This is a genomic window from Chryseobacterium carnipullorum, assembly GCF_900142785.1.
GTDB classification, from domain to species: domain Bacteria; phylum Bacteroidota; class Bacteroidia; order Flavobacteriales; family Weeksellaceae; genus Chryseobacterium; species Chryseobacterium carnipullorum.
Genome location: NZ_FRCD01000007.1, coordinates 115,344 through 230,686, shown reverse-complemented (window position 1 = coordinate 230,686; position 115,343 = coordinate 115,344). Strand labels below are relative to the sequence as shown.

The window sequence follows — 115,343 nt, the reverse complement described above, 5'->3', positions numbered from 1 at the left end:
GATAAAAATAACCATCGAAGCTACTGAAAAGTCTGATATTCTGGAAAGTTTACTCAATGGCAGATATAAGCCTACAAGTGGTGAAGTTACTTTTAATAAATCTCATGAAGAAGGAACACTGATTACCCTGAAATGGGAAAACGGATATGTCATCCAGCATGAAATGGATTTTGATGCCATCGATAGTAATAATATGCTGGTAAGCTTTGTGATAAGCGCAGAAAGCATAACGTACGGAAATTCACTATATGACGGATTCTGGCCATTAAGCTAGGTCTGGAGTAGTACAAAATACCAAGAGACTGTCCCTCAAGACGGTCTTTTTTTACCTGTTGTGAATGCTATTTTCTGACAAGGAATCTTTGTTTATTTTCAAAAATTCCCGATTGGATGAATAATGTAAACAATTTTTTTAAACACACACAAATCACTTTATAAAATATGTCTAGTATACCTGAAAAATCAAAGGGAGCGACTTTTCGTCCTGCACAGAATGCAGACGGAGTGTCCGAAAATCATCATATCGGCATCAACCGTCTGGTAAAGCTTTCCTTAGTCATAGAAGGAAAGATTATCAAGTTTTATAAGCATTTTAAACTTAAACAGAGTACCCAGCGCCATCATGAATTCACCCTTACTCTGGCTCATGATACTTTGGGAGACCGCCAGACCCATTCTCTGGAAGATGCCAATAAATTTCTAGGTAAACGTCTTACAGCGGTCATTGCCTATAAAGATATAGAGAACAGCCCTGAAAGAACCTTTGTAGGAATTATTACAGGGGTGGCCTTCAGTCAGGAAAAAATGAGTCTTGGAAATATCGTCCTTACCGGATGCAGTCCTACCATTCTGCTGGATGGTGCAGCCCATATCCAGAGTTTTGGAGGAGCTCAGCCTGTGAATATGGGAATCATTGCTGAAGAAGTTATCAAGCAGGGAATTGATAAAGGCCGTTTTGATATCAGGGTTGATGCCAATAATTTTTCACAGATTATTTACAGCAGTCAGTACGACGAGACGCACTACAATTATTTGGCGAGAATGGCTGAAGCCTATGGCGAACAGTTCTATTATGACGGAGAAGTTCTGCATTTTGGAAAATTACCGCCTCAGAACAAACCGATTACCCTGACCTACGGAAGCAGCGCCAATGATATTAAAGTGGAGCTGAAAGCAGTACATACCAAACCACAGTTCTACGGGTACAACAGTAACAAGAATGAAAAACTTACTTCAGGAGCTACGCCAATTCAGCATGTAAGTGACATTGCCAAAACAGCCTACGATCACAATAATAATATTTACAAAACACCGGCACTTCAGGTAGCGCCTATCAAGGCATCCACGCACCTTGACGTTGAATACTCACAAAAAAGTGCTTCAGGAAGTGAGGCTGTGAACGTTTTTTCTATTTCAGGAAATACCACGGTTCCTTTCCTTCATCCGGGATGTGTAGCCGATGTTCAGATGCGGAAACCAGATTCGAATGAAACTTCCTATTTTACCAGAATAATGATTACAGAAGCCGAACATGAGATCGATACGATAGGGCATTACAAGGGTAGTTTTGTAGGAATAGCAGCAGATACAGGATTTCTTCCAAGACCGGAATACAAAATTCCAAAAGCTGAACCTCAGACCGCAGTGGTAATATCCAATACAGATCCGGAAGGACAGGGAAGGATCCAGGTGCAGTTCGACTGGCAGACCAGCGATACCACCCATTTTATAAGAATGATGAGCCCTGATGCAGGAGGAACCGATCAGATCACGCAAAACAGAGGATATGTGGCCATTCCGGAAGTAGGAGACCAGGTGATGGTGAATTTTGTTCACAGTCACCCCGACAGACCTTTCGTAATGGGAGGAATGTTTCACGGAGGAATCGGTTTAGGCGGTGGCATCAACAACCATATGAAGTCCATTCAGACCAGAAGCGGAATCAGGATTTTGATGAATGACGAAGAGGGAAGCGTAAAAATCATGGATCCCAGCGGAAACATCTATTTTATGGATGGAGCCGGAAATATCAGTATGAAGGCACCAAAGAATTTCACGCTGAATGCCGGAGATAATATCAACATCACGGCAGGAAAAGAAATTTCAATCAGTGCAGGAGAAGGAATCAACAGTTCTGCCAATGACAGTATCATTTCTACAGCCGGAAAAGATATTGTTCAGACGGCCTCTGGAGATATCAGAGAATCTTCGGATACCAGAACAGAAATGGTAGAAAAGGAATTCAAAAGACAGTCTGAAACCTCTAATGAAATAGCCGGAGAGATCTCTATGTTCAGCGAGCTGGAAAACATGACCATGCAGAGCGGAAAAATTGTAGAATTCAACAGTGCTGAAAAATCAAAACTTTTCTGATATGGCGATCATCAAAACAGCTAAAAATATACAGATAAAAGTCACCGACTCTTATCATTTGAGTGTAGGCAAAAAGGTTGAAAAAATTGCACAGAAAATTAATGTGGAAGCTCAGAAAAACAACCTTGTTTTGGCAAGTAATAAGAAAATAATGTCCCATGGAAACAAATAAATTAAGAATTCTGATTCTTTTTATTGTTAGTAGTTTCTCATTAATCAATTGTCAAAATAAAAAAATGGAAGAAAAATACAGCTGGCTAGGAACTCTATCTGCACCTCAGGAATATCCTATGGAAATTTACGAAGGCGCCATTATTGCCGATGACTTTACCTACGGCTTCGATGCAATCTGGGGAACGCAGAATACAGGCTGGGGAAATGAAGGAGGAACCATGAGTGTAGAAACCCGACAAATGGGCATTCCCAAAAAACTTGAATTTACCTGGTATTCTCTGGTAGAAAATAAATTTTATACCGGAAAATGGGATCTTGATCATGGAAAAATAAAAGATCTTTTTGCGAAAGGATTTATAGATCAGGACAACGGTAAGAAAACAACGTATACTAATTTTATTGTAGGACTTGCTCCAAAAGGACGCGTGGTTTTATGGATCAACGGACCGGGCAATCAAAAAGAAGTAGGCGTTTTTCAGGCTCATGATACCCTTATTACCAAAGAAAAAGCATACGATAATGCAAAATATATGCTGAAGGAAGGTTTTGCAGAAAGGATGCTTAAAGATCCTTCTTACGAAACATTTAAACCTGAAATCAGAGCTAAAATAGAGAAAGAAGGCTATCCTGATCCAGGAATCTATGATGTATACAGAGAAAGATATAGCTGGAAACCTTCAGTGATCCTTCCGGAAGGAAGCGAATGGATCGATTTCGGTCTCACGAATTATAATGGAGAGCAGGAAAACCTTTTCGGCGAAAGTTTAACCTCAGATACCTATAAAAAAAGAGCTGTTCCGAAATTCTGCGGCTTTTACTGGAGAGATCAAAATAAGAACAGATACGGCGTATGGGTAGATTCTTTTGATGAGAAAGAAATTTTTCAATTGTTTCAAAAACTGGGGAAAGAAAAGAACATCGACTTTATTATCAAGGTCAATGCAGATAATACAAGCGCCTCATTATCATTAAAGAGCGAAGATGAAGAATTGCCTGTTACAAAGGCAAAGATCAGATGGTCACGTAAAATAGACTAAAGATATCCAGATATATGAATTATAAAACCCTTACCTATAATCTATTGTTTTTGTTCATTCCCGTAGCAGCAATTGTGGCGTGGTTTTTATATGATACAGCAGGAGGATCGATAGGAGGAGGGGGATATAATTTGGGAGATCTGTACAGCCCGGTATTCTGTATCGGATACATCATTTTGTATGAAGCCGTTTTGGCCGCAATTATTTTTTATCTGTACAGGAAAAACAGAAAATGGGCTGTTGAAAATATAATGGCATGGGCTGTTAGTTTAGCCTTATTACTATATTTTATTGTTATTCTGTCATTAAAACTAAAATAAAAACGATGCACAATAATAAATTTGGAGATTATACACCGGAAATAACCAAAGAGGAAGTGTTAGACATTACTCTTGGGATGTTTTTCGATGGAACTTTGAATAATAAAACCAATACCATCGAAAGAAGACGCGAAACTCCCGAATACAAAAAAAACGGAGGTTCACCTACAGATAATAACAGTTATAATAACGACTGGAGCAACGTAGCGCGTTTGTGGGACAATTACGATAAAAATTTTGGTATTTACATCGAAGGGATAGGAACTGAAGATAAAGAGAAAGATTCCATGCTGGGCTATGCCTTCGGAACGGGAGACACCGGAATTCGGGGTAAAGTGAGGAAAGGATGCGAAGAGATCGTGAAAAAGGTTAAAAATATCAAGAACGCCAAAAAAGCGGATAAGATTGCAGTACTGACTTTTGACGTTTTCGGTTTCAGCCGTGGTGCGGCAGCAGCCCGTAATTTCGTTCATGAAATAGGAAAATCAAAATACAAAGCAACCACCACTACAGTTTCACATCAAGGGATGACTGTAACCTCGAGGTATGACAGCGATGGCACCACAGTGGAAGGCGATGAACTTCCGAAATGGGGACATCTGGGACTGAAACTACAGGAAGCCGGAATTACAGTCGATGTAATCAAAGTAAGATTTCTGGGTATTTACGATACCGTGTCCTCTTATTCAAAAAACTTTTCTGCCATGCCGAACTTTCACAATGATGTGGAAGAGCTTAGTCTGAATGATATCGGAAGAGCACAGACCGTAATCCATTTTGTAGCAGAAAATGAACATAGAGAAAATTTTGACCTTACCAATGTGCATGTAGGTATAGAAAAAATATTCCCCGGTGTACACTGTGATGTGGGAGGAGCTTATGAAGACGGAACAGAGACCTGGGAGGAAATTGAAACATCATGGACTACCAGCGCGAAATTAAAAGCCTTGAGAAGCCAGCTTATAGCAGATGCCTGGTACAAAGAAGATCAGCTTACCATTACCCCCGGATTTTATCTGGCGTTAAAAGGCAGCCGTAAACTCGTAAAAAGATACAGCTTTGTGCCCTTACATTTTATGGCGGAGTATGGTGTTCAGAAAACAGTTCCTCTGACCATAAAAAAGCTTACTGATGAGACATATTCCATTTCAGAAGATTCTTTACTGATAAGAGTAAAAGACAGGCTGAGATCGTACGCCATGGCAGATGGGAAACAATATGTTTTTAAAAGATATAAAGACGTGGAAACCGCGTACGGCGGGACATCAATACCGGAACAGAAATATGCAGACTATCAGAAAGAAATGAAAGAACAGGATGACCTGAGAAGACTCAGAAATGAATATCTCCACTGGTCTGCAAGAAGAGAGGGAATAGGAATGGATCCTACATCAGACAGAGTGAGAGTGCTCCATTAATTCCGGATCTATGCATAGATTCTGACATTAAACAGAATTTTTGGGTCACCTTTTTTACGAAAAATAAGAAGAACAGAATTACAAATTGAATATTGATACTGTCAGGAATTCTCCTGTTAATTGTCTATATAAAGGACATGAAGTAAAATATCAAGAAAGAGAACAGGAATGCCTGATCATTTTATGCAGAAATTTAACATACATACCGTTCAGAAAGGAGAAAGCCTGAAAAGTATCGCATCGCTGTACCACTTAGATACCGATGCTTTAAAACTATTTCATAATAACCAGTGCGACGTAAAGGACATGATCCTGATTGATCTTACCGGTCAGAAGGAGCTGTTTATTCCCAGAACCTCCGTGACGGATAAAAATAAGCTGGTCAGATTCGGTAGGGGAAACAGTCTGGTTTTTCAGCCGCAAAACTCTTTCAGCAGATACGGAGTCAGTGTAAATATTGAAAACAATGATCACAAAAATGAACTGAAATATGAAATGTCAGTACGCTGGCTGAAAACAGAAAATCAACTGCATTTTTTTGAAATAGACAGAACCTCCGGTCTTTATCTGAATGAAGAAGAAGTTAACGAAATAGCCGATCTGCTCGCCTTTAAAACGTCCAAAGTTTTGTATCCCCTGCACATCAGTGCAGATGAACAGGGAAAATTTAATGCGGTAGAAAATCTTTCAGTGTTTAAAGAAAGATGGCCCGGAGTAAAGCAGGAGGTTTATCAAGAGTTTGAAGGAGAAACGGTCGACCGCTACTGTGAAAAAATAGAAAAAGTAATCAACGAACCTGAAGCCATGAGTCTTTATCTAAAAAATGACTATTTCATCAGAACATTGTTTTTCGGGATCTATCATCAGTTCGGACCTCATTATGAAACCAGTACAGCAGAAAGTTTCCCTATTGTCAATAATTCTGTGGAACCGAAGTATGAAGTAAAACTGGAGATTGATCCGTTGAAAGATGAATATGACCTGGTTAATATCCAAGGGGAAGGAATCTTAAACGATGAAAGAACCGTCTATGATTTTATGAATGGAGCTCCTTTTTCCCTGATTATTGAAGAACATCCGGTAATGAACCATGAGGGAAATTTCAAATTGGCATATTATCTGAACGGAGAAACATTACTGCCCGAATCATTGTATTTGGAATGCAGTATAGACCTTGAAAAAGAAAAGAAAATAGCAGTAGTCATTGCGGCTCTGACAGAGTAATAGAAAAAACGTAACTAAATGAAAATGAAAACCAATCACAAATTATCCATACTGACCTTTCTATTAAGCTTTAGCCTGTATTTCGGGCAAAAAGTGGAGTTTAATATACCGAAAGACATCCAGACCTTACAGAATTCCATTTTTGATTTTAAAAATGATTTTACAAAAGATGAAGCTAAAGCTGCTGCGGCATCAGACACCGACTTCTCAACGACTGTCGAGCTCTATGATCTCAAATATGAAGGAAGCCAAAAAAATCCTTATCTGGATTTAGCACTGAAAACCGGAGCCAAATCTAAACAGTTTATCCAGCAGGCAGTTTGGAACGTCAATATGAAAAAGGTCTCTTCAAAAAGCACGAAAATCACCGTTTTTCTTGAAAAAGTAGTGCCGGACAGCTGGTCTAAAAAAGAAGTGGATACAAAGCTCACCAAATCCACAGGGAAACTTGAGAAAGAGATCAAAGAGTTTCTATTAAACCACAAGCCTGCAGAACATTCAAATGATCTGACAGCTGTTGACGCTTCGTTCACAGACGAGGAAACCGAAGCACAGGCAACGGCTCAGGTTGCCGCCTTTGAAGCAAAAACCACTCAAAAAAAGACCGTATCTAAAAAATTACAAAGTCTATTTGGTAAAAAACAATTGATCCCATTACCTGCTACCTCAGGAACTTTCACAAAACTTTTACAGACCGGTCCAAGTGAATTGGAATGCAAAGACTGTAAAGGCGGGAAATATTCCAACTGGGATTTTGAAGATTTTAATATGATTTATGCCAATATGAATGGAGGAGAAGAGTACTACGCCATTCAGTATTACGGAGAGGACAGCGTTTCAGGATTGCCATTTGGTTTAGTATTCAACGAAAGCTCACCCTCTGAGTGTAAGCAGAAGTTTGCACGGTACAATGCACAGCTTTATCAGACAACGGTAGACACCGATGAAAATTCAGCCAGAGCATTAACCGTTGTTACTTTTAAAATGAATTCCTCTTTTGTCCGTCTCGAATTTGGAAATCAATATTTAACCAGACTCGTTGTTTCAAATAAAGAATTGTAGTTATGGCAGAAAAACATATTGTAGTGCAGGGTGCCATGTGCAAATGCCAGTTCGGACAGCTTCCGGACAAGATTAAAGTGCTCTCGCACCAGAAAGAATACGCTAATGATAAAAATGCTTCACAAAAACTAATTGTGACCACGAAGGAAATAGGAGCGGCTACCTTTGAGAAGAATACATTCGGCAACTGTACCAAAATGGGAGTACCGCCACCACCGTGCAAAATCATGGTGACCGAGTGGAAAGATTTTTATGAAAAGGTTCAGCTTAATAACGGAGGATATATCATTCTGGAAACCAGCAAGGCCATCTGTGCCATTGCCGGAACCCCATGTATTGAAATCATAGACCATGGGCAGAGAACGGAAGGTAGCGCACAGAATTTTAAAAATGCTGATCAGGATGTGCAGCAGCAAATCAATCCACTTGTAAGTTCCGAGGAAATGTATAAAGAGCAACCCACACATGAAGGTTTAGAAGCCGGAGAATCTCCAAAATTGTAAATTATGCCAAAAGGAATAAAAAAAATAAAATTTGTCTCCATAGCGAATGAAGCTAATAGTTCAAATTCCAAATTTAGTCCGGATAGATGGGCATGCGTCCCAGCCAATAAAAAAGCACATTTTCATATCAAGGAATGGCATAATGAAACAACGGATGCCCAGAAAAAAGGAAAAATTTACTGGATTGTTTTAGATAAGGATAGAAAAAATATCGTTGACAGGCTTGAGTGTATGACGGATAAACTGTTCTCTTATAAGATCCCTAAAAATCTTTGTGGTTACCCTTATTACATTGAAGCAAGCATGACAGGAAAACCCGACTCCTCTTTTACAGGGTTGTTCTTAAGCGGATATTGTGATCCACTTATTGTTTCCAGTGCTTGGAGCAGAACCAGGGGAGGAAAAACCATTAAAAATAAAGATAGCCAAAACTTCGGTTTAGCCTATGGAGAGGTTGTACATTTTCATGCCAGAACAGAAGGTATTAACGGAGAAATAGTGGTCATAGAAGTTCACAATGAGATGTGGAACGGAGACTACAAGATGCGTACTATATACAATGTAGAAGTTAAGGACGGGCAGATCAACCTTGAAATCCCCAATACTTCACAGTGGAAAGCCCACATAAAGCAGATTCAGGATAATGAAGAATTTTATGTGAAAATTAAAAGAAAAAACGGTCCCTATCTCAAAGATAAAGAAGGTAGTGACAGACACGGCCAATATCTTAATATTAAGAATCAGCTGAAAGCGGTCAACAAGACAAAGCCTTCCAATCAGACGCCTCTGATTATAGGGCAACCTAATACCAATATTGCAAGAGTAGGATCCTGTACATTTAAACAGATTAAGATCAATGAAATTGATGAGTTCCCCGTTTTTGTTGATGGGAAAACAAAGGTTAAACCTATTTCTACCACCCCTCTGGAGGAAAAACATTTTATATTTTTTGATTTTGGTAAAACAGGCGTGCGGGGAGACGCACAAAGTGTATTGAATCCCTTGATTTCATTACTGAGAGCCAACCAGCATTCCAGAATTATAATAGATGGACATGCGGATGAGAGAGGACCTGGAAACTATAACCTCAAACTGTCTCAGGATAGAGCAGAAGCCATCATGAACTTTTTCAAAAGCAATGGACTGGAGAGTTCAAAGTTTGAATGTCATGGGCATGGAGAAAGCCAGTTAAAACATAAAGGTACAAATCTTACTGAAGCACAACATCAGGAGAACAGACGGGCTTCTATTCGGTTTAACTATTATGAAAATACTTTCTCACCTATTGTTTTTGAAACCATTGCACCCTTTGCAGGCAAAACAAAGAAATTGACCGTAAGTGCGGTAGGTAAGGAAAGAAAAGGTTGCCGCGGTAGGCATAAAGATGAAATTAAAGTATTGGATGGTACGATTTCCAAAACAGAGCCGAAAAACACAATCACTTATCCTGTAAATGCGAATATAGGAGATGATTTTATCAAAAATTATATACTTTATTTTGGAAAATACATCAACTACTTTTCCTCCATGCACAAAAGCTACTATTTCTACATCAACAGTTGTACCTATTATCCACAAGATAATAAACCAACAATACATGTAAAAACATATCCCGACATTGTCTGGCTGGCTCACGGAAAATATGATTATGAAGAAGATTATTTCTTCCACAATCATAGTCTTAGTCTCCAAAAGGGCCTCGCGCCGGAATTTGAATCCTTAATAGACAGTATCTATAAATGGACTTCTCTGAGTATGGTGGATTATATGGCAAAAAGAGTCCTGCTCGATTATATAAAAGCGGAAGCTCAAAAAATTGAAATAGGTTTGCATGCTATTCACAATCGTACCCAGGAGAAGAAAGGTACCGCTTTAAGTCTTACAGGAACTACCGTAGATTTTATTGCTCAAACAAAATATACCAAATATGCAACAAGTGCGGCAATGTACGGTTTTGTCTGCCTTCAGATTGTCATAGAAATCCTTATTCTGCTTCTTACCAGAGGACGAAGTGGAATAAGCAAGCTTAAGAAAATCAAAAAGCTGGCGAAAGGATTGAAAAAGTTAAAAAAGGTAATGGACAGCTTACCTGAAGATGTTGAAATATTAGGCCCCTCTATGGCCTACAGGAGCGGTCTCTACTATTATAAACAGGCAGACGGAAGAATTGCCCTGGTGTGGGAAGCAGATCTGAAAATAGAACCTGTAGTGGCAGTAGAGTATAAAAAGGAATTTGACCTGTTAGATTATATTACCGATAAAACTGTAAAAGATAAGATTACCGGCAAACAAAAACAAAAAGACTTTGAAGATATAAGGGATAAAGCAAAGGGAACCTACGAGGATAAACTCAATAATATTGCGGCTTCCATATCGATTGTGGGAGGGATAAGTATAGAACAAAACATAAAATACAATTTCCTCACGAAGTCTTATGCTTTTTCAAAACAAGCAGGAAATTTTTATGATGAAGCGAGGGGAGTGGTCGCCTATGGTCAGTATGTAAAGTTAGCAGCGGAAGTAAAACTGAAAATGGCGTATGAAGATTTCATTTTTGGTCTGATTTATCATAAATTTGAAGGAAATCTTGAGTTTAAAGGCAGCGCTTTAATTGGATTATACCAATCCTACGGAAAAGATACAGAGGGCTTTTACATAGAGAATTATATCTCTTTCTCAGGACTTAAGGTAACTTTGAGTGCTAAAGCGAAATTGATGATTATTAAATACACAATTTTTGACGTTAGTACAGAAGATGAAAAAGGTAAACCCAAAGAATATGAACTGCTTGCTCCGGATAGAGTTAGATTATTTAAAATTTATTTATTGAAAATATAATGTTATGAAAAGATATATTTTATTATTAACCATTTTATTAACAACTTTAAGCTGCTCTCAAACTTCTAACAATCAATTAAATATGAAACAGAATTCAGAAATTAATTCTAAAAATATAATAGAGAAAACCCTTCAGAATATTAAGCACTATCCAAAGGAACCTAAATATGTTATTTACCATACGAACGGGATGTGCAATTTTGAAATTTTTATCAATGATATTAAAGTGACGAAAAGCTTTAATAATGAATCGTTTAGTACAGGAAATGAGATCAATCCATACCTTACTGGAAATACCAACACATTAAAAGTTGTACTGTATCCACGGGAAGATCTGGGAAAATTGGACACTCAGACAGAGTTTGATGTAAAAGTGGAATCTTATGAAAATACGGATAAGCTTTCAGCTGAAAAACAGCAGGATAACTTATTTGTTTATAACGCACCAAAGGATAAGGATAAATTATTTAAAGAGGCAGGGAAAGATCGTTTTGAAGAAACAAAAACATTTAAGCTGTCCAATGTACCTTTTACTATTGAAGGCTGGAAAGACAGCCAGGATCTTAGAAATTTTGACAAAAAAATATTGGAAGCTAAGGTACTTGAAGCATATAAAATGATTGAGGCTGCATTTAAAGCAAAAGATCTGGATAAAATTGCACAGTTTTCTTACAGTAAAATAAAAGACCAGGCAGTCGCTCAGTATTTTGATAAAGATGAAGTACAGGAAGGCTGGGATGAACTGATCTCTATTGCAAAAGCCGAAAATTTAGAATTTATGCCGTTGAGTAACTACGAATTGGTTTTCTATGGAGATGGAAAGCTGGTAGGATTAAAAAGTATCAAAAAAGACAAAGGCTTCAGAGGAGCTTCTGCGTTACTTTGCAAATTTAAGAAAGATGGAAGCTGGACCGGAGCTGAGCTGGATTATTTATTACATATCCCAAAAGGAAAAACAGAATTTGAAATCTATTAATGTTTAAATATTTTTTAATCTACGAAGAAAACTGTGAAACAAATCTTTCTGAAGAGGAGTTTTATAAGCGGTTTACATACATGAGCTACCGATACATCAATATGAGAAGAGAAGGTGGGATCAGGTATGTATCATTTCATTTTAAAAACAATGGGTTTTCAAAGTCTCTTTTCTACTTATCTTCAAAAATATCCTTTATTACATCAGGGAACAGGTCGAAAGTAACTGTTCGTTATCAACCTAATTACTTTTCAATAGCTTTATGCATTGCAGTTACACTGGGGATAAGCATATTACCGGCTTTATTTGTCGAGGTCATAAAAATTGATCATAAGCCCCATATCGTTGGTTTTACGGATAGACTTCTGATAGCTTCCATTTCATTAATACCATTAGGTTTTTTAATAGCTGATATATTCAACTATCATAAAGCTAAGAATTGGCTGAGAAAAGAACTGTCTTTGAACTGTAATTGAAGATAATTATTGGGTTTAAAATAATAATAAGAAATATGATGAAACCTATTTTAATGATTTTAGGATGCATTTTGGCATTCAACTGTCATTCGCAAAAAAAGAAAGATCCTCAGCTTATAGGGAAATGGGGAGGCCTTCTGAAAGATTCGCAAACGGGAAGTTCAATGGATAAGATAGTTCTGGAATTCACAAAAGACGGTCATTTTCGTCAACATCTGGGAGAAAATAAAATGCAGAATACCATAGAATCAACTTTTGAAGTTCAAAATAATAAAATAATCAGCGCAGATCAGCGCACGAAAGAAACCTCTGAAAGTCAGTACAGCATTAAAAATGATACATTGACCATTCTCTATGAAGGAATGGAAAATAAATATATAAAACTTAAATAGCGAATGAGATCTAAGCACATTTCCCTCTAAAAAAGTACGGAAACATTTTTAAATTGACTTTTGCCTTCCTTAAAAGGCAAACTCTAAATAAACTTTGCATCAAAAAATAAAGAGCCGGTTCAAAAATTTTTGAACCGGCTTAAATTATACTTAAAAATTATTTATTTCACAATCAACTTCAACGTAGATTGATCAAGCTTTAAAATATAAATTCCCTGCGCAAGATTTTTGATCTTAATAGAATTTCCATTTTTAAAAGGACTGTTAATCGTCTCAAGTGTTTTCCCCTGAAGATTATAAATTTCTGCTTTTTTAATATGCTGCGTGTCCCCTTTTACAAAGATTTCCTGTCCTGAAATTGGGTTAGGGTAGACCTGAAGCTCCTGAATAGCACTTTGATCCATTGCTGCTTTTTGAGCCTGTTTGGAACTTCCTGAATAACATGTCCATTGAAGATCATCGATAGCCACTCTGTTGCTTGATGAGCTGTTAACAAGACTTACCGTAACATTTCCTGAAATATTGATGTTATTAATCGTTGTCGTTGCAGCGGTCGCGCTGTAAGGAATAGTTCCTACTGTTGTTCCGTTGACTTTTACATCAAATGTACCGTTACTTCCTGAAAATTTAAGTTGGGTAGTGACCGTCAGTGATCCGATTCCATTTGCTGAAGTACCGGATGTTAAAGAACCATCTCTCACGGTAATCGCCTTATTGTTGATGGTCTGATCTGTTCTTGCATCGGTAGCCGTCCATGAAATACCGCTTCCAGTCCACGTTCTTGTTGTATAAGAAGCATTGGCGGCAGGAATACTTTCGAAAGTTTCATTCACGCAGCCTGTACCCGGATTAGGAATCGGCGTTCCCGGATCAGTGGTTCCCGGATTGGAAGTACCCCAGATTTGATTGACATAATTAGGGTTATCAATGAACGGATTTCTATTTCCCTGATAACTGTAAGAGGCATTATTTCTGCTGATTTCTGCTGGTGAAACAGGATCCTGAATGTGCCATGCCAGAAGAACATTCAGCTCCCAGGTCTGTAATCCCGGAAATGTTGAACTGCCCAGCATATTACCGGAAGAAAAAGAAGAAAGTTTGCTTTGGTAGCGGGTAACAAAATAAAAGATCATCCTTGCTACATCGCCTTTAAATTCATCAATCGGCTCAAAAACTGTCCCTGCATATCCTGAAGAGGAAGAGCTTCCCAGCTTTGATCCGTTTTTGGAAGTAAATGTTGCTGAACCTACCTTTCCGAAAGGATAATTACTTCTCATTCCATTCACCTTTCCATCTGTTGCTCTGATGAAATGAATGTCTGAGACCATGGGTGAAGATTCATTGAATAAGCTTTGAGGAACAATGTGTTCTCTGTTGTAGCAGTTTCCTTCTACAGAATATGTTCCGCACTGGTTGGTACCTGGGGTATATTTATATGGATCTGTTCCCGAAGGTTTTTCTGAATAAATATCCATGATAGACCCGTCGTTTTCATAATTCTTATCAATATCCGTCGTTTTATAGCCCGTCCAGAGTCCGTTGTATCCTTTATCCTGATGTCCGTTGGTGATAATAGAACTTAATGCTGTTTTCAGTGAAGCACCACTCAATCCGTTGGCTGAATTGTAATAGCCTGCAGGAGCCTGGGCATTGGCAAACCCGGCTATCACAGTACATAATATTAATTTTTTCATACTCATAAAATTTCTGTAAGAATACTCTATTTTCACGAATAAGAAATTACATTACTGTTAATTTTATCATGTAAAGCATGCTTTTTTTATGCATGCCATTACAATGGCGAAAAATGTTTGGACATTTAATAATGCTCATCATATTGGTAAAAACTTTAATGCTATTATTACAAGTTAATACCACGAAGTATCTATCTAGGAATTGTTTTCGTTTTTTTAATTTTAACGATCCTGCTTCCTGTCGTAATGAAGTAGAAAAAATAAATTTTTATATTCCATTCCCTATATATGCATTGCTGCTGACCGGATACTTTGTAAAAGTTAGGTATGATTTTAAAGAGTACAATTCTTATAACCACGAAATATTTTCAAATGTAAGAGGAATCGTTATTGATGATCAGATTTTTAGTCATTAAAACAGTACCGTCAGCTTTTTGAAGAATTAAAATTTGATGAATTTACCTGGGTCAACCATCCTGTCAAAAGAAAAAGAATACTTCGTTACTGTATACACAAAACAAAGGTCATATAAATTTAAAATCTGGGACACCTATAATCAGGGAGTTTTAGTCTACAGGATCAATAAAAACGGAAAAGAATTTGTCACCAACAGGAATGATAAATTGATCTATTACTTGGACAAATCAAAATAGATAGTAAGGTTTCGCTAAAATAGTCAACGCCGATACAATTTTCTGTATCGGCGTTTTATATAATCGGTTGATTTAAATAAAAATTATTTTCTCTGAGGAGGATAGTTTTTCATGATCTCAGCCATGATCTCAGGAATTTGTCTCTGCTTGGCTTTTGGAGAATCCACGGAAATTCCGCTTCCGATACCCTGCCAAACCAGTTTGTTGGTTTTAGAATCGATAAGGTCAACAATCAGAGCACCTTCGTTATAATTGCTGGTCCATGTTCTGCTCATCCCAACGCCCCATCCGAAAGGACCGCCCCATCCCCACATGCCGTAAGGAGAGCTGCTGTTGATATCGGTCACCTTTTTATGATTCGCTTTTACATTGACAATCAGATCAGGATTTTCGCCGGACTGAAGTCCCTTGCTCTGAAGCTGTCTCGACAGTTCGTTTAAAACCCTGTCTTTATCAATATCATTCAGTTTCAGATCGTCAATTCTGATCTTATACGTTTTATAAGTCGTAAAATTCGCAGATTGCGCATAATCTGAACGCACCTGGAAAGGACTGCACGATGTAAGGCCTAATGCAGCCGATGCTAACAAAATAAAAATATATTTTTTCATTTTATTTATTTTTTTTTATCGTTTTTAATGAATGTATCAGTCTTTTTATCGTACCCGTAAGGACAGTGTCTGCAACCACTTTTACAGCAATGTCCCCTTTTCAGATGGAATTTTTCTGTAAAAACCTTGTACCCCTGTTCATTATAGTAGAAGTCTTCACCTTCTTTGATATCATATTGGGCCATAAGTTAAATCTCTAAGTCAAAAAACTTTATATTTGTTAGTATGATAATTATATGCCAAAAGCCATTAAAGAAATTAAAAATTAACGGCATTGCTCTATTTCCCTTTATCTTCATTAGGAAACCCGAAGATAAGGAAAATAAAGTACTTATCAATCACGAAAAAATCCATTTGAGACAACAGCTCGAAATGCTCGTTATTTTCTTTTATATTTTTTATGTCATCGAATATTACTACTGGTTTTTCAAACTGAAAGACGGTTTCATGGCCTATCAAAGAATCTCGTTTGAAAGAGAAGCGTATGCCAATGAACGGGATCTGATTTATCTGAAGAAAAGGAAATTCTGGAGCTTTAGGAAGTATTTATAAAAGATAAAAGATAAAAGATAAAAGATAAAAGATAAAAGATAAAAGATAAAAGATAAAAGATAAAAGATATTTTCAGTAAACCTATATAAGAAAATAGAAATCCGATTTGGGAAAAATAAATTTCTATTTTGCATTTAAAAAATGATGACTAACCCTATGCTGTCTCCTTACAAAATCAGCATTCAACCGCTGCTGAGTGCTAACGCCTTTGCGATCTTATAACAATTATTCTTATCAAAAATCTTTGCCCACCTTGCGTTAAAAAAAAGCACAATCCCTTTAAAATGCATTTTTCAAAATTCATAGCCAACCCATCTAAATCTTTTATTAATTTTGTACCTAATAGTTAAACTTTAAAAATGCTATTAAAAGTTCCGGCAGAACCCATTCCGATTCAGGAAATCCCTATTCAGCATAAGAATATAAAACTCTTCATCAAAAGAGAAGACCTTATCCATCCCCAGATCTCAGGAAACAAATACTGGAAACTGTTTTACAATATCAATAATTATCTGGAAAAAAGTCCGGAGAATCCTTATATCATTACATTTGGAGGCGCTTTTTCAAATCATATCGCCGCGGTTTCTGCGGTTGGTAATTTATCGGGTATTCCAACGCTGGGAATAATAAGAGGACAGGAACTGGAACATAAATGGCGGGATAATCCCACCCTTCTTTTTGCCAAAAGAAACGGAATGAATCTGAAATTTGTCACCAGAGAAGAATACAGACATAAAGAAAAACTAACCGAATTTCTACAGAATGAGTTTCCCGATGCGCTGATTGTTCCGGAAGGCGGAACCAATGAAGAGGCTTTACAGGGGGTTAAAATGATGCTCAATGACCAAACAAAAGATTTTGATTATCTTTGCACCGCGGTCGGTACCGGAGGAACAGTTGCCGGAATAGCAAAATTTTGTGAAGAATATCAGAAAGTAATAGGATTTAAGGTCGTTGACGATGATTCACTGGAGAATAAAATCTTAGAATTAACTTCTATACAAAATTTTAATCTAATAGATTCATGTTTTGGAGGTTACGGTAAAATAAAAGATGAAAACATCCGTTTTATCAATGATTTTAAAGAGAAGTACGGTATCCCTTTGGAGCCGGTGTATACAGGAAAGATGATGCAGAAAGTTTTTGAACTTGTTGATGAAGGGTATTTTCCTGAGGACAGTAGAATTTTGTGCTTTCATACCGGCGGTTTGCAGGGTATTGAAGGAGCCAATCTGCTTTTGGAAAAACAGAATAGAAATTTAATTATATAAGTAAAAATTGAAAAACATGAAAAGACTTTTCTTACTCGTAAGCCTTTTAGTTTTATCAAAATTCTCAGCTCAGGCTTGGGCTACTGAAGACCAGTACATTCAAAAATTCGCTAAATATGCGGTAGAAGAAATGGAAAAATACAAAATTCCTGCTTCTATTACATTGGCTCAGGGACTCCTGGAGACCGGAGGAGGGCAGAGCAGACTGGCTCAGGAAGGCAAAAATCACTTTGGAATAAAATGTAAAGAAGATTGGACAGGAAAAACCATGAAGCATACAGATGATGCTCCCAATGAGTGTTTCCGCGTCTATGAAGACCCAAGACAGTCGTACGAAGACCATTCTATATTTTTATCAACAAGAAAATATTACACGAATCTCTTTAATCTCAATATGAAGGATTACAAAGCGTGGGCGCATGGCCTTAAAAAAGCAGGATATGCAACCAATCCTCGTTACGCTTCCATCCTGATCAGTAAAATTGAAAAATACAGACTTTATGAGTACGATGATACCAGCTCTACAGAAGTTTTGTATGCCGTTCTTAAAATGTATCCGGATCTGAAAGATGACCGCGCGTTTATGGCTCAGCTGGAACCTTCAAAGACCATCAGTAAGAAAGCGAAAGATGCCGTAACTGTTGAGGTTCCTTACAAACAGACTTCTTATGCGCAGCAACAGAAGAGAGTGGAAAGGATTAAGACAAAAGCTGAAATCCTTAATTCGATTCTTATTAAAACCCATCCCAACGATGGTTTACGATATATCGTCATTCCTGAGGACACGAATGTTAAATTCATCGCAGATAAATTCCGGGTAAGTGAAAGCAGACTTATGAAATGGAATGAGCTCGAAAGCGATGTTCTGAAGAAAAATGATATTGTATTTCTTGAATCTAAAAACTCTTCAGGAAATACTGCCGTTTACAAAGCAGAATCCGGCGAAGATATGCACGATATCGCACAGAAATTCGGAATCAAATTAAATAAATTATACGCAAAAAACAGAATGGATGAAGGACAAAAACCATCTGCAGGCCAGCTGATTTATTTGATTGATAAAAAACCTAGAAACTAATTTTTTGTTGTGATTTTATTGTGGTCAGTTACTCTTTAACGGCCAGATTATAAACTTGCAACACTCAACTAAAATATGAAGTATCAAAGAAGTTCGGCTTTATTCGATGAAGCCTACAAATACATTCCGGGAGGAGTCAATTCTCCGGTTCGCGCATTCAAATCAGTAGGAGGTGTTCCTGTATTTATGAAATCTGCAAAAGGCGCTTATCTTACCGATGCAGATGACAATACCTATATCGACTACATCAATTCATGGGGACCTGCTATCTTAGGACATACCCATCCTGAAGTACTGGAAGAACTGAAAATACAGGCTGAAAAAGGCTTTTCTTTTGGAGCGCCTACAGAACTGGAAACAGAAATTGCTAAATTCATCGTAGAAAATGTTCCTAATATTGACCAGATCAGAATGGTTTCTTCAGGTACAGAAGCCTGTATGAGTGCGGTAAGACTGGCAAGAGGATTTACAAAAAGAGATAAGATCGTTAAATTTGAAGGCTGTTATCATGGCCACTCAGATTCATTTCTGATCAAAGCAGGAAGTGGTGCTGCCACTTTCGGAAATCCAAATTCTCCGGGTGTAACAGAAGGAACCGCTAAAGATACTCTTCTGGCCCGCTACAATGATTTTGAGCAGGTAGAAGATTTGTTCCGTCACAATCAGGGACAGATTGCAGCCGTTATCATCGAACCTGTTGCCGGAAATATGGGTTGCGTACTTCCTGAAAATAATTTTCTTCAGAATCTGAGAAAAATCTGTGATGAAAACGGAGCTTTGTTGATTTTTGATGAAGTGATGACAGGTTTCAGGTTAGCTTTTGGAGGAGCACAGGAACTCTACAATGTAAAAGCTGATTTAGTGACCTATGGAAAAGTGATCGGGGGAGGTCTTCCGGTAGGGGCTTTTGCAGGAAGAAACGAAATCATGGACCATCTTGCGCCAAAAGGAGGCGTTTATCAGGCGGGAACCTTAAGCGGTAATCCATTAGCAATGAGAGCTGGATTGAAAACACTACAGCTGATTAAAAATGATCCAGAATTCTTTAACAGAATTAATAAAACAGCAGAGACCCTGGACTTCGGGATCGGAAAAATTCTGAATGAAAAAGGAATTTCCCATAAAATCAACAGAAAAGGATCCATGATGTCGGTATTTTTCCACATCAACAGCGTTTCCAATTTTGATGAAGCAGCCGCTTCCAACCAGTCTTTATTCAATAACTTCTTCCATCAGATGCTTCAAAATGGAATCTATCTTCCGCCAAGTGGCTATGAAACCTATTTCATCAGCGATGCAATCAAAGATAAAGAAATTGAAATGACGCTTGAAGCCGTAAGAAAATTTGAGTATTCTTAAGATTTACTACATCAATTATAATAAGACTGGATTTTAGAATTCGGTCTTTTTTTATCCTAAAAATAGAATTTTTTAAACTTATTCATTCCATTAAAGTTAAATTATTGACAAGAGAATCCTTATGAAAATAGAAATTCCCATCCTCTGAAGGGTGACGAAAATTCAAAGAATTTTTGACGGGGTGGTCCAGGAAAACCATCTGTAAATTAAACCATCCAATAAATCATACAAATATTGTGATAAACCATACCCCTTCATCCTTTCCGTTCTTTCTATTTTTGTATAAAATAGATTGGAAATGAAGACCTCTGACAATGCAATATCCCGTAAAGATTTTATTAAAAGTTCTGCACTGGCGGCAGCCGGACTTAGTTTAATGCCCAATATTCTGGCAGCATCTCCTTTGTTTGAAAAACAAAATGTTTCGGCAAAAGGAAAATTAAACCTTAAAAATGTCCGTCTGGAAACCGGCTTTGACTATGAAGAAGGAGAGGTTGTGGCTACTAAAACCGGGCTCTTTTATGTTGAAATCGAAAACGCGAAAATCAAAAGTATAGCTCCCAATCAACCCAATGCAAAAGCGATTGATGCTAAAGGAATGCTGATGCTTCCTGCATTTAAAGACATGCATATTCATTTGGACAAAACATTGTACGGCGATCAATGGCAGGCGGTTAGAAAAAGAACAGGTGGTGTCAAAGGAATGATCGCACTTGAGCAGAAAATACTTCCCGAAATGCTCAAAAACTCAACGTTCAAAGCAGAAAGGATGATTGAGTTGTTACAGTCTAAGGGAACTTCTTTTGCGAGAAGCCATGTCAATATTGAACCGACTTCAAAATTAGATTCATTAAAAAACCTTCACAAGGCTTTAGAGGCTAAGAAGAAAAGTTTCGGCGCTGAGCTGGTAGCTTTTCCACAGCACGGTGTGTTTTATACCGATTCAGCACCTTATCTGAAAGAAGCTGCTCAAATGGATATTGATTTTATTGGAGGCGTAGATCCGTTTACCATTGACGGTGCCATTGAGAAAACCATTGATTTTACAGTTCAGCTGGCATTAGACCATAAAAAAGGAATTGATATCCACCTTCATGAAACAGGTGAATCCGGGTTGAATACAGTGGAATATCTCATTAAAAAAGTGAATGAAAATCCTTCTCTAAAAGGCAAAACCTATCTGAGTCACTGTTTTATTTTAGCAAAATTAGATAAAGTAAAACAGGAAGACATGGCAGAAAAACTGGCTGAAGCACAGATCGGAATCGTTTCTACGATCCCTTTTGGAAATCTCATGATGCCAATTCCTACTTTATATAAGCATAATGTAACGGTTCTTACAGGTAACGACAGTATCGTAGACCACTGGAATACCTTCGGAACAGGAAGTGTCCTCCAGAAAGCCAATCTTATGGCGCAACTGTATGGGTATTCCACAGAATTTTTATTATCAAGAAGTCTCAAACTGGCAACAGCGAATAAACTTCCTCTTGACGATCAAGGAAACCAGCAGTGGCCAAAAGCGGGGGATCAGGCTGATTTTGTACTGATGAATGCCAGCTGCTCGGCAGAAGCCGTATCCAGAATTTCAAACGTGGAATCATTGGTTTACCAGGGAAATGCAGTGTATTAAATGACTGTACTATGAACATTTGATTTATTTTGTTTCAAAGGATATTACGGTAAAATACTTTCTCTTAAACCACCCCGTCAAAAATTCTTTGAATTTTCGCCACCCCTCCACGGGAGGGGAATTTTGCACGGATTATTGATCTTCACCAAGAAAATCTTTGATTTTCACAAAACTTAAGTGGTCTTTTTTGGCTTACAATTACTAATTGGGTCAACAAAAATACTTTTGATTATTTGTCTTTAAAAACTTCAAGGCTGTATAAAAAATGAAAATAGCTCCCTCCGTTCAGATTTCTCGTATAAATTTCACTAATTTTAGGAGAAAATCAGGATACGTGGGTTTTCATACAGATCATTTTCCCGTTTTAGGAATTCAGGAGTTCAGTGATAATCAGCTTCAGGGCTGTCATTTGCTGTTTAATGAACTCCATGGGGAACGTTCCATTGATGAACCCCACAAACATGATTTTTTTATCATCAATCTTTTTGAACATGGGAAAGGCAGCCACACGATCGATTTTACGGAATATGAAGTGGGAAACAGCCAGATCCATCTTGTTTTTCCGGATCAGGTACATCAATGGGTGATCGAAAAGGAAACCGTGGGTTATCAGCTGATGATCAGCAGAGGCTGGTTTGAAAGTTTTCTGCCTTCGCTGAGATTTTCTGCTTCTTATTATCAGAATCATCCTGTTATTCATCTTTCCAAAGAGACTTTTCAGACTTTCCTGTACGAATTTCAGGCCATCCGGAAAGAGATAAATGAAAAGAATGTATTCTGGGAAGTCATTCAGAAACGGAGCGAGCTGATTGGTCTGTTGGTCAGCAAATCGGTGGAAGGGACTTTTAAAGATTTTGAAATGTACCATTCCAACCCTATTATATCTAAATTTTTACAGCTTATTGATGAGCATTTCCGAACAGAAAGATCGGTCTCCTTCTATGCAGAGAAGCTTAATATTTCTGCTAATTATTTAAACATCGTCTGTAAAAAGAATCTGAACTCTTCTGCATCATCACTCATTCAGGACCGTATTCTGCTGGAGGCAAAACGCCTTTTAAAAGTATCGGAAATGTCTGTGAAAGATATTGTCTACGATCTCGGTTTCTATGATCATGCCAGTTTTTCCAAATTTTTCAAAGCACAGACGGGAATGACTCCGTCACAGTTTAAATAATAATCCGTACAAAACAAAGCATAATTGATACACCTGTATCATTATAAAGGGGGCGTAACTTTGTCTTTTTAAAAGATAAGTTATGCAGTTTCCCTATCAACTGACCGCAAAAGGAAAATATTCACTCAAAAATGTCCGCCTCGAAACGGGATTTGAATACGATGAAGAAGAAGTGATCGGAACCAAAACCGACCTTTTCAGTATTGAAATAGAGAATGGAAAGATCAAAGCTGTAACAGCAAATGATGTAGCCTCTGATGCGTTGGATGCTAAAGGTTTTCTGATGCTTCCTGCCTTCAGGGATATGCATATTCATCTGGATAAAACACTATATGGACTTCCATGGCAGGCGCTTTCACCGAAACGAAGAACGGTGAAGGATATGATTGTCTATGAACAGGAAATCATTCCTGAACTTTTAAAAACATCTGTAGAACGAGCAGAGCAGCTGATCAGTCTGTTGCAGCATTATGGGACGCATTTTGCAAGGACGCATTTTAATATTGATCCCACTTCAGGTTTACAATCATTGGAGAATCTTGAAAAAGCATTGGAACATAAAAAAGATTCTTTTAAAGCAGAGCTTGTGGCTTTTCCGCAGCACGGTTTATATTATACAGATACTGCTCCTTTGATGAAAGAAGCAGCCCAATTGAAAAGTGTAGGTTTTATAGGAGGCCTGGATCCTTTAAGTATAGATGGTAATATTGAAAAAGTACTTGACTTTACGGTACAATTAGCGCTTGATCATCAAAAAGGAATTGATATTCACTTGCATGAAGCAGGAGAGTCCGGCATGAAAACGATCAATTATCTGATTGATAAGGCGATTGAAAACCCGGAACTGCAAGGGAAAACATTTATAAGCCATGCCTTTGCTTTAGCTCATCTTTCTCCAAAAGAAACAGAAAGGATTGCAGAAAGACTGGCAGAAGGAAAGGTTGGAATTGCGTCTTCCGTACCCTTCAGAGGAAAGGTAATGCCGATTCCTGTATTGAAAAAGTACGGGGTTAATGTTTTGATCGGAAATGATAATGTGCAGGATTACTGGAGTACTTTCGGATCAGGAAATATGCTTCAGAAAGCCAATCTTATCGCTGAACTGTACGGATATGAAACTGAATTGAAGTTGTCAAGAACATTACAGTTTGCGACTCAGAATATTCTTCCTCTGGATGATCAGGGAAAACAGCAGTGGCCAAAAGCCGGGGACGATGCTTCCATTGTACTGGCTGATGCCTCATGCTCTGCCGAAGCGGTTTCCAGAGTGTCCGGAATAGAAGCTTTCATGAATGAAGGGAATCTTTTCTGGAGATATTAATTGAAATATATTTTTTGATATACTTGTTTTTTGTGAATAAAGCCATTGGATTTTCTGATGGCTTTTTCTGTATAGTTATATGAATAATCAAAAGCCACCAGAAGAGATCCTGATGGCTTTTAAAATTTGATATGAAGAAACTAGTTACTTATTGTAATCCTGCTAAAAGATTAACTCCGTCTACGGTAGCCCAAGCTCCAGGAGTTAGAGATACTTTGGTAACAGTAGTCGTATTGGTGAAAGTTTTAGCACCGTTTGGAGTGTAAGCATACCCCCAAACTCCGGCATTGTCAGAGTTTAGATAAGTAAGGGGAGCAACCACTACTTTTCCGGTATTTACCTGGCTTGTCTCTGTAGCTGCATCCTGAATCAGTACGCTGTAAGCTTTCTGAGTTCCGATATTTTTATAACCGCTGATGTACACATTAGAGAAAATTCCTGTTCCCTGTTTTTTGAACTGAATAGCAGTAATTTCAGGTGAGTTAGCTGTTTCAGGAAGAGTATTTGCGTCTCTGATAAGGGTGATATTTGATATTTTTGGTGCCACATTATCAGCATTACCAGAAGCTTCAATTTCCATTCCGAAGTTACCTGTTCCTGTCTGGAAAGCGTACCAGTTCGTATTGTTTTGTCCGCTCCATGCATCCTGCCAGTCGAAAGAATCATCGTAGTTACCATAAGAAACGATGTTCTTGGCACTTACTGTACCTCCGAAGAATTCATACCCGTCATCAGTTCCTTTATACGTTACAAGATTTTCTAAAACAGTTCCTGCTCCTACAGCGTAGAAAGTCATTGAATTGGTTTCAGAAGTACCGTCACCGATCTTTTTTCCTGCATATTCAACTCGTACAAACTTCATGGTACCTGAATTTGAATTAGCATTACTTCCTCCGTAATATACGTTGTTTCCGTCTTCAGAAAGAGCTTGAGTATTTCCATTGACAGCTTTGATTGGAGCTGTCCCATAGATTGTAATACCGCCCCAGTCTCCAGGAACCTTAGTAGCTGTTGTAAATACAATAGGTTCAGCAGCTGTACCAACCGCATTGATCTTTCCGTCCTGAAGAATTACTAAACCACTTGTTTTAGAAGTCACTACATTGAAAGTAGCTCCTGCTTCAATGGTAATGGTAGCGTTATTCGTAATTTTTACGATTCCGTCTAATGTATAGCTTCCCTTTTTGATAAGGATATCTTTTGAAATAGTTCCTGATAATGTTCCGCTTCCGCTTAGTACACTTTCAGTAGTTCCCGGAGTAGTAACTGTAGTACCGTCTCCTAGGCCATCATTTACCTCGATAGTACATGAATTTAAGGCTAATGTTAACACGGCTGTTAACGATAATAATGATAAAACTCTTCTTTTCATTTTTATACTTATTTTTATTTTTTATTAAATTATTTTTAGAATGTATAGCCTACAGTAAGATTAAATGTAGTACCTCTGTAATAGTTGGTAAGTGTATTGTTACCTTGTTCAAAATTAGTTGGGAGGTAATTTTTATCACCAATTAAGATTTTATACTTGCTGTCTAAAATATTCTGTACAGCAAATTTTACATTCCAGTTTTTAGTCAATTGGCCCTGGTATACAAAATCTATCTGATTGAATGGTTTTTCGTAGTAGTTATCCGTACCTGCACCTCCTGTTGCATAGATTTTACTTCCGGATACATTATAAACAAGAGAGAATGTATGGGCTAAATTATTGCGGTTTTTTAGTTCGTATTTTAAATCAGCATTGATGGTATAAGGAGAAGCTCCCTGTAAACCTCTTTTGCGTAATGTTTCCCCTGTAAGGGCAAACCAATCAGGTCTTTCCATGTTTAGCTGATCCTGGCTTCTCTCTACATCTGAATGCATAATGGTTGCATTAGCGCCTAAAGTAAAACTTCTTAAAGCTTCAGATATTCTCCCCAAACTGAAAATTCCTTCTAATTCTATCCCGAATAGATCTGCTTTTTTTGCATTGAAGAAGGTGATCGTTGAACCTGTTGCATTTCCTGAAGCTACCAGTGAACGCTCAATGGCATTGTCAATTCTTTTGGCAAATAAGTTAACAGCAAACATCTCTTTATTGGTAGGGAAGTATTCCCACTTCAAATCGAAGTTATAGTTTTCACTATTTTTAATGGAAGGGTTACCTACAATATTTACGTTATCAGGATTGATATAAGTAATTGGCATCGTCTCGATAAGGATAGGACGTGTAACTGTCTTACTGAAAGAGAACCTTAAATTATTCTTATTATTAAGTGCCTTTTTTACGGATAATGATGGTAAGAAGAAATCTTTATTTTTATCCAGATTAATTTTATTTTCGGCACTCTGTTCAGAATAACGGATTAGCGTCATATCATTCTCATATCTTGCTCCCAATAAGATATCCCATGAATCACTTGGTTTAAGGTTAACGTTAGCATAACCCCCATTAATAATTTGATAGAAGCTTGAATAAAACTGAGAAACATCTGAACCTTCCTGATAATATAAATCTCCATTTCTAAGCGAAGCATTGAAAACATCCTGAGGAGTATCAATATTAATAACAAAAGGAGCTGATGAAGTTGATGTACGTCCGAAAATAAATCGGTAAGACGTTTTTCTGAAATCTGAGAAACCATTATAACCTACGGCAATTTGAATAGGAAAGTCTTTTCTGTCTCCTTTTTCTCCTAAAGACAATTGATATTCCGCAAAAGCTGAACCGTAGAATCTGGAGTCTACATCTAGATACTGACGGATAATGTTATTCCCCCCGTAACGCATTGCGATGTTTTCATCCGAAAGTCTTGTTCCGGTAGTGGGATCAATACGGTTACCTTCTATGATTTTTCTGTCAGGTTGCTGATAATTATTAATAACATAGCTGGCTCCTGCTTTTACTTGATGTCTTTCATTTATTTTTTGAGAAGCTGTTAGCTGCAAGTCTAAAAATCTTGAAATATCCAACTGGTTTGTTCTAAAAAAGGTAGTCTTATTAAGAACCTGTCCGTCTTTGTAGCCGTAGTTATCTTCTATAATATTATTGACGTTCTGTAAATAAATAGCGTTTAGGTTAACATTGGTTCCTTTGTTTTTATACCCTAAACCTAATAAAACTGAAGATTCTATTTCGTAATTATATTGCTTACGGTTAAGAAAATTCATATTTTCGATAAATGAGCCTTGACCTTGTCCTTTGAACTGATGGTTATCACCTTCTTTATATTCAAATTTGCTTCCTTGGTTTAAAGAGAATAAAATTCCTAAATTCCCTGTATCTCCCATTTTTACTTTTTGGGCAGTCGTAAATCCGATGCTTGTATTCGGCATTGATTTTACGTTGTCTACGTTCCAGGAATCTTTAAAAGAATTTAATGATTGACCCGGTGTGAATTTATAGTTATCCGGTCTTGAGTTTCTAATCTCATCCGGAAGTCTTCTGTCTTTGGAATTCAAACCTAAATATCCGTTCATTCCGTCTGCACCTTCAGCTATTTTGAAATTGTTTCTGAATGTACTTAAAGTATTTACCCCTACACTGAATTCCACTTTTGTAAAAGGCTTATCAATAGTAAGTGTTTCAATATCAAAAGTAGCTCCCGCAAAATCTCCGTAAAGGTTAGAGTTGAAGGTTTTATAGATATTCAGTTTTCCCACTACATCTGTTGGGAACTGCTTTAAGGCAATGATCTTTTGGAACGGGTTGTTGGAAGGTGATCCAAGACCGTTGATTAATAAATAATTGTATCGCTCTTCAAGACCTCTTACGAAAAGTCCTCTTCCTTCTACCGTAGTGATTCCCGTTACTTTCGTAAGTCCTTGCTCTACGTTGGAAATTCCTTTTCTGGAAATCTCTTCAGCACTTACAGCCTGCTTTTGAATAATCGCTTTTCTTTGTTCTCCTAATACCGCAGTTTCAGTTTTCTTGTTGCTGCTTCCCTGGATTACTACGCCATCAATTTTTTTCTCCTTAATGATCGTGTCCTGCTTCGTTTCCTGAGCGTAAAACATTGATCCGGATAAAAATAAGACCGCAATGCTAAGTTTATTAATTTTCATTATCTTACTTACTTTATTTACTAGATTCTTTCGGTGCAAAGGAATAAAAGATAAGTGGGGTAAGTGGTTTAGTGAATTTTAATTTTTCCTTAACTAAACATTAAGAAAAGACCATTATTGTTAACTTTATGTGAACGATAATAGATTTGTTCATCTGTGCTTTAAAATTTATTAACTTTGACTCAGTAAAAATTTAAAATGAACCAAAAGAAAATACTCTTAATAGACGACGAACTGGATATTTTAGAGATTCTGTCTTACAACCTGGAAAAAGAAGGCTACGACATCTATACTGCTACCAATGGTAACGAAGGGATAGAAAAAGCCAAGGAGATCATCCCGGACCTTATCCTGTTAGATGTGATGATGCCTGAAAAAGATGGGATCGAAACCTGTCAGGAACTCCGTAAAGTAAAAGAACTTCATAAAACACTGATTGTTTTTCTTTCCGCCAGAAGTGAAGAGTTCTCACAATTAGCAGGATTTCAGGCTGGAGCCAACGATTATATCGTGAAGCTGATCAAACCGAAAATCCTTACTTCTAAAGTAAATGCTTTATTACAATTGACTTCCCAGGTTTCTGATAATGCTAAATTAATAGAAATCGGAGATTTGGTCATCGATAAAGATAACTTCAGGGTTTCCAAGAGCGGACAGCAGTTCCTTCTTCCTAAAAAAGAATTCGACCTGCTTTATCTTCTGGCTTCAAATACAGAAAAAGTATTTAAAAGAGAAGAAATTCTGGAAAAAGTTTGGGGTAATGATGTGATCGTAGGAGAAAGAACCATTGATGTACATATCAGAAGATTAAGAGAAAAACTGGGAATTAATACCATTCAGACATTAAAGGGAATCGGCTATAAACTTATCGTTTTATAACTTAAATTCCTGACCTTTACATAACCTATAAAAACTTGTAAAATTGAAATTTTACAGACTTACACTCGTCGCCTCGTGTCTTCTGACACTGGTGATGTTTCTTTTAGTCATCATCTTTGATTCACTGAAGGATATTTACTACAAGACACCTTTCTTTAAAGTTGGCCTTTTTATCTGCTTGGTTCTCATCTTTATGATCAATTATGTGGTACTTGAACTTCTTTTCAACTATTATGGAAAAAAGCAGGTTCGCGGACTTTCACAGATGCTTCCACAGGAAATTGTTAATGATAATAACGAGAATATTACTATTCGGGAACTCGGAGAAAGATTTTCAGATCTTAACCAGCAGCAGATAACGGAGATCGACATGATGAAGGAAATGGAAAGCTATCGTAAAGAATACATTGGTAACGTTTCGCATGAACTTAAAACCCCCTTATTTTCCATTCAGGGATATGTAGAAACCCTCAGAGATGGCGGTGTTGAAAATCTTACCATCCGCGACAAATATCTGGAAAGAATCGACAAATCCGTTGAAAGACTGATTGCGATTGTTACAGATCTCGATATGATCAATCGTCTTGAAGCTGGAGAAATCAGCATTAATACCTCAAAATTTGATGTCAACCTTCTGATTAAGGAAATTTTCGACCTTCTTGAATTTGAAGCAGAAAAACATAATACAACACTTCAGATACAAACCCTTCACCCTCAGATTTTTGTAGATGCCGATAAGCAGAAAATTTCACAGGTTTTTATTAATTTAATTTCCAATGCGATCCATTATGCCAACCGGCAGGAAGCAAAAGTAGTGGTGAAAACCAGTGTCCTCAAAAATAAAGTACTGATCGAGGTCATTGATAACGGAATGGGAATTAAAGCAGAAATTCTTCCCAGAATTTTTGAAAGATTCTACCGCGTGGAAACCAGCAGAAGCAGAAGGGAAGGGGGTTCAGGACTTGGGCTTGCTATCGTAAAACATATCCTCGAAGCCCATAATGAAAATATCACGGTAGAAAGTGTTTATCTCGAAGGAACTAAATTTAGCTTTATGCTGGAAAAAAGTAAATAATTCCGGTAAAATGTATGAAAAAAAAATATTTTAAAAAATCGTGAAATATTTTTTTGTCACCTCTCATTTATTATATATTTGCAACAGAGATTTATCATAATAATTAAGGCAAAAAAGTAATTTAAGAAACTGATATGGTTTACAAGATCCGCGTAATATTAGATGCGAAAGAGGATATTTTCCGTGATATTGAAGTAAGAGGAAAACAATCACTATGGAACTTACATTTGGGAATTAAAAGTGCGTTCAATCTGCAGGGAGATGAGCTTTCCACCTTTAATATGTTGGAAGATGACGGAACAATACTTAAAAGTGTTCCCCTGGAAGATATGAGCGACGATGGTGATGGCGAAATTATGTCGGATGTGTACATTGATGAGGCTTTTGGAAATGTAGGCGATAAAGCTCAGTTCCAGTACGGGCTTCTAGATCTTTGGGAATTTTTCTGCGAGCTGGTAGAGATTATCGAAGAAACAAAAGGGGTCAATTATCCTATTACCGTATACAGATTCGGAAACGTTCCGTTAAAAGCACCAAGCAAAAGTGGAAATGGCGGAGGATCAAAGAAAAGATCAGCAATGCCTCTTTTGGATGATGATTTTAACTTTGATGATGACTTTGGCGTAAGCACCAGTTTTGAAGATGAAGATGATGACAGCTTCGATGATGATGAAGAGGACAGCTTCGATGATGATGTTTTCGAGGATGAAGAAGACAACGACGATGATAGATAATATCTGAATACAATATATAGCCCTGGATTTTTTCCCGGGCTTTTTTTATGTAAGATTTTAGATTCAAGATATCAGACATCAGATAGGAAGGTGCCCAATGACGAATTTTAAGACAGTATATTGATTAATTGACCATTGACGATTCACTTGGGAAGCAAAATTCACGTTTCACAACTCACAATTCACCTTCACACACTTCATTTTTCCTTACTTTTGTTAAAAATAGAGCGATGAAGAAATTAATTCTATTAGCAATAATCGGTCTGGGAATTGTTTCCTGTACCACTCAAAATACAAAAAACACTATGGATCTGCCTAAAGAATGGAAACACACAACGAATATCTACGAAGTCAATATAAGACAATATACCCCTGAAGGAACCTTCAAAGCATTTGAGAAAGAAATGCCACGCCTGAAAAAAATGGGTGTCCGGACCCTTTGGTTGATGCCTGTAACCCCTATTGCCCAACAGAATAAAAAAGGAAGTCTCGGAAGTCCTTACGCAGCCTCAGATTATACTTCCATTAATCCTGAATTTGGAACAATGAATGATTTCAAACACATGATCAATGAAGCTCACAGATTAGGCTTTAAAGTGATTATCGATTGGGTTGCCAATCATACAGGTTGGGATCATGTCTGGACAAAGACGCATCCCGAATTTTATCTGAAAGATCCGGATGGAAAATTCCATATCGCTTCCGGAATGGATGATATCATTGAACTGGATTATAAGAATCAGGAAATGAGGCTCGCCATGATTGATGCAATGAAATTCTGGGTAAAGGAAACAGGTATTGATGGTTTCAGATGTGACCTTGCTTCATGGGTGGAAGTTGATTTCTGGCAACAGGCCCGTCCGGAAGTGGAAAAAATAAAACCACTTTTCTGGTTAGGAGAATTTGATGAGCTGGAAAGTCCTGAATACGGAAAAGTATTTGATGCCAGCTATTCATGGAAATGGATGCATAAATCTGCAGACTACTACAAAAAAAATGAACCGCTTCAGGAACTTAAAGATCTGCTGCTTCAATATTCGAAGATTGGCGATCATTCAATGAGAGCATGGTTTACGGCTAATCATGATGAAAACTCATGGAACGGAACAGAATATGAAAAATACGCAGTCATTGCTAAACCGATGGCCGTATTCTCTGCAACCTGGAACGGTGTTCCACTGATGTATTCAGGTCAGGAGCTTCCCAATATGAAAAGACTTGAGTTTTTTGAAAAAGATGCGATCAAATGGACCAATACCTACCAGATGGCAGAGTTTTATAAAACCCTGCTTGAATTAAAAACCTCCAATCCTGCATTAAGAGGGGGAGATGCCAATGTCGCTACGTATCTGCTCAATACAACAGCCAATGATAAAATCTTAGCTTACCTAAGAAAGAATGGAAATGATGAGGTGCTCGTAGTTCTCAATATGTCAAAAGAACCAATCAACTTTACCATCGAAGACGAAAATCTTTCAGGAACTTTCAGAAATATTTTTGACCGGACAAAAAGAGATTTTAATAGGGGAAAAGATTTCAATTTTAAAGTTTCAGATTATTCAGTTTTTGAAAAATAAAAATTCATAAGTAAAGGTTGAAATATTCTTCAACTTGATCTACCTATTCAATAAAGGCGGGCTTTTGCCCGCTTATTTTTTGCATATTTGCAGTCAGCATAATCTTTATATGTGCATTTTTCATGCATCGGGAAACAGCCGTTATGAGAATGAAGATGAAAAATCATTGGATAAGAAAAACAGGAAGACATGAATAAACAGGAATTATTAAACATCATAAAAACAAAAATCACAGATAAAATCCGCAATTTTGAAAACCTGATCGCAGAAACCCGTGCTTCCAGTAATGATACTAAAAGTTCAATGGGGGATAAATATGAAACCGGGCGTGAAATGCTTCAGCAGGAGATCAATAATCTTCAGAGACAGCTTAACGAATCGTTGAACCAACTTTCCGTTATTCAGAAAATATCTGCTGAACCTATGGATAAAGTACAGAATGGCGCTCTCGTTAAAACCGATAAGGGTTTCTTTTATATTGCAGCCTCTGTAGGAGAAATTGTGTATGAAAATCAAAAGCTTATGGCTATCTCTGCAGAATCTCCACTGGTAAAAGCGATGTCTGGCAAGAAAGCAGGTGAAATGTTTTCAGTCAATACAATATCTCAAACGATCCAAAGCATAGAATAACCGTATCATCTGATCTCTTTAATTATAATTAGGTTTCTATTTTCATAATAAATATTTAATAAAATCAGCCAGGATGTACTGCTTTATTGTTTTTTAATTATGATTTGTTTAATTTTTAAATAATTAGGTATTATTGTTGTAAAATTAAAAAAAACTTTATTGTTGAAATTTTTAATAATAAAGTTTTTTTGATGGGTACACATCCCATACGTCGTCTCGGGACCGCCCGGGAAGTTACAGAACTGTTTTTATTCCTAAGCTCAGATAAATCCTCATTTATTACAGCAGTCTATTATCTTATAGACGGCGGATATACAGCTGTTTAATAGAAAATCAGCATCGGTGACATACAAGGCATTCATAAAAGTAAGTGCTTTTTTATGATCTATGATAACTCAAAATCGCTTAGTTTTTTCTAAATTTGAACCATCAAAACCGCTTTTAAAAATGCAGAACTACCTAGACCTTTTACAGCATATTCTTGACAATGGAACAGATAAAACCGACAGAACCGGAACCGGAACCAGAAGTGTTTTCGGGTACCAGCTGAGGTATGATCTGTCAAAAGGTTTTCCTATGGTGACCACTAAAAAAGTACATTTGAAATCCATTATCTATGAATTGCTTTGGTTTTTGAAAGGCGATACCAATGTCAAATATCTGAATGATAATGGCGTAAGCATCTGGGATGAATGGGCAAACGAAAATGGTGATCTAGGTCCCGTTTATGGTGCACAGTGGAGAAGCTGGCAGGGAGCTGACGGAAAAGTGGTGGATCAGATCACAGAAGTAATTGATCAGATCAAGAAAAACCCTGATTCCAGAAGACTGATCGTTTCTGCATGGAATGCTGCTGAAATTCCTAATATGGCACTGGCACCATGCCACGCACTATTCCAGTTTTATGTAGCAGATGGAAAACTTTCACTGCAGTTGTATCAGAGAAGTGCTGATGTGTTTTTGGGCGTACCTTTCAATATCGCTAGTTATGCGTTATTACTCATGATGGTAGCACAGGTATGCGATCTTGAAGTTGGAGATTATGTCCACAGCTTCGGAGATGTTCATATTTACAACAACCATTTTGAGCAGGTGAACAGACAGCTTTCCAGAGAGCCAAGACCGCTTCCGGTAATGAAACTGAATCCAGACATCAAAGATATCTTCAGCTTTACTTTTGAAGATTTTACCCTTGAAAATTATGATCCGCATCCGGGAATCAAGGCTCCGGTAGCGATCTGATGAAACTTTCGGGGATTTTTGGCGCCGTTTTTATTGTTTTTCTTTTTAGTTGTCATAAAAAGGAAGAAAAAGAACCAGTCCTATCAGATCTGTTGGTTGAAGACTTTGATTGTACTAAAGATGCTGTTTTTAATGCTTTAAATGTGTCTCAGCATCTCAGAAAAATAGTAAAAGATATTTCCTCTTTAAATGTCTATGAGACGGACCAGCGAGGAAAAGGAGCAATAGGAACGCCCGCTAATTTTAAAAACTTTCAAAAATTATATACCAAAGCTTCAGAGCAGGATTACTTCCAAAGATTACAACTAATATTCTCATAATACATTATGTAACAGAATCTCTTATTTTACTACTGATTGTAAAATAGACAATATGATTCTGAAAAAAATGTTTTTCATTGCAGCGACAAGTGTTTCCTGCCTGGTATTTTCTCAAAATGCCAGCAAACAGAAATTAATGGATTATCTAGATTCACTTTCTGTTCATCATAAAGTAATGGGAAGTTTTGCTATTGCAGAGAACGATCGGCCTGCTTTTCTGAAGACAACCGGATTTTCCGATGCTGCAAAACAGCAGAAGGCTAATATCAATACCCAATATCGCATAGGTTCTATTTCCAAAATATTTACCGCAGTACTTATCATGAAGGCTGTCGAAGACAAGAAACTTTCACTTAGTACAAAACTATCACTGTTCTATCCCGAAATAGAATATGCGGATAAGATAACCATCGGAAATCTTTTACAGCATCGAAGCGGAATTCATAATCTCACCAATGAAGAAGAATACTGGACCTACAATACAAAACCGCAGACAGAAGAATCCTTGCTCTCTATCATCAAAAAATATAAAAGTGATTTTTCTCCGGGAACAAAATATGTATACAGCAATTCAAACTATATAATTCTGGGATTTATTTTAGAAAAAGTTTACGAAAAAAGTTATACCAGGCTGATTAAAGATAAAATTGCACGCCCTTTAAAATTAACACTGACTGAAGTGGGCGGGAAAATTGATCCATCCAAAAATCAGGCGCTTTCCTACCAATATACCAATGGAAACTATCAACTTTCGCAGGAAACGGATATGAGCATTCCGGTTGGCGCAGGGAATATTATTTCTACCCCTACCGAACTTATCAAATTGATCATGGGTCTGGAAAATGGGAAATTAATTAGCAAAAACAGTCTTGAGCAGATGAAAGGCTTTGTAGATAACTACGGCTACGGAATTGCCAAAGTGCCGTTTGAGCAATATTCAGGATATGGACATACAGGAGGAATTGATAATTTCCGGTCAGTACTGTATTATTTTCCCGAACTGAAAGTAGCAGTAAGCTTTGTTACCAACCAGTCCGACTACGATAATAATGATATTTCAATTAAAATGATACAGACAGTCCTTGGTAAAGATTTTAAAATGCCTAATTTTAAGGAAATTTCTGTTTCAGAAGAACTCCTTAAAAAATATGAAGGATTATATAAGGCAGAAGGCTTTCCTTTGGATATAAAAATATTTTCGGAAAACGGAAAACTGATGGGACAAGCTACAGGGCAAGGTAAATTTCCTCTTCAGGCAGTCTCTGAAAATGAATTTAAGTTTGAAATGGCAGGAATTAAAATGAAATTCAATACCGCAAAAGCGACAATGGATTTTTCGCAGGGTGCCAATAATTTTACCTTTAAGAAACAATAAAATGAAATATTTAAAAATTAATACAGAGCAAAATGCAGACCTTGAAGCACTACAAAATGCAGTTCTTCAGTTAAAAGGAGTTGCTTCAGCCGAAATCATTGATGATGAAAATCCCGAAAGTGAACTTAAAAAAGCTTTTGCCAAAACCAAAGAGCAGCTCAAAAAGGGCGACTACGAAACTTTGGTTAACGATATTTTTGATATCATAACAAAAAATAATTCTAAAAAATAATAAAGTAACAGATGAAAAAGGCGATTTTATCGATTGCTATACTGGGAATCTTCTTTTCCGCAAACGTATCAGCACAAACCGAAACTTCAGGAAGAGAAAAGGTGTACAGAGCTACCCACACCAAAGTGACGGAGCTTAAACATACCAAGCTTAAAGTCAATTTCGATTATCAGAAAGAACAGATGGGCGGAGAAGAATGGCTGACAGCCTCTCCCTATTTCTATCCTACCAATGAGTTGACGCTGGATGCAAAAGGAATGCTGATTCATGAAGTAGCACTTGATAACAACGGAAAAAGATCACCTCTGAAATATGAATATAAAGATGAAATTCTAAAGATAAATCTTGATAAAACCTATCAGAAAAATCAGGAATATACGGTCTATATCAAATATACAGCACGTCCTAATGAGGTAAAACAGAAAGGAAGTATGGCCATTAATGATGCCAAAGGACTTTATTTCATCAATGCACAGGGTAAAAATCCGGATATGCCAACACAGATCTGGACACAAGGCGAAACAGAATCTTCTTCCGCATGGTTCCCAACCATCGATAAACCGAATCAGAAGACCACCCAGGAGATTTATATGACGGTTCCTGAGAAGTATGTCACCCTTTCCAACGGAATTTTAAAAGATTCCCAGAAAGAAGGCAACAACTTGAGAACAGACCACTGGGTAATGGATAAAAGACATGCTACCTACCTTTTCTTTATGGGAGTCGGTGAATATGCCATCGTTAAAGACAAATGGAAAAATATTCCGGTAGATTATTATATCGAAAAAGAATACGAACCTTATGCAAAACAGATCTACGGAAACACTCCCGAAATGATCGAGTTTTTCTCAAAAAAAATAGGCTATGATTATCCGTGGGCAAAATATGCACAGATCTCAGGAAGAGATTATGTAAGCGGTGCCATGGAAAACACGACGGCAACCCTTCATGGAAGTGATATCCTTCAGAAACCGGGACAGCTTATCGATGAGAACAAATGGGAAGATACCATTGCCCATGAACTCTTCCACCACTGGTTTGGAGACCTGGTAACAGCAGAAAGCTGGAGTAACCTTACCGTGAACGAATCTTTTGCCAATTACTCCGAATACCTTTGGAACGAATATAAATACGGAAAAGATCAGGCAGATTACCACCAGATGTCGGATGTGAACATGTATATCCATAACCCGACTGACTTCAAGAAAAATCTCGTAAGATTCAATTACGATTCCCGTGAAGATGTTTTTGATCTGGTAACCTATCAAAAAGGAGGAGGAATCCTTCATATGTTGAGAAACTATCTGGGAGATGATGCTTTCTTTGCCGGAATGAATGATTACCTGAAAACCAATGAATATCAGAATGCAGAAGCGCATCAGCTAAGATTATCTTTTGAAAAAGTTTCCGGAAAAGACCTGAACTGGTTCTTCAACCAATGGTATTTCGGAAGCGGAAATCCAAAACTGAATTATTCATTTACTTTTGAGCCTGTGAAAAAGCAGGTGACATTAACCCTCAATCAAACTCAGGAGCAGATGTTTGAATTTCCTCTTGCAATAGATGTATACGACAACGGAAAGCCGAAAAGATATAATGTTTGGGTCAACGCAGAAGCTAAAAACACATTCAATTTTGATGTTTCTAAAAATCCTGACCTGATCAATATCAATGCAGACGGAATTTTGCTGGCAGATATTACTGATACGAAAACTCCGGAGCAAAACTTGATGCAGTTTACGAATTCTAAGGAATTTAAAAGCAGATATAAAGCTTTAACAGCGATAAAAGATCAGGTAGGAAAAAATCCTGCTGCTACAAAATTGTTAGCTGCAGCCCTTAAAGATCCTTACTTCAGAACCCGAATCAAAGCTCTTCAGTTAATAGATCTTTCGAATCCTGAACAAATGAAAGCTTTAGGTGCTGATGTAGAGAAACTGGCGTCCAATGATCCTAAAACACTGGTTCAGGCGGCTGCGATTGCTGCATTAACTAAAACTAAGGATAAGAAATACCTGCCGATGTTTGAAAAAGGCGTTAATGCTGTTTCCAATGCTGTAAAAGGGACTTCATTAAATGCTGTTTTAACAGTAGATCCGTCAAAAGCCAATGCACTCGCAGATAAAATAGATCTTGAAGGCGCTTCAGAAGAATTGCTGAGCCAGCTTCTTCCGGTAATTGTCAAGAATAAAGTGACTTCACAAATGTCTAATATCACGCCGCTTGTCGCATTTTATCCCTTCATTAAATTCCAGAACCCGGAATTAGGTAAGTCTGCGGAAGAAGGCTATAACTGGATCATGAGCTCGGACAATCTCAAAGCTACGGAAAACATTACAAAAATAATCAGTAATGCAAAAGGACAGATGGGAGATAATCCTCAGGTAAAAATGATGATTTCCCAGATGCTTAAAGACGGCTTAAATAAGAAAATGGAGCTCTTGAGACAAAATCCTCAGAATGCGGCCAGTATCAACAAACAGATTGATGCCATCAACAAAACCATTGAAGATTTTAAGTAAAAAGGTCATTAAAATTGATAAGAATATAAAACCGCTGTATCGAACAGCGGTTTTTTTATGATTTTTGTATTTAAAAGACAAATTATGCCTGAGAAATGAGGGTATATTCAAACATCATTTTATAAATTCGTATAAAAATTTAGAATAAAATGACTTTTGGAATTGAGGCTGCGGGCTATTATGTGCCGTCTTTGTATTTAGAAATCAAAGACCTGGCGGAGAAAAGAGGAATTGAATCTGCAAAACTGGAAAAAGGATTGGGACTGCATAAAATGGGATTTCCCGATGTTCATGAAGATGCGGCTACACTGGCAGCCGAAGCTTTATTGAAGATGATCAGAGATTATGAAATCAATCCGAAAGAGATAGCAAGGATTTATTTAGGAACAGAAAGCGCCCTGGATGCGGCAAAACCTACCGCGTCCTATGCCATGCAGATGGTAGAGAAAGTGCTGGAAAAAGAGTTTGGCGAAAGATGTTTCAGAAACTGTGATGTGGTAGATATGACCTTTGCCTGCATTGGAGCAGTGGATGCTTTACATAATTCTCTTGATTTTGTAAGAGTAAATCCAGACAAAAAAGCAGTCGTTATTGCCAGTGATTATGCTAAATACGAACTCGCTTCTTCAGGTGAATATACTCAGGGCGGAGGTGCTGTGGCACTTATGATCTCATCAAAACCGGACCTTCTTGAAATCGAAAATAATTGGGGCGTAGCTACAGAAAGTGTTTTTGACTTTTTCAAACCAAGAAGAGTATATGACAAAGAAGATTTAACTACAGCGCCGGAGAATTTCCCTGATACCATAGAAGTATTTACGGATGAGCCGGTTTTTGACGGACAGTATTCAAACCAATGTTATCAGGACAGGATCAGGGAAGCCTATCAGCATTACAAAGAAATTACGGGAGAAGATAAACCCTATGAAGCATGGCGGTATCTTATCTTCCATCTTCCCTATGCGTTTCATGGCAAAAGAGTTTTTACCGAGATCTACAGCCTTGAAAACGGGCTTTCTTACGAAACTCCCGATGAACAGAAAGCGGTTGCCAAATCTGAAGGATATCTTAATTTCATCAGTAAAAAAATTGAGAGATCACAGAGAGCATCTTCAGAAATAGGAAATATGTATACTGCTTCTATTTTTATGGCGCTATTGTCTGCTCTTCAGGTTTCTTATAATGAGAGAGAAGAACTGGCGGGTGCTCAGGTAGGATTCTTAGGATATGGAAGTGGTTCTAAATCTAAAGTCTTTGCCGGCAAAATATCCAAAAACTGGAGAACCGTTGTTTCAAAATGGAATTTGTTTGAAAACTTAAAAAACAGAATAGCCATTGATTTTGAAACCTATGAAAAGTTGCATCAGAAACAACTTAAAAGATCGGTCAATACAAGCTATAAAGGCTTTGGGTTGAAATCTGTAGAATCAGAAAATCCTGTATTGAAAGGAGCAAGATATTATCATTACCAGGATTAAAAAAATTATATATACTGATAAATTATTCTGATATTCTTGAAAAAATATTTAAATTTGCCAACTTTTATTGAGCTGTTTTAGTTTGATAGGAGTGATCAATAATTTTAAACACAAACTTTATGAAAAAAGCATTATCAGTTCTAGGTCTGGTTATTTGTGAACTACTATTTTCTCAAGATATCCCATTCAACAAATTATATGGTAATGGCGATCCTATAAATTTTTATTTGGGTCATTATCCTGTATCAGGTTCAGATGGGTTGGATATTAATTGGTATGGTGGGGTAAGGCTTCGTACATCTACTGGAGTCGGTTTTCAATTAACAGAAATTGGGAATGTTGGAATTGGCACTTCAACTCCTAAGACTAAGTTCGATGTTAATTTTGGAAACGAAGAAAAAGCGATTAGATTCTTTCAGCCTTTTGCCGCGCAAAATCCTATTAATACATTGGTTTCTTCCCTTATGTTTACATGGTATAATAATCATGCAGATATGGGTATTATTAGAGGAGATTCAGATAATATTATCGGACTAGGATTCAGATTTAATGGCGAAGAAAAAGTAAGATTTATTCCTAACGGTAATGTGGGAATTGGAACCAATACTCCTAAATATAAATTGGATGTTGTTGGGGATGCTCAATTTCAGGATATTATAAGCGGTGGAACAAATTCCTGGATTTTTCATACTCCTGATGGTGGTGGAAAATTAATGCATCTTGCTCCAAAAAATGTAGCGAATAATGATTGGGATTGGAGTAAAGCATTTGTAATAAATGGAGATAATGGAAATGCATTATTAAATGGGAAATTTGAAGCAAAAGAAGTAAAAGTAACTCTTACGCCAACTGCTGATTTTGTGTTTGAAAATGAATACAATCTTCCAAAGTTAGAAGATGTTGAAAAGCACATTAAAGAAAAGAAACATTTGCCGGAAATTGCTTCTGCAAAAGTAATGGAGAAAGATGGGGTGAATATTGGCGAATTTCAGATCAAACTTTTACAAAAGATAGAAGAACTTACTCTTTACTCCATAGAGCAGAACAAGCAAATCAAAAAACTTCAGGAAGAAAATAAGACTTTAAAGTCTCAGTCCGAAAAGATTAATAAACTGGAGAAGCAGTTAGAGCAGATTGTTTCAAAAAAAAAATAATTGGTTTATAACTAAAAAGAGCAGAAGAATCTGCTCTTTTTAGTTTATTTAAAAAACACTGTTTTGTTTTGATAACTCTTAGGGGTAACTCCTACCAACTGCTTAAATACTCGGGTAAAATAATTAGTATCCGAAAAACCGGTCTGGTAAGCTGTTTCCTTAATGCTGTTTTGGCCCGCTAATAATTCCTTTGCCCTGTTGATTCTTTCCTGCAGGATAAAATCGTTCGGAGAAGTTCCTAGCTCGTCTTTGAACATTTTAAAGAAATTCGACTTACTTACATAAGCCAGTTTAGCAATACTATCAATCGAGAGCTTTTGGTGAAGATTTTTTCTGATGTAGTCTACCGCGAATCCTATTCTTGATTTATTTTTAGCGATATTTTTTTCCACCATACTTCTTGCCTGGGTTTGCATAAGTCTGATCAACAGTTCTTTCAGTGCAAAATCTGCCATGATATCCTTTTGGGAATTATCATCCATTGCAATTCTCATAATGTTGTTGGTTGCTGAGGCCAGAGACTTGTTATTAAAAAGAAAAAACTCATCCAGCTGGATATTCCATTGTGAGGAGTCATCCACTTTAGGAAGAGTATAGTTTAAGTAATTAAGAGAATCCTCTATAAAATCCGGATTAAGGCTTAAAGAAATACATTGGGTTGGCGCCTCATCTGCTTCAGGAAAGTCTATCACCATTGTTTCTCCCGGTGCTACCAAAATACTTTCACCCGGGAAATAATCAAAATAATTCGTTTTATTATCCAGCTTCATATGCTTTTTTCCTCTCAGCATAGACGTAAAAGCAATATTTTCAAAGTGAAGTTTTACGCCGAAAGCAGCTTGATGGGTTTCATAAATATTAAATTCACAGTTGTTTAGACTGAATTTTGTCTGGTTCTCAACAAGATTCAATAATTGGCTCTCCTTTTTTAATTCAGGAGTATTTAATAAAAATTTATTATTGTTATTCATTTCTAAACATTTTGTAAAACCCAATAACTCAAATATATAAATTTTAGACCTACACTGTTGTTAATAAAATTATAAAATTGAACATCTATACTATTTTAATGTTTTTTTGTACGATTGTGCTATTACTTTTTCATTTCAAAATGTAACTTGGCATTACGAAAAAAATAAAATTATATTAATATGAGCACGATTACAGAACCAAAATCAGACACTGCGTTTCAGTGGCCTGAATTCAAAAACAAATATGATAATTACATTGACGGTAAATTTACGCCTCCAGTTAACGGGCAGTACTTTAATGTAGTTTCACCTGTTAACGGTAAAAATTTTACTCAGGTAGCCCACTCATCCAAGGAAGATTTGGAGTTGGCAGTCAATGCTGCAGAAAAAGCATTTCAAACCTGGAAAAATACTTCATCTACTGAAAGAAGTATTATCCTGAACAAAATTGCAGACAGAATCGAGCAGAATCTGGAATACCTTGCTATTGTTGAAACTATCGACAACGGAAAAGCAGTAAGAGAAACTTTAGCGGCTGACTTACCTCTTGCCATAGACCATTTCAGATACTTTGCTTCCGTGATCCGTGCAGACGAAGGTTCTCACAATGAACTGGATAAAGATACCGTATCTCTGATTGTTCATGAGCCTCTGGGAGTCATTGCCCAGATCATTCCCTGGAACTTCCCGATATTGATGGCCGTATGGAAGCTGGCTCCGGCACTGGCAGCAGGGAACTGTGTCGTGTTGAAACCTGCAGAAAGCACTCCGGTTTCTATTCTGGTTTTAATGGAAATTATCGGTGATCTTTTGCCTGCAGGAGTTATTAATATTGTGAACGGTTTCGGAGCAGAGCTGGGAAGAGCTTTGGTTACCAACCCAAAAGTAGCAAAAGCAGCTTTTACAGGTTCTACCGCTACAGGACGTCTTGTGATGCAATACGCCACAGAAAATATTATCCCGGTAACACTTGAGTTAGGAGGAAAATCTCCAAATGTTTTCTTCAGTTCAGTAATGGATGCAGACGATGAGTTCCTTGATAAAGCCATTGAAGGAGCTGTTCTTTTCGCCCTTAACCAGGGAGAAATCTGTACATGTCCTTCAAGATTGCTGGTTCAGGAAGATATTGCCGATGCATTCATTGCAAAAGTGATTGAAAGAGTGAAAGCCATCAAAGTAGGAAATCCGCTGGATAAAACCGTTATGATGGGAGCTCAGGCTTCTCAGATCCAGAAAGACAAAATCCTTTCCTACATTCAGCTGGGAAAAGAAGAAGGTGCTGAAGTTCTGGTAGGAGGAGAGGTAAACAATGTAGGAGAAAACTTAGAGGACGGATTCTATATTCAGCCGACTATTTTCAAAGGAAACAACAGAATGAGAATTTTCCAGGAAGAGATCTTCGGGCCGGTATTGGCATTTACGACTTTCAAAGACGAAGAAGAGGGAATAAAAATTGCCAACGACACAATCTATGGACTTGGTGCAGGGGTTTGGACAAGAGATGCACACCAGCTTTACAATGTTCCGCGCCAGATTCAGGCAGGAAGAGTTTGGGTGAACCAATATCACTCTTATCCGGCAGGAGCACCTTTCGGAGGGTATAAGCAGTCTGGAATCGGTAGAGAAAATCATAAAATGATGCTTGATCACTACCGTCAGACTAAAAATATGCTGATCTCCTACAACAAAAACAAATTAGGTTTCTTTTAATTTTTAAATATTAGGGCGTGCCCGTTTGCCCCGCTCTGCCGGGGCAAAACGGTCGGGCTTTTCCAGGGCTTCACTTCGTTTCGGTGCTCCATTTCATTCCGCACCGGCTCGTTCCTCGCCGCCCTTTCCATCCCTCACGCGAAAAATAGATGTCCTTATCTGAAATATTTGGGTAAGAAGGAATTATATTATCGTTAAGGAAACAATTTTCAATGTGAAAAGTCAATTTTGCTCCGCAATTCAATAGTGAATGACCAACGATTAAGATTCACAATTGACAACTCACTTTTAACAACCAATATCAACCAAAAACTAAACTCAAATAATATGATTCCAAAAATAATGAAAGCCGCAGTAGTTCAGGGCTACGGGCAACCGCTAAAAATAGAAGAAGTTCCGGTAAGAGAGCCCGGAAGATATGAAGTGCTGGTAAAAGTAATCGCCTGTGGAGTTTGCCACACAGACTTACATGCGATCGATGGCGATTGGCCGGCAAAACCAAAAATGCCTTTAATTCCCGGACATGAAGGAGTAGGAATCGTAGTAGCCTGCGGACCTGAAGCATATGTAAAAGAAGGCGATGCAGTGGGAGTTCCATGGTTGTATAGTGCCTGCGGGTGCTGTGATTATTGCATTACAGGATGGGAAACACTGTGTGAAGCTCAGAAAAATGGAGGTTATAGTGTAGATGGGGCTTTTGCGGAATATGTGATTGCAGATTCAAGATATGTAGGACATTTAAAATCGGATGTCAACTTTTTAGAAATTGCCCCTATTTTGTGTGCAGGAGTGACAGTGTATAAAGGATTGAAAGAAACAGAAACGAAACCAGGAGAATGGGTAGCTATTTCAGGAATTGGCGGATTGGGGCATGTAGCGGTACAATATGCAAAAGCAATGGGAATGCATGTAGCAGCCATTGATGTATCAGATGACAAACTGGAATTAGCAAAAAAACTGGGAGCCGATCTGGTTGTGAATGCAAAAACTACCGATCCGGGACAATATCTGCATAAAGAAGTTGGTGGTATGCATGGCGCGCTCATTACAGCAGTATCCCCGATTGCCTTCAAACAGGGAATTGATGTTCTGAGAAGAAAAGGAACGATCGCATTGAATGGTCTTCCACCAGGCTCTTTTGAACTCCCGATTTTTGAAACTGTATTAAAGAGAATAACCGTGAGAGGGTCTATTGTCGGTACAAGGAAAGATCTTCAGGAAGCACTGGACTTCGCCAATGAAGGCCTTGTGAAAGCAACGGTGACCTCTGCAAAACTGGAAGATATCAATGATGTTTTTGATAAAATGAAGAAAGGGCAGATAGATGGCAGAATCGTACTCGATATTGCCGGCTCCATGTAAGCATGATGAGTTAAAAATCCCGGTAGAATTATTTTGCCGGGCTTTTTATTCAAAGAAGCAAATAAAATAATTTCTTATGGTTTTAATTAAATCTTCGTACCTTAAAAGAAACAAACTTGGCCCGTCTAAGTTTTAAATATAAAAAGAAAAAAATGGAAACTACGATATCAAGATTATCCGCTACAGAAAAAGCACTTGACGTTATTTATCAGCTGGAAGATCAATATGGTGCCCTGATGTTTTACCAGGCAGGAGGATGCTGTGAAGGTACCCAGCCGCAATGTTTTGAGAAAGGAGGATTCTTTCCAAGAATGAATGACGCCATGATAGGAACGATTAATGGTCATGAATTCTGGATAGACCGCGATTTATTCGAATACTGGAAATATTCCCATTTTACTTTGGATGTTACAGATGGTTTCGGTCCGGGCGGATTTTCATTGGAAACTCCGTTAGGTAAAACATTCAAGGTTCAATACAGACTCTTCACTAAAGAAGAATATGAAAACCTTGAACCCGTAAAACGGAGTGAGTAAAAATATTGATCATCAACGGAACTTTATAACAATCTGTTATCGAAAACATTTTCAATTGATTACTCAATGAGAAAAATAATGATACCTCAAACTTTCAAAAATTGAATAGATCAGGCATATGTATCTATAAATTTAAATCTAATTTCAGATATATAGATATTGTTTCCTGTTCTTCATTCTTTTCTCTCCCTCTCTCTATACCTTCACAAACCGGTTCACAAACATGGCTGCGACAATATCTCCCACAGTATTCAGAACTGTAGCTAAAGGATCCACCAGTGTCCCGATAATCATCACTGCGGGGATAGCTTCCTGAGGCAATTTATAGACCGAAATCATCAGCATTTCACCAATATATCCACCGTTTGGAATCCCACCCGCAACAATACTTACAAAAACTGTGATTCCTAAAGCCAGCAGTAAATTGGCAGGATCAAAGAAATCTTTTCCAATGATAAGAAAAGCCACATATATTTTGATGATGGAAGACATGGAAGATCCGTTTTTATGCAATGTTGTTCCAATTGGAATAACCAGGTTGGCAATTGAATTTGGAATACCGATCTTCGAGGCTGCCTGAAGATTAGCTGGCATGGTAGCAAAGCTACTGCAGGTACTTAGGGCGGTTAGGGTAGGATAGACCGCATTTTTCCAGAATCTTCTGATCCCATTTTGCCCGTCTGCCATAAAAGCGTATAACGAAAAGAAGACAAAGAAATATACAATTCCAGCAACGTAATAAAGCCCTAATGGTTTTGCATAGAAACCAAAAAGCTGAGGTCCCAGCGTAGCGACCTGATAGGCAAAATAAGCCCCAAGACCAATAGGTGCCAGTTTCATGATCAGTAAAAGAAGTTCCTTCATCACCTCATATCCTGAAGCAATAAAAACCCTGAATGGCTGTCCTTTATCTCCGGCTTTACGGGCTGCAAATCCAGTCATAAAAGCGAAAATAAGAAGAGCCAGCATATTCTGTCTTGAAAAAAGTTGAGTAAATTCTCCAACCGTAAAGAAACTGACAATCCTGTTTCCCCAGCTATCTTCACTGGCCGCTTCAGTTATCATTTCAGAACTGCCTGAAACTCCTGAAACGGGAAATACATACACCGCACAAATCGTAAAAACGGCTGCCGTTAAAATGAAAAACAGAAAAGTAAAGGACATCACTAAAATGATTTTCCCAAATTTAGACCCTTGTTCCAGAGAAGCAATAGAATTGGATACAGCAAAGAATACCAATGGTACTACACTTACAAAAAGAAGATTCAGGAAGATATCTCCCAACGGTTTAATATAGTCTACAATACCGGGAGCAGTTACTCCTATAATGCTTCCTACAGCAATTCCTAAGAGCAAAAGTATAATTCCTGAGTAGTTTTTCAGTACCTCTTTCATTCAACGCTTTTTATCAAAGATAGGCTTATTTTTAACATTCTCTTATATAAATTTCAGGCGCAAATTTCATAAATTTGAGTAAATATCGATTCTATGGCTTATATAGATTACTATAAAATTTTAGGCGTAGATAAAAGCGCAAAACAGGATGACATCAAAAAAGCCTACCGAAAACAGGCCAGAAAACTGCATCCTGATCTCAATCCCGACGACAAAGAAGCAGAGAGAAAATTCAAAGAGCTGAATGAAGCCAATGAAGTGCTCAGTAATCCTGAAAACCGGGCGAAGTATGACAAATACGGAGAAAACTGGAAACATGGTGAAGAATACGAAAAAGCCCAACAGCAACAAAGGCAATACCAGCAACAGAATTACGGTGGTGGTGGGTTTTCCGGTGCAGACTTCGGGGAAGGGGAAGATTTTTCTGATTTTTTTCAAAGTATGTTTGGTGGTGCAGGAGGAAGTGGAGGTTTTAGTAAAAATTCACGAGGAAGTTCTTCAGGAAAGTTCAAAGGCCAGGATGTCCATGCGGAATTGAATTTAAACTTAAAGGATGCTGCACAAACCCATCCGCAGACTTTTGAAATCAATGGTAAGAAAGTGAGAATTACTATTCCTGCCGGGGTATATGACGGGCAGCAGATCAAACTGAAAGGACACGGAAGTCCTGGTTTTAACGGTGGACCAAACGGAGATCTGTACATCACATTCAATATTCCGGTTGATCCCGATTTTGAAAGAATAGGTGATGATCTTAAAACCAAAGTTTCAATTGACCTCTATACGGCTCTTTTAGGGGGAGATGTAAAAGTAAATACACTTGATGGAAGTGTGAATCTTAAAGTAAAACCAGAAACCCAGAACGGAACAACAGTCAGACTAAAGGGAAAAGGCTTTCCGGTGTATAAAAAAGAAGGACAGTCCGGGGATCTTTTTGTGACTTATGAAGTGAAATTACCTACAGATCTTACAGACAAGCAGAAAGAACTTTTTGAACAACTTAAAAATTCCTAAGCCATGAGTGAAAGAATATCGCGAGAAGAACTCGTAAAAATTTACAATATAGAGATTACTTTTTTTGATGAACTGGTAGATGGAGGTTTACTGAATGTGGAAACTGAGAATGAAATTCATTATTTATTGTACGAAGATCTGCCTGTTTTTGAAAGATTCACCAATTGGCATTACGATCTGGAAATCAATCTTCCCGGTTTAGAAGTCATCAATGATATGCTTCAGAAAATGGAAGACTTAAAACGGAGAAATCGTGATCTGATGAATAAACTTTCTGCAATAAGTGATCAATATGAAGATATTTGATTTAGTTTTGTAACCTTTAAAAACAAACTAAATAATTCTAAAAAATGAATGGAGATAAAGTCATCAAATTAAATGTAAGCAGAAAAGATTTTGAAGAAATTTATTTCAGTGGTAATCAGGGAAGCCTTTTTTTTTCACAGACGACCAAAGGCAAAACCGTTACTACTGCCGTTGTAGGATTAATTCTGTTGATTTTATTCTTTTTCAAAGATGATTTAAGTAAAGAAAAGTTTGGAATTCTATATTTCGTCAGCTTTCTGTTTTTGCTTTGTACCGTGTATCTTTCTTTAAGCATCAACAAGGTTTCGCGATGGAAAAAAGAGGTGAACAGGTATTTAAAGTCACTGGAAGATGCTGAGATCTATGAGATCAGATTTAACAGTGAAATTTTTAATGTTAATCTTAATCATCAGGAAGAGCTGAGTAAGTGGGAAGATTTTAAGGACTTTGAGGTCAATGATGAATTTATTTCTTTAGAAGGGAAATTCAATTATATGTTCCCCAAAAAATCAATGAGTAAAGCAGATTACGAAATTCTGAAGCAAGCAATAAAGAAAAATATTAAGCAATAAAAAATCAGAGCAACGCTCTGATTTTTTATTTATGTAAAAAGGCTTTTGACCTTCTCTGTTTGATTAATCTAACCAACCCATTTCTTTCATCCACTCGTCATTGTAGATTTTTCCTACATATCTTGAACCATGGTCGTGAAGAAGAACCACAATCACATCATCTTTTGTGAACTGGTCTTTCATCTGGATCAGAGAAGCAATTGCACTTCCTGCAGAGTATCCACAGAAAATTCCTTCTTCTTTAGCCAGTTTTCTTGCGTAAACAGCACCATCTTTATCAGTCACCTTTTCAAAATGATCGATTACTGACATGTCATAGTTCTCAGGAATAATGTCTTCCCCGATTCCCTCCGTAATGTAAGTATAGGCATGATCGTAATGAAGTTCTCCTGTCTCGTGGAATTCCTTCAAAATAGAACCGTACGTATCTACACCGATTACTTTAATAGCTGGATTTTTCTCCTTGAAGAATGTTCCACAACCTGTAACCGTACCTCCTGTTCCTGCACCAGCCACAAAATGCGTCAGCTTTCCGTCTGTCTGTTCCCAGATTTCGGGAGCGGTAGACTCGTAATGAGCCGTTCTGTTGGATAGGTTGTCATATTGGTTTACGTACCATCCGTTTTCTGTTTCCTTAGCCAGTCTCTTGGAAACTGAATAATAAGAACGCGGATCTGTAGGCTTCACATCGGTAGGGCATACAATAACTTCTGCTCCCACAGCACGAAGGATATCACATTTCTCTTTAGATTGTTTGGAATTGGTTACAAAAATACATTTGTATCCTTTGATGATGGCAGCAAGAGCCAGCCCCATTCCTGTATTTCCCGAAGTTCCTTCAATAATGGTCCCTCCAGGTTTTAATCTGCCGTCTTTTTCGGCATCTTCTATCATTTTAAGAGCCATTCTGTCTTTTACAGAATTTCCCGGATTGAATGTCTCTACTTTTGCTAAAACTAAGGCAGGAAAGTCTTCTCCTAATACTTTATTAAGTTTTACAAGAGGCGTATTCCCTATCGTTTCAAGAATATTTTTTGCGTATTTCATAAATGGTTTATAAGCGGTGCAAAGATAATGCTTTAAAAATTAGCGGCGTAATTTAAAGATTATGATTTATAAATGCGAATGGTGAATGGGTACTGATGAATTTTTAATTACAGACGTAGAAATGGATTTATTGTCTGCGGTTCGTTATTGATTTTTCAAAGTGAATAATGAATTTTTTAAACTAAAATAGAATTGATCACTGTTTATGTCATTGACAATTGACCCTTCACATTTCTTCTAGTTATACTTAATCGCTTTCACCGGAGATATCTTGCTGATCAGGTAGCTAGGAATAATCAGAGCCAATCCTGAAATAATAAGAATTCCTACTGAAATAGAGATGATGGCAATCGGATTTAGATCTACAGGAACTGTGCTTACATAATAGTTTTCTGGATTAAGTTTAATAATGCCAAAAAATTTCTGGAGCAAAATCAGACCCAGACCAATTGCATTTCCATACAAAAGTCCCGGAATCATGATGATCAGGGTATAATTGATGAAAGTAGCCCTTATCTGTGAATTGCTTGCTCCCAGCGTTTTTAAAAGGCCGATAGAATTGGTTCTTTCGATGATCAGGATAAGAAGCACCATAATAATATTGATGACTACAACAACCAGCATAATAATGATGATCAATGCAATATTCGTGTCAAAAATACTGATCCAGTCATTGATCTGCGGGAACTTTTCCGTCGCTTTTTCAGCATAATTCTTGTAACCGATCAGTTTCTCAATTTCCGGAAAATCTTTGTCGATGTCATTCACGTTTTTCAGAAAAATATCAATACCGCCTATTTCATCAGGCTTCATTTCCTGAATTTTTCTTACATGATTGATGCCGCCGATCACGAATTGTTCATCAATCATTTTAATATCCGTCTTATAAATTCCTATAATTCTGAATTTACGGTATATCGGTTTCTGATCTGCTTTTGAAAATACGGTAACAATGCTGTCATTCACTTTAAGATGGAGATCATTAGCGATCTTCTGTGAGATTGTCACATCATTGTTAAAGCCTTTCTCTGTAACTTTTGGAGTCGTTCCGGCTACAAGAAATTTTTTGAATCTCAAACTGTCAAAATCCTTTCCGATTCCTTTAAATATAATCCCTGAAAAATTGTGTTCATTACGCATAATTCCTGTTACCGTAGCGTATTTCTGAACACTTTCCACATCAGGAAGTTCTTTAATCTTCTGAATATTCAATCCCTGATTGTCAAGGACAGAAGTATTGTATGAGGAATTGGACCTTGTAGACCGTACGGTAATGTGTCCGCTGAAATCTGCCAGTCTCTCTTTGATGGCTTTCTTTGAACCGAAGCCCGTAGATACAGTAATCAAAGAAACAATGATCCCGAGAGCGACAGAAAGTCTGCCGATGAAGATGATAACTCTTGAAAGGTTATTTTTGTTATCTTTGGAAAACGCTATTTTTCTAGAGAAATATAAAGGAAATTTCAAGCTTATGAATTTAGATTTCAAAATTAAAAATTTACTTCTTATTTGCCTAATTTTTTTAGGTGTATTCGATCAATATTATTCTCAGGCACTTATTCAACCGGATTTCAAGACCGGTGCGGACCAGTCTGAACTTTATCTGCCTCTGTTAAAAAATAAAACGATTGGTGTGGTAACGAACCAGACCGGGCTGATGAGTGATAAAACGTATGTGGTCGATTTTTTAGTTAAAAATAATATCAAGATAAAAACGATTTTCGCACCTGAACACGGCTTCAGAGGAGATGCAGATGCCGGAGAAAAAGTGAAAAACGGAGTAGATACCAAAACTGGAATCCCAATTATTTCTTTATACGGAAACAATAAAAAACCAAAACCGGAACAGTTAAAAGGAATTGATATTGTTGTTTTTGATATTCAGGATGTTGGGGTGCGGTTCTATACTTATATTTCAACTTTAGCATATTTAATGGAAGCCGGAGCGGAAAATAATGTAGAGATCATGGTGCTGGACCGTCCTAATCCTCATGACGGATATACAGACGGACCTGTTTTAAACAAAAAGTGGTCAAGTTTTGTAGGAATGCATGAAGTTCCTGTGGTTTACGGATTAACGATAGGTGAGTATGGGAAAATGGTTAATGGTGAAAAATGGCTTAAAAAAGGAGTTCAGGCAAAATATACGCTGATTCCAATGAAAAATTACCACAAAAAACAGCGTTATCCGATTTTAGACAAACCTTCCCCAAATCTGCCCAATGATCAATCAATCAATTTATATCCAAGCTTGTGCTTTTTTGAAGGAACTCAGGTTTCTGTAGGGAGAGGAACAAGTTTGCCGTTTCAGATTTACGGATCTCCATGGACGCAGGAATTACCTTATCAATTTACACCTAAACCCAATTTTGGAGCTAAAGATCCTTTCTTAAACGGGAAATTGTGTTACGGTGAAGACCTTTCATCATATTCAAAAAATTTAAACGAACTTAATCTTGAATGGCTGATCAAGTCATATAAAAGCTACAAAAACCCACAGCAAAGCTTCTTCCTTGATAATTTATTTTTTGATAAGCTGGCGGGAACTGATGAATTCAGAAAACAAATCATCGCCGGAAAATCAGCTCAGGAAATCAAAGATTCCTGGAAAGGGGATCTGGAGAAATTTGAGAAGATCCGCAGCAAATATATTATGTACGAAAATTGATTTTTTACGTCAATGGTCAATCTAGCTTCGCCATTCAATGATGAGTGAATTCGTCTGTTATAAAATTCACTGGCGAAGTCAAACTCACAATTCACTTTTTATCAATCAAAATTCTGTGGAGGATTCTTGTCGTTTTTTCCTTTATTAAGAATGAAAAGTCCCAGTGATAATCCGATTACTCCGGCAAAAGCAGTCATTAATGCTCTCTCCGTTTTGTCGGGAAGGTCATTTCCTATGTAATTCATTAAAAAAAGGATCACAAAAGTAATCACTGAGATGATAATATGATTTTTTCCAAACAGTTTCATGCTGCTATTTTAGTTTATAAGAGATCATGATACCTCCTCTGTAAGGAAGAATTTCTCCACTTTTGTTATATTTCTGTGCTAACTCGTAACGCTGTCCAGTAACACGATCATATCCTTTGTAGAAATCTTGGGATGTACCCACTGTTGCATATATATCAATATTCCAGCGGTCTGATACCTTAAATTGATATCCGCCTGTAACACCTAATATAAATGAAACACCTTTTTGGTATAAGTTAGACGAGACGAATACTTCATCTCTATCATTTACATAAAGGGTATCATTCCAATAGTTCCACTTTTGAAGTACAAACGCCGAAGCTGCAATATTTGCTCCTATATACCAGCGGCTGAATGCTTCATTGAAATAGTATCGCCCTTCAAGAGAAAGAGAATAATATTGAAATTCATGTCCAGCAAAAGATTTCCAAGGAGAAATGAAAACATCTCCCTGTAATGTATACTTTTGGCTGATCTGTTTTTCTAACCCGACATTAAGAACACCAATTGTTGCAAGAAGTGCATTCCCTTTAATGTATAGACCTTTTTCCGGTTCCTGTTCTTGTGCAGTCAACATTCCTAAAGAAAGGAGTGTGATAGAGGTAGTAAGAAATTTGTGCTTTAGCATTTATTTTATTTGTTTCAGTAATTCTTCTGCGAGTTGGGCATCTTTTCCTGTCTGAACTGCCATGTTTTTAGACATTTCAGCATAGTTTAGTGCCATTTCTTTGTTTCCGGTCAGAAAATAAAGCTTTGCAAGAATATAAGTGTTTTCCGGTGTTTCACCACGCATCACAGATTTTTCAGCCCATTCTGCGGCTTTCTTCAATGAAGAAGGATTTTTGATGTGATCGCTAAAAACCCATGCAGCTCTGAGTAGCTCATTAGGTTCAAATGCATCGGAGTTCTTGTAATAGTCTAGCGCTGCTTTTTCAAATTCGGGGAAATTGGCATTTTGCTCGTAGTAACTGAGTTTCGTTTGGTTTAGTTTAGATTGGGCAAGTTGTTTTCCGACTAACGGTTCTGCCGTTGACATGAAATACTCCTCGTTGATTCTTTTATTTTTATCATCAATAGACTGTTCCACTATTTTTGATAGTTTGAGCTGGTTATCAAATTCGGTATAAGTGGCTTCCGGTAAGTATTTGATAATTTCAGCCTTTCTTGAGGTGAATGTTTTATAATTGACGTCTTCTGTAGACTTTACAAAGAATAAAAGAAGCCCTATTTCTTCTTTCGAAATTTCTTCCGTCTTCTTTTTGTTTTCAAAATATCTTTCAGAGGCTTTTTTAGCAAAATCATAATCTGAAGAAGAGTTCAGTTTCATAATATTGATCAGGAATTCCGGATCTTTATCTCCTTTTGCAAAACGTTCCTTCAGAGAGCCCTTTTTGTTACCCGGCGAATTGATATCCAGAGCCATGGTTACAAACATGCTTTCTTCCATGTATCCTGTGTTTTGAGAAACCAGTTCACCTTCACCGTTCAGAAACAGATAAGTAGGATAGGAGCGTACACCGTATTTGGCTGCAATTTCCCGTCCTTCCCCTTTTTCCATATCGAATCTTGCATTCACGAAATTGGCGTTGAAGTAATCTCCGACAGATTTCTTTGTAAATACATTTTTTTCCATCATCTTGCAAGGTCCACACCATGAGGTATAAGCATCAACGAAAACAAGCTTCTTTTCTTTTTTTGCTTTTGCTATAACGTCTTTGAGTGGTAATTCCTGAAATTGTATCGCTTCCTGAGCCATTATAACTACAGAGCAGAAAACAAATACCCCGGAGATGATCTTCTTCATTTTCAAATTAGATTTGTAGGCGAAGATAGTTATTTTCTAAAAAACAGGCGACGAATTTGTGGGGTTACGCTTTATATTAACGAATTTTAAGATGTAGTATTGCAAAACTGTGCAATATGAAATAAAAAAACCGCCTTTATTAAGGCGGTTTGTGGTTTCTCCAGGAATCGAACCAGGGACACATGGATTTTCAATCCATTGCTCTACCAACTGAGCTAAGAAACCAATTGTTCGTTTGTTTAACGTGGGGCAAAAGTATAATATTTTCTTATACCTCGCAAGTTTTTTTGCTATTTATTTTAATATTCTGCCTTGGCTAGGGCGTTTTTGACTTTCAATAGTTTGGTCATCAGTTATTTGGATTCGGTTAAAATTTTCTTTGCATTTTCATTTTCCGGATTCAGTTTCAATGATTTTTTATAATTTTCTAAAGCTTCCTTCTTTTGCCCTTTTTTTAAAAGCGTTTCACCATAGCTGTCATAAGTGTTCCATGCGTCCGGATAGAGCTGGGTGTTTAATTTAAATATTTTCAAAGCATCATTGATCTTATTCTCACTGACCAGTCTGTAGCCAAAACTATTGATCTGATTTTCGCTCGTATTGTAAGAAGAGAGTGCTCCTTTTCTGTGTTCTGTATTAATAAGATTAATAAGCCCGTCAATTGACTTTTCAGAACTGTAAGCATCATTTAATGAAATCTGATTCATTTCTCTTTCTTTCTGTTCCTGTTCTTTAAGTGTTTCCACACCATAATATTTTCTTTGTTCGTCAGTAATTTTTGAGGAATCTAATTTGTACCTGGCCCATTTGGCGTTCGTTGTTTTGTCTTTGATGAACTGAGTTCCGTAGATTTGTGGCTTCTTCTTGTACATAAGGTCTCTGTCTACTGCAGCAGCGTACCACCATCTGTTAAGACTTGGGTCCATTTTTAGCGCTTTTTCAAAGCTTTTTACGGCCATTCCCGAAGAAATAGTGTCTCCGCCATGCTGAAAAACAATTCCGCAGTTAAAATGATCCTTTGCTGTTTTTATTTTATCTTCTTTCAGGAGAATAAAAATTCTTTCCCGTCTTAAACTGTCTTCCCTGCTTAATATTTTCCAGTTGATCTGATCAGACTTTCTTGCATTTTGGTCGTCATCTGCCATTTTCTGAAGTTCATTATTATCATGACTCTGTGAAAATATTTGTATAGAAAACAGAACTAGAAGAAATGTCAAAAAGTGAATTATTTTTTTCATGTTTTGATGAATTAGTTTAGTGTTTAAATTTATAAAAATAGTTTAAAGAATAAAGAATAAAGAATAAAGAATAAAGAATAAAGAATAAAGAATAAAGAATAAAGAATAAAGAATAAAGAATAGAAAATAGAAAATAGAAAATAGAAAATAGAAAATAGAAAATTTCAGGAGATAGATACTGATGAAAATATTTTGAAGTAAAAATTTTATGGGCGCCTCTTTAATTCAGGAAATTTAACTTTCATGAACTATGTTTCCCAAAAAGCCTCTGTGATGAAGATGAAAATACTTTTCACTCAGAAAAAGGTGAGTTTTATGAGCACAAAAAAACCTCTAAATAAATTAGAGGTTTTAAAGTGGTTTCTCCAGGAATCGAACCAGGGACACATGGATTTTCAATCCATTGCTCTACCAACTGAGCTAAGAAACCATTATATTTTTGTTTGACTTACTTCGTTGTTTTAAAGTGATGCAAAAGTAGTAAGTTTTCTTATATGAAGCAAGTATTAACCATACTTTTTTTAAATAAAAATAAAACTTACTGATTTTCAGCCGAATTATTTTCCTGTTCTTTTCTTATATGATCGCTCATCTCTTCTAATACAGGCTTTATCGTACTTTCGGGAAGATCACTGATTCGGATATACATCAATCCGTCGATCGCATCATTGAAGTTCGGGTCCACATTAAAAGCAATCACTTTGGCATTTTGCTTAATATATTTTTTAATAAGAACAGGCAGTCTTAATTCCGGTTCAAGATCATCAATAATCTTATCCAGTTTATTCAGATCGGACTCCATTTCTTCAAAAAAGATATTTTTATCCCTGTCGCGTAGTTTTACCTTATACTCATTTTTAGGAGTGATATATTGAGCTACAGCTGAATCAAAATAATTCGAACGCATAAATTCAATCATCAGAGATTTGGAGAATTCCGAAAATTTATTTGAAATACTTACGCCACCCATCAAAAATTTATGATCAGAATTCCTTAAACAGACATGTACAATTCCTCTCCATAAAAGGAAGAGTGGGAGAGGTTTCTGCTGGTATTCCTCACTGATGTAAGCACGGCCCATTTCAATCACTTTCTTAAAGAATGGATGAATGTCCTGCTCAAATTCAAATAAAGAGCTGGTATAAAATCCTTTGATGCCGTATTTCTTCATAACGTCCTTTCCTAAAGCCATTCTGTAGGCTCCGGCAAGTTTCTCTGCGCTATTGTCCCAAAGGAAAAGATGATGATAATGCTTATCATATTCGTCAAGGTCGAACGGGAGATTACTTCCTTCACCTACAGCACGGAAGGTGAGTTCTCTCTGGCGTCCGATTTCTCTCATTACGGAAGGGATTTCCTCATACGTAGTGAAATAAATCTCATAATTACCATTACTGAACAGCATCTTATCTGTACCTCTCAGCCTGTTGATGTCTTTAAGGATATCCTCCTTTGGAGTTTCATCGATGATATTCTGAACGATATTTTCTTCTCTTAATAAAGGAAATTTTACCGTTAAATTTTTAAGATTGATGCTTTGCGCAAGTGATTTTCTCTTCTCGTAATACGATTTCATCATGTACACTTTACGCTTCAGGAATTCACCAAGTTCTTCAATGGTTTCCATCTCGTCCATAGCCTTTAAAGTAATCGGCTTTCCTATCCTGATTCTGATCGGTTTTTCCCTGTCGTTCATCATTTCGGCTGGAAGCATGAGCGTTTGTAAACTTGGATGAAGTTTAGCGACCTGATAAAAAATACGGCTGTTTTTAGCGTGAAAATATAAAGGAACCACCGGTACTTTAGCCATTCTGATCAGCTTAAGTGCTGGTTTTTCCCATTCTTTATCCAGAATTTCACCGTAAGGATTATTTTTATTGGATACCTCGCCAGCAGGAAAAATACCTACACAACCTCCGTTTTGAAGGTGTTTCAATGTTTCACGCATTCCGGAAGTACTGCTGTGGGCTTCTTTTCTGTTTTCGAAAGGATTGACAGAAATGACATACGGCTCCATAGGTTTGATCTTTTCCAAAAGGAAATTACCCATGACTTTAAAATCCGGACGTACTTCTGAAAGGATCTTACACATTAAAATTCCGTCAATAGCACCCAGTGGATGATTGGAAACAAGGATAAATGGTCCTGTTTTGGGAATTTTTGCAAGATCTTCTTCAAAAGCGATATAACTTAAGTTTCTTTCTCTTACAAATGAGTCGAAAAAGTCTTTGCCTTCCTTGTCTTTTAGTTTATCGTATAATCTATTAACTTCATTTATTTTGGCAATGCTCATCACGGCAGATGCAACCGGGTTCTTGAGGAACCCGATTTTGCTTAAGCCGGAAGCTGTGATAAGATCGTTTTTCGAAATTAAACTCATATGTGTTTAGTCGCAGTTAAAATTATTGTGTTACCATTTGAACCGTATTTTTGGAAATCTGTTCCAATAATACATTTTTTTCCTGGTAAAATTTATCAATATGATCCATCTTCGCATTTCTTACTGTGAATAAAGATACATTTTTAACCGCTTTGGTTTTAAATATTTTTTGAAGTTCATCATTAAGCTCGTCAACCTGATTGAATTTATCTTCCAGACACAGAGCCAGTGATATAGCAGAATTCTGCATCAGAGATACCTTGATCTTATATTTCGAAAGGTATCCGAATATAAGACTCATATGATCTTCTGCAATGAAAGAGAAATCCCGGGTTGAGATCTGTAAAAGAACCTGGTTTTCTTTTAAAATATAAGATTCTTCATGTTGGTTTTTATCTGAAGCTCCTACTTTAGTTCCTTCTTTGGTAGGATCTACGAAAGATTTTACATAAAAAGGAATGGCTTTCTGCTGTAACGGCTGTAATGTTTTCGGGTGAATGACACTTGCTCCGTAATAAGCCAGTTCGATCGCTTCTTCATAAGAAATATTAGAAAGAAGAGTCACATCACTGAACTTTCTCGGATCTCCCGTCATTACTCCCGGAACATCTTTCCAGATGGTCATGGCATCAGCATTCAGGCAATAGGCAAAAATAGCAGCAGAGTAATCAGAGCCTTCTCTTCCTAATGTTACTGTAAAATTGTTGTCATCAGAACCTATGAAACCCTGTGTTACGTAACAGATTTCTTTATTTAAGGTTGAAATAAATTCTTCTGTTTTTGCCCAGTCTACGTTACCGTCTCTGTAAGAATTATCCGTTTTAATACAATCTCTGGCATCTAACCATTGATTCGGAAACTGGATTTCGTTCAGATATTCACTTAAGATCTTGGTAGAGATCATTTCCCCACAGCTTACTACCTGATCATACACGAAACTGTAATTTGGAGATTTATTTCTTCTTAAAAAAGAATCGATATCATCGAAAAATACATTAATCTCTGCAAAAACTGCATGGTTTTCAGGAAATAAGCCTTCCGCAATCTCGATGTGTTTTCGTTTTATCTTTTCAATCTCAGTTTGATAGTTATCCTTCTTGAAATAAAGTTCTACAACCTTTTCCAATTCATTCGTCGTCTTACCCATTGCTGAAATAACCAGCAAACACTTGGTAAATCCCTGGCTTTGCAAAACCATAGACACATTTTTTACACTCTCCGCATCTTTTACAGATGCTCCACCAAACTTGAAAATTTTCATTAATTTGTTTAAAATAAAATTGTTAGATTAAAAATTACATGAGTTTTTTACGGAGGTCAAAATTATAAATTTACAACGAGATATGAAAGAGTCTCACGGTTGGAAGGAATTAAGATTTCATTAAAATTGAGACTTGATGAAAATTATCAGAATTTCATTGATTTATTGTCATCAAATGGGGATTAATAATGGAAGAGTATTTTTATGTATATAGCTTGATTGTCCTCGTATCGTTTTGGAAGACAGCGGTTAAGGTCTTTTGTAAGAAAAGCTTTCTTTCTCCAATAAATTTTCCGAAATTTGGGGAAAACGTAAAAAGAAAAATATGTCAAATCAACCATTACAGACTTTAGGAGAATTTCTTATAGATAAACAGGAAGATTTTCAATATTCTACGGGGGAATTTTCTCGTCTTCTAAGTGCAATAAGATTGGCTTCGAAAGTGGTAAACAGAGAAGTAAATAAAGCCGGAATTGTAGATATAACAGGAGCTGCCGGAAACCAGAATATTCAGGGGGAAGAACAGCAGAAACTGGATGTAATTGCCAATGAAATTTTTATTACGGCTCTGTCTCAAAGAGAGGTTGTTTGTGGTATTGCTTCTGAGGAAAATGATGATTTTATTGACATTAAATGTGGTGAAAACGGTCATCTAAGTAAATACGTCGTCCTGATCGATCCTTTAGACGGTTCTTCCAATATTGACGTGAATGTGTCTGTGGGAACTATTTTCTCTATTTACAGAAGAGTAACAGAGCCTGGAACTCCGGTTCAGTTAGAAGATTTCCTTCAAAAGGGGATCAATCAGATTGCCGCAGGATATGTGATCTACGGTTCTTCTACCATGATTGTTTATACAACCGGAAACGGAGTGAACGGATTTACTTTGGATCCTTCACTGGGAACCTATTATCTTTCTCACCCAAATATGACATTTCCTGCGATGGGAAAAATTTATTCCATCAATGAAGGAAACTATATCAAATTCCCGCAAGGCGTTAAAAATTACCTGAAATACTGTCAGATGGAAGAAGGCGACCGTCCTTATACCTCCAGATATATCGGTTCTTTAGTAGCAGACTTCCATAGAAATATGCTGAAAGGAGGAATTTATATTTATCCATCTTACTCCCAGTCTCCCAATGGAAAGCTGAGATTATTGTATGAATGTAATCCTATGGCATTCCTTGCTGAACAGGCTGGAGGAAAGGCTACGGACGGATTCAGGAGAATTCTTGAAGTAGAGCCAACAGAACTGCACCAGAGAATTCCGTTTTTCTGCGGAAGTATTCAGATGGTGGAAAAAGCAGAGGAATTTATGCGGATCGACAGTGTAAAATAATGAAAGCAAAATATTCTGGATATTTATTAGAATTCAAACGCCCGAGCGGAACGTCTCGCGGCGTTTTGCATGAAAAGGAGACCTTTATTCTCGAAATTGAAGATAACGGAAAAAAAGGAACAGGAGAGTGTGCCGTTTTCAGAGGATTAAGTTTTGATGACAGACCGGATTATGAAGAAAAGCTACAATGGCTCTGTGAAAATATTAACCGGGATCACTATTATTTAAAAGAAGAGCTGAAAGAATTTCCATCCATATGGTTTGGATATGAACAAGCTATTTTGAATCTGAAGCACGGAGATCATCTTTATTTTCCAAGTGAATTTACAGAAGGAAAATCGGCTATCATGATCAATGGACTGATCTGGATGGGGGAGATTGCTTATATGGAAGAGCAGATTCGGGAGAAGCTTGAAAAAGGGTTTCACTGTATCAAACTGAAGATTGGAGTTGATTGGAAATCTGAGCATAAAATCCTTCAAAAATTAAGAGAAAAATTTTCAAAAGATCAATTGGAACTTCGGGTTGATGCTAATGGTGGATTTAATAGAGAAGAAGCGCAAATTGTTTTACAGCAGCTTGCAGATCTTCATATTCACTCTATTGAACAGCCCATAAAAGCCGGCCATTGGGAAGATATGGCATCATTGTGTGCCGAAACGCCTACTCCTATTGCTCTAGATGAAGAACTGATCGGAATTACAGATCCCATTGAAAAGAAAAAACTTTTAGAAGCGATTAAGCCTCAATATATAATTCTAAAGCCGGCATTGGTTGGTGGTTTTACAGGTTCAGACGAATGGATTGCGCTTGCAGAAGAGTTGAATATCGGTTGGTGGATTACTTCAGCCCTCGAAAGTAATATCGGTCTAAATGCTATCGCACAGTATACCTTCACAAAAAAAAATCCGATGCCACAAGGTTTGGGCACCGGATCTTTATTTGTAAATAATTTTGAATCAGATCTGGAACTCAAAAATGAGTTGCTATGGTTCAAAATATAACAGAAAAATAGCTAATTAAGCAATGGAGGAGGAGCATCTTCGCAGGTTGGATTGCTTGAGTGCTCAGAATCCCATGATCTGCAGCATCTTTTTCGGGGATCCCAGCTATTACAGCCGAGCGGAACTATTCCTCCTTTAATTGTTTTTAATTCTCCCTTTTTGAGTTTCCTCATGTTGTCAGTTAGATTTTTCATAATAAAAGATTTTAATTTATTTGGTAAGTAAATATCAATCTCTTTTTTTTATTGTACAAGAATTTAACTTAATTTAACTAAATTCACTTACTTGGGATTTGAAATTCATGTGATATTTTTTGTCTATACAGAAAACGATACAGATAGTAAATGATCAAGTCCTCCATTAAGTATAATGGAAGATATCAGGTATTAGAAATTGGGCTAATGTAGTATTAGGGTCGGATAAACTATCAATTTTAAGGGTTATTTTATCAATTTAAATCACATCTTTTACGAAAATTGCTTTCTTAATATAACTTAATATGTAAGAAAACCTGCTTTTAATTCTTTTCATAATAAAAAATTTGTATTTCTCTGTTTAATGAAAATTTACAATCTTTATGCCAATTTAAACATTGGTTTAAAGTTTAACATATGATTCATGTCATAGTAGTATTTTAATAGAGTGTTAAGAAATAATTGTGAAAATATTTTCGTTATCCTTTGATCTTCCAGTTATTAAGTTCCGGTCTACACCATATAAATTTTGATAAATATCATTCTGTACCTTAGAACTGGAAAGGTATCCCCAATGATTTCCCACTTCATATTTGAAACTGTTCAGTACATCATCTTCTACGAAAGTACAGTCGATCACAGAAACAATATCTTTAAATTGATCAATGTCACTTGGGCCATGTTTACCTAACCGCGGGGTCAGAATATTCTTGGTAAATTGAGAAATTCCAAGAATAGTATCTTTTCTGTTTAGATAAATAGAAACACGGTTGGCCAGCAGGGGAAGCTTATTGAATGAGTCCTCAGAATCGTCAAAAACCTTATAAGTCACATCTGCATTTAAAAGAAGTACCTGATCGATGACGCGCAGTATATTTTCTTTTTTTAGACTGTACAACATACTTTGCAGTACTCTGTTTCCCATGGAGTGGGCCATCAGATGTATTCGCTGATTACACGGAGCCAGATCACGGTTTGAAAAAATATCTTTTAAAAACTGGGTGTAAAAATAAAATAGTCTCATCAGCGATGATCCTGAATTGATACTCGATGCCTTATCATCGAAATAAGTAAGTGGAACAATGCTGCTTGAAGCGGGCCAGCTTACAAATAAGATATGCTCTACGGGCGATGCCGGATGATCAATAAACAGTTTTTTAAGATCGATGATGGCTTTTAATTCATCATCAAAATCATAGGCATATCCATGAATGAAGATCAGGACGTCGCTCCGGTCTTTGGTGGAAGACATATTCTTATAGAGTTCATAGAACATTCTTTGGGTTCCACCGAGATTGCTGGCGGTGAGCGTAGATTTTTTAATACTTTTTTCGTTCTGAAGAACTTCCAGAACCTCCTGATAGCCTTGTTTTTCAGGTTCGGAGAATAATTTATAGCTTACAATATTTCGGTTGGTATAGTCTTTCTTCTTTTTGGCTGCTGAAGTGGGCTCTTTGTAGGTATCAAAATCACATTTTGCAATCCTGAAATTGGGAATAGAGTATTCATCATTAGAAAATGAATCTTCTTTTTCGCCCTTATGTCGGACGATTTTACGATTGCTTAAGATATAAACAGCCATACTCAGTAATTTTTGTAAACGGTTTTTAGTTTTCTCTAAATTAATAAAAAATATTGAATTATCATCAGTTTAGCTTTTAAATTATCATTTCCGTAAGCCCCAAATTTTCCGTAACTTTGTCAAACTTTTTTTGCATACAATAAAAGCTAATTTAATAATGGAAGAAGAAAAAAAATCACTCAATTTTATTGAGCAAATTATTGAAGATGATATCGCAAACGGCCTGAAAAAAGAACAGATCCGTTTCCGTTTTCCGCCTGAACCCAATGGATACCTGCATATTGGCCACACAAAAGCCATTTGCATCAACTTTGGTCTTGGCGAAAAATACAATGCTCCCGTAAACCTTCGTTTTGACGATACGAACCCTGAAAAAGAAGAACAGGAATTCGTAGATTCTATCAAGAAAGACGTTGAATGGTTAGGTTTCAAATGGGATAAAGAGCTGTATGCATCCGACTACTTCCAGCAACTTTATGAATGGGCTGTGCAGATGATCAAAGATGGAAAAGCTTATGTAGATGAGCAGCCATCTGAAGTGATCACCGAGCAGAGAAAGAATCCTGCAGAACCGGGAATTGAGTCACCGTACAGAAACCGTCCGGTAGAAGAGTCTCTTGACCTGTTCGAAAGAATGAAAAACGGAGAATTTGAAGAAGGTTCAATGTCTCTTCGTGCTCAGATCGATATGGTGTCTCCCAATATGAATTTGCGTGACCCTGTCATGTACAGAATCCTTAAGAGACCTCACCACAGAACAGGAACAGCCTGGAAAATTTATCCGATGTACGATTGGGCACACGGGGAATCAGATTATCTGGAGCAGGTGTCTCACTCACTCTGTTCATTGGAATTTGAAAACCACAGACCATTGTATAACTGGTATCTGGAGCAGGTGTATGACGGATCTAAAGTGGCACCTAAGCAAAGAGAGTTCGCAAGAATGAATGTTTCTTATATGATCACTTCCAAAAGAAAACTGCAGAGGCTGGTAGCCGAAAACGCAGTAACAGGTTGGGATGATCCAAGAATGCCTACCATCTCAGGAATGAGAAGAAAAGGTTTCACACCTACATCAATCAAAAACTTCATTGAAAAGGTAGGGGTAGCCAAAAGAGAAAACCTTATTGAGATCCAATTGCTTGATTTCTGTGTGCGTGAAGACCTGAACAAGGTTGCGAAACGTGTCATGGCAGTGGTAGATCCGGTAAAACTAATCATTGAAAACTACCCTGAAGGGAAGGAAGAATGGCTTGAAACTGAAAATAATCCTGAACAGGAAAATGCAGGGACAAGAGAAGTTCCTTTCTCAAGAGAATTATACATCGAAAGAGAAGACTTTAAAGAAGAGGCTAATAATAAATTCTTCAGACTGAAATTAGGCGGGGAAGTTCGTTTAAAATCAGCATACATTATCAAAGCAGAAAGGGTAGAGAAGGATGAAAACGGTGAGATCACTACGATCTATGCCAGCTATGATGAAAAGAGCAAGTCCGGAAGCGGAACGGAAGAAAGCTTGAGAAAAGTAAAAGGAACCCTTCACTGGGTTTCTGCTACCCATGCTATTCCGGTAGATGTGAGGATTTATGACAAACTCTTTACCGTAGAGCAACCGGATGCAGAGAAAGATGTAGATTTCCTTAACTTCATCAATCCTGAATCCGTAACGACGATTAAAGGATTTGCTGAGCCAAGCTTAAAAGATGTAGAGGTAGGAGAGCCGCTTCAGTTCCAGAGAATCGGGTACTTTACAAAAGATCAGGATTCTACGGATTCTCAATTGGTATTTAACCGTACAGTAACATTGAAGGATTCTTTTAAACCGGAATAATCTTACAATAATCAATATAAAAGCAGGACCTGAAAAAGTCCTGCTTTTTTGTTTTAAATGTTTAAGACTGTTTGATCAAATTTTGGAGTGACCGGAATCAATTACAAAACTTGTGGCCCCAACAAAAATAATTACTCTCGCAGATTTAGCTGATGGAACAGATTTTAATTCATGCTTTTTAAAACATTAAGATCAATGAAGAATGTAAGGTTAGTTAAGAAAAAATCAAATGATTTTTTAAGTTGTACGTCTTAAAGCGAATCTAAAACTTGATATTCTTAAAAACTTAACAGAAATCTTAATGGTTTAATTTTTTGCTCACGCATCTGGTACGCATAAAAATAGATTAGCAAAGGTAAAAATCTGCATCATCTCCATCATCTGCGTGAAATTTTAAAACTATTTGCTTCCCTTTATTTTGGAATTGATCGGCAACTATCGAAAATTAATGTGAGATAATAGCTTTCAATCTCCCTCTTCCAACTTTCAGCCTTTTATCCTTTCACTCCTTTGATCCAGTCCTGGAATCGGCCAATCTGTTCCATAAGGAAAGATTCATGTTCTTCTTTTTCTTCGGGACTGTCTACTAAAATATGTTCAAAGTAGCTTCCCTTCAGTACCTTTCTTAGAATACCTTCGCCTAAGAACGGTTTGTAGTCGTTCAGAGCCTGGGTCGCCTTTAATAAATGTCGGATGTCATACTGCAGAGGATTGATGTCCGGAACCTGTTTGTTCAGGTTTAGCAGACTGTACACCGCAATTCTGGCTGTTCTCACAGAACTTTCCATGGTAAATACCACATCATTATTCGTTTCCACGAACTGTCCTACCAATCCTAAATTCTTACAGCCTTCAGGCACCACTCTCGGACGGTCGCCATGAGCTCTCGGCATGAACATAGAAGTAATGTAGGGCATAAATGAAATGCGGACAATCGTATTTTCTATGACATTATCCAACTGGTCAATGATCCCTAAATGATAACAAAGTTCTGCAAGGATTTCGTTCCCGGTACACTCAGGCATTGTTTTTTTTATGTAATTTCCATCTTTATCCATCAGCAGAGAATACACCCATACAACGAGGATATCATCCGGCTGAGTAGGGAAGTGCGGCTGTCTGTTGCAGGTGAAACTCATCACCCAGTTAGAATCAGTGATTGTAATGATACCACCTGTAGCCGTTCTTCCGGAATAAGGATCATTGACACACAGTTCTTTTAATTTTTCAGTAAAAGCAGAAGGTCGGCAGGTCAGCGTAGCAGATTCCCATGAAGATTTTTCGATGTTGCTGCAGAATTTTTCCGGTTTTCCGAAGACCTCTGATTTGGCGGCCAGATTTTTCCAAAGCATCCATCCCGGGCCTTGTCCTGCACTGCTGTTATCCAGTGTGATTTCGGGAGCGGTATTATTGTCCGCATAGAATGTACTTTCAGTCATAGATCCTGTGGTGACAATTACATAATCTTCTTTTCCAACAGGGATTTTCACTTCCTTACCATCCTTTTCCGTGATAATGCCTTCTACTGTTTTCCCTTCCGTATTGATATGAATATCCAGGTCTTTTACCAGAGTATTGAACTGTATTTGAACCCCTTTTTCAACAAGGAAATTTTTTAAAGGCGTAACGTAAGTGTCATATTGGTTGTATTTTGGGAAGACGAGACAAGAGAAGTCTTTCATTCCGTCGATAGCATGCAGGAATCTGTGCATATACAGTTTCAGTTCCAGTAAGCTGTGCCAGTTTTCAAAAGCAAACATAGTACGCCAGAAGAACCAGAAATTACTGTTAAGGAAAGATTCCGCGAAATAATCTTCAATCGTAAGGTCATCAAGTTCCTCTTTTTTCTTTAGTAACAATTTCACGATCGCCAGCTGATCTTTTTTCTCAAGTCCGAATTGACTGAAATCCTGAATCTCTCCCTGATTGTGAATCAGTCTTGCCTTGGAATAATTCGGGTCATTGTCATTGATCAGACGGTATTCATCCAGTACACTGTATGGAGCAGGAAGTTCAAGAGCAGGAATGTCCTGGAACAGGTCCCAGAGATTTTCGTAGGTCATATCCATTTCTCTCCCTCCACGGATGATGTAACCGTCTTTTGCATTTCCGGCGCCGTCCAGAGAGCCTCCTTCTACATTAAGCTGATCAAGAAAAATAATATTTTTTCCCGGAACATGACCATCGCGGATGAAATAGTAGGCCGCAGACATTCCGGCAATTCCGCTTCCTACAATATAGATTTTACTGTTTTCGTAAGATTTTAAAGGAATTCCTTTATTACGCTGATAGTTTCCGATCTGATCTGAAAAAGGCATGGTCTTTTCAGGAGTGTTAATCTGAACTTCCTTACTGGAATCCGGTTCGTGGTTTACATTTCCGAATTGCTCAGAAGCATTTAAAACTTTGTCGAATTTTGAATTGATCGTACTCATTTTTTATTGTTTTAATTAACAATATAAAGGTACCTCTATTCAGAATGCAGGGTATGTCCCTAATGTCAGAATTACTGTCCCCAAATTCTTATCACTGAATACTTTCTCTGTTTCGGTATTCTGAAGGGGAAATGGACGTGTGTTTTTTGAAAAAACGTCCGAAAGCAGAAGCAGAATTAAACTGCAGTTCAAAAGCGATCTCCGAAATGGTAATGTCAGGATTACCGAGCATCATATAAGCTTCCTTAAGAAGAGTTTCATCAATGACCTGATGAGGTGTTTTGCCACTTGCCTTTTTGATCACTTCAATGAGGTATTTGCCGGAAACGAAAAGCTGGTCAGCATAAAACTGGACGGTCCGGTGCTGTCTTATATTTTCACGGATCATCTGGCTGAATTTTAAGAAAATATCTTTTTTGCCTTCCTCTTTTTCAAAGACACTGTTATTTTCTGTTTCCATAATGTCAGCGGTTTCCAATAACAGATTGAAAATAATGGTCCGGACAATTTCTTCTGTGAACTTCCCTTGTTGCCTGGATTTCTTCCTTAAATAGTCCAGCAGATTCTGCAGCAGTGCTGAATTTTTTTCATCCGTCCGGACAATACTGTAAGACCCGCTGGAGAACAGGTTCATCTTTTCGATAATGAAAGGATTGGATATGTTTTTGATCAGAAAGTTCTTGTCAAAAAAAAGCAGTTTCATTTTAAAATCTTTACTGGTCTCCAGAAACTTCACGATCGTAGATGGGGCGGCAACAAGGAAACAGTGAGCATCAACATCGTATTTTTGATTGTCAATTTCAATACTTATTTCTCCGGCGGTACAAATGCACAGCGCATAATAATCCATCCTGAAGGGAGCCTCAGGAAAATCGAAAATAGGATTTCCGGAAGAGATATAGTAAGACTGCCGGCAATCAATACTGTAAAACGATAGCGTATCATGTAAATTTTCGTAGGTTATCATTTGCGTGTATTGATTCGGTTAAATTTTTGCTTATGATTTTAAAATTTCAAGTTGAAATATCGCGTTGTTACTGCAATTTACGAAAATTATAAAAGTTGATTGTCTGGTTGAAGTTAAAATATCAGCTGATTCCGGTCGGATACCCTATGTTTTTATTCCTATGGATCTTATTGATAAATAAAAGGCCTTTTGATGGGTGTTCTGGGGCATTTTTCTTAAATTTGCAACTTACCGGATTTTCTCCCCAAAAAATAACAGTGTGAAATTAATTAGCGTATATACGAGTTCTTTTAAAGGACTCTCGGAAGAAAGTTGGATGTTGGCGCTGGTCATGCTCATCAATCGTGCAGGTTCTATGGTACTTCCTTTTCTGGGAGTCTACATGACGGGACATCTTCATTTCAGCATAGAAAACTCAGGAATTATTCTGAGCTTTTTTGGAATAGGTTCTGTTTTGGGCTCTTGGCTGGGTGGATTGATCACAGATAAAATTGGAGAATACCGCGTTCAGAGCCTGAGTCTGCTTCTGAGTGTGCCTTTATTCTGCCTGATTCCACTTTTCAAAACGGAAGTTGGGCTGGCGGCAATTATTTTGATCCAGAGTATTGTAAGCGAAACGTTCCGACCTGCCAACTCAGTAGCCATTACAAAATATGCTAAACCTGAAAACATCACCAGAGCTTTTTCACTCAACCGGATGGCCGTTAATCTTGGGTTTTCCATAGGTCCGGCACTGGGAGGGATATTATCTGCTATTTCTTATGAATTTTTATTTTTTAGCAATGCTTTAGCCGCATTGCTGGCGGGTTTAATGTATATCCGTTTCTTCGGGAAACGAAATAAACAGGCATTACTGAAACCTAAAAAAGTAAAAGAGGCTATTGCTGTTAAAAAAGAAAATTCTCCATACCGCGACGGAAAATTTCTCATGTACAGTTTCTTCTGTATGCTATTCGCGATTTGTTTTTTCCAATTATTCAGTACATTGACTATTTTCTATAAAGATACGGCTCATTTAAGCCAGCAGAATATCGGTTATATCCTTGGATACAGCGGTTTCCTGATTGTCCTGCTTGAAATGGGTTTTGTACAGATCGCAGAAAAGTATTTCAGTCTGGCCTTTACCTTACTGATAGGAACCATATTATGTGGTATTTCTTATGCCATGCTGGCTTTTGATTATTCCATTCTTACGCTTATTGTTTCGATGACGTTGCTGTGTATTGGTGAGATCTGGACTCTTCCCTTTATGTCGACCATTACCGCTCTGCGTTCAGGAGAAAACAATAAAGGAGCTTATATGGGAATGAACGGGATAGCCGTTGCTTTAGCTTTTATCATTACTCCTTATGTCGGAACAATGACCGCTGATCAATTAGGCTTCAGTACTTTGTGGATCGGAACAGGAGTATTGGCTGTAGGTATTGCTGCAGGATTTTATTTTGTGATTCCATGGATGCTGAAAAAGAAGGCTGGAAGTTAGTACAGGTCGGGAGTTTCAGGTTTTTAGAGTCTGAGGTTTGAGAGTTTTTAGGATAGAAGGTGAAAGTCTGAGGGTTATTGAAGCCTGTAAACGATTTCTTATGTCTGAAATCTCATAACTTTAAGTCCAGCAGATTTCACGGATTGGGCAGATTGTGCAGGATAAATTATTCCCAATCAATTTTACCTTTGATAAAATCCTTGCGACTTTAGAGCATCATATTTTTATCATCCGAACATTTCAGTTCAGGTCAACTATCTGATGTCTTAAATCTGATATCTACTGTCTGAAATCTACCTTCTACAATCAGTATTCTCTCCCAACAATATTCCTCACAATCATCTCTGCATGAATCCTGGAGTTTTCAATAAACCAAAGATGGGTATCCTTCCCTCCGCAAACCACGCCTGCAAGATATAAATTCGGAACATTCGTTTCCATAGTTTCAGAATGGTATAGTGGATTCAGGCAGTCGCCCTGCAATTCTATTCCTGAGTTTCTCAGAAAATCAAAATCGGGGAGGTAACCGGTCAGTGCCAGTACAAAATCATTTTCAATTTCACTGATTTGTCCTTTTTCATCTTTAAAAATGACCGTATTTTCTGTGATCTCTACTATTTCAGAATTAAAATAAGCTTTGATGCTTCCTTCTGCGATCCTGTTTTCGATATCAGGTTTTACCCAATATTTTACATTTTTTGAGATTTCAGAGTGGCGGACGATCATCGTTACATCAGCACCTTTCCTGTAAGTTTCCAGCGCAGCATCCACTGCGGAATTACTTGATCCTACGACCACTATTTTCTGTTGGGCATAAGGATAGGGTTCTGTATAGTAATGTTTCACTTTCAGAAGGTTTTCTCCCGGAACATCCATGAGATTGGGAATATCATAAAATCCTGTTGAAATAATGACATTCTTTGCTTTATAGACTGCTTTTGAGGTTTCAATATCAAAAATATCTCCTGTTTTGGAAACTTTGAGGACCTTTTCATACAGGCGAATATTGATTTCCTTTTGTCTTGCTATTCCCTGATAATACTCCAGAGCTTCCTGTCTGCCGGGTTTCGGAGCAGGAGAAATAAAAGGAATACCTCCAATTTCCAGTTTTTCAGCTGTTGAGAAAAAGCGCATATATAAAGGATAGTGGTATAGAGAATTAACGATGGTTCCCTTTTCTATGATCATGTACGTCAGATTGTTTTTCTGAGCTTCAAGCGCACAGTTAAGGCCGATCGGTCCGCCTCCGATGATGAGGATGTCTAAAATTTCCATAGAACAAATTTACTTAAAACCATGAGATTAAGCGTGAAATTGATGACAGAACTTATCTATCAGCAGCATCGTATTGGCACTAGTTTTGGTATTTCTTATGCATTAAAAATTGAAAAGATGAAAAAACTGATAATTCCCATATTTGCATTAACCTTATTGACTGCTTGTAAGAAAAATCCTGAAAAACCTGTTCCTAATGTCATTGATTCTATGGCTCAGGCTAAGGAAAAAAATCTGGAGAATACTAAACAACAGAAAAAGACTGATGAAGCCGCGGTAAAGAAAGCAAATGATGAAATCCTGCAGGCTTTAAAAGGTAAAGATTATAAAATGTTTGCCTCATTGATTCATCCGGAAAAAGGAATCAGCTTTTCAATGTATGGATTTGTAGATCCGAAAGAAGACAGACATTTCTCGAAGGAAGATTTTGAGAAATTCCAGCCGACAAAAACTTTATTTACCTGGGGAGCCCAAGATGGTTCCGGAGATCCTTATAAAGCAACCATCAATGATTATTTTACAAAATGGGTATTTTCGAAAGATTTTACGGCCTCACAATATTCATTAAACAAATTTCAGGGTGGCGGTAATTCACTTAATAATTTAAAAGAAATATATCCCGGTAAAGATTTTACTGAAAACTATATCAAAGGGACAGAAAAGAACAGCGAAATGGACTGGAAAACGATCCGTTTTGTATTTGAAGAATTTCAGGGTAAGCAATATCTGATAGCTGTTGTTAATGACCAATGGACGATTTAATCTGACCTGTGCTAAGGGAATTAAAGTTAAAGACTGAACGTTATTAATATGGTTACCCTTGTCAAGGTTCAAAACCTTGACAAGGATTTTTAGTTTAACCCAAAATCTCAGCAAGCTTTTTACTCAGATTTCTTCTTGAAAACTGCTCAATATTCTGAGTGTTTACCAAAAGATTTCCTTTTTTCCATTGCTCAAATTGTTCCAGAATATAATCTTTAATTACTTCAGAATCTTCGTAGCTGAAATGTTTTCCTGAGGCCGTTTCAGAAAGGATCCTTGAAACATCAGCTTCATTGGGACCAAAAGAAATGATTTGCTTTCCGGTGGCAAGATATTCAAATATTTTTCCCGGAATAATTCCTTTAGAAGATTCATTGGGAAAATTCGTGATCAGTAAAAGATTTGACTGGGCCATTTCCTGTACTGCTTTGTCATGAGAAATATAACCAAGGTTCAGGATATGATTTTTCAGATTTGAATTTTCGAAGGACTGAAGAATTTTATCGTCAATTCTGCCAGCAAATTTTAAGGTGAAATGGTTTGCAAACTCTTTATTTTCCTTTACTAACTCATTAAGGGTTTTCCAAAGGTTTTCAGGATTTCTCAACTGCTCAAGTACTCCGATATAACTTAAAGTAAAGGCTTTTTCCTGAGTGTTTTCTCCTGTCGCATTGTGTGTAGCCGAAGCATCGCTTTCATCAAAACCATTCGTAATACAAATCGCATTGGCTCCCGATTTTCTGAAATTTTCAGCATCTGTATAGCTTGTGGCTAATGTGATATCCGCGGTTTTAAAAACGGCACTTTCAAGTTGACGGTGCTTTCTGTCTGAACTTTTCGTGAGTTTTAAATGTTTATAGTACGAAATCTCTGTCCATGGATCACGGAAATCGGCAATCCATTTCATATCCGGGAATTTCTCTTTCAGTCCGAGACCAATCAGGTGAAGAGAGTGGGGCGGTCCGGAAGTCACTACCACATCGATTTTATTGTCTTTTAAATACTGCTCTAAGAATTTTATGGAAGGTTTTACCCAAAATATCCTGGCATCAGGAATGAAGAAGTTTCCTCTTACCCAGATTGAAAGCTTTGATTTCCAGCTCTGATTTTTGCCCACATCAAACTGCCCTGCTTTGAATTTTTTATTGCTCTTATTCAGTTTTTCAGCTAGTTGGTAAGGTTCCCATATGTTGGTTTTTATAATCTCCAGATCTTGAGGAATGTCTTTCATAAGACTTTCATCGAGTAAGGGATAACTTGGATTTTCCGGGGTGTAAATCACAGGATTCCAGCCGAATTCCGGCAGATATTTGGCAAACTTCAGCCACCTTTGAACACCAGGACCTCCCGCAGGAGGCCAGTAATAGGTAATGATCAGTATTTTTTTTTGTTCCATTAAGTTTGAACAATATACTTTAAACGTTAAACAGTTTTTTCAACAAGCTGTTCCTTCTTCTTATTTTTATACATCCAGAAAATCCCGAATCCACTCAGTGCGATAAACAATCCGAAGCATAAAAACGACAGCCATTTACCTTTTTCAATCACTTCAGGTTCAAAGATCATTCTGATGTTGTGGTTTCCTGCAGGAACATGTACAGCGCGCAGAAGATAATCAGCTTTGATGTAAGGAACTTCTTTTTCATCCACAAACATTTTCCAGCCATGAGGATAATAGATCTCAGAAAATACAGCCAGTTGAGGCGTTTTAGACTGAGATTTAAATTCAAGCTCATTCGGCTGATATTTCGTTAAACTGATAAATGCCGTAGAATCTGCCTGAACCGGTTTACTGTTGAAATAGGCTTTATCTGATGCTGCAATAACAGCTGTTTTCTTACTGTTGATTACCCCAATAGACTTGATTTCTTCATCAGGGGTATTCACGAATTTCAGATCACTTACAAACCATGCATTTCCGTTAGCTTTTGCATTGGGCATGGCCTGAGGTTTTTCCGGTCCGCCCATCACCCAGTATTTTGCATTAAGAAGGTTAAGAATGTTAGGTACTTTTACAGAATCCATCACCTGGAAATATTCATTGATCACGTCGTCATATCTTCTCAGCTTTACTGCATGATAACCTCCGATAGAAGATTTGAAATAAGACGTATTTGTTTCACTGAATGTTCCTAAAATATTATTGAAAATTCTATAGTGTGTTTTATCTTTTTCAGCAATCGTTTCAAGTGTTTTATTCACATTGACATTCGCTAAGATAGATTCTAAATTCGGATTTCCCTGAACTTTTTCAGCCAGAAGATCTGAACCTTCAGTCTGGAATGGATTTTCAGCGAAGATTTTGTCTACATAATTCTCATCATTCAGATAACGTTTGTTAACCGTCCAGAGATCAAATAAGCTTACTGCTCCAATGATAATCAAAGCCACATTCTGGCTTAGTTTCTTTTTCATCGTTAAGAAAAGAACAGCTGCCGTTATAGCCACGTAGATCAGCGCCTTTATAGCATCAATTCTGAATAATTTGAATCTCTCATCAGCAAGATAATCCAAAAGGAAAGGGGGGAAATATGTTTTTTCGCCATCGGTATAAAAACCAAGCAGTGATTTTCCAAAAATCAGCAGAATAAGAAGGAGTCCTAAAGTTCCACCACTTACATACATAAGGATTTTCTTTTTGTATTCCCCTGTCAGTTTTTCATCGGTAAAGAATCGGTAAATTCCAATAATGGCAATCAGAGGGAATAATAACTCTACCACCACGAGGATAGAAGAAGGTGCTCTGAATTTGCTGTAAAAAGGAACATAGTCGATAAAGAAGTCAGACAGTGGCATAAAGTTGCTTCCCCATGCCAGTAAAACGGTCAGAATAGAAGCTCCGAGAATCCAGTATCTGTATTTTTTCCAGGCGAAGAAGAATCCTAATAAAGCTAGGAAGCATACAACGGCACCCTGATAAGCAGGACCTGAAGTTCCGGGCTGATCTCCCCAGTAGGTAACCCCGTTGAACCCTTTGGAAATCCTGTCCATTTCTGCCTGCGAGCCTACATTTTCCTGGATAAGTTCCTGAACCTTATTCATCATTTCTCTGGCCTCCGGTTCCTGACTTCCGCCACCCATCAGCCTTGGAATGAAAAGATTCAATGTTTCCAGTTTTCCGTAGCTCCACATCAGAATACTCGTTTTATCCAATCCTGATTCTCCTGAAGTATGACTGTCATTCGTCAGGATCTGTTTTCCACGGACGGTTTCTTTAATGTATTCGGAATTGGCCATAATCCTTTGAGAGTTCATCCCCACGCCAATGGCACATGAAGCAGCAATAATTCCTGATGAAATAAGAAAATGCTTCATCGGGATCTTTTTCTGAATTGCTCTTACCAATTCGGAGAGGAATAAAAATCCTAAAGCCAGAAACAGGTAATACGTCATCTGCGGGTGGTTGGCTGCAATCTGAAGCCCCATAAACAGGGTCGTTGCAATAAATCCCCAGATGTACTGTTTCCGGATATAGACCAGTATAATTCCGGCAAGCAGCGGTGCGAAATACTCAATGGTATTGACTTTTCCGTTGTGCCCGGCCGCAATAATAATATAAAAATAGGTGGATAGACCGAAGAATGTGGCACCTAGTAAGGCGTATTTCCAGTTTCTGACGGCTACCATTCCAAGGAAGAAGAATCCTGCAAAAAGCAGGAAAAGATAATTAACGGGTCTTGGCAGGAAATTCAGATTGCTGTCTATCTTTTTGATGATGTCACCTTTAAACTGACTTCCCATCTGATAGGTAGGCATCCCGCCAAACATGGAATCACTCCAGTAGGTTTCGTTTCCGGTATCGGCTCTGTAGTCCAGAAGCTCTTTTGCGCCTCCTCTGTACTGCACGATATCATGTTGAAAAAGTTGTTTCCCTGAAAAAACAGGGGTGGAGTATAAAAATGCTAAAACTATAAAGACAATTAATGAAATTGCAATATAAATTAAGTTTTTATTTTTAGCCATGCTGGTTACTATCTTTTATTTCTTGGAATTTTTACCTTTTGTCTTTGGTTTCTTTCACCTCTTCATAGTCAACGGTTTCTGCATCCCAGTTGAGGTTCTGTTTATTCTTATTCGAGCTGTTAAGATCCTGCTGATTGTTAATGTTATCTTTATTATTGTTAAACCTGTAACTATAAAAAGTTTTGAAAAAGAGCCTTCTCAGGATATTCCAGACAAAGAACATAATAATAGCTGTGAGTACTAACTCAAGAATGTACTTCATAATTTCTAATTTAAATTCAAAGTTTAAGATTCAAAGTTAAGTGTTTAAAATTCAAATTTGGTAAGGGTATCCTGATGCTTATGATCCATGAAACCCCAAACCTCTTTGATTTTCAAACACTCTTACCCTAAAACGTCTTTAATTCAATTATTTTGCAGAAGGATTCACCATGACAGAAGATTTAGACGTGCTCTTCATAGACTGTGACTGTTTTCCGTCTGAAATAGTCTCAACCTGTGTTGTTTTTACATCGATATTCTGGTTGGCAATCCACCCTGTACTTTGGTCAAACTTAATGGTTCCGTTCTGAGCAAGCTCGCTGCTAAGGCTGTGCGTGATCGGTCCCTGGGTTTTCTTTTCAGTCTTTTTAGGAATTCCTCCCGTTACTGAAATTTCTGCCGTTCCGTTTCCTACACTTTTCAATACATAGTTGGAAGTGACCTTAACGCTTCCGCTTGCATCAGCATTTTCAGAAGTGGTCCATTTTTCACCGATCTTTACTCCTTTTTTAGGAATAATCGTTAAGTTTTTATTAAGCTGGTCTTTCAATACTTTTTCATTGAAAGTTTCTTTAAGACTCGCTACAACGCTTGCCTTTTGGTTCGCATCTTTGATCAGCGTTCCTACGGCATTGGTCACTTTGGTATAAACAGCATCAAAACCTGTGATAGAAATTACATTTCCTTTAGTATCCATCTTCATGTTCAGCTTGTTTCCGGTAAGCGCTTTGTTGATATTCCAGATCATTTTCAGATCATCTTCTTTCGGAATAGCCTGTTTGGTATCTACAATTACTGTTTTGCCCTGTGCACTTTGTGAATTTCTTTTACCCACAAGATTAAGGGTCATGTCATATACATTCCCTTTAATATCGTTGACGGTGAAATTCATTTCATCTGTAGACTCACTTGTTGCCGTGATTGTTTTTCCCTGAGGATCTTCCATCGTTTTTACATCCCTCTGGTACGTTGTAAGAGGATATGTTTTTCCTTTTTCCAGCTTAAAAGTCTGAGTAAAAACTCCCGCAGAATCTTTGATTGCAGGATTTTCAGCTACTTTGGCTACAGAATCTGCAGGAACTTCTACAGTCACTGTTTTTCCTGTTTTGGGATCTACTTTAGTGATGGTTGCCGTTTCTTTTTTACAAGAAACAAGAGCTATAGATGAGATGAGCATGAATGCTGCTACGTTTTTCATTTTAATTTTTTTAAGTTTAAATTTTACTGATATTTTTGTTCTGTGCATCAATAACGATACCATAAAACATCACGATAAAATACTTATGTTCCGGCTACTTACTAAAGAGATGCCGCTGCCACAATTTTTTGTCTTACTGCTTCATATAAAATCGCACCACATGCTACAGAAACGTTTAGAGATTGGGTCTTTCCTTCAATAGGAAGTTTAATCTTTTCATCAGAATGGTGCATTACTTCTTTAGAAATTCCCGTTTCCTCATTTCCCATGACAATCGCACAAGGTTCTGTGAAATTCACATCATAGATCAGTTTCTGAGCCTTTTCAGTCGCTGCAAACACAGAAATACCACTCTGCTGAAGGAAATCTACCGCGTGGGCAAGATTCGGCTCCTTGCAGATTTTGATATTGTAAAGGGCACCCGCAGATGTTTTGATGGCATCTGAATTGATAGGCGCTCCTCCTTTTTCAGGAATAATGATGGCATCTACCCCTACACATTCTGCCGTTCTGCATATCGCTCCGAAGTTTCTCACATCTGTAAGTCTGTCCAGGATCAGCAAGAAAGGCGTTTTTCCCTCTTCAAATAACTGCGGAACAATGTCTTCCACTCTGTGAAACGGAACATCAGAAATAAAAGCAACCACACCCTGGTGGTTTTTTCTTGTAAAACGGTTCAGTTTTTCAATCGGTACATAGTTGGGACGGATTTTATGTTGGGCTAAAATAGTCTTCAGCTCAGCATAAATAGGACCCTGAAGTGCATTCTGCACAAAGATCTTATCAATCGTTTTTCCCGCTTCAATGGCTTCTATTACTGGACGAAGTCCGAAAATGAAATCGTCTTTTTTGTTTTCGTTTGTCAAAATTTATTTTTTCTGTTGTTAAACTTATTCAAGGCAGGGCGGCTCTTCTACTGTTTTGTATCTGCTTTCAAAGCGAGAATCGGTGGTAGTGATACCTGCCATTTTTCTTTCATCATTATAAACATCCCATAATGCCTGGTTGTTCTTTTTAATATCCAATGTATAAACTACATTTTCTTGTCCTTTTTCTGTATTTTCCTCCTGCAGCTCAAACAGGTACGTATTTTCGTCTTTTCTGATATTCTTGATCTGAAAATAATAGGCATCCTGCCCAATGATATGCTCTAATGCATATTTCCCCTTATTGCTCAGAATTATTTTCTGGTTCTGATAATCACACGGAATATAAATGATGTATTTCGAGTCTTTTTTGGTGAGCATCGTCCATTTTTTTGGAAGAGATTTGAAAATTTCCTCCCAAGCAACAGAACTCTTTATTTCGGACTGATGATTTTTTGGAACGATACTTTCTGATGTTTTTGAAAGGCTGTCACCAGCAGATGTTTTTACAGCATCACTTTTCGGGGAACAACTCACCAAAACAATGATGAGTGCACCTAAAAGGAAGAACTGTGGAAAAAAAACTTTCTTCATCAAAATATTAATATTTCTCGCCCAATATTGCTCTTTTCTGTGCCATGATGTAGCCGTAATGAAGACTTTCATGCATATTGTTAAAGATAATAGCATCCTGAATACTTTTCAGATCCATTCCGAAACTGGTGGTGTACGGGGTGTAGTCTGAAAAGAAGTCACTGTCATAATCTTTCATCAAAATCTTTGAAGTTTCGGTGAGCAAAAACTCAAGATCTTCCACTTCAGATTTTTGTACATTCAGGTTGGGAAGAGTACCCTTTTTATAGGTTTCGATCCAATATTTATCTATTCTGAAAGGATTTCCGCTCAGATAATAATGCAAGAGTTGCTGGGTAGCTACTGTATGCGCAATATTCCAGTACATATTGTTGTTGAAACCGTCAGGAATCAGCAAAAGATCTTCATGTGAAGTATTCTGCAGGATTCCTAAAAGGTTCTTTCTCACCTGTCTGTGTGCTTGAAAATGATAATTCATTTTACAAAATTTTTTAATCACCAAAAATAGTCTAATAAACTGGAAGTGACAATTTTTTGGATCAAGGATTAAATTAAATGTTCTTAAATCGTGAAAAAAAGTGTTAATTGTCATCATTTCCATGATAAGTAAAACGATCAGATGCTCTTTTGTTTTTGCCAATTACAAAACCAACTCCTCTGAAAAGTATTCAAAGGAGTTGGTTTTTCAAAATCGTAAGATCTGAATATATTTTTAAGGTGATTATTTTTTGATGATCTTATGTTTGAATGTTATTCCGTCTTTTAACATAATGTTCAGCAAATAGACTCCTGCAGGATATGTTGAAATGTCTATTTTGTTTTCCCCGCGGGTTTCGGCTAATTTTTTACCATCAACACTGAAAACACTTATTGAAGCGACCTCAGACTTGGATCTTATATTCACAAAATCTGAAGTAGGATTGGGGTAGATGCTTACATCCACAGTCTTAATATCCTTTACATCCAGTACTGCACTGCTTTTACCCTGCATATAGACCGATAAGTATACATCACCCTGTTGCTGATTGAAAACGGCCGTTGGAATGGTATGTTTTAAAGTATGATTTCCTGCGCTTAGATTGGGCATGCTGAATCCTCTGATCGGAACAGAGTTGCCCGGACACCAGTTATTCCATGAAGTCCATTCTGCAAATGATTTCGGAGCTGCACCGTAAATTCCGTTGCCTTGTGTATTGTATACTCTGAACGGTTCACAGGAAATTCCTCCGGGAGTGTAAGTAAGCATTTGTACATCATCTATATAGGTGTAATTCTGTCTTCTTACGTATTCTTCCCCGCCTGTATTGGCGCCGTGAGGAGTGGAGATGACATAGAAACGGGCATTGGTAATGGCATTGGGAAGATTGAAATTAACAATTCTGACAGTTTCACCAGGAACATCCGTATTGTTATAGTTGTTTAAGGTCTTATAGGTTAGTATAGGAACAATAGAATTCTGATCTGTGATGGTGGCCCCTGTATCCGTTGAGAAGAAAGTAAGATTTCCTGAGAAAACATCAATCCTTCCGGCACATCCGGCAACCTGTGTCTGTGCTGCATAAGGAACGCCGAAAACATCAAGTTCCATGTAGAGATCATAGGTCGTACGTAAGGTAGCATCATGAAATACATTGTACATATTACTGAGGTCATACGTATAAGGAACCTCACCAGGAGTACGGTTTTTACTCATAAACGGAGTAATGTATCTTCCAACTTCGATTCTTTTCACATTAGTGTCATTCATTGTATAGGTAGGCTGGTTTTTCGGAACCATCGCTAAATAAACACTTCCCAGACGGTCATAGTTATCACAAAGGGCACCTATGCTTACTCTCATGGCAATTTTTGCTTTAAAGGAATTAAGCTCAGCATCTGTCAGTTTCCTTGCATATCTGGTGTTTCCCAGCCTGATAAGACCTGCAGGAACCGGGTCGGAAACTGTAGCCGCATAGCCGTCATAATAAACTGCATCTGAAATCAGATTCATTCTATTAGTTGTCTGTGATTTAAAAAGACCTGCGAAAAAAAGACCCGCAAAAAATAGCTTTTTATACATATGATTGGCATTTGATACAAATATATTAAAATATATATTTAAAGCAGTTTGTTGTTTGATTAATTTTAAATCATACATTGATTTCTTTATTAAATACGTAAATTAATTATAAATACTGATGAATGGTTTTTATTAATTAGACTTATAGAATTGTTTTTATACATCGTTTTCTTGATAATGGTTTAAATAATTAATATGATCAGTGAAATAATCATATTTGTTATTAATATCAAAACTTTATTGTTAAATTAGCATCATTGTTATTGATGAATTTATTAATTATGAAAAGAATTTTACTTTTGTCTCTGTTATTGATAGTTTCGGCATTTAATGCACAGATCAATTTGAATATCACAAGCACTTCGGTAGGCACTGCGCCTGTAAGCAGTTTTTTTTCCTATTCTTATGTTCAGCAGATCTATCCTAAACAAGAGTTAAATGCTACAGCTGCAGGAAATATCACAGGTCTTACATTTTATGTGGATCCGTCCGCCACAATCAATGATTCCTCGGACTGGACCGTCTATGTAGGGCATACTGCAAAAACAGCATTTACATCCGGTACCGACTGGATTCCGGCTGCTCAGCTTACTCAGGTTTTTTCAGGTACTGTGACAAAAACCAATAATAAGGTGGAAGTTATTTTCACGACTCCATTTGCTTATAATAACACCGATAATTTAGTAATTGCTGCTAAAGAAAATTCTCAGAGTATTGATATTAATAATTTTGACGAAGCATTTCGCGTTTACCCGCATATTTCGTATTCTACTCTCTATTATAAGGGAGACCGCGCGGTAGTTGATCCTGCAACGCCACCCGGAGGGATAAGAGCCGATTACAAATCTGCAGTTACTATTTCAGGATTAACGCCTAAGTTAGGTCCTTCATGCCCTTTTGTCAATTATCCGACAAACGGAACCCAGTTTGTACCTTTGCTTCCTGCTATTAAATGGCTGGCGGTTTCAGGGGCGGATTCTTACAAAATTTCACTGGGAACAACCCCGGGAGGGACAGATGTTATTAATCAGCAGGTTGTGACAGGGGTTAATTTTACTCCATCAACTCCCCTTAACCGTGATACGACCTACTATTTAAAAGTTAATGCCGTTTCAGCAGGCCTTGAGTCTTTAGGATGTACAGACATTACCTTTAAAACCATTCCTCCAATTCCAGTTAATGATGCCTGTTCTGGAGCCTTACCAGCAGCTGCTTTCCCTTATGAATATACTCAAAGTGATGCAATATCTGCTACTAATAATAATGGATTCATAACCTCATGTGCCGACGCAATGAATGACGGGACGTGGTTTAAATTTACAGGAGACGGTGGGCAGTTTACCGTTGGGATAACAATGCCTTCAGGCAGTACCTATGACCCTCAGATGGATATTTACAGGGGTACATGCAGTGGCTTGGTATGCGTTCAGGCAGTAGACAATGGTGGCGGTGGTGCAGCAGAAACCTATACATTCACAACGACAGCAGGAACTGAATATTTTATCAATGTAGGGGCTTACGAAGAAACAGTCGATATGCCGGAAAATGTTTTTACCATTAAAATCATTAAACTTTAATAGGGGTGAATGGTGAATAATGAATTTTTGTTAGTAGGAATCATTTACCATTGATTTGCCAAGCAAAATTGATCCATTAACTATAAAACTCTTCATTTAATACTCTGTTTTATAAGAAAATATTATCTTAACTTTCACTGTATGAATTGATTTTATACAGTGAAAGTTGTTTTATATTAATCATACTGCTTTACCAATCCCGGAATATTTAACAAACTTTAACTCAAAAATGGCATTCATTATGTTGATTACTGCCAGTATTTATCAGAAATTTACCACTTATTTTAATTAAAGCTATGTCAGAGATATATCAAGCCGAAGATATCCGCCAGTTGACGGAAAAAGTAAAAGAAAAAAACTACTTATTTTCCCTTCTGAGACAGGAAATCAACAAAGTGATCATTGGACAGGAATACATGATAGACCGCCTTTTGGTTGGCCTTTTGGGGAATGGACACGTTCTTTTGGAAGGGGTACCCGGACTGGCAAAAACTCTGGCGATCAAAACCCTGGCAGAAGCTGTTCACGGACAATTCTCCAGAATACAGTTTACACCGGATTTACTCCCTGCAGACGTTGTAGGAACCATGATCTTCAATATCAAGGACAATGATTTTTCCATAAAAAAAGGACCTGTTTTTGCCAATTTTGTATTGGCGGACGAGATCAACCGTGCGCCGGCTAAGGTACAGTCGGCACTATTGGAAGTAATGCAGGAAAAGCAAGTCACCATTGGTGATGAAACCATGAAGCTTCCAAAACCGTTTTTGGTACTCGCTACCCAAAACCCGATCGACCAGGAAGGAACTTATCTGCTGCCGGAAGCCCAGAGCGACCGTTTTATGCTGAAGTGTAAAATTGATTACCCAAGTTTTGAGGATGAAAGAACGGTCATGAGAATGGTTTCTACCTCTCATCAGCCTGTTGTGAAACCTGTGATCTCATTACAGGATATTGTAGATGCTAAAGAACTGATCAATCAGATTTATCTGGATGAAAAGATCGAAAAATATATTCTGGATATGGTTTTTGCCACCCGTTATCCTGAAAACTACGGACTTTCTGAACTTAAAAATTACATTGGTTTCGGAGCGTCACCAAGAGCATCCATCAACCTTGCCATAGCATCCAGAACGTATGCATTCCTTAAAGGGAGAGCTTTTGTTATTCCTGAAGATGTAAAAGCTTTGGCTCAGGATGTATTAAGGCATAGAATTGGTCTTACTTTCGAGGCTGAAGCAGAAGAAATTACTTCAGAAGAGATTATCAATAGAATTTTAGCAAAAATTCAGGCGCCCTAATGAGTGGAGTGATCATCAGAAAAGCGGTTCAGGAAGATTGTGCTCCAATGTTGGAGTTGATCAAAGAGCTTGCAGAATATGAAAAGGCACTTCATGAAGTGACCTTAACTTTGGATGAATTTATAGAAGACGGCTTCGGGAAATCTCCTGTTTGGGGAGCTTTTGTTGCCGAGCTTAACAATGAAATTGTTGGAATATCCTTATATTATGACAGATTTTCAACCTGGAAGGGAAGAAGACTGTATCTTGAAGATCTCGTAGTGACAGAAAAAATGAGAGGAAAGCAGATCGGAAAACTTTTGTTTGAGGCCACTTTAGACTATGGAAAATCAAACCAGTATAGCGGAATGGTTTTTCAGGTACTGAACTGGAATGAACCCGCGATTAATTTTTATAAGAAATACAGCCCGAAATTTGATAATGAATGGCTGAATGTTTCAATTGAATTGATAGATTAGAAGTGAGAGGTGAGAATGGAAGACGGGAATAACCGAAACACTGCATCTCGAAACCCGCAACACATTTATGGAAATAAAAGATATTGTAAAGAAAGTAAAGCAGATTGAGATCCGTACCCGAAAGAAGACGGAAGCTTCGCTTATGGGACAGTATCACAGTGCTTTTAAAGGTCAGGGAATGACTTTCTCTGAGGTTCGTCCCTATCAGTTTGGCGATGAGATCCGCAGAATCGACTGGAATAAAACAGCCCGTTTCCGTGAACCCTTCGTCAAAGTGATGGAAGAAGAAAGAGAGTTGACGATGATGATTCTCGTAGATATTTCAGCGTCTATGGATTACGGAACCAAAGGCCAGCTGAAAAGAGAATATGTTGCAGAAATTGCTGCCAGCCTTGGATTTTCGGCTGCCGGAAACAATGATAAAGTAGGACTGATCCTGTTTGCAGATAAAGTGTATAAAGTAATTCCGCCCCAGAAAGGCAGAAAGCATATTCTTTCCATTATCAGCAATATTCTGACGGCAGATTATGTGCCTGCAGTGTCCAGGATCGATAAGGCAATGGAATACATGATGGGGATTTTCAAAAGAAAATCTCTGGTTTTTCTGTTCTCTGATTTTGAAGATACCTACGATTCTAAAATGCTTCGGGTAGCTTCAAAGAAGCATCAGTTGCTGGGCTTGAGAATTTATGACGAAAAAGATAACGAAATTCCCGATGTAGGCTATGTGCTTTTGCATGATGCTGAAACAGGAAAAGAAGTCTGGGCCAATACTTCCAGTGCGAGATGGAGATATACCTTCGCGGAAGCCCAGAAACAGAAAGTCCGTGCTCTGGAAGAAGATTTTGCTACCAGTTCGGCCAGTTTTATGAATGTCAGCACCGGTGCTGATTATTCCAAATTACTGTATAATTATTTCCAGAAGAAGTAAACCAAAATAACAAAGGCTTTGGCCTTAACTACTATTATTAGAAATTGAAAAAAATATTATTCATACTGTCTTTTTTAATTTGTGGAAGTGCTTTTTCACAGATACTGTCTTCCAATCTTGAAAAGAAGACGCTGGCTTTAGGTGAAGTCAATCGGTTAATGATTAGAATTGACAATGTTCATGATCTTCAGGTCGTTGCTGCTCCTAAAAACGAATTGCTTCCTTTCCATTTCGAAGAGATTAAGGACAGCATAGGACAAAATCAGAATTCTTACGAAAGAAAAATTGAGTTTTCAGTCTATGACGAGGGAAAATTTACCATTCCTGAACTGGAATTTAATGTAGGAGGAAAGATCTTAAAAACCATTCCCTATGAAATTGATGTGATCAATACCGCCCAAAAGGCCGATCAGATCAATGATATCATGAACAATAAAGAGGTAAAGCTTGAAACAAAAGATTATTGGGAGCTTTATAAATTTTATATTCTGGCCGCGCTTGCCGTTATCGCTTTGATTATTGCAGTCATTATGTTCATCAAATGGGGCAGAAAATCGAAAAGCTCACCTGCAGTTGCTACGAACCAGACCTTAAAAGAACTGGATTCCCTGAAAAAGAAAAAATACATCGAAGGAGGGAATTTCCGATCTTTCTATGTGGAATTAATAGAAATATCAAGAACCTTTATCACCACACAGTACCGGCTGCCGGCGGATGTTCTTCTTACCGACGATCTTATTGACGTCATGAAAAAGAACAACACGATTTCCCAGGAAAACGAAAAAATAGTGGAAGATGTATTTTTAAGAGGAGATCTGGTGAAGTTTGCCAAAACCTTCCCTGATCAGGCGACTATGGAAAAAGATTTTGCAGATATCCGCGATTTTGTGAAGAGATCATCAAAAGATTTAGAATTTGAAAACTTAAGAAAGGATGCTTAATTTTGAATTTTACAGTCCGTGGTTTCTGCTGCTCTTTTTGCTGTTCATTCCTTTATTGATTAAAGATGCCGGAGGAAAGAAAAAGAAGGGAATCAAAGTTCCGACGGTCCAGAATATGGAAGAAAACGGAGGCATCCGTGCAGTGCTTGTTTTGCTTAAACTCTCAAAATACATCATTCTTTCTGCGCTTATCGTTGCGATGGCCAGACCGAGAACATTTACGATATCTCAGGACAGGGATGATACCAAAGGCGTAGATATTATGCTTTCTATAGATGTTTCCCTGAGTATGCTTGCGAAAGACCTCAATCCGGACCGTATTACGGCATTAAAGGATATTGCTGTGAAGTTTGTACAGAAACGTCCGAATGACAGAATAGGAGTAGTAGCTTATGCAGCGGAAGCATTTACAAAAGTACCGGTGACTTCAGATCATCAGGTGGTGATTGACGAAATTAAAAATCTTAATTCTGCAGGTCTTGAACCGGGAACAGCCATCGGAGAAGGACTTTCTGTAGCAGTCAATCATCTGATCAAAAGCAGAGCTAAAAGTAAAGTGGTGATCCTGATGACAGACGGGGTAAGCAATATTCAGAATGCAATACCTCCACAGCTGGCTGCAGAACTGGCTAAGAATAATAATATAAAAGTATATGCCATTGGAATAGGGACAAATGGTTTTGCGCTGATGCCTACCTCTCAGGATATTTTCGGTGATTTAATTTTTACTGAAACAGAAGTGACGATCGATGAAAATACACTGAAAGAAGTAGCACAAACTACAGGCGGGAGATATTTCAGAGCGACTTCCAACAGCAGTCTGGAGGAGGTTTATGATGAGATCAACCATTTGGAAAAATCAGATATCAAAGTTTCCAAGCTGTACAATTATGACGAATATTTTAAAATCTTCCTTTGGATCGCATTAGGAATGCTGTTCTTTGATGCGCTGCTGCGATGGGTGTTATATAAATTTTTAAGCTGATGAATTGGTCTTTAGGAAATTACTGGTATTTACTTTTGCTGCTGCTTTTGCCGCTGCTGGCTTCCTTTATGATCCGTTATTTAAAATGGAAAAAGAAGAAAAGGGAGATTTTTGCTGAGAGCCGTTTTCATGAGAGTTTATTTGAAAAAAGATCAGGATTTACAAAGTTCTTTCCTGCTTTATATCTTTTGGGAACGCTGTTTCTGATATTTTCTATTATCGATCTTCTGAACGGTTCGGAAGAAGTGAAAACCAATCAAAGGCTTAACAATGTTATCTTTATGCTCGATGTCTCCAATTCTATGAATGCGGAGGATATTGATCCCAGCCGTCTTGCAGAGGCGAAGAATCTGATGATGAATACCATGCAGAAGATGAAGAATGATAAGATAGGGATCGTGATCTTTGCCGGAGAAGCAGTTTCTATTATGCCGCTTACCACAGATTACGGTACCGCGGAAACGTACATCAGTGCTATAGAAACCAATTCCATGAAGATCCAGGGTACAGATTTTCTCAAGGCAATGCAGGCAGCAGCAGATAAGTTTAAAAATGTTAGCAAAGGCTCAAGAAAGGTGATTCTGCTAAGTGATGGTGAAGATAATGAAGGAAATGACAATGCAGCCATCAGACTTGCCAATAAAGAAGGTATTTCCATAACATCGGTAGGAATAGGAACAGATGAAGGAGCACCGGTACCGGAATATGTTTTCGGACAGCTGATGGGGTACAAAACGGATATGGATGGCGGAACAGTCATCTCCAAAAGACAAACGGAAGCCCTTAAAAAGATGGCAGAGTCCACAGGCGGAGATTATGTCGACGGAAATAATGTCAATGAAGCTCCCGACAAAATCATTGATGCCATGAACAAAAAATCTTCGTCTGCACAGACTTTGGTAAGGTCTCAGAATGCCAATCACTATTATCAGTATTTTTTGATCGTATCTATTTTCTTCTTCTTTTTAATTTATATATTGAACCCGAAAAAAGATTTCAATGTATAATGTCGGATACTTTGTCTATCAAGATTTTAAATAAATACTTTAACCGAACTTTAACAAATAGAGGTCTGTTTATTAACATATAAACGAATAATTTTGCAGTTAATGAATACTAAAATCATTTTTTTATCGTTTCTTATTGCTTTCTCATTCTCAAGCGTAGTGTTTGGGCAGGAAAACTATAGAACTTTAGTGTATGAAGGTAATCAGAAATTCAATGGTAAAGACTATGACGGAGCTTCCTCTAAGTATATGGAGGCTGTAAAAACCAACGATAAAGATTTCACAGCGCATTATAACCTTGGAAACGCATTGTATAAAAGCAAAAAATATGAAGAGGCTAAAGCAGAGTTTGACAAAGCACAAAAGCTTTCGCAGACATTGCCTGATAAAACAGCCGCTCTTCATAACCTTGGAAATACCTATATGCAGATGAACCAGCCTGAAAAAGCAGCTGATTATTATAAGCAGGCTCTGAAGCAGAATCCTTACAATGAAGCAACCCGAAAGAATTACGAAATTGCCAAGCTGAAAGAAAAGGAAAAAGAGCAGCAGCAAAAAAATGAGCAGAAAAACTCAGGAAAAGGCGGTGGCGGTGATGATCAGAATAAAAGTGATGATCAGAAAGGCGATAAAAAAGATCAAAAGAATGATCAGGGCAGTGGCCAGCAGGAAGAAGGGAAGAGCGAAAAAGGAGATACTCCCAAGCAGGACCAGAATGATGAGGGGAAGATGCCTAAAAACCTTGAAAATGCCATATTAGATAAAGTAAGCGAAAAAGAAAAAGAAACCGCCAGAAAAATATTAAATAAAAATTCTTATTCGGTGCCCCAGAGCAACGAAAAAGATTGGTGATGCAACAGAAATTAATTTACATACTATTCATTTTTGCATCCGTAATTTCTTACGGACAGGTTAACCTGTTTATGGAATCTGATAAAGCAGAATACAATGGAAAGGATATTGTCAACCTTACGATTATTCTGGAACTTAATGGGGTGGATCTCGAGCCGCAGACCCGTTTCCAGCTTCCCGATCTTTCAAAATTTACCATTATTGGAAGCGGATCTGTGACCAATACCCTGATTGATCCCGCAACCAATACCCTTGTTACTCAGAAAGTATCCAGAATTGCTCTTGAACCTAAGAAAAAAGGGAAAATTAAAATCGGTTCCGTACTGGTAACAGTGAACAATAAAATCTATAAGACAGAACCTTTTGATGTCAATATAAAAGATGTTGTTGAAAAGAGATCTCTTGCGACGAATACTTCCAGCGAGATGTATCTGAACATGGAGATAGAAGACCGTGAGGTCTACCAGGATCAGCCTACAGTTGCTGTATTAAGGGTATATTCTAAAAACATGGACAACTTCAGAAAGGTAAAAGATGTTCGTCTTCCCCGTCAGGATAATATTAACGTTCATCCTATAAGTTTCACTAAGTCCGAGATTGACCCTTCAGGAGCCGGAAACATGGCGTCTCAGATTGTAGCGGTATTTATGGTCTTTCCTAATGAAGCGGGATACGTTGATGTTCCATCTGTATCAGCATCGGTGAGTTCATATTCCAACAAAAATAAAATTGTTTCCAACAGAGTAAAGCTTAATGTAAAAAAACTTCCTGAGGGATCACCTGAATATTTTAAAAATGCAGTAGGAAATTTCAGCGTAAATGTCTATAATGCATCAAAGGATAAAATAGAGGTTGAAAAACCGATTAATGTGATCATTAAAGTATCAGGAGAAGGAAATCTTCCGGATATGTATCTTCCGAAGATTGTTTCATCTCCCGATTATGAAGTTTTTAGTCCAAAAATTACGTCTAAAGTAGCTCCGGGAACTACAGGAATGAAGGGAGAAATTTTCGCGAACTATGTCGTGATTCCTAAAAAAGCAGGACCTATTTCAATCCAGACTGAACCGTTTGCATTCTTTGATCCTGCTAGCCGTGAATATGTGGACCTGGGACAGAAAACCCTTGCACTTAATGCCTTTTCACATGACCAAATTCTGGAATCTCGTACGACGGTTGAAAAAGTAAACGAGTATACCAATACCCTTTTAGAAACGGTAAATACGCCTGTTCTGAAGACAACTACATTTAAAGTAAAAGAAAAAAGTAAGTTCCACTGGAATATTCTTTTAACCAATATTGCCATTCTAATAGGATTATTTATCGTCTATCTGTTATTTAAAACTTGGCAAAAAAAACGAGCGTTAGTTAGAGAAACAACATCTCCTAAACCACTTGGTTCTGTGGCTGAAACGGAAAGAGAAATTCGTGAAACACTGAAAACGGATATCAACGATTATTTCAGCTATCTAGAAAACCTTAAAGACAACGGAGATTATGAAAAGTTCTTTGATACCCTGGAGGAAATGGATCTGGAGGTAAGAAAACAGTATTTGCAAAGCTCTTCAGATGATTTCAGAATACTTCTGGAAAGTGATAAAGGATCTTCTGTTGCCGAGGAATACAGAAATTTATCACAACGGATTCAAATGGAGAAATACTCACCTTTGAAATCAGCGGAAGGAATGGAGGAACTTTTAAAAGCAGTTGTTAATTTGTATTCACGAATTAGCAAATAATCACTTTTTTTTCATATTTTTGCGAAATTATTAATTACAAAGAGATGGAAATATTTAATGATTTCTCTATTAAAGAGATCGTTACCTGCTTTATGGTTCTTTTTGCCGTGATCGATATTATCGGTTCTGTTCCCATTGTGGTAAGCCTTCAGCAGAAATTTGGACAGATTGAGGCCGGAAAGGCATCGATTACTGCCGGAGTGATCATGATCGTTTTTCTATTCGTAGGAAATAAAATTCTTAAGCTTATCGGAGTAGATGTGAATTCATTTGCCATTGCCGGAGCTTTTGTGATTTTTATCATAGCACTTGAAATGATTCTTGGAATCGAAATCAATAAAACCACTGAAGCAAAGGCTGCATCCATTGTCCCTATTGCGTTTCCACTGGTAGCAGGAGCCGGGACGCTCACAACAACATTATCTCTTAGAGCTGAATTTCATGACATTAATATTATTTTAGGAATTGTTCTCAATACAATTTTCGTATATTTGGTGCTGAAATCAGCAAAATGGCTGGAAAACAGAATGGGAGAGGCTACACTGTCTATTCTTCAGAAGGTTTTCGGAATCATCCTCTTGGCTATTTCAATAAAATTATTCACCGCTAACTTTGCCCAATTGGTGCAGAACTATATTAATTTTTAAGAATCATGCAGAAGTTTTATAAAGTATTTCTAGTTGTGTTTATCGTTTTCATTGCCATCAATCTTTATGCATTAGACTGGCAAACGGATCTTTTATCAGAAGATAACCTGAAGTTTGTATTTTCAATCGCTTCAGCAGTTATTGGTTTGATTTTGCTTTTTGTACTGGATACATGGAGCAGAATTGGAGTGAAGAAATAATTTAAGAATCACATTATTCAATATAGTAAAACCTCTTTCAAGTGAAAGAGGTTTTTCGTTTTTACTACTGGTGGCTTCGAGTGTATCAATTTCAAAACTTGGCGCGGGGATACGTTTTTTTTTAACGCAAAGAAATTGATTACACTAATGATAAAGGGAAGCAAAGACGGAATCAATTTCATTGATTCGATTAAGCAGGCGCTCTGTCCTGAAGCTTCATCAGAGACGAAGTCGAACTCTTTGCCTCCTCCAACTCAAAAGCACTTTTCATAGAACTTTGCGTAAAAAAAATCATTTCTTCCTAAAGTTTTGCAGCTGATCCCTTCGAGTGTCTCTACCAGTATGTCACGTATGAAACTATGTGTAAATTCGAAAATATAAGAAAAATCCCTGGGTGGGTGCTACCGTTCACCCTAAGAAACCACAAGATTCTTTAAAACAGCCTCAGATTTCAGCTCTGTCTCACGCCATTCTTTTTCGGCATCGCTTTGCGCCGTTATTCCGCCGCCTACAAAAATGTGTACTGAATCTCTATACAATCTTGCACATCTGAGATTGACAAAGTACATAACCCATTCATCTGTTTCCACTTTGATATACCCGGCATATAATTCCCGTGGAAATTTCTCAAATTGCTGAATACTCTTTTTACAGAAGTCTTTTGGAATTCCGCATACTGCGGGGGTAGGATGGAGTTCGTGGATGAGATTGTCCAGATCCTCAGGCCGTATATGGGCTTTAAAATCTGTCCTCAGATGTTTGATGTTTCCTGAAATATGATCGTAGGTCTCCGATAGCTGTAGATTGGCTGAGTAGTTTTCAAGAATATCTTTGATATAAGAGGTGACAGGTTTTTGTTCTTCAATCTCTTTTTCTGTCCATTCTTCAGATACAGGCAGCGTTCCGGCAAGACTCATGGTTTCAAATTCGTGGGTCGTTTTATTGAATTTTCCAAGGGTCTCAGAAAAAGCACCCATCCAGGCATTCTCTCCATCATTAAAGATGTATCTGAATGCGTTGGGATAAGTGATACAAAGCTTTTTAAAACTTTCTTTACAATCAATACCGTTAAAATCCCTGAAGATCTTTCTTCTTGAGTACACCAGCTTGGGAAGGTTATGGTTTTTGATGACATCAATGACCTGTTGAAGAGTATTGGTATATTCCTCTTTGGTCTCTTCCGTGAAATGACTTTCATCTTTCAAAAGGATTTCACTGGTCATTTCTTTTGGTTCAAATGGTTCAGAAGCTTCAGTGATGTTTCCTTCAAAACCGATCTGTCTTAACAGATCAAAAGAGTGAAAGCTGATGGACTCGCTGCCCTGTTTTTGATCAGTTGAATATAATGTTTCGTTGAAAGGGAGTTTGAAATAAATCATGAGCTGTGAATAGATTTGGAAAATCACCACCCGGAAATAGTATAAGAAACTCCCAGGTTAATTTTCCTTTCAGCAAAGGTATTATTAGTCTTAAAAATGTCAAAATTAAAAGCCCTGTTTTTTAGCGAAATATTTCTCAATTTATATTCCTGATACTCCAGAAATAAAAGAAATTTTCGCGTCAGCCGGTACTGAACTCCGAAAGAGTATCCAGGATTGATCTGTTTGGATTTGAAATCCTCCAGTTTGTTCAAAATGTTATTTTCCGGTACCATAAACTGCATTGTATAGACATTCTGATTGGCTAGGAATCCTATAAACGGCCTGATTTTTTTCCATTCATAAAATAATTTCAACTGTACTGCATATTCAAAGTGTTTGTTATTAAATTTTTGAAACAGGATAGGCTGCTGATCTTCTGTAAAATAATAGCCGTTTAACCAAGTATCTTCTCTATTGGCATCCAGATCAAAGGTGGAATTCCAGTGATATACATTTGCGGAAAGCATCAATGAAAATCGTTTATAAATACTTCCTGAAATCCATATTCCCGCATTGAATCCGAGTTGCTGTCTGTTTTCTGATGATTTTTTAGCCCAATTACTATTCTTAAAACCTATTCCGGCTTCAACACCGTATTCAAATTTTCTTGGTCTGATAGCTATACCTTTTGCTGTATCCATGAATGAAATGTATTCATATTGCTGTGTTACAGGAACAGAATTAAAGATCATTGAAGGGGTGAAATAGATGCCCAGTGGTTTTATTTTTAAGGCTTTTTCTAAATAAATGGTATCATAAACAATGACTTTCTCATAGACGTAAAGCGTATCCGTCTTTTTTCTCTGGCCATTGAGCGGATACAGGATAAGGAAAATAAGTGTGAAAATTATTTTTTTTAAAGGCATAACGGATATTATCTTTCAACGTAAATGGTGTCTCTCTGAATGATTTTTTTTACAATGATAATCTTTCGGGAAACAGTTTCAGCAGAATCTTTTACAATGATGTTGGATTTATTATTTCTTGATATACTGCTGTTTTTTTCCTGAACAACAGTTTTTTCATGGGTATTATTTATTGTTATTTCTTTGTTTTGTGTATCATCATTACTGGGACCTGAAAGAGTATGGTTAAGTTTTTCCTCTTCAGTTTTTTCCTTGTTCTGGATTGTTTGTGCCTTTTTGGCCTGGATATCGTTTTCGGATATGATCTGATTTTTCGGTTTAAAAATAAGGACAGAAGTTAATATAATTATAGATAAACTAATGGCAGCAATCGCCTTTATTTTCCAACCGGTAAGAGCATTTGAGGGAAAATTCATGTTTGAGATGGATGTATTTTCCGGAATTTCAAGTAATCTCGCAGGCTGAACTGAAAAGTCTGAAAATTTATTTTTGAAAGTCTGTGCCCACAAAAGACTTCCAAAACCCAGAAAAATTAGTATTTGAGTTATTTTCTTTTTTGGAGTATCAGGCTTGACTATCGTAGTAGCCAGATAATTTTGAATTGACTTTTTAGCTCTCAAAAGATGTGATTTCGAAGTATTGACGGAGATTCCCAGCATCTCTGCAATTTCAGCATGGGAATGGTTTTCTATACAATATAAATTAAATACCGATTTATGATGCGAAGGAAGATGATCTATAGAGGAGAGTAACTCTTCACGCGTAAAATCGTAGGCAAGAACATACGTTTTTTCTTCCATATTTTCACTCATCGTTAATGATGTTGCTGACGTTTCTTTGTCAATAAAAATTTCTTTACTGCTTTTCCGTATATATTGAAGCGCATTATTGATCACAATTTTCTTAAGCCATGCGAACAATAGTTTTTCATCTTTAAGCTGATGACCTTTTTGCATGGCTGTAATGAAGCTGTCCTGAAGGATATCTTCCGCAGCGTATACATCCGGTATATATCTGCGACAAATCCCCAAGAGTTTTGGGGAATGTTCGCTGTATATTTTCTGCCAGTCGTAAGTATAATGCATGCCTGGATTAGTTCTTTACGACAAAAATAGAATTGAAGCAGCCTCTGCTGATATCTGCAATACTTCCTGCTTCTACATTATTGATATAAAATTTCACTCCTGTTCCATTTGTATCTGTGTTGTATCGTGTCATGTAAATATTCTGGTCTTTTGCTACAAAGTGCCCGATTGTATTATAGCCTGCCGGATCATTGATCTGAACAAGAGTATTATTTTTGTAATAGAATTTTTTACCGATATAATAGATGTCTGAATTTTCAAAATAGAATTCTTCTATACCACTTTGGGCTATAGTAGCAGGAATTTGGATATCATTGCCTCCATTCATGTTTTTGAAATGAAAAGTGTTGTTAGTATCTCTTAAAAGCATGTGCAGTCCAGTCTGATCTGTTATAAAGCGACGAGGAAACAGGTTGCCGTTCATGGCATTATAAGTATTGTTTTTGTAGTATCCCAAATCCCAATTAGTCATTCCCGCAGCGTTGTTGGTGAAGTTTTTACGTAAGGCAACATATACATTGTTGTTGTCAACTCCTAAACAGCCGAAAGCAAACTGATTGTTTTGCCCGAATGTTTCCAATACGGTCTTGACTCCATTTTTCCAGTAACAATGTTGATAAAGGTCCTGCGAAGAAGTAGGGTTCGGATTTTTGACAATTCCGGTGAAGTAGATATCACCATTATATATTGTCAGTCTATTCCAGATCTGAAGTTTGTATTTGTCACTATTTGTATTCGGAGCTTCGTTTATATAATCTGCAACATTATATTTTATTCCGTTTTTCCAGAAATACCATGTGGGAGGGGTGTTTGTGCCTGGAACATTATTGGCCATAATATAAATATCATTATGATCTACGACAAGCTGGCTTGCCTGGATATCTTGTCCTCCCGGCAGAAAATGTTGCTGTCCGTTTTTCCAGTAGCATGCTTTGTAGTCGTCTATACCACCAAGGTAAACATCATAAGATGTTGTTTTTTTTTCAAGAAGTTCAGTATCATTATCACTGCATGAGATGACAAATAATAAAAGTAAGAATGGTAAAAAAAGTGTTTTCATGGTTACTATTTTCTTATAAGATGACGAAAAAGAAAAAGGTTGCAGCAAGTATATAAAAAAAGACTCAATTTTTTTGAGTCTTATTATTTTTTTGGCTGATCTTTTAAACTATCTCAGAAGAATGTTGTTCGTCATCGTGGTATGATTGATGAGCGTTCCTTTTTCATCCCTGATCTCAATTTCTGAAACATGCATCGTCTTTCCTTTTCTGATGAAACGGGCCGTAGCGGTTACAATTCCGTCTTTTTTACTTTTAAGGTGGTTGGAATTGATATTCGTTCCTACGCCATAATATTTGCTGCCATCGATAAAAATATTGGATAGGCTTGACCCTAAAGTTTCTGCCAGAACACAGCTTGCACCACCATGCAGAATACCAAAAGGCTGATGTACCTTTGGCTGAACCGGCATAGTCGCAGTAAGAGTTTCATTGTCAACGTCGATATCGGTGAATTGTATTTCAAGTGTTTTGGCTAATGTGACACCGTTTCCCCAGTTGTTTAAAAACGTAAGGAGTTCTTCTTTAGTCTGACCTTTCATTTTATAAGTGATGAATGATAATTGATAAATTAATGAGCAATGGAATAAAAGTAATTTCGCTAACTTCTAACTTCTAACTTCTAACTTCTTCTTCAGTGCCTGTTCCCATAATATTCGGATTCCAGTTGGCAGGAATTTTAGGTCCGATGTCATTTTTAATATAATACTCCTGGATTTCTTCCATAATCTCTGAAAAAGGAGCAGAAGCAATTCTTTCATAAGGAATGGTGTAGCCCAGATAGACGATATTTCTTTTAAAATCGCCGGCAGCAAGAACGATAGGCACTTTTGCGGCTAATGCCATATGATAAAATCCTTTTCTCCATTTCGGAACCCAGCTTCTTGTTCCTTCAGGCGTAATAACAAGACTGAAATCTTCTTTTGCAAACTGTTTGGCGACAAAACTTACCAGATCATTTTTCTGCGTTCTGTCGATCCCGATTCCTCCCAGGCCTCTTACAACACTGCCGTACCATGCTTTGGTGTGGGCATCTTTGATAATGATTTTAAGAGGTTTCCCGAGAGACCAGTAGGCAAGATTTCCCAATAGATATTCCATGTTGTGGGTGTGGGGTGCTACCACAAGGATACATCGGTCTAAGCTTTTTGCATCACCCTGTAAAACAACTTTCCAGCCCAACAGCTTTAACATTAATTTACCTATCAGTTTTCTCATATATCTTTAAATTAAAAACAAAAAAGTATAACCAAACAGGTTATACTTTACAAATATATTGAAATATTATCGCTCTTAAAACAAACCGCTGATTAAATCTGCGATCTTCATTACAATTTCTAGTGCAACTTGTACCATGGTTAGGGTGTTTTTTATTGATTTGGTTAATTTTTTTTAACTATACGAATGTATAACATTTTTTTAACATAGCGAACTAAATACTAATATTTTTTTTCGTTTTCTGAGAGAAGAAGAGTGTGAATTTCAAACGGTTGTCTTCCATTCACACCTCCTGCACTCTCTGAAGTTAATTATTTAGTTTGTATGGAAATTTCGTCTTTTCCGTCTTTGATTTTGATGTCTACGTTCTTATTCATCTTTTTGATGGTAGACTTCATAGAATCCATTACTTTGTCTGCCTGGGAATTCGGAACTTTTTTCCCATTGATGATAATACTGTCTTTATCATCAGAGTTGTATTCTATCGTAGAACCATTAACTGAGATCTTGTTTTTTTCAATTCTGATCTTTCCGTTTTCGTCCTGATCCTGATCGTCATCATTGATTCCGTCTCCGTTCAAATCTCCGTCAAAGTCCATTCTGTCTTTTTTCAATGGAATTACTACTGCATTCTGAGGAACAACCAGTTCGTAATCTACTCTGTAATGTCTGAATCTGTGCTCATAAGGATACTTGATGTAGTTCGGAAGTAATACCTTATTGCCTACTATTTCTACAGGGACGTTGATCTGAACCGGAACGTTATAGCCGTTTCCTTCTTTTTTAATGATCAGATAAGGTGTTTTCACTTCCGGCTTTCTTGTTACCTCTACAGAGATATAATCTTCTTTATAAACCGTTTTCTTGTCAGAATAAATATCGTCATCATATGCCGTGAAATTCTGAGGAATATTGACTTGTTTCAAATCTACATAAAGCGTATCTGATGTCGTATTGATGGCAATATTTTCTGTGTCTTCCTTGCTGCCCTTGTAGATCAGGTTTTTCTTTGCCATGCTCACTCCGAAATAGGTTCCCAGGCCAATTAATATAAGAAATAATGCACCGATCACCCATCCGATATTTCTAAGCTTTGTTTTTGGTGAAAATATACGGATACTCAATAAACTGAACAGAATCGTAGGAATAAGACATCCGATGATCATAATGGCTACCAGAACTTTGTCCAGACCGTTATCATCCATATAGAATCTCATTTCATTAGCACCTGGAAAATCTGCATCCATACCGAATAATCCGAAGATAACAAATATACCGATGATGCTTCCTACTGCCATTAATACAAAGATGGATCCTACAAAATATTTGATGATGTTCCAAACTCCGCTGCCCGCATTGTCAATGTAAGGCTTGGATTCGTTGTACATTTCTCCGACTCTCTGAGTAGATTCGTTGGCAAACTGAACCAATTTATTAGACTCATTTTTAAGATTGTCGAAGTTCATAGGCTTTCCCTTCATTTTCAGGAAATCTGCAGCTGTTTCTGCTCTTGGAAGTACAATCCAGAGAATGACATAAAGAAGACCGATCAGTGATGAAGAAATAGCTGCGGTGAAGATACCCAGAATAAATATTCCCAACCAGATCGCTCTCATCGCCGTAATATCCATTCCTACATAGTGGGCAAGTCCTGCACATACCCCTGCGATCTTTTGTCTTTCAGGATCGCGGAACAATTGTTTCTTGTCTGTATATTCTGCTCCTGAGTGAGTGTTTTTTCTTGTATTTTTCTCAGAAAAGTAAGCTTCTTCCTGCTCTTCGATCTTTTCAGGAGATCCAATCTGTGCAATTACTTTTTCTACGTCTGTATCGTTGATTACTTCACGTTTTCCTAAAGAATCTCTGAAGATTTCAACCATTCTTATTTCTATATCATGCATTACCTCCTCCTCCTCTGAAGCGTCCAATGAGCTTCTCAGTGCATTCAGATAATCGCTGAGCTTTATATATGCGTGTTCTTCTATCGTGAAAGAAAAACCTGCGAGTCCTATTGAGAGTGTCTTGTTCATAGCTTTGTTTTTTATATTTTTTGAGTGATTTGATTGACTGACGCTGTCAGCTCTGCCCAGGTATTTTGTAGTTCAGTCAGGAAAAGTTTTCCTTTTTCTGTGATCTGATAATATTTTCTTGGTGGTCCTCCCGTAGACTCTTCCCATCTGTAGGAGAGAAATTCTCCATTTTTCAGTCTTGTAAGGAGAGGATAGAGGGTGCCTTCCACTACATCCAGTTTTCCTTTTTTAAGTTCATCAATTAGGTCGGAAACATACATTTCACGGTGATTGATGAGACTTAAAATACAGAATTCCAGAATCCCTTTGCGCATTTGCGCTTTGGTATTTTCAGTATTCATCTTTAATAGGTTTTGTTAATTAGTTATATGTTAAGAAGAATACTCCTAGCTAGATGAGCCTCTTCTTATTTTACATTACAAAGATATGTAATTAAAATGGTAATATGCAATACAAAGTAGTGAAAAAATACAAATTTATAATATAACTAACTGAAAATCAGTATAATTATTTTTGTTAATCAATTTTAAAAAATAAATGGTTAATAAAAATAAGGTCAAATAGCTGATAATTTTCCTTTTAAGCTTGTGGTTCTTAACGTAACAAGAGCTTTTTTCTCTAATTCTTTCTGATAAGATATAAAACTGAATTTTTTGTAGAATTTACGGACGATAAGAGCCATTTCCATCATGGCAAAGTGTTCACCAATACAAAGTCTGGGGCCTGAACCAAAAGGGTAGTAAGCAAAATTCTTTGCATTTTCATCGTCAAAACGCTCGGGAATAAAAGAGTTCGGATCTTTCCATTACTTCGGATTTCGGTGAAGGCCACTGATATATAGTATAATCAAAGTGTCTTTCGGCCAGGAATATTCCTTGAAACTATCATTTTCCAAAGCCTGACGATCAATTGCCCACGCTGGAGAATGGAGGCGCATCGCTTCTTTGATGATGTTTGAAGTAAAAGATTTTTTCATTAAGCTATCAGAAGTAAAAACCATTTCCTCTTCGTCAGCGATCTCTTTTTTTAATTTTTTCTCAGCATCAGGATTCTGACTGATCTCAAAAAAGATAAAGGTCAAAGCATTGGCTGTTGTTTCGTGGCCAGCAATGAAAAGGATCAGCATTTCATCAACCAATTGTTCATCAGACATCGGAAGTTGCGTGTCTTCATATCTTGTCTGGATGAGCATGTCCAGCAAATCATTCTTCTCTTCCGTTGTATTTCTTCGCTTATCTAAAACTTCCTGAATAATGGCCTTTCCTCTTTCGCTTTTTTTAAGAGTCCTGTCAAGTACTCCCAAAAATTTCAGAATTTGAGAATAGAAAGGCAAACGGACTTCTTTCGCGAAAACTTCCTGAACTTCTGTAATGATTTTACCCAGTTCTTTTATCCGGTTTTCATCAATATCAGAACTGAACAGGGTCTTGGCAACAATATTAAAAGCAAGCTTGTGAAAGAAATCATAAAGATCCACATCCTGTTCAGGTCTAAATGATTGAAAAGCTTTATTAATTTCTTCTTCCATAATGAAAACAAGGTTGCTGATTTTCGCTTTACTGAAACCGGGTTGGATCAGTCTTCTCTGCTTTAGCCAGTCTTTTCCGTTGTTAGTAAGCAAACCATTTCCGAGATACTTTCCTAAAGTTATGGACTGTATCTCGGATTTGTAATAGTTTTTATGATTTTGCTTTAAAATATATTCTGTGAATTCTTTATCCTGAGAAAAAATAAAGTTTTTATGAGTCAAACTTGATTTAATACAATAGGTATCTCCTGCTATCTTATGATTCCCGGTAATAACCTCTAAAGGATTTTTTAACCCTTTGAATAGAGAATACAACTTTCTTGTTCCTTTAATTTCCGTTGGATAATTGAATTCTGGAGCCATATGATATATTTTTAATAAAAATACAACTAATCTGTTACATGAAATAGCTTTCAGTCAAAACCCTTATTTTTGCATAGAATTTGTTTGAAAAAATTCAATTAATACCCAATCACATGATCAATACATCCCTATTTTACAAGTCTTTATCAGCTCTGATGCTGCTTGGACCTCTTTGCTTCGGGCAATACCGTTTTGCTATGGAAGGGGCATCCAAAAAATACAATACCGAAATTGATGTTGAAGAATGCCTTACCGATCAGTGCGGGCATAAGGCCAATGTCGTTTTGTTCAATAAAAACGGTGAAAAAATACAAACACTGGTTTCAGATAACCTGATTTTATCTTTTAAAGAAAGCTTTAAGCCTTCAAAAGTAAATGTAATATCGCTTACTCAGGAAATGGTCTATGAAAGTCCTGTTGTCTTTGGAGATTTTAATTTTGACGGTACAGAAGATGTTGCACTCAGAAATGGTAATGCAGGGAATTACAGTAGTGCTTCATATGATGTCTATGTCTTTAATTCGACACGGAATCAATTTGTCCCAAGTAAAGAACTCACCGACATTGCGAGCAATTATCAGGGAATGTTTGAGGTGGATTACGAACGTAAACGATTAATAACGTATGCAAGATCAGGAGCTTCACTGCATTATACTTATGAATACCAGGTGATTCCTAATAAAGGAATCGATTTGGTGTATGAAAAAATCGGAGATGTAAGTGAAGATCCCCCAAAAATAACCGTAAGAGAGAAGATCAGTAATAAATGGGTGGTTAAAAAATCATCTAAATAATAAAAAAAGAAAATGAAAATACAGAAGGAGATCGATTTTATCCTGGCCGTAGATGCCCTGAAAAATGTACAGAGAAGAAATTATAATGCGGATGATTCCAGAAGGGAAAATACAGCCGAGCATTCATGGCAGATCATTATTCTGGCCCAGATTCTTTACCCTTATGCAAAAAACCGGGCGGATATTGATCTTTTAAGAGTCATAAGAATGCTTTCCATCCATGATCTGGTGGAGATCGAAGCTGGAGATACTTTCCTTTTTGATGAAGAAGCAATGGTGGGGAAATTTGAAAGAGAAAAAATTTCAGCACAGAAAATTTTCGGAATTCTTGATGAGCCTTTGCGCACAGAATTTTTTGAACTTTGGCTTGAATTTGAAGAAGAAAAAACTCCGGATGCTATTTTTGCTTGCTCCATCGACAGGATTATGCCATTTATTTTAAATGCTCACACGTCAGGAAAAAGCTGGACTGAAGCTGGCGTTACGGAAAAGCAGATCAGAAATATGCTTGAAAATGCCATTACCAGAGCATCGGATGAAATGGGGGAGGCTTTTCAAACGTTGCTGAGCAGGAGTTTGGATACTGAAAAAGTTGTTAGATAATGGGACAGACAATTGATACAATAGTTTATAACGATCTGTTTTGACGATTATCTTAGATTATTAGAGATGTAGAGAACGACCTAAGAAACTGTAAGGTTAAGAAACTGGATTCTGTGAACGTTAAGAAAACTCTTATGTTTGAGTGCGGCACAAAATACGATTCTTACTATAGATAGCTACCGCAAAAGTTTTAGAGTTTTTAGAGAACAGATTTCATTTTTAGAGGAAGTTTCCAGTCTTAAATTTTTGGTCCATTTTGCTTCAAGGCAAAAGAACCCAATTGTAAAAATAGTTTCGGGCGGCCTCTGGCCGCCCGAAACTATTTTTATTACAGTATTCTGATAGGCTTCTTTTCTTCATCAATAGCCACAAAAGTAAAATCTCCAACGATCGCTCTTTCTCTTTCATAAGAGTACATTTGCTCTGTATAGATCTCTACATTCACTTTCATACTCGTTTTTCCGACATAGGAAACTTTCCCTATCAATTCTACAATCGTTCCTGCTGGAATTGGTTTTTTAAAATCGATTTTATCGCTGCTTACGGTTACCACTCGTTTTCTTGCGAAACGGGTTGCCGTGATAAAGGCTACTTCATCCATCAGCTGCATAGCAGTACCTCCGAAAAGAGTATCGTAATGGTTGGTGGTGTTTGGGAAAACCGCTTTAAAAATTCTGGTTTCGGATGCTGCAATTCTTTCTTCTGTCGTCATATTTCATTATTAATTAATGCGAAATGAAATACTATCAAAATAACAGAGCCATGACAGGAATCATAGGAATTCCTGAAGCAGTCCATCAGATCAATAAACTTCAAATCGCGAAAGTTTCTTGTTTAAAGAAATAGGCAGGTCTCCTGACTTGTAACATCATTTATCTCCTTCCCGTGCCCTGCACAGTGGATCCTTGATAAAGACTTCAGTTACTTACAGTTGCGCGACAGTCCGTGATTTTCACACGGTTCCCTTTTCATCTGCGTTAAGCAGAACCAGTTTCTGTGATGAATAAGCGTTATACTTTTTCAGGGCAAAAATAAGAATATTACAGAGAAAAACGGCAATTATTCCGGACTATTGTAAATAATCTGGCTCATCACTCTTCCTTCCTTGATGGCCCAAAGCGTGATATACCGGTTTTCACCCGAGCCGTTGATCATATAAAGATAGATATGATCATTGTCAAGAGCCGTTACTCCTACATTATTGAAATCCATTGTAGGCTGGAACATATTTTTAATGGCTTCTCTTACAAAAACGGAACCTCGTCCGGGCTGCTGAACTCGGATCGATTTGATCTCTGTCATGCCTTCCGGAAGTGCATCCTTGATTCCCCAGGGTTTTACTTTATCTATAGTAAGAATCTTTCCATTCGCATCTTTTTCCTGTTTTCTGTAGCCGGCGTTCGATGGATACACATCGATGACTACTTTTGTTCTCTGGGAAGTTGGTATTTTAGGATTGCTGTTGTCCGTAAAGATAAGTGATTTTCCGTTCTTGGATTTAGACGGTGTAAACTGTGGAAGCTGGTCGATAAAAGCGATACGGCCTTTATTCACCATTCCTTCCTTTTCAAGATTTTCATATCTCACAAAAGGTTTTTCCTCATCCTGCTTTTCGGGATATTTGATCCATATCCATTCCGTTTCTCCCGGGGCAGGCTTTACATAAACAAATACATCTCCTTTGCGCATTCTGATCTTGTCTACTATTTTTCTATAGTCATCCTTGTGGACACGTACATTGGCATAGCCTTCTTCAGCTTTTACCACACCGAAAGGAACTTTATTCTGTCCTTTCACAAATGCTAAAGAAAAAAGACTGAAAGCGGATAAGTACAATGCTCTGTTTACGGAAATCATTTTATGAAATTTTTTGATCCCTCAAATATATAAATTAAATGTTTTTTTTGATCATTAAAATTTTGTTGTATTTGCTTAAATTGATCAATACCTTCCGAAATAAACATAAAATTCTTCATTAATCATATCCTGCTGCTGATATCTCATGCGATTATTGATTTTTAGGAAGGTAATTGAATTGCTGTAGTTCTTTAATCCCCTGGACTTTTCGCAAATAAGTATCTGAGAGAAGATAAAGATCATGGGACATCTCTAATAAGGTCTTGTAATGATGGTCAGAGATGATTATACCTTTGTACCGGGCCTGGCTTTTAATGATCTTTTCCAGTTCGTCAACAGCTTTGGGAGAAACGCCGCTGAAAGGTTCGTCCAATAAAACAAATTCCACATCTGAATAAGTAATAATCAAGGTTTCAATAATTTTTTTTTCACCGCCAGAAAGATTTCTTACGGTTTCATCCAAAAATGGCTGTATCATTTTTAAACCGTAAAGTTTTTCCGTATTTTCCCTGGTACAGAACAAAGGAATAAGCTTCCTTATTTTACATTCTTTTGGAAGAAATGAAGAGTGCTGGGGTAGATAGGCAATTTTATTTTTCCTATCGGATAAGCTTTTAAGAATCGTTTCATTTAATTTAATAAACTGTGTATCTCCTTTTATTGTTCCAAAGATAATTTCGAATAAGGTAGATTTACCACCACCCGAAGGACCCAGAATACCTGCAATCTTACCAGTTTCACAGCTTAGGTAGATGTCCTGCAGAATTTTTCTTCCGCCAAAAGATTTGGTGATACTGTCGATGTGAAGTCTGTTCATAGGAATCGCGTCATAAATTTGATCATTAAACTTAATAATCCCGTGAATCCCCACAAAAACCATTTTGAAAATCCAAAATTGGCGTAAAAAAAATATTCGTTTTTGAGCCGTATGTCATAAATGAAAAAATGGAGCAGAGGAAAGATAAGAAAAAAGCATAATCCAAAATTTTCAATGCTCAATTGAGTAAAGAAGCACATTAACAGCGAAAATGAAATAGCAGGGATTAGTAATTTTCTATAAAAAATCCAAAGGACACGTAAGCTTTTATCCATGATCCAAAAATAACAAGAAAATTTGATCTGTATGCTTCAATAGGCAATGTTTAGGAGTTAAAATAAAATAGCACTGAACATTCAGCGCTATTTTTATGTTTAAATGAACATCATTAAATTCTCTCAAGTTCATCCGCATTAATCGTTGTCTTAAAAGTTCCATAGTTGACGATCACTTTATTTTTAGAAATTTTTTCAATCGTTCCTACGCTGGTACTTCCGGGAATACGCACACGCTGTCCCTCTTTCATCCATACGGCACGGTCGGTTTTACGTTTCTCCTCCAGTTTTTCATTGGTTTCAGCGATTTTTTCGATCACATCATCTTTTTTGAGTTGCTGGGTGATCTTTCTTTTAACCACCTGAAGACGTTTAGTTTCGTCTTTATCCGCACCAATTTTCCTGAATTTTTCCTGCTCAAGAATTTTCACAAAATCCTTTACTACATCCTTTCTCGATTTACCTTTTACGTAACTGTCGATGAACGTTTCAATTTTATTCCCAAACTGAAGTTTGCGGTGTTCCTCCTCATACAATTTTTGGAAATTGAACAGTTTCTGTTGCAACTGTTCATTAAGTTTCTGGAGATTGTCGCGTTTATCTTCTACCGATTCTTTTCTTTCAGCCAGATCGGTTTTCAGTTTTTCAACTTCAAATTTTTCCTGCTGAAGCTTTACAATCGTTTTATCAAGATTAACAATATCATGCTCTACTTTCTTTTTGGCAGCATGAATGATAAATCTCGGAATTCTGTTCTTCTCCGCTACTTCAAACGTAAATGAACTTCCTGCCTGTCCTACCTCCAGTTTATACATCGGTTCAAGTGTTTCTTCATCGAAAAGCATGGCCGCATTTTCAGCATTCGGAAGCTCTTCAATGACAAGCTTGATATTGGTATAGTGAGTCGTAATGATCGCAAAACTTTTTTTGTCATAGAAATACTCCATGAAACTTTCCGCCAGTGCACCACCGAGCTCAGGATCAGATCCTGTTCCGAATTCATCGATAAGAAGCAGAGTATTGGCATCTGCCTCACGGATGATTCCCGACATTTTCTTAAGTCTTGAAGAATACGTTGACAAATGGTTCTCGATCGACTGGTTGTCTCCGATATCCGTCATCATCTTTTCAAAAAAGAACATTTCAGATCTTGGATGCACAGGGACGAGAATTCCGCTTTGGATCATCAGCTGAAGCAGTCCGACTGTTTTCAGAGTGATGGACTTTCCTCCCGCATTCGGTCCCGAAATACAGATAATTCTGTTGTGATCCGTTAATGATAGCGTCTGTGGGAAGATCGTCTTGTTTTCTACTTTATTTCTAAGCCATAACAGAGGATGGAATGCATCTTTCAGCTTCAGCGTTCTGTGACGGTTGATTTTCGGAAGTATTCCGTTCACCAGTTCAGCAAATTTTGCTTTCGCTCTCGTCAGGTCAAGATCAAAAATATACACCTGATATTTCCATAGCTGAGGCTGGAATTCTGCCAGTTCAGCGGTAAGTTTTCTCAGGATCTTATCAATCTCTTTCTTCTCTTCCTCTTCACTTTCCTTAAGCTTAAAGTAATGTTTTACCACACTATCCGGCTGCATATAGGTAATGGAACCCGTTTTTGAAATTCCTAAAACCCTTCCCGCAACTCGTTTCTTAAACCCTGATTTTACGGCTAAAACTCTCTGATCTTCAATAATAGTTTCCCGGATATCATCAAGGAAATCGCTCTGTCCGTAATTGAACAATGCGCGGTTGAAATTTTCCTGGATCGCTTTTTTAGCAAGCTGTATTTCTGCCCTCAGTTCTTTTAAAACGGGAGAAGCATCACTTTTTACTTCCCCAAAACGGTTAAAGACTTTGTCTACCTTATCAATAATCTCTTTCTTAAACTCCAGCACAGAAACATCACCTATTAAAGTAGGGAAGGTGTCCGGCATGGTGGCGAAAAACTTCTGAAGCTTTCCTATCTGTTCAGTTAAGGTTTTTATTTTGATGAAAGCATTGTTTTCCAAACGGTAATTCTCGATCAGCATTACCTTAAGCTCACTTTCAATATCTTCATACTCATCAAACGGAATTGCATTTGAACTTTCAAAACTCGAGAGATATTCCGACGTTTTATTCAGGGAAAGTTCCGCCTCGTCAATGTCCATGGGACGAAGTTGAAGAATTTTTTCTCTCGTTTTCGGAGAGTACGCAAATGGAGAGATCTCCGCGAGCAATTGCGGAAACTCTAATTCGTTTAAATCTTCTTTATTTATATACACACTGCAAATTTAGTGAGAAAATGTGAATCTGCTGACGGACAATTTGAAAATGAGCTAATTTGAATAGTTGACAGCGTCTATTAATTGAACCTGGAGGTGATTTTTGATCATTCGTTTTTAGTACATTTGGAAGATGAAATTAGAAACTGAACGATTGATCTTAAAAGAAATTAATGAAAATCACGTCGAAGATATTCTACGGATCAGGAGCAATCCATTGATTAATCAATTCGTTACAAGAGTTTCACCAAAATCTAATTATGATGCGCTGGAGTTTATTTTAAGCATCAAAAGGAGAACTCAGACTAAAGAAATTATTTTCTTCGGAATCTCTTACAAAGATCAACCCGATCTTATCGGAACCATTTGTCTCTGGAAATTTTCTGAAGACAGGAAAACAGCAGAGATTGGTTATGAATTGTTACCTGATCATCATAGGAAAGGAATTATGTCGGAAGCTGTAGATTCTGTTTTAAATTTTGGATTTAATGAATTAAATTTACAGGAAATTTTAGCGTTCACCAATACAATGAATGAGGCTTCCCAAAAGTTATTACTGAAACACAATTTTGTTTTGCAACAAGGAAGAATAGATGAAGGTTTTCCGGACAATATTGTTTTTAGTTTATATAAAGGAAATTAACTTTTAACCATTGATCGCCGGAAAGGCAATATTGTTTTTTTATAACATGAGAAATGAAATAAAATCGTTAACCGGACTTAGAGGTATTGTAGCACTTTGGGTGACGTTTTTCCATTTCACTTATTTTAAAAGTTTTTGGATTCAGTCTGTAATTGGCAAAGGGTACGTTGCTGTAGATATTTTTTTTGTACTCAGCGCTTTTCTTCTTGCGGTATCATACTCCGGAAAATTTCGGCACCTGACTTTTGATAATGCCGCGACATTTTATAAAAAAAGAATCAACAGAATCTATCCGGTGTATTTTTTCTCCATTGTTTTTATCGTGCTTTTTATTGCAAAAGATCCTTCCTGGTCTGAGTTTTTAATTAATGCAGGACTTCTCCAGTGTTTTTTCAATCCCAATTATTCATTCAATGAAGTGTATTGGTCTTTAAGTACGGAATGGATGTGTTATCTGATGTTTCCTTTCATGCTCTGGGCCATCATACGATATAAAATAAACAGCTGGATCCTCATCGCATCAGGATTATTTCTCAGAGGGATTATTTCTTATTTACCAGATATGTACTTTGATCATTCGCCGCTTACCATAAACAGATCTTCACAATACCTTGATATTGTTTTTGGAGTAAATTCTTTAGTGCGAACAGTTTCTTCTTATTGTATAGGAATCGGGATTGCATTTTTACCGGAAATAAAGATGAAGAAAAGTAATTTTTATGTGTATGGAGCTGTTATTTTATTTTTAGCCTTGCTTTATACTGGAAGGGGGATATTCTTTATTCCTCTACTATCTGCAATGATTATAAAACATCTGTATTCAGAAAAAGAAAGCCTTGTCAAAAAGTTTTTAGAAACAAAAGTTGTCTATTTTCTTGGTAATATTTCGTACTCACTGTATATCATTCATTATATAGTAAAGAAACAGAACATTGTCGTTGTAGATTCCTATCATATTAATAATTTTCTTTTGATCGGGTTTTCAATAGTGCTGTCCTATTTTTCTTACCTATGGATTGAAAAAAAGGTGAAAATATTTAAAGCATAGATCATTTTCAATCTCAGTCATTAAGCAATATCATCATCATATAGTCAGATTTGGTCATCCAGGAATTAAAGAATATTTTTGTACTGAAATTCCTGTGGAACAGAAATTATATCATTATATTAACACCTATTTTCAAATTATCTTATCGAACTCATGACCTGGACAGAAGTTTTAGCCCCAATAAAAAGTACAGCCTATTTTACAACCCTTTGGGAAAAAGTAAAACAGGAATATGCTACCACCAAAGTATTTCCTCCTAAAAATCAAATATTCAGAGCCCTGGAAATCACACCTTTTGACGATGTTGAGGTTGTGATTATTGGTCAGGATCCTTATCATAATGACTATCAGGCGAATGGATTGTGCTTTTCTGTTTCAGAACAGGTCACTGCACCGCCTTCGCTTAAAAATATTTTTACAGAACTGAAAGATGATGTAGGAGTTGAAAGAACTTCAAAAGAGTTGGATGACTGGGGGAAACAAGGCGTTTTATTATTGAATGCTACCTTAACCGTACGTGCCCACTCGCCAAATTCTCATAAAGATTTAGGCTGGGAAAAATTCACAGATTTTATCATCAGGGAAATTTCAGATAAGAAAGAAAATGTGGTTTTCGTTCTTTGGGGAGCTTTTGCACAAAAAAAAGCCGAACTCATTGATCCGGCTAAACATTTTATTTTAAAATCGGCGCATCCTTCACCATTTTCTGTGTACAGAGGATTTTATGGAAGTAAACCATTCTCGAAGATTAACGAATATCTGGTATCAAAAGGAAAGAAACCTATTTCCTGGTAGAATCTCCTGATCCTTCAGTTTTTTTGATGGTAATCCCGACCTTATATTTTCCTTCCAAAGCTTTGGCGCCGCCATCCGCTTTTGGAAACGGGGTGACCTCTTGCAATGAAATAGTATATCCATTAAATTCTTGTGACTGATGGAAATTTCGTCCTGCATTTTCAGTAGTCGCGAGACTTAAAACCACAGGCCGGGAGTAAGTTCCCATTACTTCAATCTCTGCTACGGCAACTCCTGCCCAGATACAGTTCACTCCTTCCGGACATCGGCTGTCTTCAGAAATACCTTTGAAGGTCACATTCATCTCATAGTCTTTCAGGAATCTGTTTTCTCCCTGATTAAAATAAATGATGCCTCCTTGTTGCTTTGAATTTTTAGTGTCATTCATAGGAGAGGGTGTTCCGGAAGTTTGTTCCGATGTTTTCGTTTTCTTTTGGGCGTTGCATCCCGCTAAGGTCAGCAATCCCAGGCTGAATATGATGGCTTTGTGGAACATATTTTTTTTTAAATAATATTAAGCATATCTAAAACTACTACCAAAAACATTGCCACACCTACCACAAGACTAAAACCGGTTCCGTAAATGAAGCCGATAAATGCCCCCTTGGTAGATTGCAGAGCCTTGTTCATATCCTTGCTGTCATGAAGAAGTTCACCAATAAATACCCCCGCAAACATCCCTACCAGAAAGCCCAGAGGAATAGGAATAAAAATTCCTACAATAGTCCCGATAATAGATCCGATACTTCCCCAGCGGGTCCCACCGTATTTTCTGTTGGTTTTTGCAGGAATGACATAACTCAGCACTATAGAAATGGCTGTAAGAATTCCGAAAGCCCAGATATAAATCATAGGCAGATCCGCATCTGTCCCGAATTTATAGATCAGAAGTCCGCAGATGCTTAATAAAAGTCCCGGAAGGACAGGCAGAAAAGTTCCCAGCATTCCGAGAAATAATAAAATAAGGCAGAGAATATTAATTAATGTTGTATCCATTCTTCAAAATTATCAATGCAAGATAGGAAAAAAGAAGATTTGCCAACACGTTTTCAATATTTGGGATGAAAATTGATTGTCAATAGGTACATCATCATTCTTAATTTTATAAATTTGCTGTAATGAAAGACGAGATACAGGACACTAAAAACTTTTTACAGGAAATAAGTGATCAGCTTTATATCTATATCAGCCAGGTAACTCCCGGCGGGATGGATTGGATTGTTCATATTATTATCAAACTGGCATTGCTGTGTGCTGTATTTTTAATTGTTGACTTTGTATTTAAATTTGTCATTAATTTTGTATTCAGGTTTTTTCGAAATGATGAGAAGTATCCGATCATCAGATCCATCTATCAGTCTAAAATTACCAATTCCGTCGCTCATTTTTCTGCACTTCTTGTGGTAGGCGCAGTACATCCTTCAATATTTCCCGCAACTGCATTACCGAAAACAAATATTTTTATCAACAGATCTATTAATTTAGGTTTGGTATTGATTCTTGCCGGAATGCTTTACCGTTCATTGACAGGTTTCCGGAGCTATTTCACCATAAAACAGGATTTCTATAAAATTATGGCATTAAATGCCATTTCAGAAACCGTAAAGATCTTAGGAATATTTATTTTTTCTGTTGTGGGGCTCTGTGTCATATTTGGAATTAAGGGAACCACAATTGTCGGAAGCCTGGGAGCTATTACTGCCGTTCTGGTACTTGTTTTCAGAGATACCATTTTAGGTTTTGTAACCGGGATACACGTTGCTACCTCAAAGAATCTGAAAGTAGGAGACTGGGTAAGCATTCCCAAATACAGCATTGAAGGAAATATTACAGATATAAGCCTTCTGACGACGAAAATTACCAATTTTGATAAAACCGTTTCAACCATTCCAACCTACGACCTTCTGACGACGGAGATCAAAAACCTTCAGGTGATGTCGGAATCCAATACAAGAAGAATCAAAAAATCGGTTTATTTTAATATCAATTCATTTAAATTTTTAAATGAAGAAGATATTGAGCGTTTAAAAGATATCAACCTTATTTCAGAGTATCTGGAAGAAAAAACACAGGAAATCAGACAAGAAAACCAAAGTGTGGAGCATAATGAAAAGACGATTAATGGCAGACAGCTTACCAATATTGGCGTTTTCAGATATTATGCTCAGAAATATATTGAAAACGATCCTGATATTGATGAAAACGGAACGAGAATGGTCCGTCAGCTTGATATTACGCCACAGGGGCTTCCTCTAGAAGTGTATTGCTTTGCCAATGATTCCAAATGGGAACATTTTGAACAGATCCAAGCGGATATTTTTGACCACTTGCTGGTGGCTTCAAAAGAATTTGACCTTCAGGTAATGCAGATAAGCGTTAAAGTATAAAGTATACAAGCCAGTAACTTACTATGTTCTGGCTTTCTTTAATATAAAAAATAAGTTAATAATAATCGGACAGGGAAGTGGAATGAAAACCCAACTTCTGCTGTCTAACATCTTAATGAAAAATGACAAAACTAAGCGTAAACATCAATAAAATTGCGACCATAAGAAATGCAAGAGGAGGCGAAACGCCAAGTGTAACAGAAGCCGCAATCAAGATTCAGGAGTTTGGAGGACAGGGAATTACGATTCACCCAAGACCGGATGAGAGACACATCACAAGAAAGGATGTCTATGATCTGAAACCTTTGGTTACTACTGAATTTAACATTGAAGGAAATCCGCACCGCTCTTTTATTGATATGGTTTTAGAAGTAAAGCCTGAACAGGTTACGCTGGTTCCTGATGCAGATGATGCCATTACTTCCAATGCCGGATGGGATACCAGAAAGTACTTTGGTTTTCTGACAGAGATTATTGCAGAATTTAAAAACGCAGGAATCCGTACTTCAATTTTTCTGGATCCTTTACCTGAACTGGTTGAGCATGCAGCAAAAACAGGAGCAGACAGAATTGAACTGTACACTGAAGCTTACGCTAAAAATTATCTGACCAATAAAGAACAGGCGATCAAGCCCTATTACGACACAGCAGTTGCTGCCACAGAATTTGGATTAGGAATTAATGCCGGACATGATCTGAGCCTTGAAAACTTAAAATATTTTGCCGACAATATTCCAAACCTTCTTGAAGTATCCATAGGACATGCTCTGGTTTCTGAAGCATTGTATATGGGACTTGAAAATACGGTACAGGCTTATCTGAAGAGACTGGCTGTTTGGGGATAAGAAAACAAGAAGCCTGGATCATAGGAAAGTCATTGGAACATACTGATCACTTTTATTCTTCATCCGCTAATTTATCATTTGGCTTCTAAACTCTAATGTCTACCATCTAACTTCTAATTTCAAAAAAAATGGAAATCTTAAACTCAAAAATATTCGGCGAAAATCTTAAGACTACGCCACTTCTTGTCTTTCACGGACTATTTGGAATGCTCGACAATTGGGGAAGCTTTGGAAAAGACTTAGGTGAGCAACTTCCCGTTCATCTTATCGATCTCAGAAACCATGGCAGAAGCTTTCATTCGGAAAGTATGTCTCACGATGATCTTGCAGACGATATTGCGCATTACATGGGCCATTACGGTATTCAGAAAGCTCATGTACTGGGCCATTCCTTAGGAGGAAAAGCGGTGATGCAGTTTGTGCTAAAATATCCGGAAAAAGTAGAAAAACTAATCGTAGTAGACATTTCGCCCAAAGCATATCCTCCCCATCACCAGGGAATTATTAAAGCTCTGGAAACGGTAGACTTCAATACAGTAAGCTCCAGAGGAGAGGTAGAAACTGTTCTCAGTCAGTATATTCCTGAAAAATCTACCATTCAGTTTTTGGCAAAGAACCTGTATTGGGATGATGATAAGAAACTGAACTGGAGATTCAACCTTAAAACCTTATCGGAAAAATACAATGAGTTTGTATCTAATGCGATAAAATTTGGTGCTTTTGAAGGGGATTCTTTATTTATTGCTGGTGAAAAATCCAATTATATCCTTCCACAGGATGAATATGGGATTAAACAGCAGTTTCCAAAAGCGAAAATTGTGACCGTAAAAAAAGCCGGACATTGGGTTCAGGCAGAAAATCCTGTTGATTTCGCGAAAGTTGTTAAGGAATTCTTAGGTTTACATTAATTTAATTCTGTTTTTGTAATAATTTAGTTAAAATTTTCTTAAAATAACGTTGTATTTCCCTGCGTGTTGATATTTTTTGTACTTTAGTTTTACATAAAAACTAAATAT

Annotated in this window: 104 protein-coding genes, 2 tRNA genes, 1 pseudogene and 1 riboswitch (1 of these 108 only partly in view); of the genes and pseudogenes, 63 read left to right on the top strand and 44 right to left on the bottom strand. The window is 37.3% G+C overall.

Going from position 1 to position 115,343, the window contains the following annotated elements; all coding sequences use genetic code 11:
• The 12 genes from tssD to BUC06_RS10065 form a co-directional block, all read left to right on the top strand.
• Nucleotides 1-274, top strand: the 3' portion of a protein-coding gene (gene tssD, locus BUC06_RS10120; protein ID WP_073333285.1) for a type VI secretion system tube protein TssD. Its footprint begins 131 nt before the window's first position; only the last 274 of its 405 coding nucleotides appear in the window; its start codon lies beyond the left edge, outside the window; the stop codon is at nt 272-274.
• 167 nt (nt 275-441) lie between these two features.
• The gene (locus BUC06_RS10115; RefSeq protein WP_073333283.1) at nt 442-2,373 is read left to right on the top strand and encodes a type VI secretion system Vgr family protein; all 1,932 of its coding nucleotides are present in this window, start codon (nt 442-444) and stop codon (nt 2,371-2,373) included.
• Nucleotide 2,374: 1 nt separating this feature from the next.
• Complete coding sequence (locus tag BUC06_RS23800; protein ID WP_155859170.1) at nt 2,375-2,545, top strand: hypothetical protein; 171 nt, start codon at nt 2,375-2,377, stop codon at nt 2,543-2,545.
• Between the two features lie 64 nt (nt 2,546-2,609).
• Nucleotides 2,610-3,584: a DUF2931 family protein gene (locus tag BUC06_RS10110; protein ID WP_262487917.1), complete on the top strand. Its 975-nt coding sequence runs from the start codon at nt 2,610-2,612 to the stop codon at nt 3,582-3,584.
• 14 nt (nt 3,585-3,598) lie between these two features.
• Entirely contained in the window at nt 3,599-3,904 is a 306-nt protein-coding gene (locus BUC06_RS10105) for a hypothetical protein (RefSeq protein WP_073333278.1), read from the top strand.
• Between the two features lie 5 nt (nt 3,905-3,909).
• A complete protein-coding gene (locus BUC06_RS10100) occupies nt 3,910-5,322 on the top strand; it encodes a T6SS phospholipase effector Tle1-like catalytic domain-containing protein (RefSeq protein ID WP_073333276.1) in 1,413 nt (470 codons plus the stop codon).
• Nucleotides 5,323-5,490: 168 nt separating this feature from the next.
• The gene (locus BUC06_RS10095; RefSeq protein WP_073333273.1) at nt 5,491-6,546 is read left to right on the top strand and encodes a LysM peptidoglycan-binding domain-containing protein; all 1,056 of its coding nucleotides are present in this window, start codon (nt 5,491-5,493) and stop codon (nt 6,544-6,546) included.
• 24 nt (nt 6,547-6,570) lie between these two features.
• Complete coding sequence (locus BUC06_RS10090) at nt 6,571-7,608, top strand: hypothetical protein (protein ID WP_139263340.1); 1,038 nt, start codon at nt 6,571-6,573, stop codon at nt 7,606-7,608.
• A 2-nt stretch (nt 7,609-7,610) separates the two neighbouring features.
• Nucleotides 7,611-8,111: a DUF4280 domain-containing protein gene (locus BUC06_RS10085; protein ID WP_073333266.1), complete on the top strand. Its 501-nt coding sequence runs from the start codon at nt 7,611-7,613 to the stop codon at nt 8,109-8,111.
• A gap of 3 nt (nt 8,112-8,114) precedes the next feature.
• Nucleotides 8,115-10,949: an OmpA family protein gene (locus BUC06_RS10080; protein WP_073333262.1), complete on the top strand. Its 2,835-nt coding sequence runs from the start codon at nt 8,115-8,117 to the stop codon at nt 10,947-10,949.
• Between the two features lie 4 nt (nt 10,950-10,953).
• Entirely contained in the window at nt 10,954-11,925 is a 972-nt protein-coding gene (locus tag BUC06_RS10075; protein WP_073333258.1) for a hypothetical protein, read from the top strand.
• Between the two features lie 511 nt (nt 11,926-12,436).
• Nucleotides 12,437-12,793 (top strand): hypothetical protein, encoded by a 357-nt coding sequence (locus BUC06_RS10065; RefSeq protein ID WP_073333252.1) that lies wholly within the window; start codon nt 12,437-12,439, stop codon nt 12,791-12,793.
• Between the two features lie 161 nt (nt 12,794-12,954).
• On the opposite strand, the gene BUC06_RS10060 is transcribed toward BUC06_RS10065, so the two are convergent.
• The gene (locus BUC06_RS10060; protein ID WP_139263339.1) at nt 12,955-14,487 is read right to left on the bottom strand and encodes an endonuclease; all 1,533 of its coding nucleotides are present in this window, start codon (nt 14,485-14,487) and stop codon (nt 12,955-12,957) included.
• 449 nt (nt 14,488-14,936) lie between these two features.
• Between BUC06_RS10060 and BUC06_RS10050 the strand changes: the two genes are divergently transcribed.
• Nucleotides 14,937-15,140 carry a hypothetical protein gene (locus BUC06_RS10050; protein ID WP_139263338.1) on the top strand — a complete coding sequence of 68 codons (204 nt, stop codon included), beginning with the start codon at nt 14,937-14,939 and terminating at the stop codon, nt 15,138-15,140.
• 83 nt (nt 15,141-15,223) lie between these two features.
• Here the strand turns inward: BUC06_RS10050 and BUC06_RS10045 are convergent, their stop codons facing one another.
• A complete protein-coding gene (locus BUC06_RS10045) occupies nt 15,224-15,751 on the bottom strand; it encodes a DUF4136 domain-containing protein (RefSeq protein WP_073333245.1) in 528 nt (175 codons plus the stop codon).
• A 5-nt stretch (nt 15,752-15,756) separates the two neighbouring features.
• On the bottom strand, nt 15,757-15,936 hold the full coding sequence (locus BUC06_RS10040; RefSeq protein WP_073333242.1) for a DUF5522 domain-containing protein: 180 nt from the start codon (nt 15,934-15,936) through the stop codon (nt 15,757-15,759).
• A 40-nt stretch (nt 15,937-15,976) separates the two neighbouring features.
• On the opposite strand from BUC06_RS10040, the gene BUC06_RS10035 reads away from it, so the two are divergent.
• The 7 genes from BUC06_RS10035 to BUC06_RS10005 all read left to right on the top strand — a co-directional run bounded on the left by BUC06_RS10035 (nt 15,977) and on the right by BUC06_RS10005 (nt 24,142).
• Nucleotides 15,977-16,303 (top strand): hypothetical protein, encoded by a 327-nt coding sequence (locus BUC06_RS10035; protein WP_073333238.1) that lies wholly within the window; start codon nt 15,977-15,979, stop codon nt 16,301-16,303.
• Nucleotides 16,304-16,662: 359 nt separating this feature from the next.
• Complete coding sequence (locus BUC06_RS10030; RefSeq protein WP_073333235.1) at nt 16,663-17,574, top strand: 1-aminocyclopropane-1-carboxylate deaminase/D-cysteine desulfhydrase; 912 nt, start codon at nt 16,663-16,665, stop codon at nt 17,572-17,574.
• A 16-nt stretch (nt 17,575-17,590) separates the two neighbouring features.
• Complete coding sequence (locus BUC06_RS10025; RefSeq protein ID WP_073333233.1) at nt 17,591-18,652, top strand: glucosaminidase domain-containing protein; 1,062 nt, start codon at nt 17,591-17,593, stop codon at nt 18,650-18,652.
• A gap of 75 nt (nt 18,653-18,727) precedes the next feature.
• Nucleotides 18,728-20,011, top strand: coding sequence for a glutamate-1-semialdehyde 2,1-aminomutase (gene hemL / locus BUC06_RS10020; RefSeq protein WP_073333229.1), 1,284 nt, complete (start codon nt 18,728-18,730; stop codon nt 20,009-20,011).
• A gap of 298 nt (nt 20,012-20,309) precedes the next feature.
• Nucleotides 20,310-21,644: an amidohydrolase gene (locus BUC06_RS10015; protein WP_073333226.1), complete on the top strand. Its 1,335-nt coding sequence runs from the start codon at nt 20,310-20,312 to the stop codon at nt 21,642-21,644.
• A 334-nt stretch (nt 21,645-21,978) separates the two neighbouring features.
• Entirely contained in the window at nt 21,979-22,821 is an 843-nt protein-coding gene (locus BUC06_RS10010; protein WP_073333342.1) for a helix-turn-helix domain-containing protein, read from the top strand.
• Nucleotides 22,822-22,903: 82 nt separating this feature from the next.
• Nucleotides 22,904-24,142, top strand: coding sequence for an amidohydrolase (locus BUC06_RS10005; RefSeq protein ID WP_073333222.1), 1,239 nt, complete (start codon nt 22,904-22,906; stop codon nt 24,140-24,142).
• Between the two features lie 148 nt (nt 24,143-24,290).
• Here the strand turns inward: BUC06_RS10005 and BUC06_RS10000 are convergent, their stop codons facing one another.
• Both BUC06_RS10000 and BUC06_RS09995 read right to left on the bottom strand, forming a co-directional pair.
• On the bottom strand, nt 24,291-25,514 hold the full coding sequence (locus BUC06_RS10000) for a hypothetical protein (protein ID WP_073333220.1): 1,224 nt from the start codon (nt 25,512-25,514) through the stop codon (nt 24,291-24,293).
• Between the two features lie 35 nt (nt 25,515-25,549).
• Nucleotides 25,550-28,189, bottom strand: coding sequence for a TonB-dependent receptor plug domain-containing protein (locus BUC06_RS09995; RefSeq protein ID WP_073333217.1), 2,640 nt, complete (start codon nt 28,187-28,189; stop codon nt 25,550-25,552).
• Nucleotides 28,190-28,387: 198 nt separating this feature from the next.
• Here BUC06_RS09995 and BUC06_RS09990 point away from each other — a divergent pair, with 198 nt between their 5' ends.
• The 12 genes from BUC06_RS09990 (at nt 28,388) to BUC06_RS24105 (ending at nt 41,407) form a co-directional block, all read left to right on the top strand.
• Entirely contained in the window at nt 28,388-29,068 is a 681-nt protein-coding gene (locus BUC06_RS09990) for a response regulator transcription factor (RefSeq protein WP_073333215.1), read from the top strand.
• 43 nt (nt 29,069-29,111) lie between these two features.
• On the top strand, nt 29,112-30,143 hold the full coding sequence (locus tag BUC06_RS09985) for a sensor histidine kinase (protein WP_073333212.1): 1,032 nt from the start codon (nt 29,112-29,114) through the stop codon (nt 30,141-30,143).
• 134 nt (nt 30,144-30,277) lie between these two features.
• On the top strand, nt 30,278-30,877 hold the full coding sequence (locus BUC06_RS09980) for an IS1096 element passenger TnpR family protein (protein WP_073333208.1): 600 nt from the start codon (nt 30,278-30,280) through the stop codon (nt 30,875-30,877).
• Nucleotides 30,878-31,107: 230 nt separating this feature from the next.
• Complete coding sequence (locus BUC06_RS09975; protein WP_073333206.1) at nt 31,108-32,454, top strand: alpha-amylase family glycosyl hydrolase; 1,347 nt, start codon at nt 31,108-31,110, stop codon at nt 32,452-32,454.
• Nucleotides 32,455-32,643: 189 nt separating this feature from the next.
• The gene (locus BUC06_RS09970; protein WP_073333203.1) at nt 32,644-33,084 is read left to right on the top strand and encodes a hypothetical protein; all 441 of its coding nucleotides are present in this window, start codon (nt 32,644-32,646) and stop codon (nt 33,082-33,084) included.
• 191 nt (nt 33,085-33,275) lie between these two features.
• A complete protein-coding gene (locus tag BUC06_RS09965; protein ID WP_083564043.1) occupies nt 33,276-33,410 on the top strand; it encodes an SDR family oxidoreductase in 135 nt (44 codons plus the stop codon).
• Between the two features lie 121 nt (nt 33,411-33,531).
• Complete coding sequence (locus BUC06_RS09960; RefSeq protein WP_073333200.1) at nt 33,532-34,326, top strand: thymidylate synthase; 795 nt, start codon at nt 33,532-33,534, stop codon at nt 34,324-34,326.
• Between the two features lie 372 nt (nt 34,327-34,698).
• Entirely contained in the window at nt 34,699-36,021 is a 1,323-nt protein-coding gene (locus BUC06_RS09950) for a serine hydrolase domain-containing protein (protein ID WP_073333195.1), read from the top strand.
• A gap of 1 nt (nt 36,022) precedes the next feature.
• Nucleotides 36,023-36,253 (top strand): hypothetical protein, encoded by a 231-nt coding sequence (locus tag BUC06_RS09945; RefSeq protein ID WP_073333192.1) that lies wholly within the window; start codon nt 36,023-36,025, stop codon nt 36,251-36,253.
• 11 nt (nt 36,254-36,264) lie between these two features.
• Nucleotides 36,265-38,775 (top strand): M1 family metallopeptidase, encoded by a 2,511-nt coding sequence (locus BUC06_RS09940; RefSeq protein ID WP_073333190.1) that lies wholly within the window; start codon nt 36,265-36,267, stop codon nt 38,773-38,775.
• 149 nt (nt 38,776-38,924) lie between these two features.
• Nucleotides 38,925-40,253 (top strand): hydroxymethylglutaryl-CoA synthase family protein, encoded by a 1,329-nt coding sequence (locus BUC06_RS09935; RefSeq protein ID WP_073333187.1) that lies wholly within the window; start codon nt 38,925-38,927, stop codon nt 40,251-40,253.
• Between the two features lie 119 nt (nt 40,254-40,372).
• Complete coding sequence (locus tag BUC06_RS24105; protein ID WP_228423689.1) at nt 40,373-41,407, top strand: hypothetical protein; 1,035 nt, start codon at nt 40,373-40,375, stop codon at nt 41,405-41,407.
• A 44-nt stretch (nt 41,408-41,451) separates the two neighbouring features.
• Here BUC06_RS24105 and BUC06_RS09925 read toward each other — a convergent pair whose 3' ends face one another.
• Nucleotides 41,452-42,378 (bottom strand): AraC family transcriptional regulator, encoded by a 927-nt coding sequence (locus BUC06_RS09925; protein WP_073333185.1) that lies wholly within the window; start codon nt 42,376-42,378, stop codon nt 41,452-41,454.
• 180 nt (nt 42,379-42,558) lie between these two features.
• Here BUC06_RS09925 and BUC06_RS09920 point away from each other — a divergent pair, with 180 nt between their 5' ends.
• The 3 genes from BUC06_RS09920 to BUC06_RS09910 all read left to right on the top strand — a co-directional run bounded on the left by BUC06_RS09920 (nt 42,559) and on the right by BUC06_RS09910 (nt 45,986).
• Nucleotides 42,559-44,088: an aldehyde dehydrogenase family protein gene (locus BUC06_RS09920; protein WP_073333181.1), complete on the top strand. Its 1,530-nt coding sequence runs from the start codon at nt 42,559-42,561 to the stop codon at nt 44,086-44,088.
• Nucleotides 44,089-44,415: 327 nt separating this feature from the next.
• A complete protein-coding gene (adhP, locus tag BUC06_RS09915; RefSeq protein ID WP_073333178.1) occupies nt 44,416-45,450 on the top strand; it encodes an alcohol dehydrogenase AdhP in 1,035 nt (344 codons plus the stop codon).
• A gap of 152 nt (nt 45,451-45,602) precedes the next feature.
• Nucleotides 45,603-45,986, top strand: coding sequence for a DUF779 domain-containing protein (locus BUC06_RS09910; protein WP_073333175.1), 384 nt, complete (start codon nt 45,603-45,605; stop codon nt 45,984-45,986).
• Between the two features lie 195 nt (nt 45,987-46,181).
• On the opposite strand, the gene BUC06_RS09905 is transcribed toward BUC06_RS09910, so the two are convergent.
• A complete protein-coding gene (locus tag BUC06_RS09905) occupies nt 46,182-47,381 on the bottom strand; it encodes a dicarboxylate/amino acid:cation symporter (RefSeq protein WP_073333173.1) in 1,200 nt (399 codons plus the stop codon).
• A gap of 93 nt (nt 47,382-47,474) precedes the next feature.
• Here BUC06_RS09905 and BUC06_RS09900 point away from each other — a divergent pair, with 93 nt between their 5' ends.
• Genes BUC06_RS09900 through BUC06_RS09890 form a run of 3 tightly spaced genes read left to right on the top strand, consistent with a single transcriptional unit; the run spans nt 47,475 to nt 49,273 of the window.
• Entirely contained in the window at nt 47,475-48,395 is a 921-nt protein-coding gene (locus BUC06_RS09900; RefSeq protein ID WP_073333170.1) for a DnaJ C-terminal domain-containing protein, read from the top strand.
• A gap of 3 nt (nt 48,396-48,398) precedes the next feature.
• Complete coding sequence (locus BUC06_RS09895) at nt 48,399-48,701, top strand: chaperone modulator CbpM (protein ID WP_073333166.1); 303 nt, start codon at nt 48,399-48,401, stop codon at nt 48,699-48,701.
• A 44-nt stretch (nt 48,702-48,745) separates the two neighbouring features.
• Nucleotides 48,746-49,273: a hypothetical protein gene (locus BUC06_RS09890; RefSeq protein ID WP_073333164.1), complete on the top strand. Its 528-nt coding sequence runs from the start codon at nt 48,746-48,748 to the stop codon at nt 49,271-49,273.
• 63 nt (nt 49,274-49,336) lie between these two features.
• Here BUC06_RS09890 and BUC06_RS09885 read toward each other — a convergent pair whose 3' ends face one another.
• Nucleotides 49,337-50,320, bottom strand: coding sequence for a PLP-dependent cysteine synthase family protein (locus BUC06_RS09885; RefSeq protein WP_073333161.1), 984 nt, complete (start codon nt 50,318-50,320; stop codon nt 49,337-49,339).
• A gap of 237 nt (nt 50,321-50,557) precedes the next feature.
• Entirely contained in the window at nt 50,558-51,787 is a 1,230-nt protein-coding gene (locus BUC06_RS09880) for an ABC transporter permease (RefSeq protein WP_073333158.1), read from the bottom strand.
• A 4-nt stretch (nt 51,788-51,791) separates the two neighbouring features.
• Between BUC06_RS09880 and BUC06_RS09875 the strand changes: the two genes are divergently transcribed.
• Nucleotides 51,792-52,988 carry an exo-beta-N-acetylmuramidase NamZ family protein gene (locus BUC06_RS09875; protein ID WP_073333339.1) on the top strand — a complete coding sequence of 399 codons (1,197 nt, stop codon included), beginning with the start codon at nt 51,792-51,794 and terminating at the stop codon, nt 52,986-52,988.
• Nucleotides 52,989-53,089: 101 nt separating this feature from the next.
• On the opposite strand, the gene BUC06_RS09870 is transcribed toward BUC06_RS09875, so the two are convergent.
• The 8 genes from BUC06_RS09870 to BUC06_RS09830 form a co-directional block, all read right to left on the bottom strand.
• On the bottom strand, nt 53,090-53,296 hold the full coding sequence (locus BUC06_RS09870; protein ID WP_073333156.1) for a hypothetical protein: 207 nt from the start codon (nt 53,294-53,296) through the stop codon (nt 53,090-53,092).
• 4 nt (nt 53,297-53,300) lie between these two features.
• Nucleotides 53,301-53,924 carry a DUF3575 domain-containing protein gene (locus BUC06_RS09865; protein ID WP_073333153.1) on the bottom strand — a complete coding sequence of 208 codons (624 nt, stop codon included), beginning with the start codon at nt 53,922-53,924 and terminating at the stop codon, nt 53,301-53,303.
• On the bottom strand, nt 53,925-55,100 hold the full coding sequence (locus BUC06_RS09860; RefSeq protein WP_073333151.1) for a thioredoxin family protein: 1,176 nt from the start codon (nt 55,098-55,100) through the stop codon (nt 53,925-53,927). It abuts the gene before it with no gap.
• Between the two features lie 152 nt (nt 55,101-55,252).
• Nucleotides 55,253-55,325: transfer RNA gene (locus BUC06_RS09855), tRNA-Phe, on the bottom strand.
• 128 nt (nt 55,326-55,453) lie between these two features.
• Complete coding sequence (locus tag BUC06_RS09850; RefSeq protein ID WP_073333148.1) at nt 55,454-56,338, bottom strand: tetratricopeptide repeat protein; 885 nt, start codon at nt 56,336-56,338, stop codon at nt 55,454-55,456.
• Nucleotides 56,339-56,695: 357 nt separating this feature from the next.
• Nucleotides 56,696-56,768 (bottom strand) — tRNA-Phe (locus BUC06_RS09840).
• A 108-nt stretch (nt 56,769-56,876) separates the two neighbouring features.
• Nucleotides 56,877-58,718, bottom strand: coding sequence for a lysophospholipid acyltransferase family protein (locus BUC06_RS09835; RefSeq protein WP_073333145.1), 1,842 nt, complete (start codon nt 58,716-58,718; stop codon nt 56,877-56,879).
• A gap of 22 nt (nt 58,719-58,740) precedes the next feature.
• Entirely contained in the window at nt 58,741-59,979 is a 1,239-nt protein-coding gene (locus BUC06_RS09830) for an aspartate kinase (protein WP_073333142.1), read from the bottom strand.
• A gap of 325 nt (nt 59,980-60,304) precedes the next feature.
• On the opposite strand from BUC06_RS09830, the gene fbp reads away from it, so the two are divergent.
• Together fbp and menC are read left to right on the top strand one after the other, a co-directional pair.
• Nucleotides 60,305-61,321 (top strand): class 1 fructose-bisphosphatase, encoded by a 1,017-nt coding sequence (fbp, locus tag BUC06_RS09825; RefSeq protein WP_073333140.1) that lies wholly within the window; start codon nt 60,305-60,307, stop codon nt 61,319-61,321.
• Complete coding sequence (menC, locus tag BUC06_RS09820; RefSeq protein WP_073333137.1) at nt 61,321-62,325, top strand: o-succinylbenzoate synthase; 1,005 nt, start codon at nt 61,321-61,323, stop codon at nt 62,323-62,325. Before fbp ends, menC begins: the two co-directional genes overlap by 1 nt.
• Nucleotides 62,326-62,970: 645 nt before the next feature.
• Here the strand turns inward: menC and BUC06_RS09810 are convergent.
• Entirely contained in the window at nt 62,971-64,101 is a 1,131-nt protein-coding gene (locus BUC06_RS09810) for an alpha/beta hydrolase (RefSeq protein WP_073333132.1), read from the bottom strand.
• A gap of 157 nt (nt 64,102-64,258) precedes the next feature.
• Here BUC06_RS09810 and BUC06_RS09805 point away from each other — a divergent pair, with 157 nt between their 5' ends.
• Nucleotides 64,259-65,932 (top strand): glutamine--tRNA ligase/YqeY domain fusion protein, encoded by a 1,674-nt coding sequence (locus tag BUC06_RS09805; RefSeq protein ID WP_073333128.1) that lies wholly within the window; start codon nt 64,259-64,261, stop codon nt 65,930-65,932.
• Between the two features lie 494 nt (nt 65,933-66,426).
• On the opposite strand, the gene BUC06_RS09800 is transcribed toward BUC06_RS09805, so the two are convergent.
• Nucleotides 66,427-68,367, bottom strand: coding sequence for an oleate hydratase (locus tag BUC06_RS09800; protein ID WP_073333125.1), 1,941 nt, complete (start codon nt 68,365-68,367; stop codon nt 66,427-66,429).
• A 91-nt stretch (nt 68,368-68,458) separates the two neighbouring features.
• Nucleotides 68,459-69,334, bottom strand: coding sequence for an AraC family transcriptional regulator (locus BUC06_RS09795; protein WP_073333123.1), 876 nt, complete (start codon nt 69,332-69,334; stop codon nt 68,459-68,461).
• Nucleotides 69,335-69,650: 316 nt separating this feature from the next.
• Between BUC06_RS09795 and BUC06_RS09790 the strand changes: the two genes are divergently transcribed.
• Nucleotides 69,651-70,817, top strand: coding sequence for an MFS transporter (locus BUC06_RS09790; protein ID WP_073333333.1), 1,167 nt, complete (start codon nt 69,651-69,653; stop codon nt 70,815-70,817).
• Between the two features lie 306 nt (nt 70,818-71,123).
• Here the strand turns inward: BUC06_RS09790 and BUC06_RS09785 are convergent, their stop codons facing one another.
• The gene (locus BUC06_RS09785; RefSeq protein WP_073333120.1) at nt 71,124-72,092 is read right to left on the bottom strand and encodes a YpdA family putative bacillithiol disulfide reductase; all 969 of its coding nucleotides are present in this window, start codon (nt 72,090-72,092) and stop codon (nt 71,124-71,126) included.
• Between the two features lie 117 nt (nt 72,093-72,209).
• Here BUC06_RS09785 and BUC06_RS09780 point away from each other — a divergent pair, with 117 nt between their 5' ends.
• The gene (locus BUC06_RS09780) at nt 72,210-72,854 is read left to right on the top strand and encodes a hypothetical protein (protein ID WP_073333330.1); all 645 of its coding nucleotides are present in this window, start codon (nt 72,210-72,212) and stop codon (nt 72,852-72,854) included.
• A 94-nt stretch (nt 72,855-72,948) separates the two neighbouring features.
• Here BUC06_RS09780 and BUC06_RS09775 read toward each other — a convergent pair whose 3' ends face one another.
• The 8 genes from BUC06_RS09775 to BUC06_RS09740 all read right to left on the bottom strand — a co-directional run bounded on the left by BUC06_RS09775 (nt 72,949) and on the right by BUC06_RS09740 (nt 81,795).
• Nucleotides 72,949-74,250, bottom strand: coding sequence for a glycosyltransferase family protein (locus BUC06_RS09775; protein WP_073333118.1), 1,302 nt, complete (start codon nt 74,248-74,250; stop codon nt 72,949-72,951).
• 26 nt (nt 74,251-74,276) lie between these two features.
• Nucleotides 74,277-76,817, bottom strand: a complete 2,541-nt coding sequence (locus tag BUC06_RS09770) for a YfhO family protein (RefSeq protein ID WP_073333115.1) — start codon at nt 76,815-76,817, stop codon at nt 74,277-74,279.
• Between the two features lie 31 nt (nt 76,818-76,848).
• Complete coding sequence (locus BUC06_RS09765; protein WP_073333111.1) at nt 76,849-77,079, bottom strand: hypothetical protein; 231 nt, start codon at nt 77,077-77,079, stop codon at nt 76,849-76,851.
• Between the two features lie 147 nt (nt 77,080-77,226).
• Nucleotides 77,227-78,276 carry a DUF6263 family protein gene (locus tag BUC06_RS09760; RefSeq protein ID WP_073333327.1) on the bottom strand — a complete coding sequence of 350 codons (1,050 nt, stop codon included), beginning with the start codon at nt 78,274-78,276 and terminating at the stop codon, nt 77,227-77,229.
• Nucleotides 78,277-78,377: 101 nt separating this feature from the next.
• A complete protein-coding gene (rlmB, locus tag BUC06_RS09755) occupies nt 78,378-79,142 on the bottom strand; it encodes a 23S rRNA (guanosine(2251)-2'-O)-methyltransferase RlmB (protein ID WP_394343262.1) in 765 nt (254 codons plus the stop codon).
• 24 nt (nt 79,143-79,166) lie between these two features.
• Nucleotides 79,167-79,736: a hypothetical protein gene (locus BUC06_RS09750; protein ID WP_073333105.1), complete on the bottom strand. Its 570-nt coding sequence runs from the start codon at nt 79,734-79,736 to the stop codon at nt 79,167-79,169.
• Nucleotides 79,737-79,743: 7 nt separating this feature from the next.
• Nucleotides 79,744-80,214: a DinB family protein gene (locus tag BUC06_RS09745; RefSeq protein WP_034728833.1), complete on the bottom strand. Its 471-nt coding sequence runs from the start codon at nt 80,212-80,214 to the stop codon at nt 79,744-79,746.
• A gap of 243 nt (nt 80,215-80,457) precedes the next feature.
• Entirely contained in the window at nt 80,458-81,795 is a 1,338-nt protein-coding gene (locus tag BUC06_RS09740) for a peptide-N-glycosidase F-related protein (RefSeq protein WP_167367413.1), read from the bottom strand.
• A 281-nt stretch (nt 81,796-82,076) separates the two neighbouring features.
• On the opposite strand from BUC06_RS09740, the gene BUC06_RS09735 reads away from it, so the two are divergent.
• The 11 genes from BUC06_RS09735 (at nt 82,077) to BUC06_RS09685 (ending at nt 92,433) form a co-directional block, all read left to right on the top strand.
• Nucleotides 82,077-83,372, top strand: coding sequence for a hypothetical protein (locus tag BUC06_RS09735; protein WP_139263337.1), 1,296 nt, complete (start codon nt 82,077-82,079; stop codon nt 83,370-83,372).
• A 296-nt stretch (nt 83,373-83,668) separates the two neighbouring features.
• Complete coding sequence (locus BUC06_RS09730) at nt 83,669-84,673, top strand: AAA family ATPase (RefSeq protein WP_073333095.1); 1,005 nt, start codon at nt 83,669-83,671, stop codon at nt 84,671-84,673.
• Complete coding sequence (locus tag BUC06_RS09725; protein ID WP_073333092.1) at nt 84,673-85,131, top strand: GNAT family N-acetyltransferase; 459 nt, start codon at nt 84,673-84,675, stop codon at nt 85,129-85,131. The genes BUC06_RS09730 and BUC06_RS09725 overlap by 1 nt, the downstream gene beginning before the upstream one ends.
• 67 nt (nt 85,132-85,198) lie before the next feature.
• Complete coding sequence (locus tag BUC06_RS09720; protein WP_073333090.1) at nt 85,199-86,062, top strand: DUF58 domain-containing protein; 864 nt, start codon at nt 85,199-85,201, stop codon at nt 86,060-86,062.
• 44 nt (nt 86,063-86,106) lie between these two features.
• Nucleotides 86,107-87,003 (top strand): BatD family protein, encoded by an 897-nt coding sequence (locus BUC06_RS09715; protein WP_073333087.1) that lies wholly within the window; start codon nt 86,107-86,109, stop codon nt 87,001-87,003.
• Nucleotides 86,996-87,988, top strand: coding sequence for a VWA domain-containing protein (locus BUC06_RS09710; RefSeq protein ID WP_073333084.1), 993 nt, complete (start codon nt 86,996-86,998; stop codon nt 87,986-87,988). The genes BUC06_RS09715 and BUC06_RS09710 overlap by 8 nt, the downstream gene beginning before the upstream one ends.
• The gene (locus BUC06_RS09705) at nt 87,988-88,995 is read left to right on the top strand and encodes a vWA domain-containing protein (protein ID WP_073333082.1); all 1,008 of its coding nucleotides are present in this window, start codon (nt 87,988-87,990) and stop codon (nt 88,993-88,995) included. Before BUC06_RS09710 ends, BUC06_RS09705 begins: the two co-directional genes overlap by 1 nt.
• 102 nt (nt 88,996-89,097) lie before the next feature.
• Nucleotides 89,098-89,847: a tetratricopeptide repeat protein gene (locus BUC06_RS09700; protein ID WP_083564042.1), complete on the top strand. Its 750-nt coding sequence runs from the start codon at nt 89,098-89,100 to the stop codon at nt 89,845-89,847.
• Nucleotides 89,847-91,586 carry a BatD family protein gene (locus BUC06_RS09695; RefSeq protein ID WP_073333079.1) on the top strand — a complete coding sequence of 580 codons (1,740 nt, stop codon included), beginning with the start codon at nt 89,847-89,849 and terminating at the stop codon, nt 91,584-91,586. Before BUC06_RS09700 ends, BUC06_RS09695 begins: the two co-directional genes overlap by 1 nt.
• A gap of 44 nt (nt 91,587-91,630) precedes the next feature.
• Nucleotides 91,631-92,233, top strand: coding sequence for a MarC family protein (locus BUC06_RS09690; RefSeq protein ID WP_034728847.1), 603 nt, complete (start codon nt 91,631-91,633; stop codon nt 92,231-92,233).
• A 5-nt stretch (nt 92,234-92,238) separates the two neighbouring features.
• Entirely contained in the window at nt 92,239-92,433 is a 195-nt protein-coding gene (locus tag BUC06_RS09685) for a hypothetical protein (RefSeq protein WP_034745893.1), read from the top strand.
• 413 nt (nt 92,434-92,846) lie between these two features.
• On the opposite strand, the gene BUC06_RS09680 is transcribed toward BUC06_RS09685, so the two are convergent.
• From BUC06_RS09680 to BUC06_RS09635, 9 genes and pseudogenes are all read right to left on the bottom strand, one after another.
• Nucleotides 92,847-93,812 carry a chorismate-binding protein gene (locus BUC06_RS09680; RefSeq protein WP_073333076.1) on the bottom strand — a complete coding sequence of 322 codons (966 nt, stop codon included), beginning with the start codon at nt 93,810-93,812 and terminating at the stop codon, nt 92,847-92,849.
• Nucleotides 93,813-93,835: 23 nt separating this feature from the next.
• Nucleotides 93,836-94,720, bottom strand: a complete 885-nt coding sequence (locus BUC06_RS09675) for an outer membrane beta-barrel protein (protein WP_073333069.1) — start codon at nt 94,718-94,720, stop codon at nt 93,836-93,838.
• Between the two features lie 8 nt (nt 94,721-94,728).
• Nucleotides 94,729-95,805 carry an RNA polymerase sigma factor gene (locus tag BUC06_RS09670; RefSeq protein ID WP_073333061.1) on the bottom strand — a complete coding sequence of 359 codons (1,077 nt, stop codon included), beginning with the start codon at nt 95,803-95,805 and terminating at the stop codon, nt 94,729-94,731.
• Nucleotides 95,806-95,812: 7 nt separating this feature from the next.
• On the bottom strand, nt 95,813-96,865 hold the full coding sequence (locus BUC06_RS09665) for a hypothetical protein (RefSeq protein ID WP_073333059.1): 1,053 nt from the start codon (nt 96,863-96,865) through the stop codon (nt 95,813-95,815).
• A 108-nt stretch (nt 96,866-96,973) separates the two neighbouring features.
• Nucleotides 96,974-97,405, bottom strand: coding sequence for a PaaI family thioesterase (locus tag BUC06_RS09660; RefSeq protein WP_073333054.1), 432 nt, complete (start codon nt 97,403-97,405; stop codon nt 96,974-96,976).
• Between the two features lie 73 nt (nt 97,406-97,478).
• Nucleotides 97,479-98,081: a 1-acyl-sn-glycerol-3-phosphate acyltransferase gene (locus tag BUC06_RS09655; protein WP_073333052.1), complete on the bottom strand. Its 603-nt coding sequence runs from the start codon at nt 98,079-98,081 to the stop codon at nt 97,479-97,481.
• Between the two features lie 311 nt (nt 98,082-98,392).
• Nucleotides 98,393-100,111, bottom strand: coding sequence for a PspC domain-containing protein (locus BUC06_RS09650; protein WP_073333050.1), 1,719 nt, complete (start codon nt 100,109-100,111; stop codon nt 98,393-98,395).
• An 11-nt stretch (nt 100,112-100,122) separates the two neighbouring features.
• Nucleotides 100,123-100,452, bottom strand: coding sequence for a PadR family transcriptional regulator (locus tag BUC06_RS09645; RefSeq protein WP_073333048.1), 330 nt, complete (start codon nt 100,450-100,452; stop codon nt 100,123-100,125).
• A 215-nt stretch (nt 100,453-100,667) separates the two neighbouring features.
• Nucleotides 100,668-102,002: pseudogene (locus BUC06_RS09635) on the bottom strand (cytochrome P450).
• 113 nt (nt 102,003-102,115) lie between these two features.
• Here BUC06_RS09635 and BUC06_RS09630 point away from each other — a divergent pair.
• On the top strand, nt 102,116-102,796 hold the full coding sequence (locus BUC06_RS09630) for an XAC2610-related protein (protein ID WP_083564040.1): 681 nt from the start codon (nt 102,116-102,118) through the stop codon (nt 102,794-102,796).
• Between the two features lie 12 nt (nt 102,797-102,808).
• A complete protein-coding gene (locus BUC06_RS09625; protein ID WP_073333044.1) occupies nt 102,809-103,399 on the top strand; it encodes an HD domain-containing protein in 591 nt (196 codons plus the stop codon).
• 328 nt (nt 103,400-103,727) lie between these two features.
• On the opposite strand, the gene BUC06_RS09620 is transcribed toward BUC06_RS09625, so the two are convergent.
• The 4 genes from BUC06_RS09620 to BUC06_RS09605 all read right to left on the bottom strand — a co-directional run bounded on the left by BUC06_RS09620 (nt 103,728) and on the right by BUC06_RS09605 (nt 108,609).
• Nucleotides 103,728-104,111 (bottom strand): acyl-CoA thioesterase, encoded by a 384-nt coding sequence (locus tag BUC06_RS09620; protein ID WP_073333042.1) that lies wholly within the window; start codon nt 104,109-104,111, stop codon nt 103,728-103,730.
• 116 nt (nt 104,112-104,227) lie between these two features.
• A riboswitch (cobalamin riboswitch) is annotated at nt 104,228-104,406 on the bottom strand.
• Nucleotides 104,407-104,458: 52 nt separating this feature from the next.
• Entirely contained in the window at nt 104,459-105,256 is a 798-nt protein-coding gene (locus BUC06_RS09615) for a hypothetical protein (protein WP_073333040.1), read from the bottom strand.
• Between the two features lie 151 nt (nt 105,257-105,407).
• A complete protein-coding gene (locus tag BUC06_RS09610) occupies nt 105,408-106,073 on the bottom strand; it encodes an ATP-binding cassette domain-containing protein (protein ID WP_073333320.1) in 666 nt (221 codons plus the stop codon).
• Between the two features lie 388 nt (nt 106,074-106,461).
• Entirely contained in the window at nt 106,462-108,609 is a 2,148-nt protein-coding gene (locus BUC06_RS09605) for an endonuclease MutS2 (protein WP_073333038.1), read from the bottom strand.
• Nucleotides 108,610-108,742: 133 nt separating this feature from the next.
• Between BUC06_RS09605 and BUC06_RS09600 the strand changes: the two genes are divergently transcribed.
• From BUC06_RS09600 to BUC06_RS09590, 3 genes are all read left to right on the top strand, one after another.
• The gene (locus BUC06_RS09600; protein WP_073333036.1) at nt 108,743-109,252 is read left to right on the top strand and encodes a GNAT family N-acetyltransferase; all 510 of its coding nucleotides are present in this window, start codon (nt 108,743-108,745) and stop codon (nt 109,250-109,252) included.
• Between the two features lie 46 nt (nt 109,253-109,298).
• The gene (locus tag BUC06_RS09595) at nt 109,299-110,300 is read left to right on the top strand and encodes an acyltransferase family protein (RefSeq protein WP_073333034.1); all 1,002 of its coding nucleotides are present in this window, start codon (nt 109,299-109,301) and stop codon (nt 110,298-110,300) included.
• Nucleotides 110,301-110,453: 153 nt separating this feature from the next.
• Nucleotides 110,454-111,095 (top strand): uracil-DNA glycosylase, encoded by a 642-nt coding sequence (locus BUC06_RS09590; protein WP_073333032.1) that lies wholly within the window; start codon nt 110,454-110,456, stop codon nt 111,093-111,095.
• Here BUC06_RS09590 and BUC06_RS09585 read toward each other — a convergent pair.
• Nucleotides 111,082-111,591 (bottom strand): hypothetical protein, encoded by a 510-nt coding sequence (locus tag BUC06_RS09585; RefSeq protein ID WP_073333028.1) that lies wholly within the window; start codon nt 111,589-111,591, stop codon nt 111,082-111,084. The genes BUC06_RS09590 and BUC06_RS09585 overlap by 14 nt on opposite strands.
• 8 nt (nt 111,592-111,599) lie before the next feature.
• The gene (locus BUC06_RS09580; RefSeq protein ID WP_073333021.1) at nt 111,600-112,091 is read right to left on the bottom strand and encodes a DUF456 domain-containing protein; all 492 of its coding nucleotides are present in this window, start codon (nt 112,089-112,091) and stop codon (nt 111,600-111,602) included.
• Between the two features lie 122 nt (nt 112,092-112,213).
• Here BUC06_RS09580 and BUC06_RS09575 point away from each other — a divergent pair, with 122 nt between their 5' ends.
• The 3 genes from BUC06_RS09575 (at nt 112,214) to BUC06_RS09565 (ending at nt 115,235) form a co-directional block, all read left to right on the top strand.
• Complete coding sequence (locus tag BUC06_RS09575; RefSeq protein ID WP_073333019.1) at nt 112,214-113,482, top strand: mechanosensitive ion channel family protein; 1,269 nt, start codon at nt 112,214-112,216, stop codon at nt 113,480-113,482.
• 122 nt (nt 113,483-113,604) lie between these two features.
• Nucleotides 113,605-114,327: a pyridoxine 5'-phosphate synthase gene (locus BUC06_RS09570; RefSeq protein ID WP_073333017.1), complete on the top strand. Its 723-nt coding sequence runs from the start codon at nt 113,605-113,607 to the stop codon at nt 114,325-114,327.
• Between the two features lie 128 nt (nt 114,328-114,455).
• Nucleotides 114,456-115,235, top strand: a complete 780-nt coding sequence (locus BUC06_RS09565) for an alpha/beta fold hydrolase (RefSeq protein ID WP_073333016.1) — start codon at nt 114,456-114,458, stop codon at nt 115,233-115,235.
• Nucleotides 115,236-115,343: the final 108 nt, after the last annotated feature.

What these genes read in the sequence shown, in the direction of transcription:
- BUC06_RS09935 (WP_073333187.1), top strand. Translation starts at nt 38,925, where the DNA reads ATGACTTTTGGAATTGAGGCTGCGGGCTATTATGTGCCGTCTTTGTAT.
- BUC06_RS09585 (WP_073333028.1), bottom strand. Translation starts at nt 111,591, where the DNA reads ATGTTCCACAAAGCCATCATATTCAGCCTGGGATTGCTGACCTTAGCG.
- BUC06_RS09965 (WP_083564043.1), top strand. Translation starts at nt 33,276, where the DNA reads ATGGGTACACATCCCATACGTCGTCTCGGGACCGCCCGGGAAGTTACA.
- BUC06_RS09850 (WP_073333148.1), bottom strand. Translation starts at nt 56,338, where the DNA reads ATGAAAAAAATAATTCACTTTTTGACATTTCTTCTAGTTCTGTTTTCT.
- BUC06_RS09595 (WP_073333034.1), top strand. Translation starts at nt 109,299, where the DNA reads ATGAGAAATGAAATAAAATCGTTAACCGGACTTAGAGGTATTGTAGCA.
- BUC06_RS09775 (WP_073333118.1), bottom strand. Translation starts at nt 74,250, where the DNA reads ATGGAACAAAAAAAAATACTGATCATTACCTATTACTGGCCTCCTGCG.
- BUC06_RS09695 (WP_073333079.1), top strand. Translation starts at nt 89,847, where the DNA reads ATGCAACAGAAATTAATTTACATACTATTCATTTTTGCATCCGTAATT.
- BUC06_RS09770 (WP_073333115.1), bottom strand. Translation starts at nt 76,817, where the DNA reads ATGGCTAAAAATAAAAACTTAATTTATATTGCAATTTCATTAATTGTC.
- BUC06_RS09705 (WP_073333082.1), top strand. Translation starts at nt 87,988, where the DNA reads ATGAATTGGTCTTTAGGAAATTACTGGTATTTACTTTTGCTGCTGCTT.
- BUC06_RS09570 (WP_073333017.1), top strand. Translation starts at nt 113,605, where the DNA reads ATGACAAAACTAAGCGTAAACATCAATAAAATTGCGACCATAAGAAAT.
- BUC06_RS09620 (WP_073333042.1), bottom strand. Translation starts at nt 104,111, where the DNA reads ATGACGACAGAAGAAAGAATTGCAGCATCCGAAACCAGAATTTTTAAA.
- BUC06_RS09675 (WP_073333069.1), bottom strand. Translation starts at nt 94,720, where the DNA reads ATGCCTTTAAAAAAAATAATTTTCACACTTATTTTCCTTATCCTGTAT.
- BUC06_RS09700 (WP_083564042.1), top strand. Translation starts at nt 89,098, where the DNA reads ATGAATACTAAAATCATTTTTTTATCGTTTCTTATTGCTTTCTCATTC.
- BUC06_RS09945 (WP_073333192.1), top strand. Translation starts at nt 36,023, where the DNA reads ATGAAATATTTAAAAATTAATACAGAGCAAAATGCAGACCTTGAAGCA.
- BUC06_RS09580 (WP_073333021.1), bottom strand. Translation starts at nt 112,091, where the DNA reads ATGGATACAACATTAATTAATATTCTCTGCCTTATTTTATTATTTCTC.
- BUC06_RS09710 (WP_073333084.1), top strand. Translation starts at nt 86,996, where the DNA reads ATGCTTAATTTTGAATTTTACAGTCCGTGGTTTCTGCTGCTCTTTTTG.
- BUC06_RS10060 (WP_139263339.1), bottom strand. Translation starts at nt 14,487, where the DNA reads ATGAAAAAATTAATATTATGTACTGTGATAGCCGGGTTTGCCAATGCC.
- BUC06_RS10110 (WP_262487917.1), top strand. Translation starts at nt 2,610, where the DNA reads ATGGAAGAAAAATACAGCTGGCTAGGAACTCTATCTGCACCTCAGGAA.
- BUC06_RS09860 (WP_073333151.1), bottom strand. Translation starts at nt 55,100, where the DNA reads ATGAAGAAGATCATCTCCGGGGTATTTGTTTTCTGCTCTGTAGTTATA.
- BUC06_RS09920 (WP_073333181.1), top strand. Translation starts at nt 42,559, where the DNA reads ATGAGCACGATTACAGAACCAAAATCAGACACTGCGTTTCAGTGGCCT.
- BUC06_RS10085 (WP_073333266.1), top strand. Translation starts at nt 7,611, where the DNA reads ATGGCAGAAAAACATATTGTAGTGCAGGGTGCCATGTGCAAATGCCAG.
- adhP (WP_073333178.1), top strand. Translation starts at nt 44,416, where the DNA reads ATGATTCCAAAAATAATGAAAGCCGCAGTAGTTCAGGGCTACGGGCAA.
- BUC06_RS09760 (WP_073333327.1), bottom strand. Translation starts at nt 78,276, where the DNA reads ATGAAAAACGTAGCAGCATTCATGCTCATCTCATCTATAGCTCTTGTT.
- BUC06_RS09615 (WP_073333040.1), bottom strand. Translation starts at nt 105,256, where the DNA reads ATGATTTCCGTAAACAGAGCATTGTACTTATCCGCTTTCAGTCTTTTT.
- BUC06_RS09950 (WP_073333195.1), top strand. Translation starts at nt 34,699, where the DNA reads ATGATTCTGAAAAAAATGTTTTTCATTGCAGCGACAAGTGTTTCCTGC.
- BUC06_RS09690 (WP_034728847.1), top strand. Translation starts at nt 91,631, where the DNA reads ATGGAAATATTTAATGATTTCTCTATTAAAGAGATCGTTACCTGCTTT.
- BUC06_RS09865 (WP_073333153.1), bottom strand. Translation starts at nt 53,924, where the DNA reads ATGCTAAAGCACAAATTTCTTACTACCTCTATCACACTCCTTTCTTTA.
- BUC06_RS09685 (WP_034745893.1), top strand. Translation starts at nt 92,239, where the DNA reads ATGCAGAAGTTTTATAAAGTATTTCTAGTTGTGTTTATCGTTTTCATT.
- BUC06_RS23800 (WP_155859170.1), top strand. Translation starts at nt 2,375, where the DNA reads ATGGCGATCATCAAAACAGCTAAAAATATACAGATAAAAGTCACCGAC.
- BUC06_RS09975 (WP_073333206.1), top strand. Translation starts at nt 31,108, where the DNA reads ATGAAGAAATTAATTCTATTAGCAATAATCGGTCTGGGAATTGTTTCC.
- BUC06_RS10015 (WP_073333226.1), top strand. Translation starts at nt 20,310, where the DNA reads ATGAAGACCTCTGACAATGCAATATCCCGTAAAGATTTTATTAAAAGT.
- BUC06_RS09800 (WP_073333125.1), bottom strand. Translation starts at nt 68,367, where the DNA reads ATGAGTACGATCAATTCAAAATTCGACAAAGTTTTAAATGCTTCTGAG.
- BUC06_RS09660 (WP_073333054.1), bottom strand. Translation starts at nt 97,405, where the DNA reads ATGAAAGGTCAGACTAAAGAAGAACTCCTTACGTTTTTAAACAACTGG.
- BUC06_RS10005 (WP_073333222.1), top strand. Translation starts at nt 22,904, where the DNA reads ATGCAGTTTCCCTATCAACTGACCGCAAAAGGAAAATATTCACTCAAA.
- BUC06_RS09655 (WP_073333052.1), bottom strand. Translation starts at nt 98,081, where the DNA reads ATGAGAAAACTGATAGGTAAATTAATGTTAAAGCTGTTGGGCTGGAAA.
- BUC06_RS09805 (WP_073333128.1), top strand. Translation starts at nt 64,259, where the DNA reads ATGGAAGAAGAAAAAAAATCACTCAATTTTATTGAGCAAATTATTGAA.
- BUC06_RS10045 (WP_073333245.1), bottom strand. Translation starts at nt 15,751, where the DNA reads ATGAAAAAATATATTTTTATTTTGTTAGCATCGGCTGCATTAGGCCTT.
- BUC06_RS09645 (WP_073333048.1), bottom strand. Translation starts at nt 100,452, where the DNA reads ATGAATACTGAAAATACCAAAGCGCAAATGCGCAAAGGGATTCTGGAA.
- BUC06_RS09790 (WP_073333333.1), top strand. Translation starts at nt 69,651, where the DNA reads ATGTTGGCGCTGGTCATGCTCATCAATCGTGCAGGTTCTATGGTACTT.
- BUC06_RS09940 (WP_073333190.1), top strand. Translation starts at nt 36,265, where the DNA reads ATGAAAAAGGCGATTTTATCGATTGCTATACTGGGAATCTTCTTTTCC.
- BUC06_RS09725 (WP_073333092.1), top strand. Translation starts at nt 84,673, where the DNA reads ATGAGTGGAGTGATCATCAGAAAAGCGGTTCAGGAAGATTGTGCTCCA.
- BUC06_RS09625 (WP_073333044.1), top strand. Translation starts at nt 102,809, where the DNA reads ATGAAAATACAGAAGGAGATCGATTTTATCCTGGCCGTAGATGCCCTG.
- BUC06_RS09910 (WP_073333175.1), top strand. Translation starts at nt 45,603, where the DNA reads ATGGAAACTACGATATCAAGATTATCCGCTACAGAAAAAGCACTTGAC.
- BUC06_RS09890 (WP_073333164.1), top strand. Translation starts at nt 48,746, where the DNA reads ATGAATGGAGATAAAGTCATCAAATTAAATGTAAGCAGAAAAGATTTT.
- BUC06_RS09795 (WP_073333123.1), bottom strand. Translation starts at nt 69,334, where the DNA reads ATGATAACCTACGAAAATTTACATGATACGCTATCGTTTTACAGTATT.
- BUC06_RS09565 (WP_073333016.1), top strand. Translation starts at nt 114,456, where the DNA reads ATGGAAATCTTAAACTCAAAAATATTCGGCGAAAATCTTAAGACTACG.
- BUC06_RS10115 (WP_073333283.1), top strand. Translation starts at nt 442, where the DNA reads ATGTCTAGTATACCTGAAAAATCAAAGGGAGCGACTTTTCGTCCTGCA.
- BUC06_RS10080 (WP_073333262.1), top strand. Translation starts at nt 8,115, where the DNA reads ATGCCAAAAGGAATAAAAAAAATAAAATTTGTCTCCATAGCGAATGAA.
- BUC06_RS10035 (WP_073333238.1), top strand. Translation starts at nt 15,977, where the DNA reads ATGATAATTATATGCCAAAAGCCATTAAAGAAATTAAAAATTAACGGC.
- BUC06_RS09630 (WP_083564040.1), top strand. Translation starts at nt 102,116, where the DNA reads ATGATCAATACATCCCTATTTTACAAGTCTTTATCAGCTCTGATGCTG.
- BUC06_RS09575 (WP_073333019.1), top strand. Translation starts at nt 112,214, where the DNA reads ATGAAAGACGAGATACAGGACACTAAAAACTTTTTACAGGAAATAAGT.
- fbp (WP_073333140.1), top strand. Translation starts at nt 60,305, where the DNA reads ATGTCAAATCAACCATTACAGACTTTAGGAGAATTTCTTATAGATAAA.
- BUC06_RS10025 (WP_073333233.1), top strand. Translation starts at nt 17,591, where the DNA reads ATGAAAAGACTTTTCTTACTCGTAAGCCTTTTAGTTTTATCAAAATTC.
- BUC06_RS10090 (WP_139263340.1), top strand. Translation starts at nt 6,571, where the DNA reads ATGAAAACCAATCACAAATTATCCATACTGACCTTTCTATTAAGCTTT.
- BUC06_RS09885 (WP_073333161.1), bottom strand. Translation starts at nt 50,320, where the DNA reads ATGAAATACGCAAAAAATATTCTTGAAACGATAGGGAATACGCCTCTT.
- BUC06_RS09925 (WP_073333185.1), bottom strand. Translation starts at nt 42,378, where the DNA reads ATGAATAACAATAATAAATTTTTATTAAATACTCCTGAATTAAAAAAG.
- BUC06_RS09745 (WP_034728833.1), bottom strand. Translation starts at nt 80,214, where the DNA reads ATGAATTATCATTTTCAAGCACACAGACAGGTGAGAAAGAACCTTTTA.
- BUC06_RS09720 (WP_073333090.1), top strand. Translation starts at nt 85,199, where the DNA reads ATGGAAATAAAAGATATTGTAAAGAAAGTAAAGCAGATTGAGATCCGT.
- BUC06_RS09680 (WP_073333076.1), bottom strand. Translation starts at nt 93,812, where the DNA reads ATGATTTATTTCAAACTCCCTTTCAACGAAACATTATATTCAACTGAT.
- BUC06_RS10095 (WP_073333273.1), top strand. Translation starts at nt 5,491, where the DNA reads ATGCCTGATCATTTTATGCAGAAATTTAACATACATACCGTTCAGAAA.
- BUC06_RS09960 (WP_073333200.1), top strand. Translation starts at nt 33,532, where the DNA reads ATGCAGAACTACCTAGACCTTTTACAGCATATTCTTGACAATGGAACA.
- BUC06_RS09730 (WP_073333095.1), top strand. Translation starts at nt 83,669, where the DNA reads ATGTCAGAGATATATCAAGCCGAAGATATCCGCCAGTTGACGGAAAAA.
- BUC06_RS10105 (WP_073333278.1), top strand. Translation starts at nt 3,599, where the DNA reads ATGAATTATAAAACCCTTACCTATAATCTATTGTTTTTGTTCATTCCC.
- BUC06_RS09650 (WP_073333050.1), bottom strand. Translation starts at nt 100,111, where the DNA reads ATGAACAAGACACTCTCAATAGGACTCGCAGGTTTTTCTTTCACGATA.
- BUC06_RS10075 (WP_073333258.1), top strand. Translation starts at nt 10,954, where the DNA reads ATGAAAAGATATATTTTATTATTAACCATTTTATTAACAACTTTAAGC.
- BUC06_RS09835 (WP_073333145.1), bottom strand. Translation starts at nt 58,718, where the DNA reads ATGAGTTTAATTTCGAAAAACGATCTTATCACAGCTTCCGGCTTAAGC.
- BUC06_RS09670 (WP_073333061.1), bottom strand. Translation starts at nt 95,805, where the DNA reads ATGCATTATACTTACGACTGGCAGAAAATATACAGCGAACATTCCCCA.
- BUC06_RS10100 (WP_073333276.1), top strand. Translation starts at nt 3,910, where the DNA reads ATGCACAATAATAAATTTGGAGATTATACACCGGAAATAACCAAAGAG.
- BUC06_RS09740 (WP_167367413.1), bottom strand. Translation starts at nt 81,795, where the DNA reads ATGTATAAAAAGCTATTTTTTGCGGGTCTTTTTTTCGCAGGTCTTTTT.
- BUC06_RS10030 (WP_073333235.1), top strand. Translation starts at nt 16,663, where the DNA reads ATGCTATTAAAAGTTCCGGCAGAACCCATTCCGATTCAGGAAATCCCT.
- BUC06_RS09980 (WP_073333208.1), top strand. Translation starts at nt 30,278, where the DNA reads ATGGTTTACAAGATCCGCGTAATATTAGATGCGAAAGAGGATATTTTC.
- BUC06_RS10000 (WP_073333220.1), bottom strand. Translation starts at nt 25,514, where the DNA reads ATGAAAAGAAGAGTTTTATCATTATTATCGTTAACAGCCGTGTTAACA.
- BUC06_RS09900 (WP_073333170.1), top strand. Translation starts at nt 47,475, where the DNA reads ATGGCTTATATAGATTACTATAAAATTTTAGGCGTAGATAAAAGCGCA.
- BUC06_RS09600 (WP_073333036.1), top strand. Translation starts at nt 108,743, where the DNA reads ATGAAATTAGAAACTGAACGATTGATCTTAAAAGAAATTAATGAAAAT.
- BUC06_RS09970 (WP_073333203.1), top strand. Translation starts at nt 32,644, where the DNA reads ATGAATAAACAGGAATTATTAAACATCATAAAAACAAAAATCACAGAT.
- menC (WP_073333137.1), top strand. Translation starts at nt 61,321, where the DNA reads ATGAAAGCAAAATATTCTGGATATTTATTAGAATTCAAACGCCCGAGC.
- hemL (WP_073333229.1), top strand. Translation starts at nt 18,728, where the DNA reads ATGAAGTATCAAAGAAGTTCGGCTTTATTCGATGAAGCCTACAAATAC.
- BUC06_RS24105 (WP_228423689.1), top strand. Translation starts at nt 40,373, where the DNA reads ATGAAAAAAGCATTATCAGTTCTAGGTCTGGTTATTTGTGAACTACTA.
- BUC06_RS09590 (WP_073333032.1), top strand. Translation starts at nt 110,454, where the DNA reads ATGACCTGGACAGAAGTTTTAGCCCCAATAAAAAGTACAGCCTATTTT.
- BUC06_RS09735 (WP_139263337.1), top strand. Translation starts at nt 82,077, where the DNA reads ATGAAAAGAATTTTACTTTTGTCTCTGTTATTGATAGTTTCGGCATTT.
- BUC06_RS09610 (WP_073333320.1), bottom strand. Translation starts at nt 106,073, where the DNA reads ATGAACAGACTTCACATCGACAGTATCACCAAATCTTTTGGCGGAAGA.
- BUC06_RS09830 (WP_073333142.1), bottom strand. Translation starts at nt 59,979, where the DNA reads ATGAAAATTTTCAAGTTTGGTGGAGCATCTGTAAAAGATGCGGAGAGT.
- BUC06_RS10065 (WP_073333252.1), top strand. Translation starts at nt 12,437, where the DNA reads ATGATGAAACCTATTTTAATGATTTTAGGATGCATTTTGGCATTCAAC.
- BUC06_RS09905 (WP_073333173.1), bottom strand. Translation starts at nt 47,381, where the DNA reads ATGAAAGAGGTACTGAAAAACTACTCAGGAATTATACTTTTGCTCTTA.
- BUC06_RS09990 (WP_073333215.1), top strand. Translation starts at nt 28,388, where the DNA reads ATGAACCAAAAGAAAATACTCTTAATAGACGACGAACTGGATATTTTA.
- BUC06_RS09665 (WP_073333059.1), bottom strand. Translation starts at nt 96,865, where the DNA reads ATGAAAACACTTTTTTTACCATTCTTACTTTTATTATTTGTCATCTCA.
- BUC06_RS10040 (WP_073333242.1), bottom strand. Translation starts at nt 15,936, where the DNA reads ATGGCCCAATATGATATCAAAGAAGGTGAAGACTTCTACTATAATGAA.
- BUC06_RS09875 (WP_073333339.1), top strand. Translation starts at nt 51,792, where the DNA reads ATGAATTTAGATTTCAAAATTAAAAATTTACTTCTTATTTGCCTAATT.
- BUC06_RS09750 (WP_073333105.1), bottom strand. Translation starts at nt 79,736, where the DNA reads ATGAAGAAAGTTTTTTTTCCACAGTTCTTCCTTTTAGGTGCACTCATC.
- BUC06_RS09895 (WP_073333166.1), top strand. Translation starts at nt 48,399, where the DNA reads ATGAGTGAAAGAATATCGCGAGAAGAACTCGTAAAAATTTACAATATA.
- BUC06_RS09780 (WP_073333330.1), top strand. Translation starts at nt 72,210, where the DNA reads ATGAAAAAACTGATAATTCCCATATTTGCATTAACCTTATTGACTGCT.
- BUC06_RS09765 (WP_073333111.1), bottom strand. Translation starts at nt 77,079, where the DNA reads ATGAAGTACATTCTTGAGTTAGTACTCACAGCTATTATTATGTTCTTT.
- BUC06_RS09870 (WP_073333156.1), bottom strand. Translation starts at nt 53,296, where the DNA reads ATGAAACTGTTTGGAAAAAATCATATTATCATCTCAGTGATTACTTTT.
- BUC06_RS09995 (WP_073333217.1), bottom strand. Translation starts at nt 28,189, where the DNA reads ATGAAAATTAATAAACTTAGCATTGCGGTCTTATTTTTATCCGGATCA.
- BUC06_RS09785 (WP_073333120.1), bottom strand. Translation starts at nt 72,092, where the DNA reads ATGGAAATTTTAGACATCCTCATCATCGGAGGCGGACCGATCGGCCTT.
- BUC06_RS09810 (WP_073333132.1), bottom strand. Translation starts at nt 64,101, where the DNA reads ATGGCTGTTTATATCTTAAGCAATCGTAAAATCGTCCGACATAAGGGC.